The 111,509-nt window shown below is 65.9% G+C and carries 112 protein-coding genes and 14 pseudogenes (2 of these 126 running past the window's edge); 83 read left to right on the top strand and 43 right to left on the bottom strand.

The genetic code is table 11. The annotated features are described in order from the left end of the window. The 6 genes and pseudogenes from nusA to M5I08_RS18945 form a co-directional block, all read left to right on the top strand. On the top strand, positions 1–13 hold the 3' portion of the coding sequence (gene nusA / locus M5I08_RS18970) for a transcription termination factor NusA (RefSeq protein WP_219065492.1). Its footprint begins 1,031 nt before the window's first position; 13 of the gene's 1,044 nt are visible here — the last part of the coding sequence; its start codon lies off the left edge, out of view; it ends in the stop codon at positions 11–13. 221 nt (positions 14–234) lie between these two features. Further along, a complete protein-coding gene (locus M5I08_RS18965) occupies positions 235–606 on the top strand; it encodes a YlxR family protein (protein ID WP_219065491.1) in 372 nt (123 codons plus the stop codon). A 76-nt stretch (positions 607–682) separates the two neighbouring features. Then, entirely contained in the window at positions 683–3,346 is a 2,664-nt protein-coding gene (infB, locus tag M5I08_RS18960) for a translation initiation factor IF-2 (protein WP_219065490.1), read from the top strand. Positions 3,347–3,376: 30 nt separating this feature from the next. Beyond that, positions 3,377–3,856: a 30S ribosome-binding factor RbfA gene (gene rbfA, locus M5I08_RS18955; RefSeq protein WP_219065489.1), complete on the top strand. Its 480-nt coding sequence runs from the start codon at positions 3,377–3,379 to the stop codon at positions 3,854–3,856. Beyond that, positions 3,825–4,832: a DHH family phosphoesterase gene (locus M5I08_RS18950; protein WP_219065488.1), complete on the top strand. Its 1,008-nt coding sequence runs from the start codon at positions 3,825–3,827 to the stop codon at positions 4,830–4,832. Before rbfA ends, M5I08_RS18950 begins: the two co-directional genes overlap by 32 nt. A gap of 92 nt (positions 4,833–4,924) precedes the next feature. Next, a pseudogene (locus tag M5I08_RS18945) lies at positions 4,925–5,087 on the top strand (MATE family efflux transporter); the annotation flags it as partial. A gap of 871 nt (positions 5,088–5,958) precedes the next feature. On the opposite strand, the gene M5I08_RS26235 reads toward M5I08_RS18945, so the two are convergent. Next, positions 5,959–7,239: a hypothetical protein gene (locus M5I08_RS26235; RefSeq protein ID WP_219065487.1), complete on the bottom strand. Its 1,281-nt coding sequence runs from the start codon at positions 7,237–7,239 to the stop codon at positions 5,959–5,961. A 187-nt stretch (positions 7,240–7,426) separates the two neighbouring features. Between M5I08_RS26235 and M5I08_RS18930 the strand changes: the two are divergent. Continuing rightward, positions 7,427–7,621: pseudogene (locus tag M5I08_RS18930) on the top strand (hypothetical protein); the annotation flags it as partial. 17 nt (positions 7,622–7,638) lie between these two features. Here the strand turns inward: M5I08_RS18930 and M5I08_RS26230 are convergent. Further along, positions 7,639–7,719 (bottom strand): annotated as a pseudogene (locus tag M5I08_RS26230) (hypothetical protein); the annotation flags it as partial. A gap of 362 nt (positions 7,720–8,081) precedes the next feature. On the opposite strand from M5I08_RS26230, the gene M5I08_RS18925 reads away from it, so the two are divergent. Together M5I08_RS18925 and M5I08_RS18920 are read left to right on the top strand one after the other, a co-directional pair. After that, positions 8,082–8,282, top strand: a complete 201-nt coding sequence (locus tag M5I08_RS18925; protein WP_219065486.1) for a hypothetical protein — start codon at positions 8,082–8,084, stop codon at positions 8,280–8,282. Positions 8,283–8,290: 8 nt separating this feature from the next. Continuing rightward, entirely contained in the window at positions 8,291–8,485 is a 195-nt protein-coding gene (locus M5I08_RS18920) for a hypothetical protein (RefSeq protein WP_249762901.1), read from the top strand. 37 nt (positions 8,486–8,522) lie between these two features. Here M5I08_RS18920 and M5I08_RS18915 read toward each other — a convergent pair whose 3' ends face one another. Together M5I08_RS18915 and M5I08_RS18910 are read right to left on the bottom strand one after the other, a co-directional pair. Next, positions 8,523–8,951, bottom strand: a complete 429-nt coding sequence (locus M5I08_RS18915; protein ID WP_219065484.1) for a type II toxin-antitoxin system VapC family toxin — start codon at positions 8,949–8,951, stop codon at positions 8,523–8,525. Positions 8,952–8,954: 3 nt separating this feature from the next. Continuing rightward, positions 8,955–9,218 (bottom strand): type II toxin-antitoxin system VapB family antitoxin, encoded by a 264-nt coding sequence (locus M5I08_RS18910; protein ID WP_219065483.1) that lies wholly within the window; start codon positions 9,216–9,218, stop codon positions 8,955–8,957. Positions 9,219–9,333: 115 nt separating this feature from the next. Here M5I08_RS18910 and M5I08_RS18905 point away from each other — a divergent pair, with 115 nt between their 5' ends. The 3 genes from M5I08_RS18905 to M5I08_RS18895 are packed head-to-tail and all read left to right on the top strand — an operon-like array spanning position 9,334 to position 10,675. Then, positions 9,334–9,549: a type II toxin-antitoxin system Phd/YefM family antitoxin gene (locus tag M5I08_RS18905; protein WP_219065573.1), complete on the top strand. Its 216-nt coding sequence runs from the start codon at positions 9,334–9,336 to the stop codon at positions 9,547–9,549. Positions 9,550–9,580: 31 nt separating this feature from the next. Next, positions 9,581–9,973, top strand: coding sequence for a type II toxin-antitoxin system VapC family toxin (locus M5I08_RS18900; protein ID WP_219065482.1), 393 nt, complete (start codon positions 9,581–9,583; stop codon positions 9,971–9,973). 27 nt (positions 9,974–10,000) lie between these two features. Then, the gene (locus M5I08_RS18895; RefSeq protein ID WP_249762900.1) at positions 10,001–10,675 is read left to right on the top strand and encodes a DUF1802 family protein; all 675 of its coding nucleotides are present in this window, start codon (positions 10,001–10,003) and stop codon (positions 10,673–10,675) included. Positions 10,676–10,750: 75 nt separating this feature from the next. On the opposite strand, the pseudogene M5I08_RS18890 reads toward M5I08_RS18895, so the two are convergent. The 3 genes and pseudogenes from M5I08_RS18890 to M5I08_RS18880 form a co-directional block, all read right to left on the bottom strand. Next, a pseudogene (locus M5I08_RS18890) lies at positions 10,751–10,855 on the bottom strand (alpha/beta fold hydrolase); the annotation flags it as partial. 46 nt (positions 10,856–10,901) lie between these two features. Next, entirely contained in the window at positions 10,902–12,572 is a 1,671-nt protein-coding gene (locus M5I08_RS18885) for a CocE/NonD family hydrolase (RefSeq protein ID WP_370328509.1), read from the bottom strand. 34 nt (positions 12,573–12,606) lie between these two features. Further along, positions 12,607–12,792: pseudogene (locus tag M5I08_RS18880) on the bottom strand (DUF3558 domain-containing protein); the annotation flags it as partial. Positions 12,793–12,890: 98 nt separating this feature from the next. Between M5I08_RS18880 and pptH the strand changes: the two are divergent. The 3 genes from pptH to truB are packed head-to-tail and all read left to right on the top strand — an operon-like array spanning position 12,891 to position 15,396. Further along, on the top strand, positions 12,891–13,850 hold the full coding sequence (gene pptH, locus M5I08_RS18875; RefSeq protein WP_219065481.1) for an ACP phosphodiesterase PptH: 960 nt from the start codon (positions 12,891–12,893) through the stop codon (positions 13,848–13,850). Then, on the top strand, positions 13,847–14,521 hold the full coding sequence (gene pptT / locus M5I08_RS18870) for a 4'-phosphopantetheinyl transferase PptT (RefSeq protein ID WP_219065480.1): 675 nt from the start codon (positions 13,847–13,849) through the stop codon (positions 14,519–14,521). The genes pptH and pptT overlap by 4 nt, the downstream gene beginning before the upstream one ends. Next, positions 14,518–15,396 (top strand): tRNA pseudouridine(55) synthase TruB, encoded by an 879-nt coding sequence (gene truB / locus M5I08_RS18865; RefSeq protein ID WP_219065479.1) that lies wholly within the window; start codon positions 14,518–14,520, stop codon positions 15,394–15,396. Before pptT ends, truB begins: the two co-directional genes overlap by 4 nt. 115 nt (positions 15,397–15,511) lie before the next feature. On the opposite strand, the gene M5I08_RS18860 is transcribed toward truB, so the two are convergent. Continuing rightward, complete coding sequence (locus M5I08_RS18860) at positions 15,512–16,096, bottom strand: PepSY domain-containing protein (protein WP_219065478.1); 585 nt, start codon at positions 16,094–16,096, stop codon at positions 15,512–15,514. Between the two features lie 51 nt (positions 16,097–16,147). Between M5I08_RS18860 and M5I08_RS18855 the strand changes: the two genes are divergently transcribed. Then, positions 16,148–16,369 carry a hypothetical protein gene (locus tag M5I08_RS18855; protein ID WP_219065477.1) on the top strand — a complete coding sequence of 74 codons (222 nt, stop codon included), beginning with the start codon at positions 16,148–16,150 and terminating at the stop codon, positions 16,367–16,369. Between the two features lie 17 nt (positions 16,370–16,386). On the opposite strand, the gene M5I08_RS18850 is transcribed toward M5I08_RS18855, so the two are convergent. After that, complete coding sequence (locus tag M5I08_RS18850; RefSeq protein WP_249763460.1) at positions 16,387–16,626, bottom strand: hypothetical protein; 240 nt, start codon at positions 16,624–16,626, stop codon at positions 16,387–16,389. Between M5I08_RS18850 and M5I08_RS18845 the strand changes: the two genes are divergently transcribed. Together M5I08_RS18845 and M5I08_RS18840 are read left to right on the top strand one after the other, a co-directional pair. Continuing rightward, positions 16,522–16,794 carry a hypothetical protein gene (locus M5I08_RS18845; RefSeq protein ID WP_249763405.1) on the top strand — a complete coding sequence of 91 codons (273 nt, stop codon included), beginning with the start codon at positions 16,522–16,524 and terminating at the stop codon, positions 16,792–16,794. The two genes, M5I08_RS18850 and M5I08_RS18845, sit on opposite strands and share 105 nt — an antisense overlap. Beyond that, positions 16,703–17,083, top strand: a complete 381-nt coding sequence (locus M5I08_RS18840; RefSeq protein ID WP_249762899.1) for a transposase — start codon at positions 16,703–16,705, stop codon at positions 17,081–17,083. The genes M5I08_RS18845 and M5I08_RS18840 overlap by 92 nt, the downstream gene beginning before the upstream one ends. A 67-nt stretch (positions 17,084–17,150) precedes the next feature. Here M5I08_RS18840 and mntR read toward each other — a convergent pair whose 3' ends face one another. Beyond that, positions 17,151–17,855 carry a manganese-binding transcriptional regulator MntR gene (mntR, locus tag M5I08_RS18835; protein ID WP_219065474.1) on the bottom strand — a complete coding sequence of 235 codons (705 nt, stop codon included), beginning with the start codon at positions 17,853–17,855 and terminating at the stop codon, positions 17,151–17,153. A 134-nt stretch (positions 17,856–17,989) separates the two neighbouring features. Here mntR and M5I08_RS18830 point away from each other — a divergent pair, with 134 nt between their 5' ends. The 5 genes from M5I08_RS18830 to M5I08_RS18810 all read left to right on the top strand — a co-directional run bounded on the left by M5I08_RS18830 (position 17,990) and on the right by M5I08_RS18810 (position 24,446). Next, positions 17,990–18,976, top strand: a complete 987-nt coding sequence (locus M5I08_RS18830; RefSeq protein WP_219065473.1) for a bifunctional riboflavin kinase/FAD synthetase — start codon at positions 17,990–17,992, stop codon at positions 18,974–18,976. Between the two features lie 120 nt (positions 18,977–19,096). Next, the gene (rpsO, locus tag M5I08_RS18825) at positions 19,097–19,366 is read left to right on the top strand and encodes a 30S ribosomal protein S15 (RefSeq protein ID WP_219065472.1); all 270 of its coding nucleotides are present in this window, start codon (positions 19,097–19,099) and stop codon (positions 19,364–19,366) included. 410 nt (positions 19,367–19,776) lie between these two features. Continuing rightward, complete coding sequence (locus M5I08_RS18820; RefSeq protein WP_219065471.1) at positions 19,777–22,089, top strand: polyribonucleotide nucleotidyltransferase; 2,313 nt, start codon at positions 19,777–19,779, stop codon at positions 22,087–22,089. Beyond that, positions 22,067–23,419: a M16 family metallopeptidase gene (locus M5I08_RS18815; protein ID WP_219065470.1), complete on the top strand. Its 1,353-nt coding sequence runs from the start codon at positions 22,067–22,069 to the stop codon at positions 23,417–23,419. The genes M5I08_RS18820 and M5I08_RS18815 overlap by 23 nt, the downstream gene beginning before the upstream one ends. 4 nt (positions 23,420–23,423) lie before the next feature. Further along, entirely contained in the window at positions 23,424–24,446 is a 1,023-nt protein-coding gene (locus tag M5I08_RS18810) for a nitronate monooxygenase (protein ID WP_219065469.1), read from the top strand. Here M5I08_RS18810 and M5I08_RS18805 read toward each other — a convergent pair. Continuing rightward, positions 24,443–25,882: an amidase gene (locus tag M5I08_RS18805; RefSeq protein ID WP_219065468.1), complete on the bottom strand. Its 1,440-nt coding sequence runs from the start codon at positions 25,880–25,882 to the stop codon at positions 24,443–24,445. The genes M5I08_RS18810 and M5I08_RS18805 overlap by 4 nt on opposite strands. 28 nt (positions 25,883–25,910) lie before the next feature. Further along, a complete protein-coding gene (gene ald, locus M5I08_RS18800; RefSeq protein ID WP_219065467.1) occupies positions 25,911–27,029 on the bottom strand; it encodes an alanine dehydrogenase in 1,119 nt (372 codons plus the stop codon). 67 nt (positions 27,030–27,096) lie between these two features. Between ald and aldR the strand changes: the two genes are divergently transcribed. From aldR to M5I08_RS18780, 4 genes and pseudogenes are all read left to right on the top strand, one after another. Continuing rightward, positions 27,097–27,612 carry an HTH-type transcriptional regulator AldR gene (gene aldR / locus M5I08_RS18795; protein WP_219065466.1) on the top strand — a complete coding sequence of 172 codons (516 nt, stop codon included), beginning with the start codon at positions 27,097–27,099 and terminating at the stop codon, positions 27,610–27,612. A gap of 142 nt (positions 27,613–27,754) precedes the next feature. Then, positions 27,755–28,244: pseudogene (locus M5I08_RS18790) on the top strand (metal-dependent hydrolase); the annotation flags it as partial. Positions 28,245–28,285: 41 nt separating this feature from the next. After that, the gene (locus M5I08_RS18785; protein ID WP_219065465.1) at positions 28,286–30,049 is read left to right on the top strand and encodes an SDR family oxidoreductase; all 1,764 of its coding nucleotides are present in this window, start codon (positions 28,286–28,288) and stop codon (positions 30,047–30,049) included. Between the two features lie 7 nt (positions 30,050–30,056). Further along, positions 30,057–30,688 (top strand): annotated as a pseudogene (locus M5I08_RS18780) (flavin reductase family protein). Positions 30,689–31,253: 565 nt separating this feature from the next. Here M5I08_RS18780 and M5I08_RS18770 read toward each other — a convergent pair. Both M5I08_RS18770 and M5I08_RS18765 read right to left on the bottom strand, forming a co-directional pair. Further along, the gene (locus tag M5I08_RS18770; protein WP_249762898.1) at positions 31,254–31,640 is read right to left on the bottom strand and encodes a type II toxin-antitoxin system VapC family toxin; all 387 of its coding nucleotides are present in this window, start codon (positions 31,638–31,640) and stop codon (positions 31,254–31,256) included. A gap of 31 nt (positions 31,641–31,671) precedes the next feature. After that, on the bottom strand, positions 31,672–31,902 hold the full coding sequence (locus M5I08_RS18765) for a FitA-like ribbon-helix-helix domain-containing protein (protein WP_219065463.1): 231 nt from the start codon (positions 31,900–31,902) through the stop codon (positions 31,672–31,674). A 492-nt stretch (positions 31,903–32,394) separates the two neighbouring features. On the opposite strand from M5I08_RS18765, the gene M5I08_RS18760 reads away from it, so the two are divergent. Further along, positions 32,395–32,622 carry a transposase gene (locus tag M5I08_RS18760; RefSeq protein WP_219065462.1) on the top strand — a complete coding sequence of 76 codons (228 nt, stop codon included), beginning with the start codon at positions 32,395–32,397 and terminating at the stop codon, positions 32,620–32,622. Between the two features lie 309 nt (positions 32,623–32,931). Then, positions 32,932–34,287, top strand: a complete 1,356-nt coding sequence (locus M5I08_RS18755) for a lipase family protein (RefSeq protein ID WP_249762897.1) — start codon at positions 32,932–32,934, stop codon at positions 34,285–34,287. 371 nt (positions 34,288–34,658) lie between these two features. Here the strand turns inward: M5I08_RS18755 and M5I08_RS18750 are convergent. Both M5I08_RS18750 and M5I08_RS18745 read right to left on the bottom strand, forming a co-directional pair. After that, a pseudogene (locus M5I08_RS18750) lies at positions 34,659–34,862 on the bottom strand (HNH endonuclease signature motif containing protein); the annotation flags it as partial. 156 nt (positions 34,863–35,018) lie between these two features. Then, positions 35,019–35,303 (bottom strand): ribbon-helix-helix domain-containing protein, encoded by a 285-nt coding sequence (locus M5I08_RS18745; RefSeq protein ID WP_219065461.1) that lies wholly within the window; start codon positions 35,301–35,303, stop codon positions 35,019–35,021. Between the two features lie 135 nt (positions 35,304–35,438). Between M5I08_RS18745 and dapB the strand changes: the two genes are divergently transcribed. The 3 genes from dapB to M5I08_RS18730 are packed head-to-tail and all read left to right on the top strand — an operon-like array spanning position 35,439 to position 37,101. Next, positions 35,439–36,176 carry a 4-hydroxy-tetrahydrodipicolinate reductase gene (dapB, locus tag M5I08_RS18740; RefSeq protein WP_219065460.1) on the top strand — a complete coding sequence of 246 codons (738 nt, stop codon included), beginning with the start codon at positions 35,439–35,441 and terminating at the stop codon, positions 36,174–36,176. Next, entirely contained in the window at positions 36,173–36,649 is a 477-nt protein-coding gene (locus M5I08_RS18735; protein WP_219065459.1) for a tetratricopeptide repeat protein, read from the top strand. The genes dapB and M5I08_RS18735 overlap by 4 nt, the downstream gene beginning before the upstream one ends. Next, on the top strand, positions 36,646–37,101 hold the full coding sequence (locus M5I08_RS18730; RefSeq protein WP_219065458.1) for a flavodoxin family protein: 456 nt from the start codon (positions 36,646–36,648) through the stop codon (positions 37,099–37,101). The genes M5I08_RS18735 and M5I08_RS18730 overlap by 4 nt, the downstream gene beginning before the upstream one ends. Positions 37,102–37,109: 8 nt before the next feature. On the opposite strand, the gene M5I08_RS18725 is transcribed toward M5I08_RS18730, so the two are convergent. Then, complete coding sequence (locus M5I08_RS18725; RefSeq protein ID WP_219065457.1) at positions 37,110–37,403, bottom strand: CDGP domain-containing protein; 294 nt, start codon at positions 37,401–37,403, stop codon at positions 37,110–37,112. A gap of 169 nt (positions 37,404–37,572) precedes the next feature. On the opposite strand from M5I08_RS18725, the pseudogene M5I08_RS18720 reads away from it, so the two are divergent. The 5 genes and pseudogenes from M5I08_RS18720 to M5I08_RS18700 all read left to right on the top strand — a co-directional run. Beyond that, positions 37,573–37,869, top strand: a pseudogene (locus M5I08_RS18720) (hypothetical protein); the annotation flags it as partial. Then, positions 37,866–38,684 carry an SDR family oxidoreductase gene (locus M5I08_RS18715; RefSeq protein ID WP_219065456.1) on the top strand — a complete coding sequence of 273 codons (819 nt, stop codon included), beginning with the start codon at positions 37,866–37,868 and terminating at the stop codon, positions 38,682–38,684. The pseudogene M5I08_RS18720 and the gene M5I08_RS18715, both read left to right, overlap by 4 nt. Next, positions 38,684–39,445 (top strand): SDR family oxidoreductase, encoded by a 762-nt coding sequence (locus M5I08_RS18710; protein WP_219065455.1) that lies wholly within the window; start codon positions 38,684–38,686, stop codon positions 39,443–39,445. Before M5I08_RS18715 ends, M5I08_RS18710 begins: the two co-directional genes overlap by 1 nt. A gap of 16 nt (positions 39,446–39,461) precedes the next feature. Continuing rightward, positions 39,462–39,759 (top strand): annotated as a pseudogene (locus M5I08_RS18705) (acyl-CoA dehydrogenase family protein); the annotation flags it as partial. A 94-nt stretch (positions 39,760–39,853) separates the two neighbouring features. After that, positions 39,854–40,243, top strand: a complete 390-nt coding sequence (locus M5I08_RS18700) for an aldo/keto reductase (protein ID WP_249762896.1) — start codon at positions 39,854–39,856, stop codon at positions 40,241–40,243. Here M5I08_RS18700 and M5I08_RS18695 read toward each other — a convergent pair. Further along, on the bottom strand, positions 40,218–41,246 hold the full coding sequence (locus M5I08_RS18695) for a TIGR03617 family F420-dependent LLM class oxidoreductase (RefSeq protein WP_219065454.1): 1,029 nt from the start codon (positions 41,244–41,246) through the stop codon (positions 40,218–40,220). The two genes, M5I08_RS18700 and M5I08_RS18695, sit on opposite strands and share 26 nt — an antisense overlap. A gap of 3 nt (positions 41,247–41,249) precedes the next feature. Then, positions 41,250–41,990 (bottom strand): dienelactone hydrolase family protein, encoded by a 741-nt coding sequence (locus M5I08_RS18690; RefSeq protein ID WP_219065453.1) that lies wholly within the window; start codon positions 41,988–41,990, stop codon positions 41,250–41,252. Positions 41,991–42,033: 43 nt separating this feature from the next. Between M5I08_RS18690 and M5I08_RS18685 the strand changes: the two genes are divergently transcribed. The 13 genes and pseudogenes from M5I08_RS18685 (at position 42,034) to M5I08_RS18625 (ending at position 56,551) form a co-directional block, all read left to right on the top strand. Beyond that, positions 42,034–42,834, top strand: a complete 801-nt coding sequence (locus M5I08_RS18685) for a thymidylate synthase (RefSeq protein ID WP_219065452.1) — start codon at positions 42,034–42,036, stop codon at positions 42,832–42,834. After that, the gene (locus tag M5I08_RS18680) at positions 42,831–43,316 is read left to right on the top strand and encodes a dihydrofolate reductase (protein WP_219065451.1); all 486 of its coding nucleotides are present in this window, start codon (positions 42,831–42,833) and stop codon (positions 43,314–43,316) included. Before M5I08_RS18685 ends, M5I08_RS18680 begins: the two co-directional genes overlap by 4 nt. 153 nt (positions 43,317–43,469) lie before the next feature. Beyond that, positions 43,470–44,132, top strand: coding sequence for a cell division protein DivIVA (locus M5I08_RS18675; RefSeq protein ID WP_249763404.1), 663 nt, complete (start codon positions 43,470–43,472; stop codon positions 44,130–44,132). 208 nt (positions 44,133–44,340) lie between these two features. After that, on the top strand, positions 44,341–45,006 hold the full coding sequence (locus M5I08_RS18670; protein WP_370328508.1) for a cell division protein DivIVA: 666 nt from the start codon (positions 44,341–44,343) through the stop codon (positions 45,004–45,006). Between the two features lie 70 nt (positions 45,007–45,076). Then, positions 45,077–45,227 (top strand): annotated as a pseudogene (locus M5I08_RS18665) (winged helix-turn-helix domain-containing protein); the annotation flags it as partial. Next, a complete protein-coding gene (locus M5I08_RS18660; protein WP_370328659.1) occupies positions 45,201–47,066 on the top strand; it encodes a hypothetical protein in 1,866 nt (621 codons plus the stop codon). The pseudogene M5I08_RS18665 and the gene M5I08_RS18660, both read left to right, overlap by 27 nt. Before the next feature lie 14 nt (positions 47,067–47,080). Beyond that, on the top strand, positions 47,081–48,709 hold the full coding sequence (locus M5I08_RS18655) for a class I SAM-dependent DNA methyltransferase (RefSeq protein ID WP_219065448.1): 1,629 nt from the start codon (positions 47,081–47,083) through the stop codon (positions 48,707–48,709). Further along, positions 48,702–49,919, top strand: a complete 1,218-nt coding sequence (locus M5I08_RS18650; protein WP_219065447.1) for a restriction endonuclease subunit S — start codon at positions 48,702–48,704, stop codon at positions 49,917–49,919. The genes M5I08_RS18655 and M5I08_RS18650 overlap by 8 nt, the downstream gene beginning before the upstream one ends. 32 nt (positions 49,920–49,951) lie before the next feature. Continuing rightward, on the top strand, positions 49,952–50,380 hold the full coding sequence (locus M5I08_RS18645; protein WP_249762895.1) for a PDDEXK nuclease domain-containing protein: 429 nt from the start codon (positions 49,952–49,954) through the stop codon (positions 50,378–50,380). After that, entirely contained in the window at positions 50,377–53,589 is a 3,213-nt protein-coding gene (locus M5I08_RS18640) for a type I restriction endonuclease subunit R (protein WP_249762894.1), read from the top strand. The genes M5I08_RS18645 and M5I08_RS18640 overlap by 4 nt, the downstream gene beginning before the upstream one ends. 510 nt (positions 53,590–54,099) lie before the next feature. After that, entirely contained in the window at positions 54,100–54,477 is a 378-nt protein-coding gene (locus M5I08_RS18635; RefSeq protein WP_219065445.1) for a hypothetical protein, read from the top strand. Between the two features lie 373 nt (positions 54,478–54,850). Continuing rightward, positions 54,851–55,159: a hypothetical protein gene (locus M5I08_RS18630; RefSeq protein ID WP_219065444.1), complete on the top strand. Its 309-nt coding sequence runs from the start codon at positions 54,851–54,853 to the stop codon at positions 55,157–55,159. A gap of 156 nt (positions 55,160–55,315) precedes the next feature. Further along, on the top strand, positions 55,316–56,551 hold the full coding sequence (locus M5I08_RS18625; RefSeq protein WP_219065443.1) for a hypothetical protein: 1,236 nt from the start codon (positions 55,316–55,318) through the stop codon (positions 56,549–56,551). A gap of 606 nt (positions 56,552–57,157) precedes the next feature. Here M5I08_RS18625 and M5I08_RS18620 read toward each other — a convergent pair. Then, a complete protein-coding gene (locus tag M5I08_RS18620) occupies positions 57,158–57,697 on the bottom strand; it encodes a hypothetical protein (protein WP_219065442.1) in 540 nt (179 codons plus the stop codon). Positions 57,698–58,031: 334 nt separating this feature from the next. On the opposite strand from M5I08_RS18620, the gene thyX reads away from it, so the two are divergent. From thyX to M5I08_RS18605, 3 genes are read left to right on the top strand one after another with little or no spacing between them, the layout of a single operon-like run. Beyond that, positions 58,032–58,784 (top strand): FAD-dependent thymidylate synthase, encoded by a 753-nt coding sequence (thyX, locus tag M5I08_RS18615; protein ID WP_219065441.1) that lies wholly within the window; start codon positions 58,032–58,034, stop codon positions 58,782–58,784. Between the two features lie 23 nt (positions 58,785–58,807). Next, the gene (gene dapA / locus M5I08_RS18610; RefSeq protein ID WP_219065440.1) at positions 58,808–59,710 is read left to right on the top strand and encodes a 4-hydroxy-tetrahydrodipicolinate synthase; all 903 of its coding nucleotides are present in this window, start codon (positions 58,808–58,810) and stop codon (positions 59,708–59,710) included. A gap of 7 nt (positions 59,711–59,717) precedes the next feature. Beyond that, positions 59,718–61,394, top strand: coding sequence for a ribonuclease J (locus tag M5I08_RS18605; RefSeq protein ID WP_219065439.1), 1,677 nt, complete (start codon positions 59,718–59,720; stop codon positions 61,392–61,394). 48 nt (positions 61,395–61,442) lie between these two features. Here M5I08_RS18605 and M5I08_RS18600 read toward each other — a convergent pair whose 3' ends face one another. After that, positions 61,443–62,303: a type IV toxin-antitoxin system AbiEi family antitoxin gene (locus M5I08_RS18600; protein WP_219065438.1), complete on the bottom strand. Its 861-nt coding sequence runs from the start codon at positions 62,301–62,303 to the stop codon at positions 61,443–61,445. Positions 62,304–62,457: 154 nt separating this feature from the next. Continuing rightward, entirely contained in the window at positions 62,458–62,706 is a 249-nt protein-coding gene (locus M5I08_RS18595; RefSeq protein WP_219065437.1) for a hypothetical protein, read from the bottom strand. Positions 62,707–62,855: 149 nt separating this feature from the next. On the opposite strand from M5I08_RS18595, the gene M5I08_RS18590 reads away from it, so the two are divergent. After that, positions 62,856–65,357 (top strand): FtsK/SpoIIIE family DNA translocase, encoded by a 2,502-nt coding sequence (locus M5I08_RS18590; protein WP_219065436.1) that lies wholly within the window; start codon positions 62,856–62,858, stop codon positions 65,355–65,357. A gap of 69 nt (positions 65,358–65,426) precedes the next feature. Here M5I08_RS18590 and M5I08_RS18585 read toward each other — a convergent pair whose 3' ends face one another. Further along, entirely contained in the window at positions 65,427–65,960 is a 534-nt protein-coding gene (locus M5I08_RS18585; RefSeq protein ID WP_219065435.1) for an amino-acid N-acetyltransferase, read from the bottom strand. Positions 65,961–66,022: 62 nt separating this feature from the next. Here M5I08_RS18585 and pgsA point away from each other — a divergent pair, with 62 nt between their 5' ends. The 4 genes from pgsA (at position 66,023) to pspM (ending at position 68,786) form a co-directional block, all read left to right on the top strand. Further along, positions 66,023–66,619, top strand: a complete 597-nt coding sequence (gene pgsA, locus M5I08_RS18580; protein WP_219065434.1) for a CDP-diacylglycerol--glycerol-3-phosphate 3-phosphatidyltransferase — start codon at positions 66,023–66,025, stop codon at positions 66,617–66,619. A 114-nt stretch (positions 66,620–66,733) separates the two neighbouring features. Continuing rightward, positions 66,734–67,060, top strand: a complete 327-nt coding sequence (gene clgR / locus M5I08_RS18575) for a transcriptional regulator ClgR (RefSeq protein WP_219065433.1) — start codon at positions 66,734–66,736, stop codon at positions 67,058–67,060. A 71-nt stretch (positions 67,061–67,131) separates the two neighbouring features. Then, positions 67,132–67,944, top strand: coding sequence for a phage shock protein PspA (gene pspA, locus M5I08_RS18570; protein ID WP_219065432.1), 813 nt, complete (start codon positions 67,132–67,134; stop codon positions 67,942–67,944). A gap of 14 nt (positions 67,945–67,958) precedes the next feature. Continuing rightward, positions 67,959–68,786, top strand: coding sequence for a phage shock envelope stress response protein PspM (gene pspM / locus M5I08_RS18565; RefSeq protein ID WP_219065431.1), 828 nt, complete (start codon positions 67,959–67,961; stop codon positions 68,784–68,786). On the opposite strand, the gene M5I08_RS18560 is transcribed toward pspM, so the two are convergent. Together M5I08_RS18560 and M5I08_RS18555 are read right to left on the bottom strand one after the other, a co-directional pair. Then, positions 68,783–69,193: a DUF5313 domain-containing protein gene (locus M5I08_RS18560; protein WP_219065430.1), complete on the bottom strand. Its 411-nt coding sequence runs from the start codon at positions 69,191–69,193 to the stop codon at positions 68,783–68,785. The two genes, pspM and M5I08_RS18560, sit on opposite strands and share 4 nt — an antisense overlap. After that, positions 69,190–69,621: a limonene-1,2-epoxide hydrolase family protein gene (locus M5I08_RS18555; protein WP_219065429.1), complete on the bottom strand. Its 432-nt coding sequence runs from the start codon at positions 69,619–69,621 to the stop codon at positions 69,190–69,192. The genes M5I08_RS18560 and M5I08_RS18555 overlap by 4 nt, the downstream gene beginning before the upstream one ends. Before the next feature lie 53 nt (positions 69,622–69,674). Between M5I08_RS18555 and M5I08_RS18550 the strand changes: the two genes are divergently transcribed. The 4 genes from M5I08_RS18550 (at position 69,675) to M5I08_RS18535 (ending at position 74,374) form a co-directional block, all read left to right on the top strand. Then, the gene (locus M5I08_RS18550) at positions 69,675–70,847 is read left to right on the top strand and encodes a glycosyltransferase (protein ID WP_219065428.1); all 1,173 of its coding nucleotides are present in this window, start codon (positions 69,675–69,677) and stop codon (positions 70,845–70,847) included. A 10-nt stretch (positions 70,848–70,857) separates the two neighbouring features. Beyond that, positions 70,858–71,052: a DUF3046 domain-containing protein gene (locus tag M5I08_RS18545; RefSeq protein WP_440271462.1), complete on the top strand. Its 195-nt coding sequence runs from the start codon at positions 70,858–70,860 to the stop codon at positions 71,050–71,052. A gap of 52 nt (positions 71,053–71,104) precedes the next feature. Continuing rightward, positions 71,105–71,353 carry a hypothetical protein gene (locus M5I08_RS18540; protein WP_219065426.1) on the top strand — a complete coding sequence of 83 codons (249 nt, stop codon included), beginning with the start codon at positions 71,105–71,107 and terminating at the stop codon, positions 71,351–71,353. A gap of 315 nt (positions 71,354–71,668) precedes the next feature. Beyond that, positions 71,669–74,374, top strand: a complete 2,706-nt coding sequence (locus tag M5I08_RS18535; protein ID WP_219065425.1) for a PEP/pyruvate-binding domain-containing protein — start codon at positions 71,669–71,671, stop codon at positions 74,372–74,374. Between the two features lie 170 nt (positions 74,375–74,544). On the opposite strand, the pseudogene M5I08_RS18530 reads toward M5I08_RS18535, so the two are convergent. Next, positions 74,545–74,652, bottom strand: a pseudogene (locus tag M5I08_RS18530) (tRNA (adenosine(37)-N6)-dimethylallyltransferase MiaA); the annotation flags it as partial. A gap of 278 nt (positions 74,653–74,930) precedes the next feature. Here M5I08_RS18530 and M5I08_RS18525 point away from each other — a divergent pair. Continuing rightward, positions 74,931–75,732: pseudogene (locus M5I08_RS18525) on the top strand (transposase family protein). A 7-nt stretch (positions 75,733–75,739) separates the two neighbouring features. Here the strand turns inward: M5I08_RS18525 and M5I08_RS18520 are convergent. Beyond that, entirely contained in the window at positions 75,740–76,654 is a 915-nt protein-coding gene (locus M5I08_RS18520) for a DMT family transporter (RefSeq protein WP_219065424.1), read from the bottom strand. Positions 76,655–77,086: 432 nt separating this feature from the next. On the opposite strand from M5I08_RS18520, the gene recA reads away from it, so the two are divergent. The 4 genes from recA (at position 77,087) to M5I08_RS18500 (ending at position 83,160) form a co-directional block, all read left to right on the top strand. Next, the gene (recA, locus tag M5I08_RS18515; protein WP_219065423.1) at positions 77,087–80,554 is read left to right on the top strand and encodes an intein-containing recombinase RecA; all 3,468 of its coding nucleotides are present in this window, start codon (positions 77,087–77,089) and stop codon (positions 80,552–80,554) included. After that, positions 80,520–81,044, top strand: coding sequence for a recombination regulator RecX (gene recX / locus M5I08_RS18510; RefSeq protein ID WP_219065422.1), 525 nt, complete (start codon positions 80,520–80,522; stop codon positions 81,042–81,044). Before recA ends, recX begins: the two co-directional genes overlap by 35 nt. A gap of 95 nt (positions 81,045–81,139) precedes the next feature. Further along, positions 81,140–82,576, top strand: coding sequence for a tRNA (N6-isopentenyl adenosine(37)-C2)-methylthiotransferase MiaB (miaB, locus tag M5I08_RS18505; RefSeq protein WP_249763402.1), 1,437 nt, complete (start codon positions 81,140–81,142; stop codon positions 82,574–82,576). Further along, positions 82,573–83,160: an Rv2732c family membrane protein gene (locus M5I08_RS18500; protein ID WP_219065421.1), complete on the top strand. Its 588-nt coding sequence runs from the start codon at positions 82,573–82,575 to the stop codon at positions 83,158–83,160. Before miaB ends, M5I08_RS18500 begins: the two co-directional genes overlap by 4 nt. Positions 83,161–83,173: 13 nt before the next feature. Here M5I08_RS18500 and M5I08_RS18495 read toward each other — a convergent pair whose 3' ends face one another. Beyond that, positions 83,174–84,490 carry a DUF349 domain-containing protein gene (locus M5I08_RS18495; RefSeq protein WP_219065420.1) on the bottom strand — a complete coding sequence of 439 codons (1,317 nt, stop codon included), beginning with the start codon at positions 84,488–84,490 and terminating at the stop codon, positions 83,174–83,176. Between the two features lie 382 nt (positions 84,491–84,872). Between M5I08_RS18495 and M5I08_RS18490 the strand changes: the two genes are divergently transcribed. From M5I08_RS18490 to hflX, 6 genes are all read left to right on the top strand, one after another. Continuing rightward, positions 84,873–85,787, top strand: a complete 915-nt coding sequence (locus M5I08_RS18490) for a DMT family transporter (RefSeq protein ID WP_219065419.1) — start codon at positions 84,873–84,875, stop codon at positions 85,785–85,787. A gap of 128 nt (positions 85,788–85,915) precedes the next feature. Next, positions 85,916–86,830 (top strand): DMT family transporter, encoded by a 915-nt coding sequence (locus tag M5I08_RS18485; RefSeq protein WP_219065418.1) that lies wholly within the window; start codon positions 85,916–85,918, stop codon positions 86,828–86,830. A gap of 9 nt (positions 86,831–86,839) precedes the next feature. After that, positions 86,840–87,526, top strand: a complete 687-nt coding sequence (locus M5I08_RS18480) for a class III extradiol ring-cleavage dioxygenase family protein (RefSeq protein WP_219065417.1) — start codon at positions 86,840–86,842, stop codon at positions 87,524–87,526. Beyond that, the gene (gene miaA, locus M5I08_RS18475) at positions 87,523–88,428 is read left to right on the top strand and encodes a tRNA (adenosine(37)-N6)-dimethylallyltransferase MiaA (protein ID WP_219065416.1); all 906 of its coding nucleotides are present in this window, start codon (positions 87,523–87,525) and stop codon (positions 88,426–88,428) included. Before M5I08_RS18480 ends, miaA begins: the two co-directional genes overlap by 4 nt. A gap of 493 nt (positions 88,429–88,921) precedes the next feature. Further along, positions 88,922–89,839 (top strand): diaminopimelate epimerase, encoded by a 918-nt coding sequence (dapF, locus tag M5I08_RS18470; RefSeq protein WP_219065415.1) that lies wholly within the window; start codon positions 88,922–88,924, stop codon positions 89,837–89,839. Between the two features lie 2 nt (positions 89,840–89,841). Beyond that, the gene (gene hflX / locus M5I08_RS18465) at positions 89,842–91,245 is read left to right on the top strand and encodes a GTPase HflX (protein ID WP_219065414.1); all 1,404 of its coding nucleotides are present in this window, start codon (positions 89,842–89,844) and stop codon (positions 91,243–91,245) included. On the opposite strand, the gene M5I08_RS18460 is transcribed toward hflX, so the two are convergent. The 3 genes from M5I08_RS18460 to M5I08_RS18455 form a co-directional block, all read right to left on the bottom strand. Beyond that, entirely contained in the window at positions 91,242–91,652 is a 411-nt protein-coding gene (locus tag M5I08_RS18460) for a type II toxin-antitoxin system VapC family toxin (protein ID WP_219065413.1), read from the bottom strand. The genes hflX and M5I08_RS18460 overlap by 4 nt on opposite strands. Further along, complete coding sequence (locus M5I08_RS27480; RefSeq protein WP_502213845.1) at positions 91,649–91,729, bottom strand: hypothetical protein; 81 nt, start codon at positions 91,727–91,729, stop codon at positions 91,649–91,651. The genes M5I08_RS18460 and M5I08_RS27480 overlap by 4 nt, the downstream gene beginning before the upstream one ends. A gap of 62 nt (positions 91,730–91,791) precedes the next feature. Continuing rightward, positions 91,792–92,298 (bottom strand): hypothetical protein, encoded by a 507-nt coding sequence (locus M5I08_RS18455; protein WP_219065412.1) that lies wholly within the window; start codon positions 92,296–92,298, stop codon positions 91,792–91,794. Positions 92,299–92,401: 103 nt separating this feature from the next. On the opposite strand from M5I08_RS18455, the gene M5I08_RS18450 reads away from it, so the two are divergent. After that, on the top strand, positions 92,402–93,562 hold the full coding sequence (locus M5I08_RS18450) for an acyl-CoA dehydrogenase family protein (RefSeq protein ID WP_219065411.1): 1,161 nt from the start codon (positions 92,402–92,404) through the stop codon (positions 93,560–93,562). Positions 93,563–93,585: 23 nt separating this feature from the next. Here the strand turns inward: M5I08_RS18450 and M5I08_RS27000 are convergent. Continuing rightward, positions 93,586–94,508: pseudogene (locus tag M5I08_RS27000) on the bottom strand (TerC/Alx family metal homeostasis membrane protein); the annotation flags it as partial. A gap of 208 nt (positions 94,509–94,716) precedes the next feature. Between M5I08_RS27000 and M5I08_RS18440 the strand changes: the two are divergent. Next, positions 94,717–96,744: a sunset domain-containing protein gene (locus M5I08_RS18440; RefSeq protein ID WP_219065567.1), complete on the top strand. Its 2,028-nt coding sequence runs from the start codon at positions 94,717–94,719 to the stop codon at positions 96,742–96,744. 18 nt (positions 96,745–96,762) lie between these two features. On the opposite strand, the gene lexA is transcribed toward M5I08_RS18440, so the two are convergent. Then, complete coding sequence (lexA, locus tag M5I08_RS18435) at positions 96,763–97,461, bottom strand: transcriptional repressor LexA (protein WP_219065409.1); 699 nt, start codon at positions 97,459–97,461, stop codon at positions 96,763–96,765. Between the two features lie 215 nt (positions 97,462–97,676). Between lexA and M5I08_RS18430 the strand changes: the two genes are divergently transcribed. The 4 genes from M5I08_RS18430 (at position 97,677) to M5I08_RS18415 (ending at position 100,463) form a co-directional block, all read left to right on the top strand. After that, entirely contained in the window at positions 97,677–98,153 is a 477-nt protein-coding gene (locus M5I08_RS18430; RefSeq protein WP_219065408.1) for a LysM peptidoglycan-binding domain-containing protein, read from the top strand. 100 nt (positions 98,154–98,253) lie between these two features. After that, the gene (nrdR, locus tag M5I08_RS18425; RefSeq protein ID WP_219065407.1) at positions 98,254–98,718 is read left to right on the top strand and encodes a transcriptional regulator NrdR; all 465 of its coding nucleotides are present in this window, start codon (positions 98,254–98,256) and stop codon (positions 98,716–98,718) included. A gap of 31 nt (positions 98,719–98,749) precedes the next feature. Then, positions 98,750–99,946 carry an FAD-dependent oxidoreductase gene (locus M5I08_RS18420; protein WP_370328658.1) on the top strand — a complete coding sequence of 399 codons (1,197 nt, stop codon included), beginning with the start codon at positions 98,750–98,752 and terminating at the stop codon, positions 99,944–99,946. A gap of 31 nt (positions 99,947–99,977) precedes the next feature. Next, positions 99,978–100,463, top strand: coding sequence for a peroxynitrite isomerase (locus M5I08_RS18415; protein ID WP_219065405.1), 486 nt, complete (start codon positions 99,978–99,980; stop codon positions 100,461–100,463). Between the two features lie 64 nt (positions 100,464–100,527). On the opposite strand, the gene M5I08_RS18410 is transcribed toward M5I08_RS18415, so the two are convergent. The 3 genes from M5I08_RS18410 to M5I08_RS18400 form a co-directional block, all read right to left on the bottom strand. Then, the gene (locus M5I08_RS18410; protein WP_219065404.1) at positions 100,528–101,214 is read right to left on the bottom strand and encodes a PhzF family phenazine biosynthesis protein; all 687 of its coding nucleotides are present in this window, start codon (positions 101,212–101,214) and stop codon (positions 100,528–100,530) included. A 34-nt stretch (positions 101,215–101,248) separates the two neighbouring features. Beyond that, positions 101,249–102,271, bottom strand: coding sequence for an alpha/beta fold hydrolase (locus M5I08_RS18405; protein ID WP_219065403.1), 1,023 nt, complete (start codon positions 102,269–102,271; stop codon positions 101,249–101,251). A gap of 84 nt (positions 102,272–102,355) precedes the next feature. Then, entirely contained in the window at positions 102,356–103,336 is a 981-nt protein-coding gene (locus M5I08_RS18400; protein WP_219065402.1) for a proteasome assembly chaperone family protein, read from the bottom strand. Positions 103,337–103,512: 176 nt separating this feature from the next. Here M5I08_RS18400 and M5I08_RS26215 point away from each other — a divergent pair, with 176 nt between their 5' ends. Continuing rightward, positions 103,513–103,644 (top strand): hypothetical protein, encoded by a 132-nt coding sequence (locus M5I08_RS26215; protein WP_255564643.1) that lies wholly within the window; start codon positions 103,513–103,515, stop codon positions 103,642–103,644. 613 nt (positions 103,645–104,257) lie between these two features. Beyond that, a complete protein-coding gene (locus tag M5I08_RS18390) occupies positions 104,258–105,316 on the top strand; it encodes a DUF4192 domain-containing protein (protein WP_219065566.1) in 1,059 nt (352 codons plus the stop codon). 23 nt (positions 105,317–105,339) lie between these two features. Here M5I08_RS18390 and M5I08_RS18385 read toward each other — a convergent pair whose 3' ends face one another. The 3 genes from M5I08_RS18385 to M5I08_RS18375 all read right to left on the bottom strand — a co-directional run bounded on the left by M5I08_RS18385 (position 105,340) and on the right by M5I08_RS18375 (position 107,707). Further along, positions 105,340–106,032: an iron-dependent transcriptional repressor DtxR gene (locus M5I08_RS18385; RefSeq protein ID WP_219065400.1), complete on the bottom strand. Its 693-nt coding sequence runs from the start codon at positions 106,030–106,032 to the stop codon at positions 105,340–105,342. A 125-nt stretch (positions 106,033–106,157) separates the two neighbouring features. Continuing rightward, positions 106,158–107,147, bottom strand: coding sequence for a sigma-70 family RNA polymerase sigma factor SigB (gene sigB / locus M5I08_RS18380; protein ID WP_370328507.1), 990 nt, complete (start codon positions 107,145–107,147; stop codon positions 106,158–106,160). 137 nt (positions 107,148–107,284) lie between these two features. Continuing rightward, the gene (locus M5I08_RS18375; RefSeq protein ID WP_219065398.1) at positions 107,285–107,707 is read right to left on the bottom strand and encodes a DUF3099 domain-containing protein; all 423 of its coding nucleotides are present in this window, start codon (positions 107,705–107,707) and stop codon (positions 107,285–107,287) included. A gap of 41 nt (positions 107,708–107,748) precedes the next feature. Here M5I08_RS18375 and M5I08_RS18370 point away from each other — a divergent pair, with 41 nt between their 5' ends. Next, positions 107,749–107,988: a DUF3039 domain-containing protein gene (locus M5I08_RS18370; RefSeq protein ID WP_219065397.1), complete on the top strand. Its 240-nt coding sequence runs from the start codon at positions 107,749–107,751 to the stop codon at positions 107,986–107,988. Here the strand turns inward: M5I08_RS18370 and M5I08_RS18365 are convergent. Beyond that, on the bottom strand, positions 107,975–108,970 hold the full coding sequence (locus tag M5I08_RS18365) for a YihY/virulence factor BrkB family protein (protein ID WP_219065396.1): 996 nt from the start codon (positions 108,968–108,970) through the stop codon (positions 107,975–107,977). The genes M5I08_RS18370 and M5I08_RS18365 overlap by 14 nt on opposite strands. 62 nt (positions 108,971–109,032) lie before the next feature. Next, positions 109,033–109,230 carry a DUF7455 domain-containing protein gene (locus tag M5I08_RS18360; protein WP_219065395.1) on the bottom strand — a complete coding sequence of 66 codons (198 nt, stop codon included), beginning with the start codon at positions 109,228–109,230 and terminating at the stop codon, positions 109,033–109,035. A 125-nt stretch (positions 109,231–109,355) separates the two neighbouring features. On the opposite strand from M5I08_RS18360, the gene M5I08_RS18355 reads away from it, so the two are divergent. Continuing rightward, the gene (locus M5I08_RS18355; protein ID WP_219065394.1) at positions 109,356–109,727 is read left to right on the top strand and encodes a DUF952 domain-containing protein; all 372 of its coding nucleotides are present in this window, start codon (positions 109,356–109,358) and stop codon (positions 109,725–109,727) included. Here the strand turns inward: M5I08_RS18355 and M5I08_RS18350 are convergent. Together M5I08_RS18350 and M5I08_RS18345 are read right to left on the bottom strand one after the other, a co-directional pair. Continuing rightward, the gene (locus M5I08_RS18350) at positions 109,670–110,068 is read right to left on the bottom strand and encodes a RidA family protein (RefSeq protein WP_219065565.1); all 399 of its coding nucleotides are present in this window, start codon (positions 110,066–110,068) and stop codon (positions 109,670–109,672) included. The genes M5I08_RS18355 and M5I08_RS18350 overlap by 58 nt on opposite strands. 63 nt (positions 110,069–110,131) lie before the next feature. Further along, positions 110,132–111,509: the 3' portion of an RNA polymerase sigma factor gene (locus tag M5I08_RS18345; RefSeq protein ID WP_219065564.1), read on the bottom strand. The gene runs 176 nt beyond the window's last position; the window shows 1,378 of its 1,554 coding nt (coding positions 177–1,554); the start codon falls outside the window, past its right edge — the gene reads right to left on this strand; its stop codon occupies positions 110,132–110,134.

Raw genomic sequence — 111,509 nt, 5'->3', positions numbered from 1 at the left:
GCACGATCGCTAGCCCGGCGACGATGCAGAGCGCGTAGCGCGATGAGGAGGAGGCGGGCAATCGGTCTAGCCCGGCGACGATGCAGAGCGCGTAGCGCGATGAGGAGGAGGCGGGCGGTCGGTCTAGCCCGGCGACGATGCAGAGCGCGTAGCGCGATGAGGAGGAGGCGGGCGGTCGGTCTAGCCCGGTCGCGGGTGGTACAGGTCACCAGTTGGGTGTGGGTAAACTAAGCCGTGATCCAGCGCGCGACTTTGGCCTCCGCGCATCGACGCATCGAAGGACCGGTGCGGACATGTGTCGGTTGCCGAAAGCGAGAGTTGGCCGTCGAACTGCTTCGAGTGGTGGCTGTGTCGAGCGGGAACGGTAAATGTGTCGTGACCGTTGACCCAGCAGGTAATCTTCCGGGGCGGGGTGCATGGCTGCATCCCACTCCGAAGTGCGCACATGAAGCGATCCGGCGGCGAGCGCTCGCGCGAGCGTTGCGGATCACCGGTGCATCGGACGCGTCAGCGCTGGTCGAGCATGTCGAGTCCCTCGACACGTCCGATCATCCCGCCAACAGAACAGGTAGCAAAGAACATGAGCACACCGTGAAGTCCCGATGACTCCCACCCCGATGCGTTACAGCTAGTACCCGAGGCGCGGCCTACCTCCGCTGTTGCCTCATAGACAGGAGATGTAGTGGCAGGCAAGGCGCGCGTACACGAGTTAGCTAAGGAACTCGGTGTTACCAGCAAAGAAGTTCTCGCCCGGCTCAGCGAGCAGGGTGAATTCGTCAAATCCGCATCGTCGACGGTAGAAGCGCCGGTCGCGCGTCGGCTGCGCGAGTCGTTCGGCGGTGGCAGGCCCGCGCGGGAAAAGACCGCCGGCAACGGCGCGGCTGCCGCCAAAGGCGCCGTCAAATATGCAGCGCCCCCCGCGGTGAGAAAACCCGCGGCTCCCAAGCCGTCCGCGCCGGCGGCGCCGCCGGAGTCCGCGCCGCCTGCCCCGGCTCCGGAACAGCCGCAGGCTGGGCCGTCGCCGACTCCGAGCCGCCCCGCACCTACTCCCGGCCCACGCCCGGCTCCCAGGCCGGCGGCTCGCACCCCGCGCGTCGGCAATAACCCGTTTTCATCGGCGCAACCGGTGGACCGACCAATTCCGCGTCCGCAGGCGCCCCGTCCCGGCGCCTCACGCCCCGGCGCTTCGCCCGGCAGCATGCCGCCGCGCCCAGGTGGCGGCGTTGGTGGACCAGGTCGGCCGCCGCGTCCCGGCGGACCCCGCCCGGGCCCCGGTGGCCGGCCGGGCGCCCCGACCACAGGCCGCCCCAGCGGCGGTGGTGGCAACTACCGCGGCGGAGGCGGCGGCGGCGTCGGTGCCCCGCCCGCTGGCGGCGGTTACCGCGGCCGTCCGGGTGGAGGCGGCGGCCGTCCCGGCCAGCGTGGTGGCGCTGCCGGTGCGTTCGGCCGTCCCGGCGGAGCGCCGCGGCGCGGTCGCAAGTCCAAGCGGGCCAAACGCGCCGAGTACGAGAACATGCAGGCGCCAGTCGTCGGCGGCGTGCGCTTGCCGCACGGCAATGGCGAGACCATCAGGCTGGCCCGCGGCGCGTCGCTCTCGGATTTCGCCGAGAAGGTCGACGCCAACCCGGCCGCGCTGGTGCAGGCGCTGTTCAACCTCGGCGAGATGGTGACGGCCACACAGTCGGTCGGCGACGAGACGCTCGCATTGCTGGGCAGCGAGATGAACTACAACGTCCAGGTCGTCAGCCCTGAGGACGAAGACCGCGAACTGCTGGAGTCATTTGACCTCTCCTACGGCGAAGACACCGGGGGCGAGGAAGACCTGCAGACCCGTCCGCCGGTGGTGACCGTGATGGGTCACGTCGACCACGGTAAAACCCGGCTGCTGGACACCATCCGCAATGCCAGCGTCCGCGAGGGCGAGGCCGGCGGGATCACCCAGCACATCGGTGCTTACCAGGTGGCGGTCGACCTCGACGGCGCCGAGCGACTGATCACCTTCATCGACACCCCTGGTCACGAAGCGTTCACCGCGATGCGTGCCCGTGGCGCCAAGGCCACCGACATCGCGATCCTGGTGGTCGCTGCCGACGACGGCGTGATGCCGCAGACGGTGGAGGCCATCAACCACGCCCAGGCGGCCGATGTGCCGATCGTGGTGGCGGTCAACAAGATCGACAAGGAGGGCGCCGACCCGGCCAAGATCCGCTCCCAGCTCACCGAATATGGCCTGGTTGCCGAAGATTTCGGTGGCGACACCATGTTCGTGGACATCTCCGCCAAGCAGGGCACCAACATCGAGGCGCTGGAAGAGGCGGTGCTGCTGACCGCTGACGCCGCACTGGATTTGCGTGCCAACCCCGACATGGAAGCCCAGGGTGTGGCGATCGAGGCGCACCTGGACCGCGGTCGCGGCCCGGTGGCCACCGTGCTGGTGCAGCGCGGCACGCTGCACGTCGGCGACTCGGTGGTAGCCGGCGACGCCTACGGCCGGGTCCGCCGGATGCTGGACGAATTTGGCGACGACGTCGAAGAGGCGCTGCCGTCGCGACCGGTCCAGGTCATCGGCTTCACGTCGGTGCCCGGCGCCGGCGACAACTTTCTCGTCGTCGACGAGGACCGCATCGCCCGCCAGATCGCCGACCGGCGCAGCGCGCGCAAGCGCAACGCCCTGGCGGCGCGCTCGCGCAAGCGAATCAGCCTGGAGGACCTGGACTCGGCGTTGAAGGAAACCAGCCAGCTGAACCTGATCCTCAAGGGCGACAACGCCGGCACCGTCGAGGCGCTGGAAGAGGCCTTGCTGGGAATCGTGGTCGATGACGAGGTGGAACTGCGCGTCATCGACCGCGGCGTCGGCGGCATCACCGAGACCAACGTCAACCTGGCGTCGGCGTCCGACGCGGTGATCATCGGCTTCAACGTGCGTGCCGAGGGCAAAGCGACTGAGCTCGCCAACCGCGAAGGCGTGGAAGTCCGCTACTACTCGGTGATCTACCAGGCGATCGACGAGGTCGAGAAGGCGCTGCGCGGCATGCTCAAGCCGATCTACGAGGAGAACCAGCTGGGTCGTGCGGAGATCCGCGCGCTGTTCCGCTCCTCGAAGGTGGGTTTGATCGCCGGTTGTTTGGTCACTTCGGGCGTGCTGCGCCGCAACGCCAAGGCCCGGCTGCTGCGGGACAACATCGTGGTCTCTGAGAACTTGACCGTACAGTCACTGCGACGGGAGAAGGACGACGTCACCGAGGTCCGCGACGGCTACGAATGCGGTCTGACGCTGAGCTACTCCGACATCAAAGAAGGCGACATCATCGAAACCTACGAGCTGGTCCAGAAGGAACGCTCCTGAAGATGAGTCCGGACAACCCCAACACCCGGCATGGCTGACCCGGCCCGGGCCCGCCGGCTGGCCAAGCGGATCACCATGATCGTCGCCTCGGCAATCGAGTACCGGATCAAGGATCCCGGACTGGCCGGTGTCACCATCCTCGACACCAAGTTGTCCGGCGATCTGCACGACGCGACGCTGTACTACACGGTGATGGGGTCGACGTTGGATGACGCCCCCGATTACGCCGGCGCGGCAGCGGCGCTGGAACGCGCCAAAGGTGTGCTGCGCACCAAGGTCGGGGCCGGCACCGGCGTGCGGTTCACGCCCACGCTGACGTTCACCCGCGACACGGTGTCTGACTCCGTGCAACGGATGGAACAGTTGCTGGCACGCGCACGCGCTGCCGACGCCGATGTGGCTCGGGTTCGCGAAGGCGCCAAGCCGGCGGGAGAGCCCGATCCATACCGGAGCGGGCAATCGGACCCTGCAGTGGGAGATGCCGGTGACGACGATCAACTCGAAGACTAAATCAGCGGCCACGGGGCGTCGGGTGGACGCTGTCGGGGCCGCCGAGGTGCTGTCGGCCGCCGCCACGGTCGGTGTCGTCTGCCATGTCTATCCCGACGCCGACACGATCGGCGCGGGGCTGGGGCTGGCCCTAGTGCTGGATCGGTGCGGCAAAGCCGTCGAGGTCAGCTTCGCCGCGCCGGCAGCGCTTCCGGAGTCTTTGCGGTCGCTGCCCGGCGGTCAGCTTCTGGTCGATCCGCATGCCATGCGTCGCGATGTCGACCTGGTTGTCACCGCGGATATTCCGAGCATCAACCGGCTGGGAGACCTGCGGGAAATGGCGGCTAGCGCCCAAGAGCTGCTTGTGATCGACCACCACGCGTCGAATCAGCTGTTCGGCACCGTCAACCTCGTTGACCCGGCGGCGGACTCCACCACGATGCTGGTCGCCGAGCTCCTCGACGCATGGGGCCAGCCGATCGACATCGAAGTGGCGCATTGCCTTTACGCGGGGCTGATCACCGATACCGGATCGTTCCGGTGGGCCAGTGCGCGCGCATATCGGTTGGCCGCCCGGCTGGTCGAGCTGGGCATCGACAACGCGGCGATCAGCCGATCGCTGATGGACACCCATCCGTTCCGGTGGCTGACGATGCTGTCCCGGGTGCTGGGTTGCGCGCAGGTGGTGCCCGACGCATTGGCGGGTCGCGGCCTGGTGTACGCGGTTGTCGGAAACCAGGAACTGATCAGCGCGCGCTCCGAAGAAGTGGAGAGCATCGTCGACATCGTCCGCACCACCGAGGAGGCCGAGGTCGCGGCGGTGTTCAAGGAGATCGAGCCGCAGCAGTGGTCGGTGTCGATGCGGGCAAAAGCCGGTGTCGATCTGGCTGCCGTCGCTTCGGCATTCGGCGGCGGCGGTCACAAACTGGCCGCGGGCTACTCGGCCACCGGTTCGACCGACGAGGTGGTGGCTTCGCTGCGTGCCGCTCTAGGGTGACCGGGCTCTCTTTGCGCGAGTGTGCGCGTTTGTACGCGACACGCCGATAAGTCCTGGCAGTCTGCGCGCGCTCGTCGAACGGGTAATCAGCGGTGACCGGGCCGGGCCCACCGCAGGCGGGTGGCCGACAAATCACGCAGCTGGCCCTGCCGGCGCTGGGTGTGCTCGCCGCCGAGCCGCTCCACTTGCTTCTCGACACCGCGGTGGTCGGCCGGCTCGGCGCGTTGAGCTTGGCCGGGCCGGCCAGTGGCGGCCGCGTTGGTCGGCTTTCTGCCGCTGACGTGGCTATCGCTATAAGCGGCCCAGAGTGCAAGAGGTGTGATGTCTGGGGCGCCGGGGCGGCTACGCCGCGGTGCGGCCGGACGGGTTGGGGCGGCCAGGTTCCGTCGACGATCCAGCACAGCACCGCACCCGGCGCAGGGTCGATGTCGGCCAGCAGCCGCAGCAGCGCCTCCTCCATCGCCGGCAAGACTACCCACCGGGCCAGCGCGCTGCCGCCGACCGAGGTGCAATCTCGCGCGCTAACCGTGTGCCCATCCAGAAAGGGTGCAGTTCGTGGGCGAGCCGTTGAAGGTGGACACCGACAGCCTGGCCGCCGCGGCCGGGCGGCTGCTCGCGGCGGCGACGGCGGCGGGGCATCGAGGACTTCATCGGGCCCGGCCTTGAGGATCGCCGACACGTAATCGGTGGCCGCCAGCGCCGCTGTCGTTAACCCGCCCAACGCGGGCGGGCAGTCAATAAGCACGAAGTCGTAGCCCTCGATGTCGTCGAGTTGGCGCGCTAGGCGCAGCTAGCCGCTTGATCCGAGTCCGGCGCGCTCGAGCTCGCGGAATCAGGAAAACACTCGGATTCGTTCGTTCTGTTGCTGAACCCGGCCCCGCAAGGGCGTCGCCAGCGCCCACGCTGGAAATCCAGCTATCCGATGCCACTCGATCACAAGCCCAGCTTTAAGCCGAGCAAGTCGGCGTCGAGGCCGTTGCCACTGGGCGCCGACGCCGAGGACGGGTGGCACCGCCGAGGCCGACGTTGACCAGGCTGTCACCGGTTGGTGGGGGTGCCGACGGTGATGGTCAGGCCGTCAGCGCCCCCACCAACGTTGGTGTCGATAAGGCTGCCGCCGCCGTCACTAACCGGTCAACTCGAACCCGCCGGCCCCGCCGTTGCCGCCGTCACCGCCGGCCCCGCCGGTGGTGTCGGTGGGTGTTGTGCCGGCGACACCGGGGGCGCCGGGATCGCCCTTCGCAACGCCGCCGAAGCCGGTGCCGCCGTCGCCGCCGGTCCCGCCGGTGCCGCCGGTGCCGCCGATGCCGGCCGTCACGTTCCCGCCGGTGCCGCCGACCCCGCCGTCGCCGCCGGCCCCGCCGGTCACCAAGCCGTCACCGCCGGCCCCGCCGGCCCCGCCTTCGCCGCCGACCCCGGCGGTGCCGGCAGTGCCACCGGTGCCGAACAGGCCGCCGGTTCCGGCGGCGCCGCCGGCCCCGCCGGCCCCGCCTTCGCCGCCGACCCCGCCGTCACCGCCGATCGTCAGACTGCCCGCGCCGCCGGTGCCGCCGGCCCCACCGACCCCGCCGACCCCGCCGTCGCCGCCGTTGCCGCCGTCGCCGAGGAAGTCGAACAAGCCCGCGCTGCCGCCGGCCCCGCCGTCGCCGCCGGCGTTGCCGACGCCGCCGGCCGAACCGGCCCCGCCGGCGAGGCCGGTCGTGCCGGCCGTTCCGGTGCCGCCGACGGTGGTGATGTCCGCGCCGTTGCCGCCGTTGCCGCCGTCGCCGCCCCACAGTCCGGCGTTGCCGCCGGTGCCGCCGACGCCGGCCGCGTCGGTGGCGCCGTTGCCGCCGTTGCCGAGGATCAAACCGCCGTTGCCGCCGTCGGCCGCGGTCAGCGAGTGGCCGCCGACGCCGTTGGCGCCGTCACAGAACAAGTCGGCGAAGCCGGTGCCGCAGACGGGCAGGCCGTTCGACGCGGCCGCGGCCGAGTCCTGGTTGCCGCCGAACATCGACGCGAAGTCTTGGTCCAACCCCTGCAGGAACGAGGAGGAAGGGTCGCTCGCCGAGGCCGCCGCGGCGCCGGTGTCGGGCAGCGCCAGCGCCGAGCCGGAAACACCGGACAGGTCGCCGATCGCCGACTCCCACCCGCTCACACTGCCCAGCGGGGCCAGCGCGGCGTCCAGCGTCGAGGGGTCGAAGACGTTCACCGAACCGGCCAGCGAACTCATCGCCGGGTCGACGATCAGATCGATCCAACCGGTCAGCGGGTCGGCGTGCGCGCTCGGCGCGCCCGCCAGCGGGCCCAACCCCAACGCCAAAAACGCCCCGGCGCCGCTGCCCAGCCCGGCGATCCGCGCCATCCGACGACGACGGGCCCTGTCTTTGCCCGACCGGCGATCCCGCTTCGAATGCTGACCCGCCATTGCTCGCTCCCCTTTTCCGTCCGCTCACGACATGACCTGCTGGTCTCAGGCCCCGTTAAGGCCCCGTTAAGGAACGGTACCAGTTGAGCGGCGCGACGCAAGACGAAGACGCCAACAATTCCCCCGGCAATTCTCGCCGACCGCAGCCCCAAGGCGATGAGCGCAGACTGCAACGGATATCCGCCGCTCGGCCGCCACCGCAGGCGAAGGCGCCCAGAACTACCTATGCGCCGCCCAGGCCGCCGCGGTCCTGGCAGGACTCGCCGTCACCGCGAGCTGGCCCGGCGGCTGGTGGCTCGACCCCGTCATCGGGTTGGGCATCGCCGCCGCCGCAGTCTGGCAAGGCGTCCAATCCTGGCGCGGCCAGGACTGCGGCTGCTGAGCCCGGCCAGGCGCGGTTTAGTCGAGACGGCAGCGGATCAGCCGGGAGCTGTTGGTGACCACCGCTACCGAGGACGCGTTGTGCAGGATCACGGGAAGACCGTGCACTTCGTGATCGTCGGCGACAGCGCTTCTGCCCAAGGAGGGTTGCTCAACCCGGCCATGGATTCGCTCAGGAAGCTTGTGATCGAGGCGTCAAGGTTCTGATCGCACGATCAGAATTCGAGCCCGTAATCGATGCCTTGCTCACGATCCTGGTCGCGGCTGAGGTGTTGGTCGATGAAGCGTTGCTGCTCGACGCGCTCATCGACGGTGGCCTCGATTCGACTGCCGGTAGGCCGCGCGGCGGGCTTTGACGGCGTTCGTATGCGGGGCCAGCAGGTGTTGCATCCGCTGGGGAAGCCCTCGACGAAGCCACCTCGCAGCTCGACCCACGTCTGGCCCGCGGCCTGGAGCGCTCGTTGTCCACCCTGCTCGCCGGGCGCACCGTCATCTCGATTGCGCACCGCCTGCACAGCGCCGAGGACGCGGATCGGGTGTTGGTGATGCAGCACGGCCGCATCATCGAAGACGGCTCGCACACCGAACTGCTGGGTCGTGGCGGGCTTTACGCACAGCTATGGGCGGCCTGGCACGGTGAGCGGCAGGCCGCGACACCGTGACCTGCCCTGTGGCCGATCTGCGGGCCCGCCCGCTGCCCAGCGACCTTCCCGGACCCGGCCGCGGGTGCCTAACCAGTGACCCGGACGCCACTTTGCGCGCTCGCCTGGATCTACAGCAGTGCGCGTCGGTGTTGGCCAGCGCCGACGCGCTGGATGTGGGAATGGAGTTGTTCGCCGACGCTTGGCAATGTGTTGCCCGATAGGGACATCCCGGCGGTTTCAGCATCCCGAACAAATCCGTTAGTCGGTAGTGCTTGGCGTGGGCCAGTAGCCGACGATGCCGTCACTGAACTCGAGGTCGGTTTGCGGGAAGTCGTTGCCGGTGGCCAGGAGCGGTTCGTGGGCGAGCTCGGCGGTGGCGTAGCTCATGCAGTCGCCGAAGTTAAGTCCCGCTGGATGGCGGGCGCGGCCGAACTGTAGGTAGGCGCGGTGGGCGGCGTAGGCGTGTTCGGCGGTGTATTGGGCTATGCCCAGGTTGATTTCGGTTCTGAGGCGGTCGAAGACGGTGCGTGCGACGGGGCCGCGTCGGGCGGTGAGCACGATCAGGGTTTCGGTGAGGGTGGCGGCGCTGATGACCGGGCTGCGGGCGCCGGCGAGGACCGTGGCAACCTGCTCGGCGGCCGGTTCGTTCTGGATGAGGGCGATGAGCGCGGAGGAGTCGACGATCACGGGTCAGGCTCCGATCTCGGGGTCGTAGCCCAGGATTTGCTCTCGTTCGTCCTTGGTGATCGGCGGTTGGGGCGGGAGGAGGGGCCAAATCTCGGTGCGCATGACGTCGAGGAGATGGGTGGCGCGGTCGCCGTGCTGGGCTTCCAGGAGCGAGAGTTGGGCGGAGAGCGCGTCCCGGATGGCCCTGGTCTTGTTGTTGTGGCCCATGCGCGCGGCGAGTTCTTCGGCGAGGCGGACCAGCTCGGGGTCTTTGATGTTGAGCGCCATAGGTAGATGGTACCGCGCAGGTTGGTGATGGTACCTAGTTTGTGGAGAGCGGCTGGTACATTACGGTAGCCAGTCACCCGGTGCGGACCAGTAGAATACCCGTATGACCAGAAAAATGACCGCTACTGAGGTGAAGGCGAAGATCCTTGCTCTGCTCGACGACGTCGCCGACGGCGAGGAAATCGAGATCACCAAACACGGCCGGACGGTGGCCCGACTGGTGGCAGCGACCGGGCCACACGCACTCAAGGGCCGGTTGGCTGGGGTTGCGATGACGGCCGCCGATGACGACGAGCTATTCACCACCGGTCAGTCCTGGAACGCCTCGTGACGCGCGTCGGCGGCGATGCGGAGCGGCGCTCATGACCACGGTGGTGCTCGACTCGCACGTGATCCACTGGTGGGCGGCGGAGCCTCGGCGCCTGAGTCCCACCGCCAGCCGGGCCATCGAGCAGGCCGACGAGCTCGCCGTCGCCGCCATCAGCTGGTACGAGTTGGCGTGGCTCGCCGAGCACGAGCGTATCCAGACGACGATTCCGCTGCGATCCTGGCTTGCGCAGCTGGCCGAGCACGTCCGCACGATCGGCATCACTCCCGCCGTCGCCGCCACGGCAGCGTCGTTGCCGTCCGGGTTTCCCGGCGATCCGGCCGACCGGTTGATCTACGCCACCGCCGTCGAACACGGCTGGCCTCTGGTGACCAAGGATCAACGGCTGCGCAACCACCGGTATCCGCGTCCGGTCACTGTGTGGTAGCAGCCGGGTCGCTCCTATCGTTGAGGGATGTGCCGAAACGTCACCGAGTTGCGCGGACTCGAGCCGCCGGCGACCGCCGAGGAGATCGCCGCGCCGCCAACCTCCGAAGGCCGACCCGCCGTTGCGTCGGCTGGCGATCAGATGACCCAAACCGCCACCGTGCCCGCGCTCAAGGAGTGGAGCGCGGTGGTGCACGCGATGCTGGACGGCCAGCAGTGGGTGCTGTTGCGTAAGGGCGGGATCGGTGAAAAGCGTTTCGAGGTGGCCGCCCGCGAGTTCCTGCTGTTCCCGACGGTCGCGCACAGCCACGCCGAGCGGGTCCGGCCAGAATTTCAGCACTTGCTTACGGCCGCGGCTCCCGACAGCACCGGCGACCGATTCGTGGTGCGGGCGGCGGCGAAAGTTGTTGCGGCACTGCCGGTCAACCGACCCGATAACCTCGAGGCGATCGCGGATCTACACATCTGGACGGCCGCGTCGGTGCGTGAGGACCGGCTGGACTTTCGTCCCCGGCACCGGTTGGCGGTGCTCGTCGTGCAGGCGATACCGCTGGTCGAACCGGTAGAACTGCCCCGGATTCCCGACTACGCCGGCTGCACCAGCTGGGTGCAGTTGCCGGTCACGCCGTCGCTGGGTACGCCGGTGCACGACGAGGCGGCACTGCGAGACGTCGCCGACCGCGTTCGTGCCGCCGTCGGATGACGACTGGTCGACCAGCACAGCGCCGTCCGGCCGCCCCCCGAGCGTGCCCAGCTCAGTCGTCTCGCCGGCTACGGAAACGCGCACCAATGCCGGTGCGCCCGGCGTGCCGCAGCGACGGGTGAACGCGGTGACTTCCGCTCCGGCGTTCGCAGCCGTTGACGACCGCCAATGGACGCCAATGGAGTTGTGTTGCGCCGCTTGCCTATTTGTCGACGATGCCCATCGGCTAGGCGCGCTCGACCGGCAGTAGCACCCGGGAGGCGCCGAAGTGCAGCTCATGGGTCGAGGGCTTGAGCTGTGCGCCGGTGGCCGTTGGCTCACCGGTACCGAGGTTACGGGCATAGCGGGGATGACTGCCGCCGGCGATCAGCACGCGGATGCGTGCTCCGGCGCCGAACCGGTGAGCGATCGCGTCGAGCTCGAGCCTGACCGAGTCGGTCGTGTCGGTTAGCCGCCGATAGCCGTCGCTGACATTGCGGGAACGGCCTTTAGCGTCGACTTCGCTGATCCGAGCGAACACGTCGGCGTGGGGGTTGTCGCAGGTATGCGCCAATTCAGCGACCGGGTTGCCGATCACGCACAGATCTTCGGTCAGCACGTCGCTGGTGAAGCTGAGCACGTCGCTGCGGGCGGCCAGCGCGGTGTCGTCGCGGTATCCACCGTCCGGCGACAGCAGTCGGCCGCCGATGGTGGGTGTCGGGTCGGCGGGGTCGTAGCGGAAACTCACCGAGGCCACCGCGGACGATGTCGGCGGCGTGTCGGTCAGATCGCCGCCGGGCTGCAGGTACAGCGCTCGCTCGGTGGTGGCCGGCGGCCAGTCGGCGGCATCGCGCCAGCCTTCGCCGGCGACGTGGAAGTGGACTCTGGCGGGTCGCGGTTTACCGGGGCGACCGCCGAGGTGGGTGTCCAGCCAGCCCTGTGATTCTTGGGCGATGGTCCGCAGACCCTGGAAAAGCAGCTGGGTATGTGTCCATGGGCCCATCGTGAGGGCTACGTCGACGCCGCGGTCGCGAAGACGCCGATATTGCTGCAAGGTCTGCTGCAGGAACAGGTCTTGCCATCCGCCGATGAGCAGCACCGGCACCTCTGCCCGGTCGAGCGCGGCGCCGAATCGCATTGCCGACCAGAACCTTTCGTTGTCATCAGGATGGTCCAGCCACGACTCCCACCACGGCGCGCGGGCACCCAGCAACTTCCGGCCGGCCGCACCCAGAGGTAACTCACCGGTGGCGCGTATCACACTTTTCCGCGCCCGTATCTGGCGGATGGCTCCGCGGATCCGCCCGGGATCTTCCTGGTGGGCCACCAGGTAGCTCCAGCCGAGGAAGTCGTTGACGGTGAATGAGCCCGTGCCCCACGCCGATTCGCTGAAATCGTGGGGGCCGGCGGTGATGACGGCCGCGGCCAACTCGGGCGGCGGATCCTGCAACAGCGCCCACTGGGTGAAGCCGAGGTAGGAAATCCCGATGGTGGCGAAGCGGCCGGTGAACCACGGCTGGCGCCGCAGCCATGCGACGGTGTCGGCGCCGTCGGCCGCTTCGTGCGCCATCGGGGCGAACGTCCCGCCCGAGTCGAACGTCCCCCGCACGCTTTGCATCAGCACGTGGTAGCCGCGGGCGGCGTACAGCGCCCCGTACAACAGCGAGAACGGAAACCCACGGCCATACGGTCCGCGCAGCAGCAGGGTGCCGACGGGTTCTCCGGCGGGCACGTAGTGGTCGGCCACCAATTCGACGCCGTCGCGCATCGGAATCGTGACGCGGCTGACCGTGTAGCCGCTGGTCCGAGCCGGCAGGCGCAACATCCGTCCAAGGGCGCGGCCGGCAAGGTCCCTGGTAAGTGAGCGCAGCGTCGACCCCGCAAGTCGCGTGGACGTGGCGGCGGATGGAGAAGTCACAAGATCAGGTTATGGCCGCAGCGGCGGACGCGGGTCAGAACTTGTAGCACGGCGAAAGCTCGTTTGCCCGCTGCAGGTTGGTGGACGGGCAGTCGACCTCGGGGCTGGAGTAGACCGTCGAGTAGAACAGCGACTGCTGGATGACCCCGCAGCTGGTCTTGAAGATCACCATGCAGGAGAAGTACCAGTAGCTGCTGTGATAGGTGGGCTTGAGGTTCCAGTTTACAAGTCGCATCCGCGCGATCACAGGGTAAAACGAGAACCTGTTCTAATCCTGCGGCGCAGCATGCATCCCCGCGCCCGTTAGGCTGGGGAGTCGTGGCATCAGAGCAGACCGCCAGGCAGCCGACCCTCTGGGCGATCTCCGACCTGCACACCGGGCACAGCGGCAACAAGCCCGTCGCCGAATCGCTGTATCCGTCGTCGCCGGACGACTGGCTGATCGTCGCCGGTGATGTCGCCGACCGCACCGACGAGATCCGCTGGGCGCTGGATCTGCTGCGGCGACGATTCGCCAAGGTGATCTGGGTGCCCGGCAACCACGAGCTGTGGACCACCAACAAGGACCCAAAGCAGCTCGGTGGCCGCGCCCGCTACGACTACCTGGTCGACATGTGCGACGAAATGGGGATCGTGACCCCCGAACACCCGTTTCCGGTGTGGACCGATCGCGGCGGGCCGGCCACCATCGTCCCGCTGTTCGTGCTCTACGACTACACGTTCTTGCCGGCGGGCGCGGCCAGCAAAGCCGAGGGGCTCGCGATTGCGCGCGAACGCAACGTGGTGGCCACCGACGAGTACCTGCTGTCACCCGAGCCATACCCGACCCGCGACGCGTGGTGTCGCGATCGCCTGGCCGCCAGCCGCAAGCGACTCGAAGACCTGGACTGGATGACGCCGACGGTGCTGGTCAACCATTTCCCGATGGTGCGTCAGCCCTGCGATTCGCTGTTCTACCCGGAGTTCTCGCTGTGGTGCGGAACCACTGGGACCGCCGACTGGCACACCCGCTACAACGCGATCTGCTCGGTCTACGGTCATCTGCACATCCCGCGCACCACCTGGTACGACGGTGTCCGCTTCGAAGAGGTGTCGGTGGGTTACCCGCGGGAATGGCGGCGGCGCAAACCGTTCAGCTGGTTGCGCCAAGTGCTGCCCGACCCGCACTATGCGCCCGGCTATCTCAACGACTTCGGCGGTCATTTCGTCATCACCGAAGAGATGCGAGCGCAGGCGCAGCAGTTCCGAGAACGACTGCGCCAGCGGCAATCACGATGACGCTGAGCACATTGCTGTCGTCGGTGCTGCCCGGCAGCAGGGCCTTGGCAGCTGCCGAATTGTATTCTGACCCGCCCGGGCTGGCGCCGATGCCCGAAGAGGAGCCGTTGATCGCGCGGTCGGTGGCCAAGCGGCGCAACGAGTTCATCACCGTGCGCCACTGCGCTCGGCTGGCATTAGCCGAACTCGGGTTACCCCCGGTACCGATCCTCAAGGGGGAGAAAGGCGAACCATGCTGGCCCGACGAGGTGGTGGGCAGCCTTACCCACTGTGCGGGCTTCCGTGGCGCGGTGGTCGGCCGGGGTGCGGTGGTGCGTTCGGTGGGCGTCGACGCCGAGCCGCATGACGTGCTGCCGCACGGCGTGCTCGACGCGATCAGCCTTCCGGAAGAGCGCGGCGATATGGCCGGCATGCCGGCCAGTGTGCATTGGGACCGAATCCTATTCTGCGCCAAGGAGGCAACGTACAAGGCGTGGTTCCCGCTGACCAAACGCTGGCTCGGCTTCGAGGACGCGCACATCACCTTCGGGGTCGACGGCGCCGGCGCCACCGGCACTTTCGAATCGGTCATCCTGATCGACGGCGCCACACTCTCGGGCCCGCCGCTGACGAAACTGGCCGGACGGTGGTCGGTGGAACGGGAATTGGTGCTCACGGCGATCGTGCTATGACTGCCGGCCTCGTCATCGTCGACAAACCGGCCGGGATGACCAGCCACGACGTTGTCGGGCGGTGCCGACGCATCTTCGGCACCCGCCGGGTCGGTCACGCCGGAACGCTGGACCCGATGGCCACCGGCGTGCTGGTGATCGGGATCGAGCGCGCCACCAAGATCCTGGGGTTGCTCACCGGCGCGTCGAAGTCGTATGCGGCCACCATCCGACTCGGTCGGACCACCTCGACGGATGACGCTGAAGGCCAACTGCTGCAACAGGTTTCAACAGAGCACCTGACCGACTCGGCTATCGTCGCCGCGATCGCCGGGTTGCGCGGCGACATCATGCAGGTGCCGTCGGCGGTCAGCGCCGTCAAGGTCGGCGGCCAGCGCGCCTACAAGCTCGCCCGAGAGGGTCAGGCCGTCGAGCTGGCCGCGCGGCCGGTGCGCATCGACCGGTTCGAGATGCTGGCCCTACGCCGCGGGAGCGGCGTGATCGATCTCGATGTCGCGGTGGACTGTTCGTCGGGAACCTACATCCGCGCCCTGGCCCGCGACCTGGGCGGCGCGCTGGCGGTCGGCGGTCACCTGACCGCGTTGCGGCGCACCCATGTGGGACGGTTCGGTGTGGACCAGGCACGCTCGCTCGACGCGCTGGCCGAGCGGCCGGAGCTGAGCTTGACCCTCGACCAGGCGTGCCTGCAGCTGTTTGCCCGCCGCGCGCTGACCGCCGAGCAGGCCGACGCGGCCGCCAACGGCCGGCGCCTCAGCCCGGCCGGCATCGACGGCGTCTACGCCGCCCACGACGCAAACGGCCGGGTGATCGCGCTGCTGCGCGACGACGGCCCGACGACCAAGTCGGTGGTCGTGATCCGGCCGGCCACCTTGTGATCCACTCGGCGTCAGGGCGGGCCTACGTTGTCCGCCGGGCCGATCGGCGGTGAGACGCCGGCGAACTCAAGACCCACGTGCTGCGGCCGCACGCGGCGTTGACGGGCTTCGCCGGCTAGATCTGCTTGTTGTGCAGCACCGCGCCGGTCGTCGCGTTGACGGCGACTTTGTGCTCGAGGAGATTCGTGTCCCAGACATCGGCTTCCCAGCAGGTGGCTCCGTCGGTGTCGGCCAGGCTCAGATAGGTGATGGATCCGCTGGGCACGGCGTCAAGCATCTTCTTGACGGCGGCCCGGTAGTCCAGATGCGCGGCCATCACCCGAGCGCGGCGGGCTGCGGTGTCGGCGCCGCTGTTGTCCCGGGAAGTCGGTCCCACCAACACCGTCGTCCCGTTGGAGCTGATGTCCAGCTGCTGTTCGGCGCCGTCGGGCGCCACCACACGCACCCGCCATGCCTGGCTTTGCTCGGTTTCGATAAAACTCAGCACGCTGTGCGCGACTTGCGCCACGGCGGTGGCGCCCGCGCTGAGCAGGGTCTGGGGGTCAGGCGGTGCCACCGGCGGCGGCGACCACGTCGCTTTAGCCGAACTCGTCGCCGCTGGTGCGCTTGAGCTGCCGCTATGGCCGCACCCCGCGAGCACGCCGATCAGCAGCAGAAAAGACCCCGCCACAATCTGGTGGCGCCGCAGCGCAACGAGCATGCCCACACCGTAACCGAGTCATGGTGCGCCGGTCGACGAGGTCCGCGCACCTTGGGCGACGGTGCTGCCGCGATCGCCCAGTTGCCGCCGGAGCACCCCGCGCAAAAGCAGCTCCGCAACATCGTCTACACCGCGATGGACGCACTGCGGGGAATCCTTGTTGCCAGCCTTGTCGACCGAGATTCTGAGCGTGCGCGGCGGCGATGGGAGCGCGCGTGTGTGCATTTGCGCGAGATCGCTGGCGTCGCTCTGCCGGCAACGTCGTCGCGCTGAGCCGGGCTGGCGGGCGCTCAGAGACTTAACGGATGGAGGCCGGTAGACAGGAAATCGACGCCGTTGGTGAGAAGGTCGCCGCCCAAGAGCACGTGTCGCAACCAACGGTGGGTAAGTGGCGGGCCCGGTTCGTCGAAGCGCGCTGCGATGGATTGGTCGACGAACCGCGCCCGGGCCGGCCAGCCACGATCGCCGCCGAGCAGGTCGAAGAGGTGGTCGTGGCCACCCTGGAGTCCACCCCGGACAATGCCACGCACTGGTCACGCGCATCGATGGCCAAGCGGTCGGGCTTGAGCAAGTCGCATCTCCTCGCTGCACCGCCGCCACCGCGCGGTGGAATTCGAGAAGTTCATGGCAAAGATCGACACCGAGGTCCCCGCCGACTTGGACGTGCACCTGGTCTGCGACAACTACGGCGCCCCTAAAGCGCCCACCGTCACGGCCTGGCTGGACAAGCGCCCCCGCTTCCACATGCACTACACGCCAACCTATTCCAGCTGGACCAACCAAGTTGAGCGGTGGTTCGCCGAACTCACCCGCCAACTGATCGAACGTGGCGACCACCGCAACGTGCAGACCCTGGAAAAAGACATCCGCGCCTGGGTGGCCAACTGGAATGACAACCCAAAACCATTCGTGCGGACCAAAACCGCTGAACAGATCCTCCAGTCCATCCAACGACTCATGAAACGAATTATAGGCGCAGGACACTAGCACACGTCGAAGAAGCCACCCGGGATGCCCATCACGCTCGCGCGATCGCGGGCGGAAACAGCTAGGGCTACTGCGCTACCATCCAAATCGCTTGTGCGGCGGGGCTTCCGAGATCGACCGTGGTGGGTGCGCAGTCAGCCGATTCGACCGCAATCGAGATCATCCCGGCGAATTCGCGCCGGGTCAGCACCCGCAGCCGCGAGTCGAGGCTGATCCCGACGCTGTCGAAGTAGCGCAGCATCTCGGGGTCTTTGTCGGATATCCGCGCCACGGTGCCGGTGTCGCCGTCGGCGCATGACCATAGCTGGCGGGCCGGTGGCGTGGGCACTTGCCCGTCGGAGCCCGGGATCGGGTCACCGTGTGGATCGCGCTGCGGGAAACCCAGCTTGGCGTCGATGCGTGCCACCAGCCGGTCGGACACCGCGTGCTCGAGCACCTCGGCCTCGTCGTGCACTTCGTCCCAGCTGTAACCGAGCTCTTCGACCAGGAAGGCTTCCAGCAGTCGGTGGCGGCGCACCATCGCCAGCGCCGCCCGACGCCCCGACTCGGTCAGCGTCACCGCACCGTACTTCTCGTGGTCGACCAGGCCCTGCTCGGCGAGTTTGCGGATGGATTCCGACGCGGTGCTGGCCGACACCCCGATCTTCTCGGCCAGCATTTTGGTGCTGACCTTCTTCCGAGACCACTCCTGGGCGTTCCAGACGACTTTCAGGTAGTCCTGGGCAACCGCGGTGAGCTCGCGGGGCTCTTCGCCGCGAGAGTCAGGGCACACAACGGAAGTTTAAGCAATCCTCACTTGATCGGGGGCTCGTGCGACGACGACACGGGCCGCCCGCGGCCCGTTGAGGAGTCGCACAACGGGCTCTCGGACAATCAGCCGCTAGCTTGCGCCGTAGGCTAGCGGTTGTGCAACGGTGGCGTGGTCAGGACGAGATACCCACGGACTGGGGCAGATGCGTGCTCACGATCGGAGTATTCGACGGTCTGCACCGCGGGCACGCCGAGCTGATCGCACACGCGGTGAAATCGGGTCGGGCCCGCGATGTGCCGACCGTGCTGATGACGTTCGACCCGCACCCGATGGAAGTGGTCTTCCCGGGCAGTCACCCGGCTCAGCTGACGACGCTGACCCGACGTGCCGAGCTGGCCGAGGAGTTCGGCATCGATGTGTTTCTGGTGATGCCGTTCACCACGAACTTCATGAAGCTCACCCCGGAGCGCTACGTACACGAATTGCTGGTCGAAGACCTGCACGTGGTGGAAGTCGTGGTGGGTGAGAACTTCACCTTCGGCAAGAAGGCCGCCGGCACCGTCGACACCCTGCGTCGCGCCGGCGAGCGATTCGGGTTCGCAGTGGAATCGATGTCGCTGGTTTCCGAGCATGTGCGCAAGCACCCTGACACCGAAACCGTGACGTTCTCGTCGACGTACATCCGGTCCTGTGTCGACGCCGGCGACGTGGTTGCCGCCGCCGAAGCGCTGGGGCGTCCGCACCGCGTCGAAGGTGTGGTGGTGCGCGGCGACGGACGCGGCACCGAGCTGGGTTTCCCCACCGCCAACGTGGCCCCGCCGATGTACTCGGCCATTCCGGCCGACGGTGTCTATGCCGCCTGGTTCACCGTGGTCGGCCACGGGCCGGTGACCGGCGCGGTGGTGCCGGGCGAGCGCTACCAGGCCGCGGTTTCGGTGGGCACCAATCCGACGTTCTCCGGGCGCACCCGTACCGTGGAGGCGTTTGTGCTCGACACCAGCGCTGACTTGTACGGACAGCATGTGGCGCTGGACGTTGTCGCCCGGATCCGCGGGCAGGAAAAGTTCGGATCAGTGGCGGAACTGGTGGCCGCGATGGGCAGGGACACCGACCGGGCCCGCGCCCTGCTCTCCACCCGCTGACTTCTGCGTTTCGGGCCCGCGGGTTCGCCGCTGTTAGACTCCCTGACGAAATGGCGCGTGCTGCAGTTCGCGGCGGCCGCAGCCTGGATTTGATCGCGGACCGATTGATGGAGATATTTCGTGGCGCTGACAGCCGAGCAAAAAAAGGAAATCCTGGGCTCTTACGGCCTGCATGGGACCGACACGGGATCGCCCGAGGCGCAGGTCGCCCTGCTGACCAGGCGGATCGCCGACCTGACCGAGCACCTCAAGGTGCATAAGCACGACCACCACTCACGCCGCGGTCTGCTGCTGCTGGTGGGGCGCCGGCGCCGGCTGCTCAAGTACGTCGCACAGATCGACGTGGAGCGCTACCGCTCACTGATTGAACGGCTGGGCCTGCGCCGCTGACCTCGGTTGCCCGTCGGCGCACCGCGGTGTTTCACCGAAACTTAAACGGTTGCCAATCCCGTCGGCGCGTCTTCGCGACTCGTTAAGTGTCGCGGTCCCGTCGCGGCGACCGGCTGGCCCCTGGGCGGGTAGGAATCGCCAGGTCGACGTGTAGAGTGAGGAGGTTCTGGGCCGTACCGGCCCGAGCAGGTGCGGCGTGCGCGATCCGCGTGCTCCGTTCCAGCGAGTCACAAACCCATATCGAGACCTGCGTCGCGCGGTCTTCGGTAGTGGCTGCCGGGCTCCCGAATCGGGACCGGTCGGCAGCTTCGATCGATGGCCGTCGCTGCATCCAGGGTCACCGAACCCGCGCGGTTTAGCGTGACCACGCGAAATAGTTGAACAAATCCAGAGAGGCCATACGGACACCCATGTCTGTAGCTGAAATTGACGAAGGCGTGTTCGAAGCGACCGCCGTTATCGACAACGGGAGCTTCGGCACCCGCACCATCCGATTTGAGACCGGCCGGTTGGCCCAGCAAGCCGCCGGCGCCGTCGCCGCCTACCTCGACGACGAGACCATGCTGCTGTCGGCGACCACCGCCGGCAAGACCCCCAAAGAGCAATTCGACTTCTTTCCGCTGACCGTCGACGTCGAGGAGCGGATGTATGCCGCCGGCCGCATCCCCGGCTCGTTCTTCCGTCGCGAAGGCCGGCCCTCGACCGACGCGATCCTGACCTGCCGGCTCATCGACCGCCCGCTGCGCCCGTCGTTCGTCGACGGGTTGCGCAACGAGATCCAGGTCGTGGTGACGATCCTGAGCCTGGACCCCAACGAGCTCTACGACGTCGTGGCCATCAACGCCGCGTCGGCGTCCACCCAGCTGGCGGGCCTGCCGTTCTCCGGCCCGGTCGGCGGCGTGCGAGTGGCGCTGATCGACGGCACCTGGGTCGCGTTCCCCACCGTCGAGCAGACCGAGCGCGCGGTCTTCGACATGGTGGTCGCCGGGCGGGTGGTCTCAGGCACCGGTGACAACGCCGACGTGGCCATCATGATGGTCGAAGCCGAGGCTACCGAGAACGTCATCGAGCTGGTCGCAGGCGGCGCCCAGGCGCCCACCGAAAGCGTTGTGGCACAAGGCCTGGAGGCCGCCAAGCCGTTCATCGCGGCGCTGTGTAGCGCCCAGCAGGAGCTGGCCGACGCTGCGGCGAAACCGACCGCCGAATACCCCGTGTTCCCCGACTACGGCGACGACGTGTACTCCTCGGTGTCCTCGGTGGCCACCGAGGAGCTGTCCGCCGCGCTGACCATCTCCGGCAAGAACGAGCGCAATGCCCGCACTGACGAAATCAAGGTTCAGGTGCTCCAGCGGCTGGCCGACACCTACGCCGGCCGGGAGAAAGAAGTCGGGGCGGCGTTTCGTGCACTGACCAAAAAGCTGGTGCGCCAACGCATCCTGAGCGATCACTTCCGCATCGACGGCCGCGGCGTCACCGACATCCGCGCGCTGTCAGCAGAAGTCGCGGTGGTGCCACGGGCGCACGGCAGCGCGCTGTTCGAGCGCGGCGAAACCCAGATCCTGGGCGTCACCACCCTCGACATGGTCAAGATGGCTCAGCAGATCGACTCGCTGGGCCCGGAGACCTCCAAGCGCTACATGCACCACTACAACTTCCCACCGTTCTCCACCGGCGAGACCGGACGCGTGGGCTCACCCAAGCGGCGCGAGATCGGCCACGGCGCGCTGGCCGAACGCGCGCTGATCCCGGTGCTGCCCAGCGTCGAGGAGTTCCCCTACGCCATCCGTCAGGTCTCCGAAGCGTTGAGCTCCAACGGTTCCACGTCGATGGGCTCGGTATGCGCGTCGACGCTGGCGTTACTCAACGCCGGGGTGCCGCTGAAGGCACCGGTCGCCGGCATCGCGATGGGCCTGGTCTCCGATGACATAGAGGTTGAAGAGACCGAGGGCGGGGGCACCGAGCGCCGCTTTGTCACCCTGACCGACATCTTGGGCGCCGAGGACGCGTTCGGGGACATGGACTTCAAGTGCGCCGGTACCAAGAACTTCGTCACCGCGCTGCAGCTGGACACCAAACTCGACGGGATTCCGTCGCAGGTGCTCGCGGGCGCGCTCGAGCAGGCCAAAGACGCCCGGCTGACCATCTTGGAGGTGATGGCCGAGGCCATCGACGAACCCGACGAGATGAGCCCCTATGCGCCCCGGGTCACCACGATCAAGGTGCCCGTGGACAAGATCGGCGAGGTGATCGGCCCTAAGGGCAAGATCATCAACGCGATCACCGAGGAAACCGGCGCGCAGATCTCCATCGAGGACGACGGCACGGTGTTCGTCGGCGCCGTCGACGGACCTTCGGCGCAGGCCGCGATCGACCGGATCAACGCGATTGCCAACCCGCAGCTGCCCAAGACCGGCGAGCGATTCCTCGGAACGGTGGTCAAGACCACCGACTTCGGTGCGTTCGTGTCGCTGCTGCCCGGCCGCGACGGGTTGGTGCATATCTCCAAACTCGGCAAGGGCAAACGCGTCGCCAGGGTCGAGGACGTCGTCACCGTCGGCGACAAGTTGCGCGTGGAAATCGCCGACATCGACAAGCGCGGCAAGATCTCGCTGGTGCTCGTGGAGGAAGGAGCCGCAGAATCCGGCAACGGCGACGCAGCAAGCCCCGCCCCGGAGCCCGCATCGTCGCCTTCGGAAGCCGATGCCGCGACGACCCGCAGTTAGCCCGGGCGCGCAGCCGCTGCGCCGTAGCCGCCACAGCGCCCAGCCGTCTTCCGCGTTGCGTCGCACCACCCTGCCCGGGGGCTTGCGAGTCGTCACCGAATACCTGCCCGGGGTGCACTCCGCGTCGGTCGGGGTCTGGGTGGGCGTCGGATCGCGCGACGAGGGTGCGACCGTGGCCGGCGCGGCGCACTTCCTCGAGCATCTGCTGTTCAAATCCACCCCGACGCGCACAGCTGTCGACATCGCGCAGGCGGTGGATGCGGTTGGCGGTGAGCTGAACGCGTTCACCGCCAAGGAACACACCTGCTATTACGCGCATCTGCTCGACAGCGATTTGGAGCTGGGCGTCGACCTGGTCGCCGACGTGGTACTCAACGGACGATGCGCCGCCGACGATGTTGAGCTCGAGCGCGACGTGGTGCTCGAAGAGATCGCCATGCGCGACGACGACCCTGAGGACGCGCTGGGCGACATGTTCTTGGCGGCGCTCTTCGGTGACCACCCGGTGGGCCGTCCGGTCATCGGCAGCGCGGCGTCGGTCTCGGCGATGACGCGCGCACAGCTGCACTCATTTCACATGCGGCGCTACACACCCGAACGGATGGTTGTCGCGGTGGCCGGCAATGTGGATCACGATGACGTGGCGGCCATGGTCCGCGAACACTTCGGGCCGCGGTTGGTCAGCGGCCGGTGGCCGGTGCCGCCGCGCAAGGGCACCGGCCGGATCGCCGGTCGCCCGCAATTGACGCTGGCCAACCGCAGTGCCGAACAGACCCACGTCTGTCTGGGAGTACGCACGCCTGGCCGGCATTGGAAGCATCGCTGGGCGCTCTCTGTGCTCAGCACCGCGCTCGGCGGCGGCTTGAGTTCGCGGCTGTTCCAACAGGTTCGGGAATCTCGCGGGCTGGCCTACACGGTCTACTCGTCGGTGGACATGTTCTCCGACAGCGGTGCGCTGTCGGTCTACGCCGCATGTCTGCCCGAGCGTTTCGCCGAAGTCGCGCGGGTCACTACCGAGGTGCTCGAGACCGTGGCACGCGATGGCATTACCGAGGCGGAATGCCGGATCGCCAAAGGTTCACTGCGTGGCGGGCTGGTGCTCGGCCTGGAGGACTCGAATTCCCGGATGAACCGCATCGGCCGCAGCGAACTCAACTACGGTGAGCACCGAACGATCGACCACACACTGCAAGAGCTCGACGAGGTCACCGTGGATGAGGTTAATGCGACGGCCCGCCGGTTGCTGGCCAATCCGTACGGAGTGGCCGTTCTCGGCCCCTATCAGTCGAAAAGGTCGCTGCCGGGGCAGCTTCGGTCGATAGCAGGCTAGCGCGATGGTACTGGGGTTCTGGGATCTCGACGTGCCAATCGTGGGAGCGCCGATGGCGGGTGGCCCAGGTACCCCGGCGCTGGCGGCGGCGGTGTCTAATGCCGGCGGCCTGGGTTTTTTGGCCAGCGGTTATGTGAGTGCGGACCGTTTCGCCGACGACATCGCCGCCGCGCGCGCCGCGACCACCGGCCCGCTGGGCGTCAATCTGTTTGTGCCGCAACCCAGCGTCGCCGACGTGCACGCGCTGGACCACTACGCGGAGGCGCTCGATGAGCTGGCCGAGCACTACGCCGTCGAGGTAGGTTACCCCCGGTTCGGTGACGACGACGGCTGGGAACAAAAGCTCGAAGTGGTGGCCGACTTACGGCCCGAGATGGTGTCGTTCACCTTCGGCGCGCCGCCACCAGGCGTCATGCGGTGGTTCGGCGCCCTGGGAATTCTGCTGTTCAACACCGTGACGTCGACCTACGAGGCCGGGGTGGCGCTCGCCGCCGGTGCAGACGGTCTGATCGTGCAGGGGCCCAACGCCGGCGGTCACCGCGGCACCTTCGCGCCGGACATGGACCCCGGTAAAGAATCGTTGCACGAGTTGCTTGCCCGCATCCGCAGCGCGCATGATGTCCCGTTGGTCGCAGCCGGCGGGCTCGGCACCCCCGAGGACGTCGCCGCCGTGATGAACAGGGGGGCGGTCGCCGCGCAGATCGGCACCGCGCTGCTGCTGTCCGACGAAGCCGGCACCAACGCCGCGCACCGCGCCGCGCTGCGGCATCCGGAGTTCGTCAACACCATTGTCACTCGGGTATTTTCGGGACGGTATGCGCGCGGCTTGGAGAACGAGTTCACCCGGTTGTTCGACGACGTGGCGCCGCTGGGCTATCCCGAGGTCAACCACATGACCTCACCGATCCGCAAGGCCTCGGCCGTCGTGGAGGACCCGCACGGCACCAACCTGTGGGCGGGAACGGCTTACCGGGCCGCGCGTGTCGGGCCGGCGAAGGACATCGTCAAGACGCTCGGCGACGTCTAAGACAGCTGGGGCTTGCGCTGCGCCCAGGGCTTAGCGGCTTCCAGTTGACTCGCCACTTGGAGTAGGACGTCTTCGCGTCCGTACGCGGCCACCAACTGCACGCCGACCGGCAGGCGGGAGTCGGTCCACTCAACCGGCACGTTGATCGCGGGCTGGCCACTCATGTTGTACGGCGGGGTGAACGGAATGAACTGCCCCGAACGTTCCAGAGCATCCATCGGGTGATCGGGGTGGTTGGCGATGGTGCCGAGCGGCAGCGGTAGCTCGGCCACCGTCGGCGTGAGCAAAAGATCCCAGCCGTCGGCCCACCAGGCCTGCAGCGCCCGGCGGAATTGGGTGGTGGCCGATAGCGCAAGCGCATAGTCGACGGCGCCCAGGTGTTCGCCGTACTTGGCCTGGATGCGGTTCATCGGTTCGAACTCGTCGTCAGTGAGGGGGCGTCCGAGCTGTGCTTCGAACCGCCGCAGGCTCACGCCGATGTTCGTGCTCCACATGGCGCCGAAGCGGGAGATGAACGACGTATCCTCGAGCGCGGCGGGCCACGCGTGATCGACTGTGTGGCCGAAGGATTCGAGCAACGTGCCGACTGAGCGGGCGGCCGCGGCGCATTCGGGTGCGACGGCGCCGCCTTGCGGATGGTGGTCGAGCAGGCCGATCCGCAACCGGCCCGGGTCGGCGCCAACCTCGTCGACGTACGGGCGGGAAGCAGCGGGCGCGATCACCGTGTCGCCGACAGCGGGTCCCCGAACCGCGTCGAGCAGCGCCGCTGTGTCGCGCACGCTACGGCTCACGCAAAGCTCGACCGACAGCGCGGTTTCGTCGCGGATCGGGCCGAGCGAGATCCTGCCCTGGCTCGGCTTCAGGCCGACCAGCCCGCAACACGAGGCGGGAATCCGGATCGAGCCGCCGCCGTCGCTGGCGTGCGCGAACGGGACCATCCCGCTGGCGACGGCGGCGGCTGCGCCACCGCTTGAGCCGCCAGGCGAACGACTCATGTCCCAGGGGTTGTGCGTCGGGCCCCAGGCGAGCGGTTCGGTCGTTGGCACGCTGCCGAGTTCGGGGCTGTTGGTCCGGCCGGCGATCACCAAACCGGCACGGCGGCAGCGGCTGACCAACGTGGTGTCGGCGTCCGAGATCACCTTCGCGTTCTTGAACGCGAGGTTGCCGTTGCTGATGCGCTGACCGGCATAGCCGGCGAACAGGTCTTTGATCAGGAACGGCACGCCACGAAACGGCCCGTCGGGCAACTGCGCTCGGGCAGTGTCGCGGGCATGATCGAACCAGCGGATGACCACGGCGTTGACGAGGGGGTCGACGCGCTCGATGCGCTCGATGGCCGCGTCGAGCAACTCGAGCGGTGTCACCTCGCCTTTTCGCACCAAGGCGGCCTGGTCGACCGCGTCCATCCAGCGGGTGTCGTCGGCGAGTGAACTCACGTCGTCTGTCTAGCACGCAACCTGCGGGTCAGGCCAGCAGCACGTCCGCGGGGTCGGTGAACGCCAGGTCGAGGTCGGCGGCCACGCGCTGGGATAGCAGCGTTCCGTCGTGCGTCGAAAGCCCTTTGGCGAGTGCGGGATTGGATCGGCAGGCCGCTTGCCAGCCGTGGTCGGCGAGCTCGATGACGTAGGGCATGGTGGCGTTGGTCAACGCGAACGTCGATGTTTTCGGCACCGAAGCCGGCATGTTGGCCACGCAGTAGAACAGCGTCTCGTAGACGGCGAACGTCGGGTCGTCGTAGGTGGTCGGATGTGAGTCCTCGAAGCAGCCGCCCTGGTCGATGGCGATGTCGACCAGCACCGCGCCCGGCTTCATCTGCCCGACAAGCGAATTGGACACCAACGTGGGCGCCTTGGCGCCGGGCACCAGCACGGCGCCGATGACCAGGTCGGCACGCTTGACGGCCTGCTCGAGCTCCAGGGCGGTCGAGTAGCGGGTCTGCACCCGTGCGCCGAACACGGTGTCGAGTCCTTGCAGTTTGTCGATGTTGACGTCGAGCACCGTGACCGCAGCGCCCATCCCGCCGGCGACCCGGGCGGCGTTGTAGCCGGCGGTGCCGCCGCCGATCACGACGACGTTTGCCGGCTCGACACCGGGCACACCACCCATCAGCACGCCGCGGCCGCCCTGGGTGCGCATCAGGTGATACGCACCGACTTGGGCCGACAACCGCCCGGCGATCTGACTCATCGGGGCCAGCAGCGGCAACGTGCCGTCGGCGGTCTGCACGGTCTCATAGGCGATAGATGTGATGCCCGACGACAAGAGCGCTTCGGTGCAGGCGCGGGAGGCGGCCAAGTGCAGGAAGGTGAACAGGGTCTGCCCGCGTCGCATCCGGGCGTACTCGATCGCCGTCGGCTCCTTGACCTTGAGCACCAGATCGGCGTCAGCCCAAACGTCGTCGGCGGTGGCGACCACTAGCGCGCCCGCGGCCTTGAAATCGCTGTCGGCGATTGCCGAGCCCTCTCCGGCGCCGGCCTGGATCAACACCTCCTGGCCGCGGCGGGTCAGCTCGGTGACGCCGGAAGGGGTGATGGCCACTCGGAACTCGTTGTTCTTGGTCTCGGTGGGGATTCCGACGCGCATCCCTCCATTATGAAGAAAATTCGAATGTCATTCAAAGATAGTGAAGACACTGTTCTAGAATTGGGCAGTGCCCGTACAAATCACGGAAACGCCTGCCGTTGACGAGCCTGTGCCGAAGGATCTTCGGCCTCCCATTCTGGACCGGGTGGACCGAAGAATTCTGAGCCTGCTGCACGCAGACGCCCGCATCACCAACAGCGCGCTGGCTGCCGAACTCGACATCGCCGCGTCGACCTGCCATGGTCGCGTTCGGCGGTTGCTGGACTTGGGCGTCATTCGCGGCTTTTACGCCGACATCGACCCCGTTGCGGTCGGATTGCCGCTGCAGGCGATGATCTCGGTCAGCCTGCAGTCCCACGCCCGCGGCAGGATCCGGGATTTCATTGCGCAGATCCGGTGCAAACCCCAGGTGATGGATGTGTATTTCCTGGCCGGCGCAGACGATTTCCTCTTGCATGTCACCGCCCGCGACACCGAGGATCTGCGCTCGTTCGTCGTCGAAAACCTCAACGCCGACGCCGACGTGGCGGGCACGCAGACGTCGCTGATCTTCGAGCATCTGCGCGGCGCAGCCCCTACCTAGCACCGGGGGATTCCCGATACCGGGGGTACCGGTTTATGCTGCGGTGCGAACGGGCTTTAGACATCAGGCTCGCTTTGTAAAGCAACCTGAAGGTAGGGATCACGATGTTCACGAATCAGCGACGACGCCTGTCAGGCCCCATCTGTCACGTCGTGGGGCGCCGGCCGACCGCGAACGACTGGTCCTCGAAGCGCGCGACGTCGACTTCGACTGGTCCAAGCTGCCGTCGCACTACGTGCCCGGTGAGCCGTTCACCACCCACGTCTTCAACGTCCTGCACCTGCTGCTGCCCGCGGGCGAAGAGTTCTTCGTCGACGTGTTCAAGAAGACCCTGCCGCTGATCGCTGATTGGCGAACGCCCCCGCTGGAGTCTGCGACGACGACACGGCTGGTTGCTCGAGCAGGTGGCGATCGTGGCGGCGATCGAGCATTACACCGCAATCCTGGGGGAGTGGATTTTGGACACTCCGCAGCATGACGCGATCGGCACCGACCCGGTGATGCTGGACATGCTGCGCTGGCACGGGGCCGGGGAAGTCGAGCACAAGGCGGTTGCCTTCGACGTGATGAAGCATCTGCGGGTCGGCTATTGGCGACAGGTGCGCGCCCAGCTGGCGGTCACGCCGATGATGCCGGCGACGATGCAGAGCGAAGCGATGAGGAGGAGCGGCGCATGAGCCGCACATGCGTGACCGCGTCCGACGGCGTAACGCTGGCCGTGCACGCCTACACCGAGATCGACCCGCAGCGGCCGACCGTGTTGGCGATTCACGGGTATCCGGACAACCACCACCTATGGGACGGCGTGGCTGAACACCTTGCCGAGCGGCTAGACGGCCGATACAACTTTGTGGCTTACGACGTGCGCGGCGCCGGCGAATCGGCATGCCCGCCGGACCGATCCGGTTACCGCTTTGCCCAACTGATCTCCGATGTCGGTGCGGTGATCGACAGTCTGGGCGTCGGCCCGGTGCACTTGCTGGCCCACGATTGGGGCTCGCTTCAGGGCTGGGCCGCAGTCACCGACGAGGCGGTGATGGTCAAGGTCGCATCGTTCACGTCGATCTCGGGCCCGCACCTGAATTATGCCGGCAAGTTCTTGCGGTCAGCGCGCACTGCGCGCGGTGTCTTTGACGTGCTGCGCCAGTTGATGGCGTCGGGATACATCTGGTTATTCTTGTGCCCCGGCCTGCCGGAGTTGATGATTCGGTCCGGCGTTGGCGTGAAAGTGATTGACGTCTTTGGGCGTATCGGCAACTCGAGCACGCGGAGCCGGGATGTCGCGCCAGTACGGTCAACCGGCGACTACATCAATGGCCTGAACCTGTACCGGGCCAACATGCCCGGGCCGTTTCTGGCCCCCGGCGCGCAGCTGCCCCAGACAGGAGTCCCGGTCCAGGCGTTGGTGCCGCGGATGGATCTGTTCGTCACGCCTGCGCTGCAGCGGTTCACCGGCTCAATACCGCCCCGCGGCAGGGTCGTTCCGATCGAAGGTGGTCATTGGGTGGTGACCTCACGTCCCGACGTCATCGCCAGGCTGACCAGTGAGTGGATCGACCGAGTCGTCAGCGGCGCGGCGCCGTCGGGCCCATCGGTGGTGGGCGCCGGCCGGCGCGACGTGCGGGGCAAGCTGGCCCTGGTCACCGGGGCGGGCGCCGGGATTGGCCGGGCCACCGCGATCGAGTTGGCCCGCAAAGGTGCCCGGACAGTGGTGATCGTCGACCGCGACCTCGCCGCGGCCAAAAAGACCGCCGCGGCGGTGGTGGACGCCGGCAGCGGCGCCCCGGTCTATCAGGTCGACGTCGGGGATGAAACGGCGATGAATACGCTTGGCGCACAAGTCAACGACGAGCACGGCGTGGTGGACATCCTGGTGAACAACGCCGGCATCGGGATCGCGGGCCGGTTCCTGGAGACGACGCCCGAGCATTGGGACAACATCTTGGCGGTGAATCTGCGCGGCGTGATCAGCGGAAGCCGCGCGTTCGGCACGCAGATGGTCGAGCGCGGCCAGGGCGGAACCATCATCAACGTGTCGTCGGCCGCGGCGTTCCTGCCGTCGAAGTCGATGATCGCCTATGGCACGACGAAGGCCGCGGTGCTGGCCTTTAGCGAAGCACTGCGCGCCGACCTGGCCGACGATGGCATCACCGTCACGGCGGTGTGTCCGGGGCTCGTCAACACGAATATCGCGAAAAGCACGGTCTACGCCGGGATGTCGGCCGACGAGCAGGAGCGTGCCCGCCGGAAGGCCGATGCCGCGTACCGGCGCCGCAACTACACACCGGAAGCCACCGCGAAAGCGATCGTCAAGGCTGTGAAGACGGGCCCAGCTGTGCTACCGATTGCGCCCGAATCCCGGGTCGGCTACGCGCTGCGCCGCATCAGTCCCTCGCTGGTCCGGCTGTTCGCGCGTTACGACTTGCGGCGGAGCTAAGCGCATTGTGACGCAATCGATCTGGGCCAGCAGGCCCGCCGACATCTACGGTCGCCGCAAGCGAGATCGTCTCTACACGGCGCTGTGGGTCTTGGCGCGGTGCTCGGCGGACTCGCCTGGTGGGCACATCGACGTCCAGCTGCCGTCGGGCCGTCGTCGCCAATACTCGCTGTGCGGTCCGCCCGGTCGGAGGAGCGACGACGACGAGCGTGGCCGTTCGCCACGGCCGACGAACTGCTCGTCGGCGCTTTGCCGACGACGCCGGTGTACGTGTGCGGGCCGACGCCGATGCTGGAGGCGGTGCGCATCGCCCGCTCGGCTTTTACTGAGCACGCCAATGCGCCGCTGCACTACGAGCGCTTCAGCCCTGCTCCCGTCGTCGACGGCGTCCCGTTCCAGCTGGAACTCGCCCGGTCGCGGCGGGTGCTCGAGGTGCCTGCCAACCGGTCGGCGCTCGACGTCATGCTCGACAACGATCCGAACGCGGCATATTCCTGCCAGCAGGGTTTTTGCGGCACCTGCAAGGTCAAGGTGCTCGGCGGGCGGGTCGACCGCCGCGGCCGCACCGCAGAGGACGACGGTGAGATGCTGGTCTGCGTATCCCGCGCGACCGACGATCGCGTGGTCATCGACGCGTGAACAAGCGCTGCGGATGGGTTTAATCGCCCCGGCATTGGGCGGCCGGGGCGGGCGTCGGTGTCGCGGGCTTTGGCACCCGTGCACGGTACGACCCTGCGGCGCCGGCCGATTCAGAACGGTTCTGGGTCGTCGTCGTCGTTGTTGGAGGGTGGGGCTGGTCCGAAGTAGCTGAGTTGTCTTGCCCGGCGGCTCATCCGGGCGTTGTGGTTTTGTCGGCGTTCGGCCGCGATGCGGTGGGCGCGGGTTTTGCGCGCGGGTGCGCCGGCGTTTGGGCATCATCGCGGTGCGATCACCGCAGTAGTCGACGGCGGGGTCGGTTTCGGCTGCGGGGATGCCGCCGGTGGAGCGGCACAGCCGGGAAACAGCAGGGCGCTGCCGGGTGTGGTGACGTAGGTCTGGCCCGACGGTGAGGTCAGGATCAGGGTGCCGTCGGGCAGTTGCTGCTCGCGCCAGCCCCAGAAAGTTCTTGACTAAATGATGAGTTCGGCAGGAGCACTGCTTGGATAGCCTGCTGCACTGGTCAACCTGCCAGCCCAACCACTGATGGTCACGATCTACGGCTGCGTTACTGGAGCAGGGTGATCGCGACCGGGATACCGAGCTGATCAGTGGCATTGGCCAAGCGTCTGTCGACGGTGATCACGGCGGCCGAGCGTTCGGCGGCGACAGCGACATACAGGCCGTCGTAGATCGAGATGTTGTGCCGCCAGGCCCAGGCGGCGCGCAGGAGCAGTGCATCAGGGAGCACGTATTCGATGGCGAGTGCGGTGGCGGTGTCGGCGGCGGCCTCGGCGTCCTCGAGCTCCAATTGCTCGCGCAATACGGCTTTGTGCAGGGTGCGCAGCACCTCGCCCGGCATGTGGGCCGGTGCGAGCCAGCCGTCGTCGCCGCTCAGGGCCGCGCGTGCCGCGTCGCCTTGGGCAGTGCCGCTCGTGAGCGCCACCACCAGCACGCCTGCGTCCACCACAATCACAGGCGAAAACTCACCCGCCGCGGTCGGCGCGGATGACGGCCGCCACTTCCTCGGCTGTCATGGTCAGGCTGCGATGACTAGCCAATGCCTCCAAGAGCTGCCGGTTGCGTTGAGCCTGGTACTCCCGTTCCAACAGCGATCGCAGATACGTTTGGGTGGACTGGCCGCGCGCCGCGGCGCGGGCTGCCAGCGCGTCGCGAACTTCTTCAGGGACATCTTTGATCTGAATCGCAACTGCCATAGCCACAAGCTATCACATGCGCATGCCATGCACATGTTCTGCGTGCTTAAAGTCAACAACGAACAACGATCACCGGACGCCTTTTGAGGTATTACCCATGCGAGTCAAAGTCAGGTCTATCAAACAACACCCCAGGCCCTAATCAACGGCTTTACCACCCATTTCGCTGATGCCGATGAGGCAAAACGACAGAGCAGTCTCAGCTTGCTCGCAAGCCTCGACTTTTCACCTAATTGACTGGCATCGGGTGTCGTTAACGTGAAAGGTGCGCTGCCACACGGGTAATCGGGTTGTCTGACGTTCCGGTATCCAGGATGGGGAGCGCACCTGACAGATGCACGGTACTACGGAGTGGCCGAAGAATCTTCGTGTCGAGGTCCGCGGCGACGATGTGGTCGGGCACGGCGGGTGCGTGGATGCCGCGGATGCCGGCGGATGCGACCGGGCTCACCGCGGGATTGTCGGCGGCGCTGCCGCGGCCGGGGGTGACCCATGATCGGGGCGCGGCGCTGCGCGATCGGCCTGCTGTGCTGGATCAGGCTGCTGCTGCTCGACGGGCCACCGGCCAAGGCCGAACCCGACACCCTGCGGCACCGGCTGCTGCACACCGCCGCCCGGCTGATCAACCACTCCCGCCACCTGTTCCTCCGCATCCCCGAAACCTGGCCCTGGGCGCACGAATTCGCCGACGCGTTCAACCGCGTCCTGGCGATCCCCTGACGAAAAGGCCGTTGCCGCTACGACCCCCAGAAGGAGCAACCGGCACCGAGAACCAAATCTGCTCCGTTAACGGTGGAAGTATCTGCCAAAAACTTTCCAAAGCTCGGCCGGTTTGCACGGCCTTCGTCGTCTCGATTCGTTTCAAAAGCGTAACCACGGTGTTAACCTCCACCCGTGCCACGGACGCTGGTCTCACTGGCCCGCCGGTCGATCGTATTCCCCCTCGCGGGGGGCGGCTCATCGATTCGGGCTGGATTGTGCGTGGGGGCGACTCGCTGCCTTCGGGCGGGTCGGATTGTGCTCGCGTTGGTGGCGGCCCTCCTGTTAGGTGGGCCGCTGAGCATCGCACCGAGCGCGTTTGCAGATCCCCCGCAGTTCGAAGAACACTGCCCGGAGCCCGACCCCAACTGCTGGTCTGACCAGTCGGCTTACCATGCGTTTTATACCCCGCCGGACCCGCTGCCGCCGGGCAGGCCCGGAGCGTTGATCCGGTCCGAGACGCAGAACGGCATCAGGCTCGAGCCGTCCGGGCAGCTTGGGTCGTGGGTCGCCCACGCCACCCGCATCATGTACCGCAGCACTGACGCGCGGAGCAATCCGGTGGCGGATACCGGAACCTACCTCGAACCTAATGACCCGTGGCCAGGCCCCGGCCCGCGGCCGCTGATCGCGTACGCGGCATCGCCGCTCGGCCTAGGGGATCAATGCGCAGAGTCGCGGCTGCTGGATCAGGGCGTCCACTTTTCATCGGGCCAGGATCTGATGCTCAACCTCGACGAGGGCTTCCTCGCCACGATGGTGGCCCGCGGCTTCGGTGTCGTTGTCGCCGACGGCACCGGAGTGGGCACTCCGGGCCCGGTGCCGTTCCTCATCCGTGATGCGGCCGGACCGCCGCTGCTCGACGCCGCGCGAGCGGCGATGCAGTTGCCGGGTACGTCGCTGGACCCCCACGGGCCGGTGGCGCTGTGGGGCTGGTCGGCGACCGGCGGGCAAGTCTCCGCGGACGCAGCCGAAATCGCCGCGGACTACGCGCCCGACCTGAACGTCGTCGGCGCGTGGAGCGGCGCCCCGCCTGCGGACCTGACCCTGCTTCCCCCGTTCGTTGACGGCAACGTCTTCCTGGTGGCGGTGGGGTGGTTGCTCAACGGTGTGTTGGCTGCCTATCCGGAGGCCGCCCCGGTGCTGGCGCCCACGCTCGCGCCTCGAGGCCAGGAGCTGGTTAGCCGCTCGGCGAGCATGTGCCTGGTCGAAGGACTCTGGGATTTCGGCTTCCGCCACCTCGTGCCGTGGAACGCGTTCCTCGGCGCCGCGTATTTCAACACCGACCCCTACGAGCTGTTCAACTCCGAGCCCGTTCATACCATCTTGGCGGCCCAGCGACTCGGAGGCCGGAAACCGGCCATGCCGGTCTTGTTGGAATCCAATCGTTGGGACCCGTTCATACCGTGGGGCGGCGTTCGCCAGCTAGCGCAGGACTGGTGCGACAAGGGCGCCGATGTGCAACTGTGGACTAATTACGAGACGCCATTTTGGGAAAAGCTGGCGATCTTCAATCACGTGCTGCCGTGGTGGGTGGACGGTGAAAGATCGATGGCGTGGATCGCAGACCGATTCAATGGCCCGCCCACCACTCCCAACTGCCAAGAAATCCCAGACATCCAGTAAAGCCCGGTGTCTCGGCCGCGGGAACGTTGGGCGGATTGTCGGCCAGGGCAGGCGGCGGCGACCCACAGGCAAGCCAGCGGGGCACCGTCGGTGCCGGGCCGTCACGGCGTGGATGAAGGTGTGACGGGGATCGGGGTTGTCTACGCGCATCGCCGCACAGCGCGTCATGGGCTTTCAATTGCTCGGCACCGCAATGTATTTGCATCTCACCGCGGCGAAGCCAGGTGATCGACCCGCAACGATGCCATGCCACCAAAGGGGGTTTGAGCTGTTGGGGTAATACTGAGTGATAGTGAGCGCATGAACGTTCGAGTGAGTATGTTGGCGGTGTGAACCTGACGGAGTGGGCGCGTGCTCAGGGCGCGTGGGTGGGGCCCGCCGTTGGCATGCGGGATGGTGTGGTCGAGGTCGCAGTCATAGGCCGGGTGGTCGCAGCCGGGCCAGCGGCAGATCAGATCCCGGCAGCGCACGAAATGGGCCAGCGTTTTGGAGGGCACGTAGCCGGGCTCGGGTGCGGCGTCGCCGGGATGGGTCAGCGGCACCAGCGTGGCCGAAGTAGCCAGTTCGGCGAGGATGAGCCGAGCCGCTTGATCGAACGTATGTTCAAGTACGCCAGACTCCACCCTCGCGCGCATCTTGACGGTAGGTGATACGGGATGGCGCTGAGGCAGCGGTTGTTGACCAAGTCGCAACTGTGGACAACTTATGCGACGACAGCTCTGCCGCGTTACTTACCAGCACATCGGAATCCACCAAGATCGTGTGGTGCTGCGCGAGGCTCGAGCACGATGCTTCTCGCGGCCGGCGGGCCGGCGCACCGGCAACTCGATTTCGCGAAGCGCCCCGAACGAACCGTCGATCGCCTCAAGGTCGGACGCCAGATTGTCGTCAACGCCGGTGAGCGCGCGGTTCAGGAGTTGGCGGATGAGCTCGGCGCGCGACACCCCCTGCTGCGCGGCTAACTTGTCGAGGCTGGCTGTTTGCGCCTCCGCAGGATAGATGTTGGTCCGCTTCATACACCACATCGTGCGTCAGTTTGACGTGGCTGTTGTCGCCGAATCGGCGAGCGTGCGCAAAATGCCGCTCGCGCCGGCGTGTCGACGTACACACACGCACACTCGCGAGGAAGTGGCACGTTCTAGGGTGGAGCTATGCGGGTAGGAGTGCTGGGGTCGAAGGGCAAGGTCGGCGCGACGATGATCCAGGCGGTGCAGGCCGCCGAGGACCTCACCTTATCCGCCGAGGTCGATGCCGGTGATGCGCTGAGCGCGCTGACCGATAACAACACCGAGGTCGTCATCGACTTCACCCATCCCGATGTCGTGATGGATAATTTGAAGTTCTTGATCGACAACGGGATTCACGCTGTCGTCGGAACCACCGGCTTCACCGACGAACGGCTGCAACAGGTGCGGGCGTGGCTGGCCGCCAAACCGGGTGTCGGTGCGCTCGTCGCGCCCAACTTCGCGATCGGGGCGGTGCTGTCCATGCATTTCGCCAAGCAGGCCGCTCCCTTCTACGAGTCGGTCGAGATCATCGAACTTCATCACCCGCACAAGGCCGACGCCCCGTCGGGAACCGCTGCCCGGACCGCCGCGCTGATTGCCGAAGCACGAAAAGAACTGGCGCCCAACCCCGATGCCACCACCGCGAGCTTGCCGGGCGCCCGTGGCGCCGATGTCGACGGTGTCCCGGTGCACTCGGTGCGGCTGGCCGGGCTGGTCGCGCATCAGGAAGTGTTGTTCGGCACCGCGGGGGAGACCTTGACGATCCGCCACGACAGCATGGACCGCACGTCGTTCGTGCCCGGCGTGCTGTTGGCGGTACGGCGGGTCGCCGAACATCCGGGCCTGACGGTGGGAATTGAATCTCTGCTGAACCTGCAATGAGCGGGACGTCGCGGCGTGCGCGCATCCAGCTGACGATCGCGTTCATGTGCGCGGCGTTGCTGGTATACCTCGCGTTGCTGGGCCGGACCGCCGTCCTGATGATCGCCGCCGGGCGTGCCGTCGCGGTCGTTTTGGGCACGGCGCTGTTGATCCTGCCCGCGATCGGCCTCTGGGCGATGATCGCGACCTTGCGGGCGGGCTTTGCCCATCAGAAGTTGGCCCGGCTCGTCGCCGACGACGGGATGGAGCTCGACGTGTCCGCGTTGCCGCGCCGGCCGTCCGGGCGCATCGAGCGCGACGCCGCCGACGCCTTGTTCGACACCGTCCGTGCCGAGCTGGACGGCGACCCGCACAATTGGCGGCGCTGGTATCGGCTGGCGCGCGCCTACGACTACGCCGGGGATCGCACCCGCGCGCGGGAAGCGATGAAAAAAGCCGTGGAGTTGCACCGAGCAATGCAGGGTCGCCAATGAGCAAGACGCTGTTGGTCATTCACCACACGCCGTCGCCGTACATGCAAGAGATGTTCGAGGCGGTGGTCTCCGGGGCGACCGATCCCGAGATCGAGGGCGTGGACGTCGTCCGGCGACCGGCGCTGGCGGTCTCGCCGACCGACGTGCTGTCGGCCCACGGCTACCTACTCGGAAGCCCGGCCAACCTCGGGTACATGAGCGGCGCGCTCAAACATGCCTTCGACGTTTGTTACTACCCATGCCTGGACGCCGCGCGGGGACGACCGTTCGGCCTGTATTTGCACGGCAACGAGGGCACCGAGGGCGCCGAGCGCGGCGTCGATTCCATCACGACCGGCCTGGGATGGGTGAAAGCCGCGGAGTACGTGGTGGTCTCGGGCAAGCCCGACAAAGCCGACCTGCAGGCGTGCTGGGAACTCGGTGCGACGGTCGCGGCTCAGCTCATGCCGTGAGCTGCTCGCTACGGGTCGATGTGCGTTGGCGGGTTGCGCAATATGGGGTCGCCTTCGGCGGGCGGATCGTTCGCGCTCATCGTGTAGCAGTCGGCCTCGGCGGGATTCAGAGGCCCGTTCGGGTAGTACGTCAGGCAGCGCTCCCACATGCCGTCGGAGTCGGGGGGGCTGTCACACAGTTGCGCAAGGGGATGCGTCGCCGATCCCGGGTTCATGCATCCGGCGCTCGCCGGGGCAGCACCGGCAATGAGCCCGCCGGCCATCAACACGGCGGCCAGTCCTGTGACCACGTATTGCTTCATGGAACGAAGCTACCGCCTTTTGGCATGACGATCCGGTGAAAGTGTCAAAACGCAGTGGCGGCATGATGTGATCCGGATGGGAAACGCTCGACCGTGACAAAGGACCGGATGTGACGCGACTGTTGATCGCGAACCGCGGTGAGATCGCGCTCCGGATCATCCGCACCGCATGGCCGGCGGCTCGCTCCGCGCCCCGGAGTTCACCGTCGCCTGGCCGACCGGGGAGATCGGCGGGATGGGCTTGGAAGATGCTGTGCGACTGGGATTCAGCAAGGAGCTGGCCGCGGTTGCAGACCCGATCGAACGCCAGGACCTGTTCGACGAATCGGTCGAGGCGGCCTACCGGCACGGCAAGGTGTTGACGTCGGCCACTACGTTCGAGCTCGACGACGTGATCGACCCGGCCGACTCCCGCGCCTGGATCACCCGGCTGCTGTCCAGAGATGAAAGGAACCCGTTGTCATGAAGGTTGCCGACAAGGTCGCCATCGTCACCGGCGGCGGCAACGGCATCGGCAGCGCGTTGGCCGTCAAGCTGGCACGACACGACGCGCGTGTGGTGGTCGCCGACATAAACGTTAGCGCCGCCGACGCAGTGGCCCGCGCGATCAACGCCGAACGGCCCGGCGGAGCAATCGCTGCGGGTGCTGACGTCGCCGACACCGCGCAGATCCGGCGGGTGATCACGCTCGCGCAAAGCGGATTCGGCCCGGTCGACCTTTATTTCGCGAATGCGGGCATCACCGGCGCCGCCGGGTTGCAGGTCAGCGAGAAAGAGTGGGACCGGTCCTTCGACGTCAATGTGCGGGCGCATGTCCGCGCCGCCCAATTGTTGATACCCGGCTGGATCGAGCGAGGCGAGGGCTACTTCATCAGCACCGCATCAGCCGCAGGGCTGCTCACCCAACTCGGATCAGCGACCTACGCGGTCACCAAGCACGCTGCCGTCGGCTTCGCTGAATGGCTGAACATCACCTACGGCGACCAGGGCGTGCGGGTGAGCTGTCTGTGCCCGATGGGAGTGAACACCAAGCTGCTGTGCGAAGGCGAGCAATCCGGTGACCGGCTCGGTGACCTGGCCACCCGAGCGGTCACCACCGCGGGCGAGGTGCTCGAGCCGGCGGACGTCGCCGACAGCGTGCTGACGGCGATCGACGAGGAACGCTTCCTGATCCTTCCGCACCCCGGCGTGCTGGAGATGTACCGGCAAAAAGGCGCCGACTACGACCGATGGCTGAGCGGGATGCGCCGCTACCAACGCAACTTGTTAGAGGAGGCGTAATGAGCTCACCGCAGCTGGGCGGCCGAACGGCGATCGTCACCGGGGCCTCGCGAGGCATCGGCCTGGCCATCGCGCAGCGATTGGCCGCCGCGGGCGCGAACGTGGTGGTCACTTCCCGCAAGCAGGACAGCGCCGACGCGGCGGCCAGGCAGATCGGCGGCAGCGCCGTCGGCGTGGCCGCCCACGCCGTCGACGAGGACGCGGCCCGACGCTGCGTCGAGAAGACACTCGACCGCTTCGGCAGCGTCGACATCCTGGTCAACAACGCCGGCACCAACCCGGCTTACGGCCCGCTGATCGAGCAGGACCACGCCCGGTTCGCCAAGATCTTCGAGGTCAACCTGTGGGCGCCGTTGCTGTGGACCTCGCTCGTGGCCAAGGCGTGGATGGGCGAGCACGGTGGCGTGATCATCAACACCGCCTCGATCGGCGGCATGCATCAGTCGCCCTACATGGGCATGTACAACGCCACCAAGGCCGCGCTGATCCACGTCACCAAGCAACTGGCGCTTGAACTTTCGCCGCGGGTGCGGGTGAATGCGATCTGCCCGGGCGTGGTTCGCACCAGGCTCGCCGAAGCGCTGTGGAAGGACCACGAAGGCGCCCTGTCGGCGTCGACGGCGGTGGGCCGCATCGGCGAGCCGCCCGACGTCGCGGCCGCAGTCGCGTTCCTGGTGTCCGACGAGGCGAGCTGGATCACCGGCGAAGCCATGGTGATCGACGGCGGTCAGCGACTCGGCGACGCGGCGGCATTCCGATGAGCCAGGATCTACAACGATGCGTGAGCTGCTGTACTCCGACACCGGGGAAGCGCTGCGGGATAGCGTGCGCCGGCTGTTCGCCGACCGGTGCTCGCCGGAATCGGTCATGCGCGCCTATGATCCCCGCGCCGCATGGCTTTTCCGATATCTGGCGTGGGTTGGCCGCCGATCTGGGGATGGCCGGCTTGCTGGTGCCCGAGCACCTCGGCGGCGCGGGCGCGGGTGCTCGTGAGGCGGCCGTGGTCTCAGAGGAGATCGGCCGAGCCGTCGCGCCGGTGCCGTTTTTGTCCAGCTTGGGATTGCGCAGTGGTGCTTCGACACCACGCTGGCGCACATTAAGCAGCGCAAGCAGTTTGGCCGGGCGATCGGGTCTTACCGCCGACATTGGCCCAACTCGGCATCGGCTTCGTGCCGTACAGCCCGCTTGGCAAGGGCTTTCTCACCGGAAGAATCAGCAAGACAACACAATTCGATCACTCCGACATCCGCAGCAGCATTCCCAGGTTCGCCGCCGACGTCCGCGAAACCAACCGCGCCGTGGTTGAGCTGCTGCAGACGATCGCGGCCCGCAAAGGTGCGACACCCGGCCAGATCGCGTTGGCGTGGCTGCTGGCGCACCAGCCCTGGATCGTGCCGATCCCGGGCACCCGGCGCCTGGACCGGCTCTCGGAAAACCTCGGCGCGGCCGACGTCGAGCTGACCGCCCAGGACTTGCGCGAAATCGACGACGCCGCAGCCGGTATCGAGGTGCAGGGCGTGCGCTACCCCGACTTCATGCAGCGGTTGACCGGCCGCTGATTCGGCGGGCCACCTCGCCGTACCGCTCGAACCGCTCCGGATCGCCGGCGGCGTTGTACAGCACCAGCCGCGTCGCGATTCCGGCGTACTTCTCGCTCAGCGCGTCGGCCAGCTTGTCCCACGTCGACTCGGTGGCGAACGCGGCGACATGGTCGTCGCTGACCTGGGCTGTCATGCCGGCGAAGTCGCCGGCCTTTTGCTTCTGCCGAATCCGTGCCGTCGTACCCTCGAACCCGGCCTGGTCCCAGATGAACGCGTAGTTGGGTGTGCTTCCGTAGAAGGCCATGCTGGCGCGCACGGCTTCTCGCTGCTTGTCGCGTTCTTCGTCGGTGTCGCCGACGATCGTCATCACCGGCACGATGATCGCGATGTCCGCATCGCAACGCCGTGCCTTCGCTGCTCCCTCGGCCACGTTCGGCAGCACGTGACGGGCCAGATAGCCGGGCTCGCCGATCGGATGGACATGCACGCCGTCGGCGACTTCGCCCGCCATCCGCAGCATCCACGGATTCACCGCAGCGATATCGACTTTCGGGTCGGGAGCGTTGATGGGCCCCGGATTCCACGGCGGCGTGATGAAATCCAGGTCGTAGAACTCGCCGTGGTGATCGAGCTTTCCGGTGCGGAACGCCGAGAAGCAGGCCTTGACTGCGAGCAGGTAGTCGCGCAGCCGCGGACCGGGCCGCTCGAACGCGGTCCCGTAGCGCCGCACCACGTGCGTGCGCACCTGCGTGCCCAGGCCCAGCCGAAACTTTCCACCGGTCGCATCTTGCAGTTCCCACGCCGTGGCCGCCGTGATGAACGGACTGCGCGGAAATGCCACCGCGACCCCCGTCGATAATTCGAGTCCGGGCGCAGCCTGCGAGGCCACCGCGGCGTTGAGATAGGCCGTGCGGCCCGTCTCGGTGAACAACAGACCGGAAAACCCCGCGGACTGCGTTCGCCGGGCCAGGTCAGCGGTCTGGCCGAGCGGCTGGGGAGTCGTCATCGCGTCGACGTACATGGACTACGCCGTTAGGTGGGTCCCGAAGAAGTCGCGCGTCGCCGCCCAATGCCGTTCGGCCGCGGCGGCGTCATAGGGCTGGTTGTCCGGGACGGCGAACCCGTGCCCGGCCGGGTAGGTCTCGATGGTGTGCTCGACGCCCGCCGCCGTCAGCGCCTTCTCGAGCTGTTCGGCGTGTTCGGCGGTGAACGACGCGTCGTTCTCTGCGCCTGCCACATACACCGCCGCCCGAATCTGGTCGGCCAGCAGATGAGGACTGTCGTCGCCGTCGGTCACCAGCCCGCCGCCGTGGAACGACGCCGCGGCAGCCACCCGGTCGGGCTGCCGGCCGGCCACCACCAGCGAGGTCCGTCCGCCCATGCAGTAACCGGTGGTCCCGAACCGGTCCCCGCTGACCTCCGGGCGAGCGGCCAGGTAGTCGAAGAACGCGCCGGCATCGATGTCCATCTTCAGCGGGGTCACGCTGCCCATCATCGACATCAGCCGCTTGCGCTCCTCAGGGTCGCTGAATGCGGTCTTCATGTCGATGGGCTCCCAGTCGCCCAGGCGGTAGTAGATGTCGGGCAGCAGCACGGCGTAGCCGAAGCCGGCCAGCCTGGTGGCCATTTCGTCGAAGGTGGGGCGCACGCCGCCGGCGTCGGGGTACATGACCACGCCGGGCCAGGGACCCTCCCCGTCGGGGGTGAACAGGCGCACGGTGCAGGTGCCGTCGGCAGTGGTGACGGTGTCGGTGATGTTCGGCATGGCTTCCGTTTTACTCTGACGGCTCGCCAGTACGCTAAGCAGCGTGCCGATCGCCACCCCCTACGAGGATCTGCTGCGCCTGGTGCTCGAGCGGGGCACAGCCAAAGCCGACCGCACCGGCACCGGAACCCGCAGCCTGTTCGGCCACCAGATGCGATACGACCTGTCGGCCGGCTTCCCGCTGATCACCACCAAGAAGGTGCACTACAAGTCGGTGGTCTACGAGCTGCTGTGGTTTTTGCGCGGTGACTCCAACGTCGGCTGGTTGCGGCAGCACGGAGTCACGATCTGGGACGAATGGGCAAGCGACACCGGCGATCTCGGTCCCGTCTACGGCGTGCAGTGGCGGTCCTGGCCCACCCCGTCCGGTGAACACGTCGATCAGATCGGCGCAGCGCTGCAGCTGCTGCGGACCGATCCGGATTCGCGGCGCATCATCGTGTCGGCGTGGAACGTCGGCGATATCCCGCAGATGGCGTTGGCACCGTGCCATGTGCTGTTCCAGTTCTACGTGGCCGACGGCCGGCTCAGCTGTCAGCTTTATCAGCGCAGCGCCGACCTGTTCCTCGGCGTGCCGTTCAACATCGCCAGCTATGCGCTGCTGACCCACATGATGGCCGCGCAATCCGGTTTGGCGGTCGGCGAATTCATCTGGACCGGCGGGGACTGCCACATTTACGACAACCACGTCGAGCAGGTCACCGAGCAGCTGGGCCGTGACCCGCGGCCGTACCCGAAACTGGTTTTAGCGCATCGTGATTCGATCTTCGACTATCGTTACGATGATGTCGTCGTGCAGGACTATCACCCGCATCCCGCGATCAAAGCTCCCGTCGCGGTATGACCGGCCTGAGCTTGATTTGGGCTCAGTCGACGTCCGGGGTCATCGGCCGCGGGGGCGGTATTCCATGGCGGTTGCCCGAGGACCTGGCCCGCTTCCAGGCGCTCACGATGGGGCACACCGTGGTGATGGGCCGGCGCACCTGGGAGTCGCTGCCGGCGAAGTTTCGGCCGCTGCCAGGCCGGCGGAATATCGTGCTGACCCGGCAGAGCGGCTTCACGGCCGACGGCGCGACGGTGGTGCGAAGTCTCGACGAGGCGCTAGCTGATCCAGACACCTGGGTAGTGGGCGGCGAGCAGATCTACACGCTGGCGGCGCCGCGCGCCAGCCGGTGCGAGGTTACCGAGGTCGACATCGACCTGCCACGTGATGACGGAGAAATCGTCGCACCGGTGCTCGACGACACGTGGGTCGGTACGACGGGAGAGTGGCAGACCAGCCGCACCGGCCTGCGGTACCGGTTCCACAGTTATGTTCGCTCATGACAGCGCCAGGCAACCCGTGACATACTCGATTCGGGTCGGTTTCATCGGATTTACCAGGCATTTCAGGAAGGAGAATCGCGCGTGAAGAGCGGACCGGCACACAAGTTCCCTCGTGTTCTTCTTGGCTACGATCCGCTGGCCGTCGAGACCTACATGGACGAGTCGACCACCGAGCGGCAGTCGCTGCTCGACGAGATCGAGCACCTGACGACCCGGCTGAAGAAATATGCCGATGACACAGCCGCGCTGCGAAAAGAGGTCGCCCTCCTCAACGACACCTCGTCGTCGCCACACGCGATGGCGCATCGCATCGCCAAACTGCTGCGACACGCGGTCGACGAGGTTGCCCAGATGCGTGCCGAGGCCCAGGCCGAGGTAGCGGCGTTGGTCGCGACAATTGAGTCGGAGGGCGAGGCCGCGCGTCAAAAGCATGACGAGATGTTGGCGGACGTGGCGGCGCAGCGAAGCGCCCTGGAAGCCGAGTGCGCTGAAGCAAGGGAAAAGCTCGAGGCCGAACTGGCCGGTCTGCGCGCCGACGCCCACAAGGCGCGTGAGCAGCTCCTCGCCGACGCCAACAAGGCGCGTGAGCAGCTCCTCGCCGACGCCAACCGGGAGGCTGATGATTATCGTGAGCAGGCCCGGCGTGCGGCGGACGAGGCGAATCTGCAACGGATCAAGATCCTGGAGGATCTCATGCTCGCGTACCGCGGGCTGGAATCGGTCCCGGCCACGCTCGAGTCGGCATACCGCGATCGACACGAGTCGTCGGGCGCCGGCGTCGTGCTGCCATTCGAGCAGAAAACCAGTGCGGGGTAAGACCGGCTGAGCTTCCACGCTGAGCGCAGTCGACAAGGTCGGACGGATCGTTGTTGCGGCCCAAAGGTTTAGCGGGTCGCGGTCCGGTAGCCGGATCGACCGGCGCCCATGCGGCGGCTGATCGTGACCTCCGTTTCGACGAAGACCATGACATACTCGGCCTCAGGGGTTGGTTCTGCCGGGTTGCCAAGCGATTTCAGAAGGGGAGTTGGTTGTGGAGCCCGAATCCACGAACACATTCACTCGCAGGTTCCTCGGATACGATCCGGCTGCGGTCGATGCCCACATCGAGATGTTGACCACCAAGCAGCAGTTGGTGCTCGACGATGTCGAGAGCTTGAGGGCCCGGCTGAATGAGCTCGGCGATGAGGCAGCCGGGTTGCGCAAAGAGGTCGCCCAGCTCACCGAAACCTCGCCCACGCCGCATGCGACGCAACAGCGGATGGCGAATATGCTGCGGCGTGCGGTCGACGAGGTCGCCGAGATGCAGGCCGAGGCGCGGACTGAGGCGGAGGCGCTGATCGCCGCGGCCGAGGCGAAGGTCGAGGCCGAGCAGCAGAAGCACAAAGAGCGGCTGGCGGACTTGGATGCGCAGTTCAAAGCCCGGGAAGCCGAGTATGCGAAAGCCGAGGAAACGTTGCACGCCGAACTGGACAGGATGCGCACTGACGCGCAGGCGGAACGTGAGCAGCTGCTCGCCGACGTGAAATTCGAGGCCGACCATTATCGCGAGCAGGCCCGGCGGAAGACGGACGAGGCGATTGCGCACCGAGTCGAGATCCTCGAGCAGTTGATGGGCGTCTACCGCGAGCTGGAAGCGGTACCGGCCGACCTGGAGTCGGCATACCGAGAGCTCAAGAATCCGGAGGCGTGAGCTCGCCGCAGCATGGCCGCCGAGATTGCCGGTACCAAGCGGTACTCTCGGCGCCGTGTCTACCTGGCCCGTGAGGCTATCCGCCGTGCAAGCCCGGCGGATAGCCGTTGCGGCTCAGGGCTTTCGCGAGCCCCGGCCCCGGCGGTGCGGTTACCCGGGCGCATTTGCGGCGGCTGATCGCACGCATCCAAGTGCTGCAACAGACGCTGCAGGACGTCGCTGACCTTGCAAAGGTACGCCGGCCTGTCGTCAGCATGTGGCGAAAGCGGCCGATTGTGCGCGGCGTGTCGATTCCATTTCCGGCGCCGGTGGAGATCACCGATGGGGTCGCGCGGTTCGCCCGCGATGAGGTGGTCGAATGGCTGACGCGCACGGGCCGAGGCAACAACGCCGAGCACGCCTACGACGCACCTGCGGTTGCGGTACCCGACGGCGTGGCCCTTGAGGATGTCGTCACGCTGCTGTGCTGGCATGTGTTGACGGGACAAGAACTCGCAGGCACATCGTTGCCGCACCGCGTTGGGCTGGCGGAGGAATTCGACCCGGATGACTTGTCCTTGTTGCGCGAGATCCGAGGCGTGCAGGCATCGGAGGCACTGCTCACCTACGTCGACGATCTGGTGGAGGCGTCGTTCGGCCCACCCGATGCGTTGGCACGCCTTGAGCAAGGTCGCCTGAAGCGCACGCTAGGCGCGCGTGAACTCACCCGCGCCGCGGTCGAGATGCTCGGCTGGATCGTTGAGGCGGCGGCCACACATCTTGAGCACGAGCCCGTGGTTATGCGCGCCGATGATTGGGTTGCGCTTGACATCGCGGCGGCATGTGAACTCGGGGTCGTGTCCAACGACCGAGCGCTTCGCCGCAGAGCGGTGATTCGCGGCATCGCGGTCGGTGAACCGGCTGCACGGCCACGCATTTCAGTGTCATCGCTTGTTGGCTTGGACATCGGCGATGCACTTGACCGCGCTGATGACGTGGTTGTCGCGTTGGATGAAGACGACGTCGCGGTGCTGCTTGGTCCGGCCGCGGCGTTGTCCGACGAGCTGGCGGCAACCCTGCAGCAACGGCGGGCCACGACCTTGCGGGTTGGCAATTTGGTTGCGGCCATTCGACTTCCGCGCGGCCTGTGGCGCGAGGCGCACCGCCAGAGCCTCGCACTGTGGATATGCCTGGGAGGCGCCAACGCGCAGCGGCCCTGGGTAGCCGATCTCGGCGTCGTTGACCATCTCGAACGCGGCGATATTGCCGCGGACATCGCCGGGGCGTTGGCCCAGACCGAGGATCGCGCATTCCGGTACGCCCGCCGTATCGACCTGGCCAGCGTGCTCGCCGCGGGCTCCGTGGTACCGCGCGGGGTGCGCGCACCGACCTTGCGTGAGGCCGACCCGGCACGCCACCTCGAACGCGTGCATGCCGCAACCTTGACGACGACGTCACCGCTGGAGCCGTTGGATGTCCTGGTAGAGCCGTCGCCAGGCCGTTTCCGATTGCTGTACCGATCACTCGGTGAGCTACACGAGCGCAAGCATTTGATTGTCAAGCGCGGCAGCCGAATCGACTTCGCCGATGCTTCGCCTGATGGAACGGTGCCGGTCCTGCCGGCCGAAATGGCACGGCGTGTTGCGCTCGACCCGATCGACGCGGCGCGCAAGTACCCGCGTGCGGCCCGCACCGACCCGGGCGATGTGATCTTCATCGAGAAGCCGCGCCCGCGGGCGTGGGTTGACCCGGTTGGCGGGGCGATGGTCGCTTCGCCGGCGCGGATCATCCGGCTGCAGGAGTCGGCCGAAATCGGGCCGACGGTGTTGGCGACAGTGATCAACGAAATGGCAGCTGTCGGAAGCGAATGGAAGACTTGGACCGTTCCGGCGATGCGGCGCGACGAGGCCGCGCGACTCGAAGCGGCTCTGATGCGCGCTGATGAGTTCGAACGCGAAGCGCGCCGACGAGCCGATGCGGCAAGGGATTTGAAGACGGCGCTGATCAATGGGGTCGCCGCCGGTGCCCTCACGCTCGATGCGCAACCCACCACGCCCGGTGTTGCCGCGGCCGAAAGATAGGAAGGAATTCTTCAATGCCTCCGAGGAAGAAGCAGCTGGAGCCGCAGGCGCCGTCGACCATGAAAGAGCTCAAGGACACGCTTTGGAAGGCCGCCGACAAGCTGCGCGGATCTCTCTCGGCCAGCCAGTACAAGGATGTGATCCTGGGCCTGGTGTTCCTCAAATACGTGTCGGACGCATACGAGGAACGGCGAGACGCGATTCGGGCCGAGCTCGCCGCCGACGGCATGGACGAATCACAAATCGAAGACCTGATCGACGATCCCGAGGAATACCACGGCTACGGCGTATTCGTGGTGCCCCCGAATGCGCGCTGGAACTTCTTGGCGGAGAACGCAAAAGGCAAGCCAGCGGTCGGTGACGAACTTGCGAAGAACGTTGGTCAGCTCATCGACGAGGCGATGGACGCGGTGATGAAGGCAAACCCGACGCTGGCCGGGACGCTGCCGCGGTTGTACACCAAGGACAACATCGACCAGCGGCGGCTGGGCGAGCTGATCGACTTGTTTAACAGCTCACGATTCAGCCGCCAAGGCGAGCACCGTGCCCGCGATCTGATGGGGGAGGTTTACGAGTACTTCCTCGGCAAGTTCGCTCGCGCGGAGGGCAGGCGGGGAGGGGAGTTCTTCACCCCGCCCAGCGTGGTCAAGGTGATCGTCGAGGTGCTCGAACCGTCGAAGGGGCGGGTGTATGACCCGTGCTGCGGGTCGGGCGGCATGTTCGTGCAAACGGAGAAGTTCATCTATGAGCACGACGGCGATCCGAAGGACATCTCGATCTACGGCCAGGAGAGCATCGAGGAGACCTGGCGGATGGCGAAAATGAACCTCGCCATTCACGGCATAGACAACAAGGGCCTCGGTGCGCGGTGGGGCGACACCTTCGCCCGCGATCAGCACGGCGATGTGCAGATGGACTACGTGATGGCCAATCCGCCGTTCAACATCAAGCATTGGTCGCGAAACGAGGAAGATCCGCGCTGGCGGTTCGGCGTTCCACCGGCAAACAACGCCAACTACGCCTGGATCCAACACATCCTGTCCAAGCTGGCCCCGGGCGGTAAGGCGGGCGTGGTGATGGCCAACGGCTCGATGTCGTCGAACTCGAACGGCGAGAGCGAGATTCGCGCACAGATCGTGGAAGCCGATCTTGTGTCTTGTATGGCTGCGCTGCCCACCCAGCTGTTCCGCAGCACGGGAATCCCGGTGTGCTTGTGGTTTTTCGCCATGGACAAGGCGGCGGGTAAGCAGGGTTCGATCGACCGCACGGGTCAGGTGCTGTTCATCGACGCCCGCGAGCTGGGCTACATGGTCGACCGGGCCGAGCGTTCCCTGACGAACGAGGAAATCGTCCGCATTGGCGACACCTATCATGCCTGGCGGGGATCTGCGTCAGCTGCCGCGAAAGGGATTGTCTACGAAGATATTCCGGGCTTCTGCAAGTCTGCCACGCTTGCGGAGATCAAGGCGGCTGATTATGCGCTCACACCCGGGCGGTACGTCGGCGCGCCAGAGGCCGAAGACGACGGTGAGCCGATCGACGAGAAGATCGCGCGTTTGACGAAGGAGCTACTGGCGGCGTTCGACGAGTCGGCGCGCTTGGAGAATGTGGTTCGGGAGCAGCTGGAGCGGATTGATGGGTGAGTTTGAAGTGATTGCACTCGGAGAACTCGGCGCCGATCGGCCAGCGGCATTCGCGACGGGGCCGTTTGGCTCTGCGGTGTCCGCGAAGAACTTTGTGCGCGCAGGCGTTCCCATGCTCCGTGGAAGTAATCTGAGCGAAGACATCGGTGTTCGGCTCGACGAATCTGACCTGGTATTTGTCCCTGAGGAGCTCGCTCGCCAATATTCTCGCTCGATCGTTGGACTCGGCGATTTGATATTCACCTGCTGGGGAACCGTTGGCCAACTGGGAATCCTTGACGGTAGTAGTCGTTTCGACAGGTATCTTGTCTCGAACAAGCAGATGAAGGTGACGGTTGACGACCATCGGGTGATTCCTCTATATCTGTACTACTACCTCTCCCAGCGCAGCATGATTGAACTGGTGCGGGGGCAGGCGATCGGTAGTTCGGTGCCGGGCTTTAATCTTGGGCAGCTCAAATCTATCCCTATACGGCTACCCGCTTTGAAGGTGCAGCGGGCCATCGTGGACGTGTTGGGTGCCCTCGATGACAAGATCGCCGCGAACGAGCGCATTCGCTTGACTGCCGATGACTTGCTCGCTGCAGTGTTTGATCGCTTACGTGCAGGATCGCGTCATACTGAACTCAGGGCCATCAGCACCGTTAATCGCGTTGTGACTAACCCTGTTCCGGGTGGAGAGCTGCGCTACGTCGATATCTCGTCAGTGGGGCAGAGCTTGTTTGTCTTCCCGGAGCCGATGTCGTGGGATGACGCGCCGGGCCGGGCAAGACGAGTCCTGTCCGCGGGGGACACCATTTGGTCTACCGTCCGGCCGAATAGACGGTCACATGCTCTTGTACTTGATGATGACCCACTCTTGGTCGCCTCGACGGGATTGGCGGTGCTGACCCCAAACCCCGGTCGGGTCGCTGGGTTGTTCCAAGCGACGAAGACGGATGAGTTTGTCTCCTACCTGGAGTCGGTGGCGGAAGGGAGCGCATACCCCGCCGTTCGCGCGGACCGCTTCGAGCGCGCACCCGTACCCGACCTTTCGGAAGATCAGTGGAACTCGTTCGAACGGCTAGCATTGCCGCTACGCCGTCGTTCTCATGTAGCAGAACGTGAATCACGTCGACTCACCAGGATGCGCGACGAACTACTTCCGCTCCTGATGTCGGGCAAGGTCCGGGTCAAGGATGCCGAAGCTGCGGTGAGTGAAGTCCTGTGACCACCGCGGAGAACGGCTCATGACCGAACACCATGAGAGGCCGACACGAGCCGTATCACCATGTCGCGCTAATCGAGAAGCTCGACGGCGCTGACCTGCGACTACGGTATGCCCAGGCCGCTATCGAAGATGGGTGGAGCCGCGACGTCCTACTCAAGGTCGGCGATTTCGATCCCAGCTACTTGGGGCAACTCGGCACCTACATGGCCGCGGTCGACGATCTGCTGCGCCACCCTAATGACAAGCCGACCATTGGGCTGCTGTTGTGCAAAACCAAGAACAACGTCATCGCCGAGTATGCCCTGCGCGGTTACGCGCCGATCGGTGTAGCGGAGTGGAAGACCGCCATCACCGAGAGCCTGCCCGCCGAACTCGAATCCAGCCTGCCCGCAGTCGAAGAACTCGAAGCCGAGTTGGCAGACGAGCCCGGCAGCGTCGCGCACGAAGGAGAGGACCAATGACCGGATTCAGCGAAGCCGACTGGGAACAACTCGCCCTGGACGTACTCGGCGAACGCGAGTGGCCAAAACTCACCGGAACACAGATCGCTCCCGGCGCTGAGGGCGGCCGGCAGTCATGGGATGACATTGTCCTGCCCGACCGCATGCTCACCAAGATGCGCGAACTCAATCCCCACGTTCCAGCCGAATACCTCGACCAAGCCCGCGCCGCTACCATCCAGCCGCAGTCCCAGGATGCGATCGCCGAAAACTACCGGATACACAAGATCCTTGTCGAGGGCTACCGCGGCGTCAGCTACATCGATGCAGATGGCATCGAGCAGAACCCGACCATCCGGCTGGTCAGCCACCGACCCGAGGACAATGAATTCCTTGCAGTGCAACAGGTTACGGTTCGCAGCGCCGAGCACCAGCGCCGCTTCGACGTCGTGCTGTACCTCAACGGCATGCCGGTCGCCATCTTCGAGCTCAAGCAGGCCGGCTCGGTTCACGCCGACATCGCTGCGGCGCATGCGCAATTGCAAAGCTATCTGCGAGAGTTCCCGATGGCCTTCCGCTTCGCGGTGCTGACCGTTGTCAGCGATGGCATCACCGCCCGATACGGAACACCGTTCACGCCACTGGAGCACTTCGCGCCGTGGAACGTCGACGATGACGGTCGAGTGGTGCAGTTTGGCGAGCCGGGCGACGGCGAGAACGTCCCGATCGAGCTCGAAACTCTCATTGATGGGCTGTTCAACACCGAGCGGTTCCTGCAGCTGCTACGCAACTTCACCGCCTTCGACGAAGATGGCGATGGGCTCGCCAAGCGAATCGCCAAGCCGCACCAGTACTTTGCTGTCACCAAAGCCGTGTGGAAAACCGTGGAAGCCGCGGAAAGCAACGGCAAGGCCGGTGTTGTCTGGCACACGCAAGGCTCTGGCAAGTCGATGGAGATGGAGCTCTACGCGCACTTAGTCGCTAAGCAGCCCAAGCTCAAAAATCCGACTATCGTCGTGGTCACCGACCGCAAGGAGCTCGACACCCAGCTCTTCGAGACCTTCAACCGCTCGCGGTTGCTCGCCGAATCACCACAGAAGGTGATCAAGCGCTCAGAGCTGCGTGACGAGCTCTCCAACCGAACCACCGGCGGGATCTACTTCACCACGCTGCAAAAGTTCAGCCTGACCGAGGACGAGCGCAAATCTGGTGCGGATCATCCGTTGCTTACCGACCGGCGCAACATCATCGTCGTCGTCGACGAGGCCCACCGCAGCCACTACGACGACCTCGACGGCTTCGCCCGTCACATCCGTGACGCCCTGCCGAACGCCGTGTTCATTGCGTTCACCGGCACGCCAATCTCATTCGCCAACCGCAACACCCGCGAAGTCTTCGGCCCAGACATCGACGTGTACGACCTGACCCGGGCGGTCGCCGACAACGCCACCGTGCCAGTGTATTTCGAGCCTCGGCTCGCCAAAGTCGGATGGTCGAAGGACTTCAGCGAAGAAGACCTCGACCACGCGGTCGACGAGGCAACCCTGGGACTCGACGACGTGGAGCGCGCCCAGATCGAAAAGTCGGTGGCGGTCATCAACGCGATCTACGGTGCGCCCGAGCGGCTAGCGGTGCTGGCCGAGGACATCGTCAACCACTGGGAAGCGCGATCGGAGGAAATGCGCAAGTTCATCTCCTCACCTGGCAAGGCATTCATCGTCGGCGCCACCCGCGAGATCTGCGCACAACTCTACGAGGAGATCATCAAACTGCGACCGGACTGGCACGACGGCTCCATCGACAAGGGCGTGATCAAAGTTGTCTACTCCGGCACCCCGCAGGACCAGCCCATAATCGCCAAACATGTGCGCCGGGAAAGCCAGAACAAGACGATTCAGAAGCGGCTGCGTGACGCCGAGGACGAGCTGCAGATCGTGATTGTCAAGGACATGATGCTTACCGGTTTCGACGCGCCGCCGCTGCACACGCTCTACCTCGACCGGCCGCTCAAGGGTGCGCTGTTGATGCAGACATTGGCGCGCGTCAACCGGACGTTCCGCGGCAAGCCCGCTGGCCTGCTGGTTGCCTACGCGCCGTTGGCCGACAACCTGGCTGCGGCGCTTGCCGAATACACCGAGACGGACCGCAACACCAAGCCTGTCGGCAGGGACGTTCGGGAAGAGGTTGTTGAGGACACCAAGAAACTCGTGGACCAGCTCGATGAGCTCTGCGCGGGATATGACTGGCGCTCGAAAGTCAGCGCATCACAGCATGGATGGATGAAGGCCGCGATCGGCCTCACCGCATACCTGCGCTCGCCATCCACCCCCGGCAACCAGGTGCCGGAGGGCGAGCCGACTCTCGGAGACCGATTCCGGAATCTGGCCAACCACTTGGCGCGGGCGTGGTCGCTGTGCGCGGGCAACGAAACCCTGGATACTCTACGGCCGACAGTCAAGTTCTACGAGCAGGTCCGGGTCTGGATGGGCAAGTTCGACGCCCAGCAACGCCAAGCCGAAGGCAAGCCCATTCCCGACGACATCAAACGGCTGTTGTCCAGTCTCGTCGCGGAGTCGACCGCGTCGGGTGAGATCGTCGACATCTACGACGCGGCCGGCCTGCCCAAACCGTCGCTGTCCGAACTCGGCCCCGACTATGAAGCCAGGGCCAAGGCCGCGGCGCACCCGCACCTGGCGATCGAGGCATTGCGCGCCGAACTGACCCGGGAGCTTGCGGCGGCGACGAAGAACAACGTGGTGCGGCAGCGCGCGTTCTCCGATCGGATCGCCGGCCTGATGCGCCGCTACACCAACCAGCAGCTCACCTCCGCCGAGGTGATCGCGGAATTAATCGCGATGGCGAAAGAAGTCGCCGCTGAGGGTAACCGGGGCAAGCGTTTCACCCCGCCGCTCTCGCACGACGAGCTGGCCTTCTACGACGCGGTGGCACAGAACGAATCGGCCGTCGAGTTGCAGGGGGAGGAGGTGCTGGCCCAGATCGCCCGTGAGCTTGTCGGCGTGATGCAGCGCGACACGAAGACGGACTGGACCGTGCGTGACGACGTGCGCGCAAAGCTACGGTCGTCTATCAAGCGGCTGCTGGTGAAATACAGATATCCGCCGGACAAACAGCCCGAAGCGATCAAGCTGGTCATCGAGCAGATGGAGGCGCTCGCACCGGAATACGCGGAGCGGGCCCGCCGCGTGGCAAAGGGGGAACACCATGAGTGATCGGCTGTTTCGTGCATTCGAGACCGTCCAGGAGAAGTATGTGCGTGACCCTCAATTCGCCGATGCCGAGGCCCGTCATCGGCATGTTCGGTGGCTGCGGGAAGAGCAGGAGCGGATTGCCGGCCAGGTCTGGGACGAAATGGATCGCGACCGAGCGCCGGACGGGTTGCACGGCGTCGACGCAGTGAACGCGGCGCTGGACGCCTATGCCCGTGCCGAAGACATGGTGATCGAGCACGAGATCATTGGCCGCTTACCGCGCAGGCAGTTGCATGAGCTTCGTAACGGCTGGTCATATCGGGAATCGGAGTTCACCGAGCCGCTTGACCCTGCCGCAGTCAGCACCGGCCCAGAGAGTACGAAGCACTGGTATCAGCGCGCCAGCGAGGCTGACGTGTCCGTCGAACCAGTTGGTAATCCTAACGACTACGGACTGGGCACGATCGATCCCATCGAAAACGTCGCGCTGGCGCCCCGCGGGACTGGACCGATGCCGACAATAAAGCGGCGATGGAGGAAGCGATCCGGATCTACGGCCTGGAGCCGGGGCAGTGGATTGAGCTGGAATGGCCACCGACAGCTGGCCTCTGGGACCCAGGCAACGTCTACGCCACTGAATTCGAACCGTGCGAGGCGCACGCCGAGCCCGACGACGCCGGTGCCTGGGATGACTGCCCGGATTGTCAGGATTCGGTGCGCGAAGTCATTGAGCGGATGGCGCAGTGGAAGTGGACCACCGAGTTACGCATCTATCAGATCGGATTCGATGCAGGGGGCAACGAACGGGACGAGGAAGTGTATAGCGACAACGCGTTCGAGGTGGCGATCATCGAGCAGGATCCGCGGGAAATCCTAATCGGGTCGCCGGGTGAGGGGCGACAGTGGTGAGGAGATTACGGCAGAACCGATCGGCGGCTGAATGACCCACCACAGCGCCACCGTGACCGGTTGGACGCCAATCCGGATTCGGGCATACCCGAGGACGTCTACGAGGTGATACGCAAGCGGGCCCGCGCTGCGGGGCGCTCCATCCAGTCCCACGTGCGAGCCTGGGTGATCGACTTCGGAAGAAGCGCGGTGGGCTACCGAAGTGGCGCGCGAGCTGGGCACACCAGGAGTGTCCAGGGAGTCGATCTTTGCCGATCTGGCTGCGAACGGCAGGCGATCGCTGTAGCTGTCCTAGCGTCAACAAGTGTCGCTGTCTTGTCCTTGCTGGGTCAGGTAGAGTTACCGTTCGACCCGGTTTGGCGAGGAGGGCGCCATGGCAAGCGAGATTCTTGATGTGGTTCCAGTGGCGTTGGAGACCGCATCGGGAGTCATTGCGCGGCATGCTACGCGGGTGGCGTCGTCGTCTGGGTCGTTAACCGCGACCGCAGAAATGTCGGGTGTTGCCGCCGCCGCCGCCGTGCACGGTGCGTTCCATGGCTATTGCGCGGCGTTTTCGGTACGACTCTCATCCGCGTCGGCCGCGCTAGTGGGTGCGGCCCGTTCTTTCACCGCGATGGAGGACACCAACCGCGCCGAGCTGGCGTCCATCACTCCAGGGGACATGCCGGTCCTTGGGGTGTAGCTGTGGCTGCTACCGGCGGGCCCATGACGCGATCACGCATCGAGCTGTTCGACCAGACGGCCACCGTGTTGTCGAATTTAGCGGATTGCTTGCGGGCGGGCGCGCCACGGCTGCAGGAAGCCGCCGACGCCTACGTTGAGCAGATCAACGCCCCCAATGGCACCGAGTGGGAGGGGGGGTACCGCCACTCGGTACTTCGAGGAGGCGCACGCCGATCGGCTGCTGGTGGTGTTACCTTTGGTCGTCCATGCCGACGGCGTGGCCAATATCGCTGCGCAAGGCTCGGATAACCTGCTTGGCGCGCGAGCAGCTGCGTTGGAGACAATCGCCCAAGCCGAAGAGGACGACTTCGCCGTCGGCGAGGATTTGTCGGTCGCGGATAACCATCCCTGGAATTCACCTGCCGACCAGGCCGCCCGTCAGGCTGCCGCGATAGCGCACCGCAACTACATCGCCCACTGCGCCGGACGACTTGAGGCCGAAAACCTACGCATTGCGACCCAACTGGACGCGGGTGCGGCGGAGATGGCTGGCATGGTCCCTGCGCATTGGCGCCAGCCTCACACGGCCTTCGGCCAGCCTGCTCCTCGTGAGCCCAACGCCAACAATCAAGACCGGCAGGGCAGCGTCCACGCCGTCGGCCACCGCACCTGGAAACAAGATCCACCGACACCAAGTCCTGGTGATCCCAATGCTCCCGGAGGACCTCTCAAACCTGTTAGAACCGGGCAAGACGTCAAAGATCTCCTGCGAACGCTGGAGCCTGGCGTAAACAAACCACATCGCCAAGTCGAGTGGCCTGAAGATACCCGCCGTTTGTATGACTGGCTTGTCAGGAACTCGGTGGGAGAGGCTCCACCATCCACCTACCCAGGGCAGGGGCGGGTATTAGACGACGGAACAGTCATTCAAATCCGCGAGGGCAGTACATCAGGTGGTCCAACGATCGACGTGACCTATCCTGACGGGTCAACGCAGAAGGTCCACCTACCGCTGCCGATCATTAGTCCTCCGCCGGAGTTGCCGCCAGTGGTCGGGCATCCCCCAGTGGCGCTCGCTCCACCACAGGTCGGGCATCCTGCCCAGGTTCCGTTGCCCCCGACGCAGGTCGTCGAGCCGGCGACGCTGCCGCCGTGGCTGCAAAACCCTTCACCCCCGGGCTTCACCGTCACTCCGGCGCAACCACCGCTATTCCCTCCTTGGGATGATCCGGGCGTTCCTGCGGCGCCTGCACCGGCTCCCTCAACCACTGTGGCGGCACCACCTGTGCTTCCGCCGGGGGCGATCAAAGCGGGAGAAGAAGCAGCAGGAGCGGGCGGGATCCTGGGTATAGGCATTTGGATTTTGCGCCAGCTCAGCAACCTGCCCTACGTTCTTTCACCCTCATCATGACATCCCAGGACCGCGCCGACGAGTGGCAACGGTTAGCCACGGCATCGACGATCGTCGACGCTGTGAAGCCATACGTCGATGACTTTGCGCATCTCGGTGCCAATGATCAGTCAGGGTGGTTGAAGCGGTTACAGATCCCAGACGGGTGGCGTATCGCCCAGCTGGAGGGCGGGGATGCTGCGCCGGCTCGGATCGCAGTGCGCGGTGCGCGTAGCAGCGGAGGCTGGGATGGCAGCGAGACGATCACCATCTTTGGGTTCACCGGCATCTTCCCGATAGCATTGGTGTACAGCAACATTGACTGCACGTTGCGCGCTCTGGACGCCGCCGACATCACCACCCGGGTTCTGACGGCCCCGCCGACTCCTGGAGTGGTGGCCGTGCGCGCCAGCGGATACTTGAGCGCCGCAGGGCTGCAGGTATGGGCGCAATACAGCACCTACATAACTGGCTCCGAGCAGCTCGGCGCCGGTCGGCTGATCGCCCACAGTGTATTTGTCGAATCCGGTTGTCGGACAAAATTGGCCGAGGATGTGACTCAGCTCAGCGACGCGGTGCATCAGGGGTTCGTCGCCAGCATCGGGGTCATCGCTGGTAATGGGAGAGTTAGTCGTCGCTCGCCACCACAAGAGCCACGCTTCCAGCAGCGCGGTCAATCAGCACAAACTCGTGAAATCCAGTCGTCCCCACGACCCCTCCCCAGTCGTGCTCAGCCGTCCGACGGAGGTCGGCCAACTGGTAGCGGGTAATGGCGTTACGGATGCGCGGATACAGTTCGTGTTCCAGCTCGGCGCGGTTTTCATCAGGCAGCGGCGTGGCGTATTCAGCCCAGGTCCGTAGCAGTGCTTCGGCGTCGGCGGACTCCACTTGCGAAAAAGACTCGGGCGTGATGGCTTTCAGCCAGTAGGGTCCGTGGATGTCGACCATGTCTTTATCACCAGTACCCGCATAGCTGTCGCGGTAGCGGACATGGCGCAGCAAGAGCTCCAGCGCTGCCCGATCATCAACGTCCTCGGATAGCGCGAACAGCTTAATAACAACCCACTGGCGCGAAGTGCGGAAGTTTATGAACACCTCGCCCTGATAGACCAGCTGTTCCTCAACCGGCTTCGACTCATCCGCCTTTAGCGACCTACTCTCACTCACATCCTTGTCTCCGCTCGATTCTTGCTCCTATACTCTGCTGGCTCTGGCTAGCTTCGCGCAAGTCACCATCGAGCCGGTTGCTTTTCCAGTTGGGAGCACCAATTTCGGTTGGCTCCAGTAGCCTGCCGGCTCACCGAGCACAGACAGCGTCGGTGAGGCGAGCCAGTCGTCAATCTGTGCAAGTGCTTGGCTTCGGGTGCTCGGTGGGTCGTAGATCTTGGGTTGGGTGCTGATCGCGAAGAACTCGTGCAGGCAAGGCCGGGGAATCGCCCACGCGGATCGTCCCTCGGCCAGTGTGCCCGTGCTGTTCCAACACCCGGCTAAGGTGTTCGCCGTGGCCGAGACCGCGCCGTTGCAGGTGCAACTGATAGCAAAGACCGAGTTCTTCGCGCCGCCGGACGTGCCATGGAGCACCGACGCCGACGGCGGCCCAGCGCTGGTCGAGTTCGCCGGCCGCGCGTGCTATCAGAGCTGGTCCAAGCCCAACCCCAAGACCGCGACCAACGCCGGCTATCTGCGGCACATCATCGACGTCGGCCATTTATCGGTGCTCGAGCATGCGAGCGTGTCGTTCTACATCACCGGTATCTCACGCTCGTGCACGCATGAGCTGATCCGGCACCGGCACTTCTCCTTCTCGCAGCTGTCGCAGCGCTACGTGCCGGAAAAAGAGTCACGGGTCGTCGTGCCGCCGGGCATGGACGACGATGCCGAATTGCGGCAGATCCTGGCCGAGGCCGCCGACGCCAGCCGCGCTGCCTACGCCGAGCTACTGGCAAAGTTGGAAGCCAAGTTCGCCGATCAACCCAATGCGGTCTTGCGCCGCAAACAGGCCCGCCAAGCCGCCCGTGCGGTGTTGCCCAACGCCACCGAGGCCCGCATCGTGGTCACCGGAAACTACCGAGCCTGGCGGCACTTCATCGCCATGCGGGCCAGCGAGCACGCCGACGTGGAAATCCGGCGGCTGGCTATCGCGTGTCTGCGCCAGCTCGTCGCCGTCGCTCCCGCGGTGTTCGCCGATTTCCAAATCGCCCCGCTGGCCGACGGCACCGAGGTCGCCACAAGCCCGCTGGCCACGGAAGCTTGAGCCCGCCAGGTAACCTGGGAGCCGTGAGCACCGGCGGGATCGACGTCCATTCAAGCCTGGGTACGCTCCTGACCGCCATGGTGACGCCGTTCGGCCCGGACGGCGCCCTGGATGCCCCCGCCGCCGCCCGACTGGCGACCCACCTCGTCGAGGCCGGATGCGACGGCCTGGTGCTATCGGGAACCACCGGCGAGTCTCCGACCACCACCGACGACGAGAAGCTCACGCTGCTGCGGACCGTGCTGGAGGCAGTGGGCGACCGCGCCCGGATCATCGCCGGCGCGGGCACCTACGACACCGCGCACAGCATTCGGCTGGCCAAAGCGTGCGCGGCCGAGGGGGCGCACGGCCTGCTGGTCGTCACGCCTTATTACTCGAAGCCGCCGCAATCGGGGCTTATCGCACACTTCACTGCCATCGCCGACGCGACCGCGCTGCCGGTGCTGCTCTACGACATCCCGCCGCGATCGGCGATCCCCATCAAGTCCGAGACCCTGCGCGCGCTGGCGGCGCACCCGAACATCGTCGGTGTCAAAGACGCCAAGGGCGACCTGCACGCCGGCGCGCAGCTGATGGCGGAAACCGGTCTGGCCTACTACTCCGGCGACGACGCCCTGAATCTGCCGTGGCTGGCGATGGGCGCCACCGGGTTCATCAGCGTGATCTCCCACATAGCCGCAGGCCAGCTTCTAGACCTGTTGTCCGCCTTCGCCTCTGGGGACGTCAGCACTGCCCGCAAGATCAATGTCGGGATCGCCCCGTTGTGCGACGCGATGAGCCGCCTGGGTGGCGTGACGATGGCCAAGGCAGGTCTGCGCTTGCAGGGCATCGACGTGGGTGACCCTCGGTTGCCGCAGATGCCCGCCACTCCCGACCAGCTCGAAGCACTGGCCGCCGACATGCGTGCGGCTTCGGTGCTGCGGTGAGCTACACGTGGACGTAGACCTTCGGCCGCCGGGTCCGCTGACCGCTGGCGGTCTGCGGATCACCGCGTTGGGCGGGATCAGCGAAATCGGCCGAAACATGACGGTTTTCGAGCATCTGGGTCGGTTGTTGATCATCGATTGCGGCGTGATGTTCCCCACCCACGACGAGCCTGGCGTCGACCTGATCCTGCCCGATCTGCGTCATGTCGAAGACCGTCTCGACGACGTCGAAGCGCTGGTGCTGACCCACGCCCACGAGGACCACATCGGCGCGATTCCGTTCCTGCTCAGGCTGCGTCCCGACATCCCGGTCGTCGGCTCGAAGTTCACCCTGGCCCTGGTCGCCGCGAAATGCCGTGAGCACCGGCTGAAACCGGTGCTGATCCAAGTGGCAGAGGGACAGCGCAGCACCCACGGGGTGTTCGAATGCGAGTATTTCGCCGTCAACCACTCCATTCCCGACGCGCTGGCCATCGCGGTGCGCACCGGCGCGGGCACAGTCCTGCACACCGGTGACATCAAACTCGACCAGCTGCCTCTTGACGGACGCCCCACTGACCTGCCCGGCATGTCGCGGCTCGGCGACGACGGCGTGGACCTGTTTCTGTGCGACTCGACCAACGCCGAGATTCCCGGTGTCGGACCGTCGGAAAGTGAAGTCGGGCCTACCCTGCACCGGCTGATCCGCAGTGCTAACGGACGCGTCATCGTGGCGTGTTTTGCCTCCAATGTGGATCGCGTGCAACAGATCATCGACGCCGCTGTGGCGTTGGGCCGGCGGGTCTCGTTCGTCGGGCGGTCGATGGTGCGCAACATGGGTATCGCGCGGGAATTGGGTTTTTTGCGGGTGGCCGATTCCGACCTGGTCGACATCGGCGCCGCGGAGATGACGGCGCCCGAGCAGATTGTGCTGATTACCACGGGAACTCAGGGTGAGCCGATGTCGGCGCTGTCGCGGATGTCTCGCGGTGAGCATCGCAGCATCACGCTCACCGCCGAAGACCTGATCGTTCTCTCGTCGTCGCTGATCCCGGGCAACGAGGAAACTGTCTACGGTGTCATCGACGCGCTGGCCAAACTCGGAGCCCGCATCGTCACCAATCAACGGGTCCGCGTGCATGTTTCAGGCCACGCCTATGCGGGCGAGCTGCTGTTCCTGTACAACGGGGTGCGACCCCGCAACGTCATGCCGGTGCACGGCACCTGGCGAATGCTGCGGGCGAACGCCAAACTTGCCGCCAGCGCGGGAGTGCCAGAAGATTCGATTGTCTTGGCGGAGAACGGGGTCAGCGTAGACCTGGTGGCCGGAAAGGTCGGCATCGCCGGTGCCGTTCCGGTTGGCAAGATGTTCGTCGACGGGCTTATCACCGGTGATGTCGGCGATATCACGCTGGGCGAACGGCTCATTCTGTCATCGGGTTTCATCGCGGTGACAGTGGTCGTGCGCCGTGGGACCGGGCGCCCGGCCGCCGCGGCGCATCTGCACTCGCGCGGCTTCTCCGAAGATCCCAAGGCATTGGAGCCGGCCGTCCGCAAGGTCGAGGCCGAGCTGGCATCGTTGGCGGCAGAAAACGTCACCGACCCGATCCGGATCGCGCAAGCGGTCCGCCGCACGGTCGGTAAGTGGGTGGGCGAGACCTACCGTCGCCAACCGATGATCGTGCCAACCGTCATCGAAACCTAACGCCTGCACGTCGTTGAGATTGCGTCCACGGCTGTGCTGCCAGCGTTTTCACGACCCTGGACGCAATCTCAATCGATACCCGCGGCGGGCGAATGCATCCGACAACCGACGAATGACGAATCGTCGGCTGTGTTCGGCCACCACGTGAAGGTCGATCCAGCCTTGGCGCTCGATGAGCTCGGCACGTCCGATGTCGTGCACGTACTGCCAACGGTCGGCGCTATGATGCTGACCGTCGTAATCAAGGCCGATCATCGGTTCGTCGTAACCCATGTCCACGAATGCCTCGTTGACACCGTCGGTAACCCTTATTTGTGTTCTCGGCCGGGGTAGCCCGGCATCGATGAGGACGAGCCGCAACCAGGTTTCCCTGGGTGATTGAGCGCCGGCGTCCATCAGGTCGAGGGCGACCGCTGATCGACGTAGCCCGCGCGCCCTGGGATAGCGCTCGGCCAGCGACAGGACATCGGATGTGTTGACGCCTGTTGCGCGGGCCAACGCGTCGAGGTGCCGCACGGCGAGGTCGCGGGGCAGGTGTCGGGCAAGGTCCAGTGCGGTCCTTGCAGGGCTGGTCACCCGCATGTGGTCGATGTCGACGATCTCGTCTAGGTCGATCCGTTCGTTGCGAACGACGATTCCTGACGGCGGGCGGCTACTGCGCCAGATCATTTCGATCGGTGTTGCTCGGTCAACCCACAGGGCCCCGTGTAGGGCCGCCGCTGCGCGCCCGGCAATCACGCCGTTGCGACGCGACCACAGCCACGCGCCGACGGTATTGCGCCACAGCGACGGAGCCGTCGCCCTCGGCACATAGATATCGGGATAAATCGAGCGGTAGTTCCACCGCAACTGCCCCCTGGTAAGTCCGCCGTCGCCCAGCATTTCTGTTCCCACGAACACTTCAGACATGTCGTGATGGTGATTGGAAGCACCGACGGTTTCGTGTCCCTGCGGTGAGATTGCCTGCAGGGCTGTGGATAAGTGGCCGATAACGACCCTGGACGCAATCTCAACGTCGAGAAGCGGCGCGCCGGGAAAGGATGCCTCCGGCGTGTCGGATTGGTTAGCCAGTCTCGTGGTAGCGGCCCACGGCGTCGTGGCGAGCATTTTCCGACAGCAGCCCGTCCACACAGCGCACGACGCGCGTCCCCGCAAGCAAGTGGTCGGTGGCCGCGTCGAGCACCGCAGCTTGGTGCGGCGACAGGAATCGGTAAGCCGCGGCGATCTGGCCCCGGGATACCGGCGGGATCGACATGTCTTGAGCGAACGTGCGTCGCTCCCCAACCCAGCGCAACGCTAGCGACCTTGACATTTAAGGTCCAGGGATCTCTGACAGCATCGGGGTGACCGTTGTCACTCTAGTAAGCCTCCACTAAGCCGGTTTCGTGACCACGCCGCGACCTCGCCCTAACCAGTGTGGCAGATGGTGCGGATGGTGCATTTGCGATTAGGCTTGCGGGCATGGCTAGCAAGACCCCCGCCCGATCCGGCGCCCGAACGACCGGGTCGAAGGCTGCTTCGCGAGGTGGGTCCCGGTCGGCGCAGCCCAGGCGCCAGCCGGTCAAGGCGCCGCGCCGACCCGCCCGGTGCCGCAACCACTCGCTGGTGTCCAGCGCCGGGCTGACTTGTGGGCGGGCGGTGCGCGCAACGTGGTTGATGGTGGCCAAGGGGACCGGAACCACGGCACGGTCGGTCGGCCGGGCGCGCGAGATCGACCCCGGGCATCGCCGGGACGGGATCGCCCTGGCGCTGCTGGGGTTTGCGGTGGTGGTCGCTGCCAGCTCCTGGTTCGACGCGGCCCGCCCGGTCGGCGCATGGGTCGACTCGCTGCTGCGGATGTTCATCGGCTCGGCGGTCGTCCTGCTGCCGGTGGTCACCGCCGCGATAGCGGTGGTGTTGATGCGCACCGAGCCCAACCCGGACGCGCGGCCGCGACTGGTTCTGGGCGCGACGATGGTGGCGCTGCCCGTGCTGGGCATGTGGCACCTGTGGGCCGGCTCACCGGACAGTCCGGTCGGGCGCGCGCATGCAGCAGGATTTATCGGCTTCGCGATCGGGGGACCGCTCTCGGAGGGGTTGACCCCGTGGATCTGCGCACCGCTGCTGTTCATCGGCGCGTTGTTCGGCGTGCTGCTGTTGACCGGCACCACGATTCGCGAGGTGCCCGATGCACTGCGGTCCATGTTCGGCACCAGGATCTTCGACTACGGCGAGCCCGAGGGTGACGGGTACGACGACGCAGGCGCGGAAAGCGATGCGGCCGACGACTTTTCCGACGGTTACTACGACGACCCGTCATCCCACGGCCACGACGAAGCGCAGGCATGGCCGTCGGGCAGCTCTGCCGTCGAAGCGGACGACAACCCGACGGTGCCCGAGCCCGCCGTGTCGCGCAGCCGCCGTCGCGACGGCAAATCCGCTGGCAGGCAAGACGCTCCTGCGCTCGACCGGGTGGTCGAGGGGCCGTACACGTTGCCGTCGCTGAGCCTGCTGGTGGCCGGTGATCCGCCCAAGAGACGCAGCGCGGCCAACGACCTGATGACCGACGCGATTACGTCGGTGCTGCAGCAGTTCAAGATCGACGCGGCGGTCACCGGCTGCACCCGCGGGCCGACGGTCACCCGCTACGAGGTGGAGCTGGGCCCCGGCGTGAAGGTGGAAAAGATCACCGCGCTGCAACGCAATATCGCCTACGCGGTGGCCACCGAGAGCGTGAGGATGCTGGCGCCGATCCCGGGCAAGTCCGCCGTCGGCATCGAGGTGCCCAACACCGACCGCGAGATGGTACGGCTGGCCGACGTGCTCACCGCGCCGTCGACCCGACGTGACCATCATCCGCTGGTCGTCGCGTTGGGCAAAGACATTGAGGGCGAATATATTTCGTGGAATCTCGCCAAGATGCCGCATCTGCTGGTGGCGGGTTCGACCGGCTCGGGTAAGTCCAGCTTCGTCAACTCGATGCTGGTGTCGCTGCTGGCGCGGGCCACCCCGGAAGAGGTCAGGATGATCCTGATCGACCCCAAGATGGTGGAACTGACGCCCTATGAAGGTATTCCGCATCTGATCACGCCGATCATCACCCAGCCGAAGAAGGCCGCCGCCGCGCTGGCCTGGTTGGTCGAGGAGATGGAACAGCGCTACCAGGACATGCAGGCCTCGCGGGTGCGTCACATCGACGACTTCAACGAGAAAGTGCGATCCGGCGCTATCACCGCACCGCCGGGCAGCCAACGCGAATATCGGCCCTACCCTTACGTTGTCGCGATCGTCGACGAGCTGGCCGACCTGATGATGACGGCGCCCCGCGACGTCGAGGACGCCGTCGTGCGGATCACCCAGAAGGCCCGCGCCGCCGGCATCCACCTGGTGCTGGCCACCCAGCGGCCGTCGGTCGACGTGGTCACCGGGCTGATCAAGACGAACGTGCCGTCCCGGCTGGCGTTTGCGACGTCGTCGCTCACCGACAGCAGGGTGATCCTGGACCAGGCCGGCGCGGAGAAGCTGATCGGCATGGGTGATGGGCTGTTCCTGCCGATGGGAGCGAATAAACCGATCCGCCTGCAGGGCGCCTACATCACCGACGAGGAGATCCACGCCGTCGTCACCGCCTGCAAGGAACAGGCCGAACCGCAGTACACCGACGGTGTCACCGCCGCCAAGCCCACCGGGGAACGCACCGACGTCGACCCCGATATCGGCGACGACATGGACGTCCTACTGCAAGCCGCCGAGCTCGTGGTGTCCAGCCAGTTCGGCTCCACGTCGATGCTGCAGCGCAAGCTTCGGGTCGGATTTGCCAAAGCCGGCCGGTTGATGGACCTGATGGAGACCCGCGGGATCGTCGGACCCAGCGAAGGTTCGAAAGCCCGTGAGGTGCTGGTCAAGCCCGACGAGCTGGCGGCGACTCTGGCGTCCATCCGCGGTGTGGACGCTGGCGCCGACGATGACAGCCAAGTCGAGTAGCTCTGCGAGCAGACGCAGAATCGCATCGGAACGGGCCGTATTTGTGCGACTCTGCGTCTGCTCGCGCAGCTAAAGAACCAACAGCATCCGCGAATTACCCAAAATATTGGGCTTGACGTAGCTGAGATCCAGGAACTCGGCGATACCGATGTCGTACGAGCGACACATCTCCTCGTACACCTCGGCGGTCACCGGTGTCCCTTCGATTTCGGTGAACCCGTGCTTGCCGAAGAATTCGGTCTCGAAGGTCAACACGAACAACCGCCGCAGCTGCAGTTCCCGGGCGACGTCCAGCAGCTTGTCGACGATCGCATGGCCGATGCCCTGACCGGTCAACTCTGGCGCGACGGCCACCGTACGCACCTCGCCCAGATCGGCCCACAGCACGTGCAACGCTCCGCAGCCGACGACCTCTGGACCTTCGGCGCCCTCATGTTCGGCCACCCAGAACTCCTGAACGGCTTCATAGAGCGTCACCAGGTTCTTTTCCAGCAGAATCTTGCCGGCATAGGTGTCGACGAGCCGCTTGATCGCCGGTACGTCAGAGGTTCGGGCGCGCCGGATCACTGGCCGGTTGCCCGCTGGACCGCCCGCTGCGCTCACGGATGCACCCTATCGGCGCGGGTGATCGGGTTCAGCGCCTGGGCAACCGATATTCTGTTGCGGTGTCGGGACAGCCTCAAACCGGTCCGGTAGTCCCGCGCGTACGGGTCACCAATATCGCCAACATGCTGACGCTGCTGCGGCTGGTGCTTGTTCCGGTGTTCCTGCTGGCGCTCTTCGCCGGGAATGGTCACGAAACCGTCAGCCGCATCGCCGCTTTCGTGGTTTTCGCCGTCGCCGTCGTCACCGATCGCTTCGACGGCGCGCTGGCGCGCAACTATGGCATGGTGACCGAATTCGGCACGATGGCCGATCCAATCGCGGACAAAACGCTGATCGGCGCGGCGTTGATCGGTCTTTCCATGCTCGGTGATCTGCCGTGGTGGGTGACCGCGGTGATCCTGGCTCGTGAGGTCGGGATCACCGTGCTGCGGTTTGCCATGCTGCACCGCGGTGTCATCCCGGCCAGTCGTGGCGGCAAACTCAAAACCCTGGTGCAAGCCATCGCGATCGGATTGTTCATCCTGCCGCTGTCGGGATCGTGGCAGGTGGCCGCGTCGGCAGTGATGGCGGCCGCGATCCTGCTGACCGTGGTCACCGGCGTGGATTACATCGCGTCGGCCGTAAGGGACGGGCGTGTACGACCCGCTGCTGACTGACGACGCTCGCGGATTGGTAGCGGCGGCGTGAACCGGTTTGAGACCCATCGGGGAACCAATCGCCGCGCGGCACACGTTGACCAGTTGAACAGGTGACTCGACAAAGGGAGGCCGATGCCGTCAGTGCTACGCGAGGTCCTCGGCAACGTGCTGCGTCGCGCACGAACCAAACAAGGCCGGACTCTGCGTGAGGTGTCAGGCGCTGCGCGGGTCAGCCTGGGCTACCTCTCCGAGGTCGAGCGTGGCCGCAAGGAGGCGTCCAGCGAGCTGCTGAGCGCGATCTGCGACGCCTTGGGTGTGCCGTTGTCTGAGCTGCTCCTTGATGCCGGTAAGCAACTGGCACGCCTGGAGTACCGGGCGGTCTCGCCGGCCAGCGCGGCCAATATCGACGCCGGCACCAAGGTTGTCATCCCGCCGGTCGTGTCACTGGCCATCGCTTAGCTCACGTCGGACCGATAAATTGAGCCTCACGACGAGTGCAGACACCTAACACACGAAGGCGGAGCTAATCCATGGCCAATCCGTTCGTCAAAGCGTGGAAGTACGTCATGGCGCTGTTCAACGCGAAGATCGACGAGCACGCCGACCCCAAAGTTCAGATTCAGCAGGCCATCGAGGAAGCACAGCGTCAGCACCAGGCGCTGACCCAGCAAGCCGCCCAAGTGATCGGCAACCAGCGCCAACTCGAGATGCGGCTCAACCGGCAGCTGGCCGACATTGAAAAACTCCAGGTGAATGTCCGCCAGGCGGTGACCCTGGCTGACCAGGCCACCGCCGCCGGAGACACCGCGAAGGCCACCGAGTACAACAACGCCGCCGAGGCTTTTGCGGCTCAGTTGGTGACCGCCGAGCAGAGCGTGGAAGACCTCAAGGGATTGCACGATCAGGCGCTTGGCGCCGCAGCGCAAGCCAAGAAGGCCGTCGAGCAAAATGCGATGGTGCTTCAGCAAAAGATCGCCGAGCGCACCAAGCTGCTCAGCCAGCTCGAGCAGGCCAAGATGCAAGAGCAGGTCAGCGCGTCGCTGCGGTCGATGAGCGAGATCGCTGCTCCGGGCGCCACGCCGACCCTCGACGAGGTGCGCGACAAGATCGAACGCCGCTACGCCAACGCGATGGGCGAGGCCGAACTGGCGCAGAACTCGGTGCAGGGCCGCATGCTCGAGGTCGAGCAGGCCAGCGTGGAGATGGCCGGCCACTCCCGGTTGGAGCAGATCCGCGCGTCGATGCGCGGCGAGGCGTTACCGGCCGGGGGATCGGCTGCTCCGGGGACTCCGGTGGCCGCTTCGCAAGCCGCCCCGACCGAGAAGCCGATCGGTCAGCAGTAGACGAGCGGAGCGAAATGGCGGTGGAGTCCGTGCGCGGTGGGCCATGGCGCGCCCTGCTGCAGCGCGGTTCGGATACCGCCAGCGGGCTTTCCGACCTGCTGGCGCAGAAAATCAGCGCCGCCACCGATCCGCGGGCACGCCTGCTTCGCCAGCGTCGGCGTGCGTTGCGGTGGGGCCTGATATTCACCGCCGGAACCGTGTTTTGGGGTGTGCTCACCGCGCTGCTGGCGGCCTGGGGCTGGTTCGCGTTGCTGCTGATCATCACCGGCTCGATTGCAGTGGCCGAGGCGGTTCCGGCGACGTTGTTGTTGCTTCGCTACCGCTGGCTGCGCGCGGAGCCGCTGCCGGCGAAGCGGCCCGCCGGCACTAGACGACTTCCCCCGCCGAATTCGGCCGCGCGGTCGGCGATGTACGCGCTGGGAGCCTCCGAGCGGGGCTTCTTCTCGCTGCTCGGCGTCATCGAGCGGGGCAACATGCTGCCCGCCGCCGAGATCCGCGACCTGACCGCCGCGGCGAACGGGACCGCTTGTGCGATGGCGGCAACCGCCGCCGAGGTGGTGTCGATGGAGCGGGCGGCGGACTGCACTCCGCAGTCACGCTCGTATCTGGTGCCCACCATCAACGCGTTCACCGCACAGTTGAGCGCCGGTGTGCGGCAATACAACGAAATGGTCACGGCTGCAGCACATCTGGTCTCATCGGCCAACAATGACGCAGCGAATCCGGCTGTCGGACCGTCGGTTTCGCGGCAGCACTACCGCGACGAGCTGGTCAGTGCGACGGATCGCCTCGTCGCTTGGGCGCAGGCGTTCGATGAACTCGGCCGGCTCCAGCGAAGTTAACTGCCCTGGCTGGACGGCGGCGCCGACTCAGGGCGGGGGCCGTAGCGTTCGATATAAGCCTGGTGAATATGGGCATCACGCTGACGACGATGTTCGTCGACCAGGTCTGGGTCGAGGTTGTGCACTTGCAGCATGTGGCGCCGCCACACCTTGTTGAGCGCGTGCGAGAAATACACGAAGGGGACCAGGATCGGCAGCGTCATGCTCAGGTGGACGTCCAGCGTCGCCGGGATCAGCCAGAACGGCGCGAGCACCAATACCGCTGGAACAGCGACCCGTCGCATCATCCGGCCCGTCGCACCTTTGCCGGCCAAATCGTTGCGTACCCAGTCCCGCATCGAGTCGGGCAGCCGCCTTCCGCAGCAGTAGCGAATGAACTGCAGCGCGCTCGGCCGGTTGTTGCTCATTGCGCTGAGAACGACGCCCGCAGTGCCGGCACGACCAACCCGGCCAGGCCCCGCAGCGTCGCCTTGAACATGTCGAAGAAGTCGAAATAGTCCCGCCACAGCGTGATCTGCCCGTCGTGGACCTCGAACACACCGCACACCCAGAACTGCAGCCGCAGCGGGCCAAAGATCAGCGCGTCGGTGCGTTCGGTGAGCACAGCAGCACCGTCGGCGGCGATGCGATGAATCTTCGCCTCGAACGCGCCGGCACCTCCCAGCGAACTGAACAGCTTGATCGTCCTGCTGCGCCCGTGGATCGCCGGTAATCCGACGTTCTGGTACACCAGGTCCTCGGCCAGCAGCGCGCCGGCCGCGTCGAGGTTTGCGTCCTGCAGCGCGTAGAGGAACCGTTCGACTGTGCGGGTGTGCTCTAGAGTCTGCCCGGTCATGGTGGCCAGCCTACGGCGATTCGAGGGGCAGGGCGCTGTGGCAGGGTAAGGCGATGCGCGTCGCCGTGGTCGCCGGACCGGACCCCGGGCACTCGTTCCCGGCCATCGCGCTGTGCCGACGTTTCTTGGCCGCCGGCGACGCGCCGACTCTGCTCACCGGCACGGAATGGCTCGAAGCTGCCCGTGCCGCCGGCGTCGACGCCGGCAAACTGGCCGGGCTCGACCCCGCCAGCGACGACGACGACCGTGACGCCGGCGCCAAGATCCACCAGCGCGCCGCGCGGATGGCCCTGCTCAACCTTCCGCAGCTCCGGGACCTGGCGGTTGATTTGATGGTGGCCGACGTTATTACCGCCTGCGGCGGCATGGCCGCAGAGCTGCTGGGCATCCCGTGGGTCGAACTGAACCCGCATCCGCTGTACCTGCCGTCGAAGGGGCTACCGCCAGTGGGGAGCGGGCTCGCGCCGGGCACGGGTATCGCGGGCCGGCTGCGGGACGCCGTGATGCGGGCGCTGACCGCGCGATCCTGGCGTGCCGGTATCCGTCAGCGGGCGCAGGCCCGCATCGGGATCGGTCTGCCGGCCGGCGATCCCGGGCCGCTGCGGCGGCTGATCGCCACGCTGCCCGCCCTGGAGGTGCCGCGCCCCGACTGGCCGGCCGAAGCCGTCCTGGTGGGTCCGCTGCACTTCGAGCCGACCGATCGGGTGTTGGCGATCCCGCCGGGCACGGGGCCGTTGGTGGTGGTGGCGCCGTCGACGGCGTTGACCGGGACTAAGGGGATGGCCCAGACCGCCTTGGACAGCCTGGTGCCCGGGAGCGGTTTACCCGCCGGTGCGCGGGTGGTGGTGTCGCGGTTGAACGGTCCGGATCTGGCGGTACCGCCATGGGCGGTGACCGGGCTGGGACGCCAAGATGAACTGCTGGCGCACGCCGACCTGGCGATCTGCGGCGGCGGGCACGGAATGGTGGCCAAGGCACTGCTGGCGGGTGTGCCGCTGGTGATGGTCCCCGGCGGAGGGGATCAGTGGGAGATCGCCAACCGGGTGGTGCGCCAGGGCAGCGGCCAGCTGGTTCGGCCGTTGACTGCCGAAGCGCTGATCAGCGCCGCCGATGAGGTGCTCTCGACGCCGACCTACCGTGAAGCCGCCCAGCGTGCCGCGGCCAGCGTCACCGACGTCGCCGACCCGGTACGGGTGTGCCGCGATGCGCTCGCGCCCGCTGGGTAACTTGGTTGGCGTGCGCCTGACGGAATTTCACGAGCGAGTCACCTTGCGTTTCGGCGCCACCTACGGCGCCTCGGTGCTGACCGATCACGTGCTGACCGGCTTCGACGGGCGCACCAGCGCCCAGGCGATCGAGGACGGTGCGGACCCGCGCGACGTGTGGCGGGCGCTGTGCGCCGACTTCGACGTCCCGCGCGAACAGTGGTGATCGGGTCCACGGCCAGCACGTCGGCCGGCTGGCTTCCGTTCGGCTGACCTGTGTGCCGGGCCAGGAAGGCCGCTTCGCGCGATATCGACTCAGAGACCTCACCAAGCTGAGACATCCCATTGATTACACCCACGACGACATCGTCGTGGAGAACGGGGGCCAGTCGTTGCGGCCGTTGACGCTGTGGCTCAGCGACTCCGGTGTCGCCCCGGCGGTGGCGAAGTCGTGGCAGACCTCGGCGGTGCGTCAAATCTTGTGGTCGGGTCCCATCGCGGGTTGCGGGAGTATCGTCGTCAGGTGATCAGTGAGGCGAAATGGCCGGCGATCGAGGCACAGAGTGGGCGATGATGGCACGACGGGCACGGCAGGGGCTCCTGGGATGTGACTGGTGTGAGAACTGTGATCATCCCGTGACCAGCCGCGCCCGCTCTGCAACCACACCAGTCCTGCGTGTCACACCATCACATCAGCCCAGGTCAAACTCACTACTCTCCGACTTTGCCGAGACTTTGAGGGTTATGAGCTGATGCGGGCTCTATAACCGGACGTCTATAGCGACATTTGAAACCGCGTTAAAGCGCTCGTTCGCAACGCTCAACTCGACAAGGAAGCAGGCATGCGAAATGTTCTCACATTCGAGGAGACTGTCCGCGAACCGGATAGCTGTCGTATAGGCGGCAAGGCCTGGGGGCTTGCGGAAATCAGTCGTGCCGGCTTTGAAGTACCGAACTTCTGTGTTCTGCCGACTCAGGTATTCACCGAGCATATAAGCAGCAAGTGTGCGGAAAGTTTTGCTAAGGCGATCTTTTCTGAATCTAATAATTCCGGTGTCGCTACTGCGGGGGCACTGGCGTGCCTCTCCGACGCTGTCCGCCAGTCCTCGCTGGACCTCTATTTGATCGAGGAATTGGCGAAAAAGCTCGACGAACTGGGCCCCGGACCCTATGCCGTACGGTCGTCAATGCGCCGCGAAGACACGATGGCGCACTCGTTCGCGGGTCAGCTCGAAACGTTACTCAATCAACGGACCCTCGCTGAAGTGGCCGACAGCATCGTTCGTTGCTGGGCGTCCGCCTACAGCGAAAAAGTGGCCACCTACGCCGGCCAGGCGCGCATCAGCATCGCCGAGCGCCAAATGGCGGTCATCGTCCAGCAGATGGTCGATTCCCGAGTCTCTGGTGTGCTGTTCAGTGCCAACCCGAACAATGGCGACGAAAACGAAACCCTCATCTCGGCGGCCTGGGGCCTGGGCGACGGAATAGTAAGCGGGATCGTCGATGCCGACGAGTTCGTCGTGAGAAACAGCGCTGAGGTCGCGTCGCGAATTGCGGCCAAAAAAGAAGCGGTCGTCCGCGCGCCCCGCGGCTGCGGCACCCTGCAGAAAGCCGTGACCGGCGAGGACGTCGGCAGGCGCTGTCTGACCACGGCTGAAGTGCTACGGCTTGAATGGGTCGGTCAGCGCCTGGCTCGAGTGTTCAAGCATCCCGTCGACGTTGAGTGGGCCTTCGACGATGAGACACTTCACGTCCTGCAGGCTCGTCCGGTAACCATCCGCCAGCGCCCGGCGCCCGATCTAACTGAGCCCGTCACCATATGGGATGACAGCAATGTCCAGGAAAGCTTCAACGGTGTCACGACGCCGCTGACCTTCTCGTTCGCCTGCAGGGTACACGAATACGGCTACCGCACCTTCTTCAGGACGTTAGGCACGCCCGCGCGCACACTGCGCCGGCATGAGCGTTCCTTTCACCGTATCCTGGGTCTGCTCAAGGGACGCGTGTACTACAACCTCACCACCTGGTATGAGGGCTGCGAGATGCTGCCGTCTCTCCAGCAGACGCGTGAGGACCTCGAGAAGATGCTCGGCGTCGAGGAGCCCCTTGACTTCATAGTTCCCGACATCTCCAGATGGAATGTGTTACGGCGCGCACCGCAGTTGGCGTATATGTACGCCCGGCTAGCGCCACGAATGTTAACAGCCGATCGCAGGATCAATAAGTTCACCACCCGGTTCGATGCTGTCTACGACAGCATTCCACGAGAGCACCTGAGCAGCGCCTCCATAAGTGAGCTGATGGACTATCTCTCGTATTTAGACGACGAGCTTCTCAAAAAATGGGACGCGCCAATTCTGAATGACTTCCGGGTGATGAAATCCTCCGGCAAGCTTCGAAGGATTGTCGCATCGACGTCGAACGATTCCCAGGAAGCCGAAGAATTAGTCAGTGGTCTTCTGAGCGGGATAGACGGAATCGAGTCCGTCGAGCCGACCCGCCATTTGATTGAACTAGCGAGGCTGGCCCGCGGGGAAACGAAACTTGCAGAATTGATTCGCGCCGAGACAAATCCAGCGCTCTTGGAAAAACTGCGATCGAGTTTTCCGTCCTTCGTCAAGAGTGTGGACGAATATGTGAGGTTATATGGTGACCGGTGCATGGGCGAGCTGAAGCTGGAGACCGTCTCGCTCCGTGAGGATGCGTCGTTTCTGTTCGACATACTACGGAACTATCTGGACTCACCGGCGGTCGATTCGACCGTGCCTACCAGTATCGAGACGGACCAATTCAAGGAAGCTCGGGATCGAGTCCGCGCCGCGCTTTCACACCGTAGCGTCAAAGCGTTCGAAAAGTCCGTGCGGGAGGCCCGACACGCTGTCAAGATACGAGAAAACCTGCGGCTCGACCGCTCCCGCATGTACGGCCTGTACCGGAGCATCTTCAGAGCACTGGGGGACAGGGTGTCCAAGAGCGGCGTGTTGACGGCGACTGACGACATCTTTTACCTGACCGTGGAAGAATTGTGGGCCTATCACCTCGGTAAGAGCGTCACCACAAATCTGACTGACCTCGTCGCACTGCGGCGGCGCGAATTTGCGGAATACGAGAAATCCTATGCGCCACACCGGATTAAGACCCGGGGCTCTCCTTACCTGCCAGGTCAGTGGCATGAGAATCAGGTCGACAAAGATATATCCTATGTCGAAACACTCAAGGGCATCGGATGTTATCCGGGAGTTGTCGAGGCACCAGCTCGCGTGGTACAAAATCCTGAGGCTGTCGCCGGTTTGAATGGCTGCATTCTCGTCGCGAACCGTACCGACCCGGGCTGGGCCCCCCTCTTCCCCTCCATTCGCGGGCTGTTGATAGAGCGTGGTAACACGCTTTCGCATTCGGCGGTTGTCGCGCGCGAACTCCAAATTCCAACGATAGTTGCTATCCCGTCGCTGCTGCGGATCATCGATGACGGCGAACCGCTGATGATGGATGGCCAATCGGGCACCGTCTGGCGAATTCGGCGACGAGGACAGGATGACCGTGTCTAGCTAATTCTTTGGGCTCGAGCCTGATTCCACGTGTGTCACGGCCTCGGCAAAGTCGTGAGGTGAGCCTTTGATTGAACAGCGATGTTGCAGATAACACACGCGGCAGCAGTGTGGTTACGGGACAGTCAGGGCAGAGCACGCGATGATCACAGCTCTCACACCAGTCACATCACAGGAAGCTCTGCCGTGCCCGCTGTGCCGTCATCGCCCATCCCACTCAACATCGCTGACGCGTTCACGATTTCTCCACCGAGCCGTTCTGCGACGTCGAGGGCCAGCTGCGACTTGCCGACGCCGGTCGGGCGGCGCGCTGGGTCGTCGGGGTCGGGGCCGCGGACGCGGTGTTCGGCCGGGACCGTGTGGGAACCTTCGCCGGCGCGGACGGAATGATCGCGATGGTGCGCAACACGCCATCGACCTAGCGAGGTTTTCTCACTTGGGGCGTGTGAGGTTGCTGTGACTGGAGTTTCCGGCGCGTCGTGAGAGCAGGACGTGGGGTCCCTGCTTCAGGATCGGTTTCGACGAAGAAAGCCGTCCTGCCGCAAGAGGACCCCACGTGTTTACCTACTCTGCCATCTGCGAAGTCCCTGAGGAAACCCTGCGGTATGTGACCGCGTTGCTGCACGCGCACCGGCGCGAGATCGGCACCCGCGTCGGGCGACGCGCGGGAACGGTCCGCACGCAAGCCAAGCTGGTGTTGCGCTGGTTTCGTGGTGATGCCCCGATCCGGCTGCTTGCGTTGGAGGCCGGGCTGCCGATCTCCACCTCCTACCGGTATCTGCACGAGCCGATCGACGTGATCGCCGACCAGGCTCCTGACCTGCACGACGTGCTCGACCAGGCGAAACGGGAAGGCTGGTCGCACGTGATGCTGGACGCGACGCTGGTCGAGATCGACCGGGTCGACGAACGTGGTGAGAACGGCCATCACCGGTGGTATTCGGGCAAGCACAAGACTCAGGGCGGCAACGTGCAGATACTGGCCGACCCGGGCGGGTTCCCGGTGTGGTCCAGCGAGGTCGAGCCGGGCAGCACACACGACATCACTGCCGCTCGCATGCACTGCCTGGGCGTGCTGTACAAAGCGGCCGGCGAGGGATTACCGACGTTGGCGGACAAGGGATACGAAGGTTCCGGGATCGGGGTGCACACCCCGGTCAAGGGCCGTGACCTCGACGTCGCGAACCGCAGCTACAACACGCTCCTGACCGCGACACGGGCTATCGGAGAACGCGCCAACGCCGAACTCAAAGGGGCGCTGGCGATGCCTTCGCCGAATCCGCCTGTGCCCGAACAGAATCGGCCAGATCGTCGCAGCCGCGGTCGTACTATCAACCCTGCAAAGGGGACACTACTGAGAAAACCTCAGCGTTCCGACGGCGCCGGCGATTGCGCGGCGACTTTCGACCGCCGCCCGCCGAGCGCCGCCATCCCGGCGGCTTCTCCCCTGCTCAGCGCCACCGTCGACACGATCATCACGGCCAGCGCCGCCACCAGGACGACAATGTCGGCGCTCTCGACGTGCAGGTGCTCGGAGAGCACGGTGAGGGCCAAGATCCATCCCACCACCGGTTTGGACAACGTCATGGTCGGCAGCGAGGCCGTCAGCGCGCCGGCGCGAAAAGATGCCTGTTGGAACACCATGCTGGCCAGCGCGACACCGAACAAGGCATACAGCTCGGGTGCACGCAGCAGCGCCCCAAAGCCACCGCGGGCCGCATCGACAGCACCCTTGGCCAGCACCGCGAACAACCCCGACGACGAACCCGCCACCACCGCCAGCAGAATCGCGGCGACGGCACCAGACCAGATTCGGGCGCCCAGCACGCACAACACCAATGCCGGGCCCATGACCAGGGCCGCCACCACCCACGCTTCCAGCGGGGCGCGCTGCTGGTCCGACGTCGGATGGCCGACCACGATGATGACCGCCACCGCGACGGCCAGCGACGCGGCCCAGAACCATTCCCGAGCGGTCACCCGGCGATGCGTAATCCGCGCGTTGATCGGTAAGGCGAAGAGCAGCTTCGTCACCTGCAGCGCGGTCACCAACATCACCGACCCCAGGCCCAGCGCCGCTATCTGCAGAGCGCGGTTGGTCACGGCGGCCGCACCGCCGAGCCACCAGCGGGTGTCCCGCAATGACAGGCGGAACAACTCCCACGCGCCGACCGGTCGATCGACGATCTCGTGCGCGGAACGTTGACGGATGACCGATCCGAGCGCCGATAACAGCGCGGCGCTCAACGCAAGCACTACGGCGATATTTTCTTTCGTCATCCGTCGCCTCCTCGTCGATTCTCGGCAATCTGTTTGATAAACACGCTACTGGTCCCGGTGCGGCTAACCTTTCGACGGCGCTTTCTCGGTGTCGGGTAAGTAGACGGACAGGTCTGCTGCCGACGTCTTGCTGGCGGCAATCGTGGCGGTCATGCATCCTCCCAACGACCCTGGTGCGTGCTTGCGCTGGCGTGGCAGACAGCGTCAATGGGGCTGTCGGCTGATCGAGAGTCGCGAACCGGCCGCGCGTCACCCTGCTTCTTGACGGTACTACGGCGCGCCTTCTTGTCATCGAACACACGTTCGCCTACGGTGGTCGGTGTTTCGACGGTGAGGTGCTGGTCAGGCAACTTGTCAGACCCTGCCTCTAGCGTCACGGCCAACAGACCGATACCGGTCGAGGAGAACACCGATACACCGAGAGGTAGCACCATGGCGCAAGCCCCTGACCGCGAGAAGGCCCTCGAACTGGCGATGGCCCAAATTGAGAAGAGCCACGGCAAAGGTGCGGTGATGCGCCTCGGCGACGAGGTGCGCCAGCCGATCTCGATCATCCCGACCGGGTCGATCGCACTGGACGTCGCCCTGGGCATCGGCGGCCTGCCGCGCGGCCGGATCGTGGAGATCTACGGCCCGGAGTCCTCGGGTAAGACCACCGTCGCCCTGCACGCGGTGGCCAACGCCCAAGCCGCCGGCGGTATCGCGGCGTTCATCGACGCCGAGCACGCACTGGACCCCGACTACGCCAAGAAGCTAGGCGTCGACACCGATTCACTGCTAGTCAGCCAGCCCGATACCGGCGAGCAGGCACTGGAGATCGCCGACATGCTGATCCGCTCCGGGGCGCTGGACATTCTGGTCGTCGACTCTGTGGCCGCACTGGTGCCGCGGGCGGAAATCGAAGGTGAGATGGGCGACAGTCACGTCGGGCTACAGGCCCGGCTGATGAGCCAGGCGCTGCGGAAAATAACTGGTGCGCTGAGTAATTCGGGTACCACAGCGATCTTCATCAACCAGCTGCGGGAAAAAATCGGAGTCATGTTCGGCTGCGGATCCTGGTACACCAACGTCACGCTCGCGGATGGATCGACTGAGAAGCTTGGCAAGATCGTGAACCAGAAGATGGACGTCGAGGTCTTGTCCTACGACTTCGAATCCGGTCAGATCGTGCCGCGCAAAGTGACCAACTGGTTCAACAATGGAAAAGCAGAAGAGTTCCTGCACTTCAAGGTTGATCGGCCCGGGGGCGGGACTGGACGCGGTCACGCCAGCTTGGCCATGACTCGGAATCATCTCATCCGAACCCCCGGCGGCTGGCGCGAAGCTGAAGACATCGCCGTTGGTGACCGCGTGATGCTGGCACAACCGAGCATGCTTAGTGATCAGCAATGGGAAGCTGTGCTGGGTACGTTGATGGGTGACGGATGCCTATCTCCACCCGTGCGACAAGATTCGGAATCCGCGCGGCTCCGTATGGGACACGGGGCAAAACAGTCGGAGTATCTCGATTGGAAGGTCTCCCTGTTCGCGAACATCCCGCACTGCCGCACTAGTAACGGTAAAGGGGCCGTGTTCGCAGACTTCACTCCGCTCTCCGAGCTTCATGAGCTAATGAGCGCAGTGTATTTGGGCGATGGTAGGAAGTTCTTCTCTGCGGAGTATCTCAAGGCGCTAACCCCGTTGGCGCTAGCCATTTGGTACATGGACGACGGTTCGTTCAGCCTCCGGTCGAAGGGCTTACAGCAGCGCACTCAAGGTGGTAGCGGGCGAATCGAGATCTGTGTTGAGGCAATGAGCGAGGGGTCACAGGTGCGTCTTCGCGACTATCTACGCGACACCCATGGCTTGGACGTGCGGCTGCGGAAGGCTGGTATGGCCGGTAAATCGGTAATGGTCTTCTCCACACAAGCCACCGCCGAATTCCAAGAACTCATCGCGCCGTACATACATCCGTCCATGGCGTACAAGCTGCTTCCACGCTTCCGTGGTCAGTTCAACGTGGAACCGCAGTTTGTGGCATCGACGATGCAGCTGATGCCGGCGCGTGTCACCGAGATCGAGTCGAAGACGAACTATCAGAAGATGGACCGCTTCGACATCGAAGTCGAGGGTTCACACAACTATTTCGCTGACGGGGTGATGGTGCATAACTCACCTGAAACGACAACGGGCGGAAAGGCGTTGAAGTTCTACGCCTCGGTTCGCTTAGATGTCAGGCGGATTGAGACGCTCAAGGACGGCACCGACGCAGTCGGCAACCGCACCCGCTGCAAGGTTGTCAAGAATAAATGCCTCGCAGAGGGCACTCGGGTATTCGATCCGGTTACCGGCACGACGCATCGCATTGAGGATGTTGTCGATGGGCACAAGCTTATTCATGTCGTGGCTGCAGCCAAGGACGGAACGCTGCACGCGCGGCCTGTGGTGTCCTGGTTCGACCAGGGAATGCAGGACGTGATCGGGTTGCGGATCGCCGGTGGCGCAACCGTGTGGGCGACACCCGATCACAGGGTGCTGACGGAGTACGGCTGGCGTCAGGCCGGGGAACTCCGCAAGGGAGACCGGGTGGCGCAACCGCGACGCTTCGATGGATTCGGTGACAGGGCGCCGATTTCGGCGGATCATGCGCGGCTGCTTGGCTATCTGATCGGGGATGGCTATGTAGGGGGTAAGACTCCGGTCAACTTCGTCAACGTTCAGCAGCCACTTATTGATGACGTGACGCGAATCGCTGCGACGCTCGGGTGTGCGGCCCATCCGCAGGGGCGTATATCAATTGCGATAGCTCATCGACCCGGCGAGCGCAACGGTGTTCTAGACCTTTGTCGGCAGGCCGGTATCTATGGCAAGCTCGCATGGGAGAAGACGATTCCGAACTGGTTTTTCGAGCCGGATATCGCGGCCGATATTGCCGGCAATCTGCTCTTCGGCCTGCTCGAGAGTGACGGCTGGGTGAGCCGGGAACAGACCGGAGCGCTTCGGGTCGGTTACACGACCACCTCTGAACAGCTCGCACACCAGATCCATTGGCTGCTACTGCGATTCGGTATCGTGAGCAGCGTTCGAGATTACGATCCGACTCAGAATCGGCCGAGTATCGTCAACGGTCGGCGGGTCCAGAGCAAGCGCCAAGTGTTCGAGGTCCGGGTTTCCGGTATGGAGAACGTCACGGCATTCGCGGAGGCAGTTCCTATGTGGGGTCCGTGTGGTAGCGCCCTTATTCGGGCGATTCCCGAGGCTATGCAGGGCCGGCGGGGTGGATCGCAGGCGACATATCTGTCCGCTGAGATGGCCGGTGCCGTGCTGAATTACCTTGACGAGCGTGGCGTCACCGCGCTGGAGGCCGCAGCAATGATCGGCGCAGGCGCCGGGAACCCTCGTGGCGGAATGAAGCAGGTCTTAGGCGCCAGGCGTCTCCGTAGGGATCGTGTGCAGGTGCTCGCGGATGCCTTGGATGACAAGTTTCTGCATGATGTGCTGGCGGAAGAACTCCGGTACTCAGTGATCCGCGAAGTGCTGCCAGTGCGGCGGGTACGGACGTTCGACCTCGAGGTCGAGGAACTGCACAACCTCGTCGCGGAAGGCGTCGTCGTGCACAACTGCGCGCCCCCCTTCAAACAGGCCGAGTTCGACATCCTCTACGGCAAGGGCATCAGCCGGGAAGGCTCGCTGATCGACATGGGCGTGGACCAGGGCTTCATCCGCAAGTCCGGGTCCTGGTTCACCTACGACGGCGAGCAGCTGGGTCAGGGCAAAGAGAACGCCCGCAACTTCCTGATGGAGAACGCCGACGTGGCCAACGAGATCGAGAAGAAGATCAAGGAAAAGCTCGGCATCGGCGCGGTGATGACCGACGGATTGACCGATGGCGACGCCTTGCCCGCCCCCGTCGACTTCTGAGCCGTCTCGCGAGGAGCTGGCGCGGGCATTGTGCCTGCGCCTGCTCACCGCGCGGGCACGCACCCGTGCCGAGCTGGCCGGCCAGCTGGCCAAGCGCGGTTATCCCGACGATGTCAGCGCCCGGGTGCTGGACCGGCTGACCGACGTCGGGTTGATCGACGACGCGAACTTCGCCGAACAGTGGGTGCATTCGCGCCGGGCGAACACCGGAAAAGGCAAGCGCGCGTTGGCCGCCGAGCTGCATACCAAGGGCGTCGACAGCGACGTGATCACCTCGGTGCTCGACGGCATCAACCCCGCTGCCGAGCGCGTCCGCGCCGAGAAGCTGGTGCGAACCAAGCTGCGACGGGCGGCACTGGGCGACGACGATGACGCCCGGGTGATCCGCCGGCTGGTGGCGATGCTGGCCCGCCGCGGGTTCGGCCAGACGATGGCCTACGACGTGGTCAGCGCCGAGCTGGCCGGTGAACGGGAGCGCAGGCGCGTCTAGGCGCGTGCGTTACGCAGCCGTACCATGGCCCCGTGACGTCGACGCTGGCACCACAGGAGGTGCGGACCTATCAGGTCCGCACCTACGGATGTCAGATGAACGTTCATGACTCCGAGCGGTTGGCGGGCCTGCTGGAAGCGGCCGGCTACCGGCGCGCGCCTGAGGGCGCCGACGCCGACGTGGTGGTCTTCAACACCTGCGCGGTGCGCGAGAACGCCGACAACAAGCTCTACGGCAACCTCAGCCACCTGGCGCCCCGCAAGCGCAGCGACCCGAACATGCAGATCGCGGTGGGCGGCTGCCTGGCCCAGAAGGACAAAGACGCGGTGCTGCGCAAGGCGCCCTGGGTCGACGTCGTCTTCGGCACCCACAACATCGGATCGCTGCCGGCGCTGCTTGACCGGGCCCGGCATAACCAGGCTGCCCAGGTAGAAATCGCTGAGGCATTGCAGGAGTTCCCGTCGGCGCTGCCTGCTGTCCGCGAATCGGCTTATGCCGCTTGGGTTTCCATCTCGGTAGGGTGCAACAACAGCTGCACCTTCTGCATCGTGCCGTCGTTGCGGGGCAAAGAGGTCGACCGCAGCCCCGACGACATCCTGGCCGAGGTGCGGTCGCTGGTGGCGGCCGGCGTGCTGGAAATCACCCTGCTGGGCCAAAACGTCAACGCCTACGGCGTCTCGTTCGCCGACTCACGGCTACCACGCAATCGCGGCGCCTTCGCCGACCTGCTGACCGAGTGCGGACGCATCGACGGTCTGGAGCGGGTGCGGTTCACCTCGCCGCATCCGGCCGAGTTCACCGACGACGTCATCGAGGCGATGGCGCAGACGGCGAACGTCTGCCCGGCGCTGCACATGCCGCTGCAATCCGGCTCGGACCGGGTGTTGCGCGCGATGCGCCGGTCCTACCGCGCCGAGCGTTACCTCGCCATCATCGACCGGGTGCGCGCGGCCATGCCGCACGCCGCCATCACCACCGACCTGATCGTCGGTTTCCCCGGCGAGACCGAGGACGACTTCGCCGCGACGCTGGACGTGGTTCGGCGGGCCCGGTTCTCCGGCGCGTTCACCTTCCAGTACTCCAAGCGCCCCGGCACACCCGCCGCGGAGCTCGACGGTCAGCTGCCGAAAGCCGTCGTCCAGGAACGGTATGAGCGACTCGTGGCGCTGCAAGAGCACATCGCATTGGAGGAGAACCGCAAGCAGCTCGGTCGGTCCGTTGAGTTGCTGGTGGCCACCGGGGAAGGCCGCAAGGACAGGCGCACTGCGCGGATGAGCGGTCGCGTGCGCGACGGTCGGCTGGTGCACTTCACGCCCGGCGGACAGCAGGTGCGCCCGGGCGACATCGTCACGACGCTCGTCACCGACGCCGCGCCGCATCACCTCATCGCCGACGGCGACGTCATCACCCACCGCCGCACCCGCGCCGGCGACGCCTATGGCGACGGGCAAGGTTCCAGCGGTGTCACCCTTGGCATGCCAGCCGTCGGGCAACCGGTTGCCGCGACCGAACCGCTCGGGTGCAATCAATGAGCGAGGGCGAGCCGAACCAGGGCCCATTCGACGACTTCCGGGATGATATCGAGGCGGCCGAGCGTCGTATTGCCCGCCAAATCGACCCGGGCGCAAGGGCTTTGGTTGTGGCGATTCTGGTGTTCGTGCTGCTCGCGTCGTTCATCTTGCCGCACACCGGTCAGGTACCTGGATGGGATGTGCTGTTTTCCACCCATGGCGCGGCGGCGGCCGCGGTGGGGCTGCCATCACGTGTATTCAGTTGGCTGGCATTGGTTTTCGGCGTCGGCTTCTCGATGTTGGCGTTGTTGACCCGACGCTGGGCATTGGGCTGGGTGGCGTTGGCAGGTTCGGCGGTGGCCAGCGCCGCTGGGTTGCTGGCCGTTTGGTCGCGGCAGACCGTGGCAACCGGCCATCCTGGCCCCGGCGTCGGCCTGGTGGTGGCGTGGATCACCGTCATCCTGTTGACGTTTCACTGGGCGCGTGTCGTGTGGTCGCGCACGATCGTGCAACTTGCCGCCGAGGAGCAACGCCGTCGGGCCGCCGGGCTTCGTCAATCTCGAACGCTGCTGGAATCCCTTGAGGACGAGGACCCTCCCGGATAGCTGCGCTCGCGCGTTAGGTCTTGCGGCTCAGCGCATTCGCGGCAGTGTCCGCCCATTGCCGCCACTGCTCGGCATTGGCCTTGGCCTCCTCGGCTTCCTTGCTGCGCCCTGCCGCCTCGGCTTTCTGTGCCTGGCGTTCGAATTGCTCGGCACGCGTCTGGAACTGCTCCGCGCGTACCTTGGCCTGCGGGTCCGACCAGTCTGTTTCTCCGGCGTCGCGCACCTTCTTCTCGACGGCGCGCAGCCGCCGGTCGAGTTCGGCTGACCGTTCGCGCGGCACCTTGCCGATCGCGTCCCATTTCTCGGCGATCGACCGCAGCGCCGACCTGGCGGCGTCGTGATCGCTGGTGTCGAGTTTTTCCGCCTCCGCCAACAGCGCCTCTTTGGCTGTGGCGTTGGCCCGCAATTCGGCGTCGCGCCCGGCGGCCGCGGCAGTGCGCGCCTTGAAAAAGGTGTCCTGGGCGGCCTTGAAGCGGAGCCACAGCGCATCATCGACGTCACGGGCGGGGCGGCCGGCGGCCTTCCAGTCGGTGAGCAGCTTGCGGAACTCGGCGCTGGTGGCAGCCCAGTCCGTCGAACCCACGAGCTCCTCAGCCTGGACGCAGAGCCGCTCCTTCGCCTCGCGGGCACCCGCCTGCTCGCGGTCCAGCCCCGCGAAATGCGATCCTCGTCGCCGGTTGAAGGTTTCCCGAGCAGCCGAGTAGCGCTTCCACAGCGCATCGTCGGTCTTGCGGTCCAACCCGCTGATCGTCTTCCATTCGTCGAGAATCGCGCGTAGCCGGTCACCGGCCGCCTTCCACTGCGTCGAGGTGTTGGCCAACTCCTCGGCTTCGGCAGCCAAAGCCTCCTTGCGTGCGGTCTGGGCCGCGCGATGCTCTCGGCGGCGCGCGCGATCGGCGGCCGCCGCCGCTTCGGCCCGCTCAACAATGCCGGCAAGCCGGGCGGCCAGCGCATCGACATCCCCGAGCACATGTGCGTCCGGCAATGTTTCGGCCAGTCCAGTGGCGGCGGTTTTGATCTTGCGCGCATCGCCGGTACCCGAAGCCAGCCGTTCTTCCAGGAGCACGACCTCGGTGCTCAAGTCGTCGAATCGCCGGCCGAAATGCGCGAACGCGGCCTCGGCGTCGCCGGCCTGCCAGGACCCGATGATCCGCTCGCCGGCCACCGTGATCAGCCAGACCGTTCCGTCGGGGTCGACGCGTCCGTATCGGTGCGGATCGTTGGCCAGCGACCCGGCGACCGGGTGCGGGTGGGGATGGGATATAGGTCTGGGCCGCGGTCCCGGCCGGGGAACGGGCCGAAGTCCGCCCGGTGGCTCGTCAGGCGTCATGAGCTGCCATCATCTACCCTCCGCGCGGTTATTAGCCGCGCACCTGCCGCGCATCGCGGCGCCGTCAACTGCACTCGCGGGAGGAAGCCCCGAAGTGCTCCCGTCTGGATCCCACCAGTATTGAAGCAGCTTGTGGGGCGGTGCGGTCCGAGTTGGCGGTGCAGCTGTGATCTTTGCGGCGACGGCGCTGGCATGCACGAGCGGCCACCATGGCCGTTGACGACAATGACCGGCCGACCTCGCTGGACCGGAACGTGGAGCCACTGGCTGTGTATGGGGTGCCGCACACCGTCAGCGCCATAGGCTATCCGTGGAACCTGTTGGTGAACAGTCGGTGTTGGATAATCGAATCCGAAACCGGGTGTGGGCGAGGTGATCGGGCATGTCGAAAGCGGATTTCGCGGCGTTGATCGCACTGTGCGCCGCGCTGGCGTCTGCGGTGGGCGACGTGGTTCGGCAGCGTTCGGCCCAGGAGGTCACCGATAAGCCGGTCGGGCACCTCGAGCTCTTCCACTTGTCGTTGCGCGACGTACGGTGGTGGCTGGGCGGCGCCGGCGCCGTGGCCAACTACAGCCTGCAGGCCGCCGCGCTGGCGTTGGGTTCGGTGATCCTGGTGACCGCGCTGCAGGTGACCTCGCTGCTGTTCGCGCTGCCCATCTATGCACGGCTGGCACATCACCGGGTGACCCGGTGGGAGTGGATCTGGGCGGTGGTGCTGGCCGCCGCCCTGGCAGTGGTCGTCGTCGTCGGCGACCCGAGTGCCGGCGACTCCAGGGGCTCGCTGGGATCGTGGGTCGTGGTGGCCGTTGTGATGGGGCCGATCTTGGTGTTGTGCGTAGTGGGCGCGCGGATCTGGTCGGGTGGTCCGGCCGCGCCCGTGCTTCTTGCGGTGGTGGCCGGCTCGTCACTGGCGCTGTTCGCGGTGCTGACGAAAGGCGCCGTCGGCGCGGTTTCCGGCGGCTTCGGGGCGTTGCTGCGAGCGCCCGAGACTTACGCCCTGGTACCGGCGGCGCTAGTGGGGATGATTTTTCAGCAGTCGTCCTTCCGGGCCGGCGCGTTGACCGCCTCCCTGCCGGCGGTGACCGTGGCCAAGCCGACGGTGGCGTCGCTGCTGGGAATTTTGGTGCTCAAAGAGACGCTGGACGCCGACGGCCCCGAGCTGTTCGCGCTGGTCGCCGCCGCGATCGTGGTGATCGTCTCGACCATCGCCCTGGCTCGCGGCGAGGCGGCCAGCATTGCGGCCGGCGCCGGACGTGACGTCGTGGCCGTCGTCGACGGGGTGGCGGCAAAACCCTAGCCGAGTCCCGCGCGTCCGTCGTTGCTATTCACGGAGTCGGTAACGTGTGCCTGAAACGGTGGTTGTTTCTGGCAATCCGAGCGGTAGGCCGGCGGGAGCCTCAGCGAGGTCGAATGGAAGGGTCGCCCATGCCGAAATCGGACGTTGCGGTGCTGCTGGCCCTGGCCGCGGCGCTGGCGTCGGCGGTCGGGAACGTGGTACGTCAGCGCTCGGCTCATGAGGTCACCGACAAGCCGGTCGGGTACTTCGCGTTATTTCGGATGTCGTGGCGTAATCGCTACTGGCGGCTCGGTGCGCTGGCCGCGATCGCCAATTACGGTCTGCAGGCCGCGGCCCTGAGCCTGGGATCGGTGATCTTGGTGACCGGGCTGCAGGTGACAGCGCTGCTGTTCGCGTTGCCGATTTACGCCCGAATGACCCGGCATCCGGTGAGCCGGTGGGACTGGACCTGGGCTACGCTGCTGGCCGCTGCGCTGGCGGTGGTCGTCACGGTCGGTAATCCGACGGCCGGGCATTCCCGGGCGTCGCTGCAGACCTGGCTTGTCGTCGCCGCCGTCATGGGGCCCGCCGTGGGCCTGTGTGTGTTGGCAGCGCGGATTTGGTCGCATCGATCGATAGCTGCGGTGCTGCTGGCGGCTGTGTCGGGTGCTTCGTTGGCGCTATTCGCGGTGCTGCTCAAGGGCGTTGCGGAAGTGGCCGAAGGCGGCATAGTGGCGGTGCTGACGGCGCCGGAGCTGTACGCCGGCATCCTGGCGGCTTTCGCCGGGATGATGTTTCAGCAGTCCGCGTATCGTGGCGGGCGCCTCACCGCCTCCATGCCGACCATGACGGTGGCGAAGCCGGCGGTGGGCTCGCTGTTGGGAGTCAGCGTGCTCGGCGAGACGATGCAGGTCGGCGACGAGACGGTGTTCGTGCTAGTGCTGGCGGTCCTGCTGATGGTCGTCGCGACCGCGGCGTTGGCTCGCGGTGAAGCAGTCACTGTGCAGGCCCATGCCGACGCCATAACTGTCGACGACACGGCTGCTGTGCCGTCGGAACGCTAGTTTGATTGCGTGTTGAGCACCATCGCGATCATCCCGTCCGCGCCGGTGCTGGTCCCCGAGCTCGCCGGAGCCGCGGCCGACGAGATGGCTGAGCTGCGGACCGCCATGGTCGCCGCCGTCGCCGCGCTGCCGCCGCGCTGGGTGGTCATCGGGGCCGGGACCGCCGACGTCGTCGTCGGCCCGGAAAGCGTCGGTACCTTTGCGGGTTTCGGCGTCGACTTGCCGGTGCGGCTCTCGCCGCACGCAACCGGCCGGCCGGGCGAGCTGCCACTCTGCGCGCTGATGGCCGGGTGGATGCGGGCTCGGGCTCAGCCGGATGCCCGCGCCGAGGTTCGGGCGTACGCCGGGCACCACGATGCGGCGACCGTGTTGGCCCTTGGCAGACAACTGCGCAGCGAGATCGACCAGTCGGCCGAGCCGACGGGTGTGCTGGTGGTCGCCGACGGCGCCAACACCTTGACCCCGGCCGCCCCAGGCGGCCACCACCCCGCCGACGTCGACGTGCAGCTTGCCCTGGACGACGCGCTGGGCCTCGGCGACGTGGCCGTGCTGAGCCGGCTGCCCGGGCAGGTGGTGGGGAGGGTGGCCTTCGGTGTGCTGGCGGGTCTGTGCGCGCCGGCGCCCCGGTCGGCCGAGGAGCTCTACCGGGCGGCGCCCTACGGCGTCGGGTACTTCACCGGCGTCTGGCAGCCGTGAGGCCACTGGCGATCGTCGGCCCGACCGGGACCGGCAAGTCGCAGTTGGCTCTCGACGTCGCCGAGCGGCTCGACGCGGAGATCGTGAACGCCGACGCGATGCAGTTCTACCGCGGAATGGATATCGGCACCGCGAAACTTCCTGTCGCGCAACGCCGCGGCATCCCGCATCACCAACTCGACGTTCTCGACGTCACCGAGACCGCGACCGTCGCGCATTATCAGAGCGCCGCCGCCGCCGACATCGAGGCGATTATGGCCAGGGCAGCGGTGCCGATCCTCGTCGGTGGGTCGATGCTCTATGTCCAGTCGCTGCTCGACGACTGGTCGTTTCCGACGACCGACCCGGCGGTGCGGAGTCGGTGGGAAGAGCGGCTCGCCCAGGTCGGGGCGGCCGAGCTGCACGCCGAGCTGGCTTGTCGGGATCCGGCCGCGGCGGCGTCGATCCTGCCGACCGACGGCCGTCGCATCGTGCGCGCGCTGGAGGTGGTGGAGCTCACCGGTCAGCCTTTCGCCGCGTCGGCGCCCACCATCGGCACACCGCGTTGGGACACGGTGATCCTCGGATTAGACTGCGGCACCGAGCTTCTCGACGAGCGGCTGGCCCGGCGTACCGAGATGATGTTCGCTTCCGGGCTGGTCGGTGAAGTGAACAGGCTGCTAGGTCGCGGGCTGCGTGACGGCGTCACCGCGTCACGGGCGCTGGGCTATGCGCAGGTGATCGCCGACCTCGACGCCGGCGGCACCGGCGACGCTGCACGCGAACCGACGTTCGTCGGCACCCGCCGCTACGTGCGGCGGCAGCGGTCGTGGTTTCACCGCGACCACCGGATTGAGTGGCTGGACGCCAGCGCGCCCGACAATACGGATAACGCGATCCGGGCCTGGCGGCGCGAATCTTGAAGTGGTGACCTGCGATGGGCTGGGCTGGGCTGGGCCGCGCCGCGGTCGTCATCACGGCGACGGGATCGACGACCGTGGTGGCCGGTCTGTGACCGGCCGGTCTCAGCCGCGCGTTCCGGGCTGCCGTAGCTGCCAGGTATGCCGGAGGAGCCGCTGGCGCCCGGACCAGTGCCGCCGGACCCGCCCGACCTGCCATGTTCCGCCTTCTGCTCGAGGACAATGCGGATACAGTCGCTTTCGCTTCGGCCGAAGCTACTCGACGCATATCGAATACGAAATAGCTGGCGCCGATTTTTTGTCCAATTCCTCGGAGTTTTCCTCTGAACGGCGTTTGCCCTGGTCACGCAGTTTTGACAGCATGCTGGCGGGTTCAGCCCAGGAGAGGCCGTGATGCTGCGAGGGCCCGGGGACGGCGCCGCGCCACGTATCCTGAGCAGATGATCCGCGCCGACGACGATGGTGCCGGTGGAGCCGGCATCGAGGAGTGGCGCCGATGATGTTCGCCAAAGGCCATGGCACCCAGAACGACTTCGTGTTGCTGGCTGATCTGGATGCCAAGCTGACGCTGACACCCGCCGTGGTCTGCGCATTGTGCGATCGGCGTCGTGGCCTCGGCGCCGACGGGGTGCTGCGGGTCACCACGGCCGCTGCCGTGCTGGCTGCGGGGGTGCTCGATCGGATTCCCGACGGCGTGGGCGCCGACGACTGGTACATGGACTACCGCAACGCCGACGGGTCGACGGCACAGATGTGCGGCAACGGCGCGCGGGTGTTCGCGCACTACCTGCGCGCCAGCGGATGGGAATCTCGCGACGAGTTCGTCGTGGGATCGCTCGCAGGCCCGCGGCCCGTCGTCTTGCATCGCGCCGATGCGACCAACGCCGACGTCAGCGTCGACATGGGCAAACCCAACACGTTGGGCAGGGGGGGCAAGGCCTTCCAGGTCATCGTTGGTGGCCGCACCCTCACCGGGCTGGCGATCGACGTCGGCAACCCGCACTTGGCCTGTGTCGACCCCGCGCTGACCCTGGAAGCGCTGGCGGCGCTCGACGTCGCGGCGCCGGTGACGTTCGACAAGGCGCAATTCCCGGACGGGGTGAACGTCGAAGTCCTCACCGCGCCGGCCGACGACGCGGTCAGCATGCGGGTGCACGAGCGCGGGGTGGGCGAAACCCGTTCGTGCGGCACCGGAACCGTCGCCGCCGCGGTGGCTGCGCTGTCGTATGCGGGTGCGGCCAGCGGCACGCTCACCGTGCGGGTACCGGGCGGCGACGTGGTCGTCACCGTCACCGAGGCCACCAGCCGCCTGCGTGGGCCGTCGGTGTTGGTGGCCCAAGGCGAACTGAGCGAGGAATGGTGGTGGGAAAACCAGGTGCACGGCGCGGCTTTCCCGGGCATCATTGAGCACTGACGATGACTGTCCCCAACACGCCCAGCACGGGCGAACTTGCCCTCGACGACCGTTCGGCGCTGCGCCGCGTCGCGGGGTTGTCCACCGAGCTCGCCGACGTCTCGGAGGTCGAGTACCGCCAGTTGCGCCTGGAGCGGGTCGTGCTCGTCGGGGTGTGGACCGAGGGCAGCGCCGCCGACGCGGCGGCCAGTCTCGCCGAATTGGCCGCGCTGGCCGAAACCGCCGGTTCCCAAGTGCTCGAAGGCATGATCCAGCGCCGTGACAAGCCGGATGCCTCGACCTACATCGGGTCGGGCAAGGCAGCAGAGCTGCGGGACGTGGTGCTGGCCACGGGCGCTGACACCGTGATCTGTGACGGCGAGCTATCCCCGGCGCAGCTGACTGCGCTGGAAAAGGCGGTCAAGGTCAAGGTCGTTGACCGTACCGCGCTGATCCTCGACATCTTTGCCCAGCACGCCACCAGCGCCGAAGGCAAAGCCCAGGTGGCGCTGGCGCAGATGGAATACATGCTGCCGCGGTTGCGTGGTTGGGGCGAGTCGATGTCGCGGCAGGCTGGTGGCCGCGCCGGCGGCAGCGGGGGAGGCGTGGGCCTCCGTGGTCCCGGTGAGACCAAGATCGAGACCGATCGGCGCCGTATCCGTGAGCGAATGTCGAAGCTGCGCCGCGATATCAAGGCGATGAAGCAGGTTCGGGACACGCAACGCAGCCGCCGGCTAGACAGTGATCTACCGTCGATCGCGATCGTCGGCTACACGAACGCGGGCAAGTCCAGCCTGCTGAACGCGTTGACGGGCGCGGGCGTGCTGGTTCAGGATGCATTGTTCGCGACGTTGGAACCCACTACTCGCCGTGGGCAATTCGACGACGGACGCGCGTTCGTGGTCAGCGACACGGTCGGCTTCGTGCGGCATTTGCCGACGCAGTTGGTCGAGGCTTTTCGTTCCACGCTGGAAGAGGTCGTCGACGCCGATCTGCTGGTGCACGTTGTCGACGGTTCCGACGTCAATCCGCTGGCCCAGATCAGTGCGGTGCGCCAGGTGATTTCCGAGGTGATCGCCGACTATCACGGCGATCCGGCGCCGGAGCTGTTGGTGGTCAACAAGGTTGACGCCGCAGGCGATTTGGCGCTGGCCAAGTTGCGCCATGCGCTGCCGGGTGCGGTATTCGTCTCGGCGCACACGGGCGACGGCGTCGACGCGCTGCGTCGGCGGATGGCCGAGTTGGCCGCCCCGACTGACACCGCGGTCGACGTCGTAATCCCTTATGAACGGGGTGATTTGGTGTCGCGCGTGCATGCCGACGGTCGAGTGCAGCACACCGAGCACAACAGCGACGGCACCCGAATCAAGGCTCGGGTGCCGATAGCGCTGGCCGCGAGCCTGCGGCCGTTCTCGGTGAACGGTTAGCGGGCCGGGGCGCCCGGTGATGCGGTGGGGAGGCCGACCTCGCGGCAGCCGTCCAACAAACGGCGGTCGTAGGTGACGAACGCCCTGAGTTCCCGCTTGGGCTGGGCTGCTGCCGCGAGATGAATGGCATCAAGTGAACGCAGGGCGGGCGGGCCGATTTTTTCGGCGAGAGCGATCACCGGTTCGGCGAGCGGGAGGATGCCGGCCCGTCGAGTAGGTAACGCGCGCCCAGTCTGGCCTGGTTCACCATATCCGGCGACAACTCCGATCAACTCGACCCTGCCAAGCGCGCTCGTCACCGCGTACTCGCCCTGGCCGCTTTGGGCGGTGAGCCGTGTCTGCAGTTCGAGCGTCTGCGGCTCGGCGATGAGCAGCGAAGACAGCGCCGAAGTGCCCAGATAGATCACTGCTCCTCGTGGATCAAGTCCCTGCGCACGAACTCCGGTAAGACAGCCCCTTTGGGTCGCTGCACTGTGACGATCATAGCCATTGCGCCGCTAGGGATTTCACCGCTCAGGTAGCCTGAAGGCTCCCGGCCGGCCGGACTCAGTCAGCCAACTCGTAGACGTCCTCAGCGGGCGCCGCCAGTATCTGCTGCGCTAGCTGTGCCTTCAGCTGGTCCAGGTGCGCCTCTTCGGCCTGGCTGCGGTCCGAGTTGCCGACGAGGTCGATGAATTCGGCGGTGACGAAGCCCGGGCGCAGCAACAGAGTCGCTACGCGGCCGGCGATGGAGATCTGGAACACGAAATCGCCCAGCAGCCGACCGCGGTCGGGTCGCGCCAGCGCGGGGTCGACGGTGTAGCGGCCGTTGGTCACCGCTCGGGTGACGGCCTCGAAGCCGTCGCGGGCTCCCGGCCCCTGGAAGGCGGTGCGGATGACGACCGATCGCCGCTGCGGGGGTTGGTTCGGCGATAACGCCGCGAATGCCCGCTGCATCACTTTGAAGGCATTGGCCACACCTGCCGGCGAGTAAGGCCCCGCGTAGCACAGCATGTCGGTGTAGGAGAACTCGAGCAGCTGCCCGCGTTCTGTCACCAAAAGCGTTTCGTCCACGTCGCTGACTGTAGGCCGGATGCGCACCTCGGGCGCCCAACCATCCGGTTGGTAGCTGGTATATCTTGGGCGGCACAGTCCCTGTCCAGCCGGAGGTCATCCAATGGGTAGCACGGTCAAATACCAGCGCACACTGTTCGAACCCGAGCATGAATTGTTCCGCGAGTCCTACCGGGGCTTCCTGGACCGTCACGTCGCGCCCCATCACGAGGAATGGGAGAAGGCGAAAATCGTCGACCGCGGGGTGTGGTTGGAGGCCGGTAAACATGGCTTCCTGGGCATGGCGGTGCCCGAGCAGTACGGCGGCGGCGGCAACCCCGACTTCCGCTACAACACGATCATCACCGAGGAGACCACCGCGGGCCGTTACAGCGGTATCGGTTTCGGGCTGCACAACGATGTAGTGGCGCCCTATCTACTTCGTTTGGCCAACGACGAGCAGAAGCAGCGTTGGCTACCGAAGTTCTGCACCGGTGAGCTGATCACCGCAATCGCCATGACCGAGCCGGGCACCGGCAGTGACTTGCAGGGCATCAAGACCCGCGCGGTCAAGCATGGCGACCACTACGTGCTCAACGGGTCCAAGACGTTCATCACCAACGGCATCAACTCCGATTTGGTGATCGTGGTGGCCCAGACTGATCCGGACAAAGGCGCGCAAGGCTTTTCGCTGCTGGCCGTCGAGCGCGGCATGCAGGGCTTCGAGCGCGGCCGGCACTTGGACAAGATCGGCCTGGACGCCCAGGACACCGCCGAGCTGTCGTTCACCGACGTGCAGGTGCCCGCCGAGAACCTGCTCGGCGAAGAGGGTATGGGCTTTATCTATTTGATGCAAAACCTGCCGCAGGAACGAATCTCGATCGCCATCATGGCCGCCACGGCCATGGAAACGGTGCTCGAGCAGACCCTGCAGTACACCAAGGAGCGCAAGGCTTTCGGCCGATCGATCGGCAGTTTTCAGAACAGCCGATTTGTGCTGGCCGAATTGGCGACCGAAGCCACCGCGGTCCGCATCATGGTCGACGAGTACATCCGGCTGCACCTCGACGAGAAACTGTCTGCCGAGCAGGCTGCGATGGCCAAGTGGTACTCCACCGAAAAGCAGGTGCACCTGATCGACCGCTGCCTGCAGTTACACGGCGGCTACGGCTACATCCGCGAATATCCGATTGCCCGAGCCTATCTCGATGCGCGGGTGCAGACGATTTACGGCGGCACCACCGAAATCATGAAGGAAATCATCGGCCGCAGCCTCGGCGTCTAGCCGAGGCCATCGGCGGTCAGCCGAGTAAACATTGACGCCGCCGTTGTGATGAGCAGGATGACGACAATCACCGCCAACGACAGCATCGTGCCCAGTTCGACGACGCGCACCGGGTTGCCGCCGTTGATAAAGGGAATGCTGTTGTCGCGCAGTGCCTACACCATCAAGTCCACACCAATGAAAGCCAAGATCGCCGCAAGACCATACGGCAGGTACACCAGTCGATCGAGCAGACCCTCGAGCAGAAAATACAGCTGTCGTAGGCCCAGCAACGACAATGCGGTCGCCGAGAACACCAGGTAGACGTTTTGCGATAGCGCGAACATCGCCGGGATCGAGTCGAATGCGAACAAAATATCCGCCCCGCCGATAGCGATTATGGTCAGCAGCATTGGCGTCATCAGCCTGCGGCCGTGCTCGACGGTGGCCAACCGTTTGGCGGTACGGACGAGCACCGTGTCCGTGTCCGACGTCTTTGATTTTGCCGACTTTGCCAGGCTGACTGCCAGACTGCCGTGACCAGTAAGACAACCGCGAATAGGTAGAACACCCAGTCGAAGACCCTGATCAGCGCAGCGCCGATAAATATGAATCCGGTGCGCGCCGTCAGCGCAACGACAATGCCGAACAACAGCACTTTCTGCTGGGCGATCCGCGGTACGGCGAAACTGCTCATGATGAACAAGAAGACGAAAAGGTTGTCGACCGAGAGTGCTTCATTGCTCACATAACAGGCGAAATATTCGACGCTCATGGTCTTACCGCCGAAAACCCAGACGCCGACCCCGAACACGATCGCAATTGCGAGGTAGCTGGCCGAGCACACAGCCGCTTCTCGCGACGTCGGCGTGCGGGTGGGGCGGACGCTGAACAGATAGTCGAACACGACAAGACCGGCGACCGCCGCAACGATCACCAGCCAGATCGGTCCGCTTCCGTGCGCCACGATCGGGGACCGTAACGCAAACTCGCATGAATGGAGTGCGACACCCGGCAGCGTTGTGGACAGCTTTTTGACGTCGACGGCGTGTCGGTTCCGTAGGGTCTTCGACATGAGTTTGCATGCGCCCGTGCGCCGAAGCACAGTTGTGCCTGCTCGCCGAGTGGTCGACACTGGCCAGAAGCTGCTGGTGGTGCGGGCGCCGGGAGGTGTGATGGCAGGGCGACAACATCGATCAAGGACCGTCGTGCGGCGTGCGGTGCTGGGTCTGGTGGCACTGGCGACAGCCTTTGGGTCGGCGGCATTGGTGGTGCCCGTCGTGGCGGCATCCCCGTTGGGCGAGGCCGACGAGGCGATCACCGCAGCCTGGAAAGACGCGGGCGGCGACCATTCGAATCTCGGCGCCAAGCAGGGTGAATGCTACCCCGCCGGGCAAGGATTCGCCCAGGACTTCGTCCACGGCAAGATGTTCTTCACCCCGGCCACCGGCGCCAAATCGATGTCGGGCGCCATCCTCGACAAATACGAAGCTCTCGGCGGTCCGGCGGCCAGCGATCTGGGTTTCCCGACGATCAACGAAGTACCGGGTCTGGCCGGTCCCGACAGCCGCGTCAGCACCTTCTCGGCCAGTGACAAGCCGCTGATCTTTTGGACCCCCGAGCACGGAGCATTCGTGGTGCGCGGGGCGATCAACGCCGCGTGGGACAAACTGGGCAGCTCCGGTGGCCCTCTCGGCGTTCCGGTCGGCGACGAAACCTACAACGGCGAGGTCGCCACCCAGACGTTCAGCGGCGGCAAGGTGTCCTGGAACAGGGTGACCAAAGCGTTCGCCACCGTCCCACCCGATCTGGCCAGCCAGCTCACCGGCCTGCAGGTACCAATCGATCCGACCGCGGACATCAACACGGCATGGCGCGCAGCCGGGGGTCCCTCCGGTCCGCTGGGCGCCAAACAAGGCGATCAGTATTCCGTGGCCGGCGACGGGCTGGCCCAGAACTTCGCCGGTGGCAAGATCTTCTTCAGCCCGGCGACCGGCGCCAACGCCGTCGAAACGGACATTCTGGCGAAATACGAGTCGGCGGGAGGCCCGGGCGGCAACCTCGGCTTCCCGATCGCCAACGAGGCCGATGGCGGTCTCAAGCCGGCCAGCCGGGTGAGCGCGTTCGCCGCCGCCGACAAACCCGTGATCTTCTGGACGCCCAGCCACGGCGCCTTTGTGGTCCGCGGCGCGATCAAGGCCGCGTGGGACAAACTCGGCGCCGCGACCGGCAAACTGGGGGCGCCGCTGGGAGATCAGACGGCAGACAACGACCTGCTCACGCAGAAATTCACCGGCGGTCAGATCTCGTGGAATCAGGCCAAGAACACCTTCACCACTTCGCCGGCGAACCTGGCGTCGTCACTGTCCGGGCTGCAGGTGCCGGGACAGAAGATGCCGGTCGGTTCGGCGCCGGCTCCCGGCGGGGGTGGCTGGTTGACCTGGCACCGGTGGTGGTTGCCTGTTGCGATCGCAGCGGCGGTGTTGTTGATCGGGATCGCCGCGCCGACGGCGTCGACCTGGCGTCACCGCCGTGGCGCCCGGCGCCACGTCGACGTCGCCGAACCCGGGGTTGGACAGCAATCAAGCGAGCGCATCGGCGATGAGGCGGTCACCGAGGCTGTTGCACAGTGGTCACCGGAGGCCGAACGCGATCTCGCGTCGTCAAGATTGACCGAGGGCTATCCCGCGCCGCCGCGTCCGCGGACCGTGCGCCTGCCGAGTCAGGCGACCAGGGACTGGATGCCGCTCAAGCGTGTCGATTCGGTTGACGAGCCGCTGCCCGACGAAATCGAAAGCCCCGAAGATTTTTCCGGGCTGGACGAAGGCGACGACGAGCACTTCGATGACGAGCACTTCGACGAAGAGCACTTCGTCGAAGACCCAGACGCCGTGGATACGGCTCCGACGCGGATACCGGCTCGGAGCCAAGTTCGAGGCGGGCGACATGCAGCCGCGGACCCGGACGACGACGAAGACACCACTCACTTCGCTGCAGTTGCCCCAATTGTTCCCGGCCAGTTGGCGATTCATCTACCGCTGGACGATCGGTACCAGGTGCCCGACGGGTACCCCGTTAAAGCCAACGCCAGCTCTGGCCTCTATTACATGCCCGACAGCGCACTATACGAAGACACGCTTGCCGAAATCTGGTTCCTCAGCGAAGAAATCGCGCAGGCGAACGGGTTCACCAAGGCGCAGTAGCCGACCGGATCGCGGCAGTCAGATCTTGCGGATCACCGTGACAACTTTTCCGAGCACCGCAGCGTGGTTGCCCGGAATGGGGTCGAAGGCCGGGTTGTGCGGCATCAGCCACACCTGACCGCCGGTGCGCTTGAAGGTCTTGACGGTAGCCTCGCCGTCGATCATCGCCGCCACGATGTCACCGTTGTCGGCCACGTTTTGCTGACGCACCACCACCCAGTCGCCGTCGCAGATCGCGGCGTCGACCATCGAATCACCGACTACCCGCAGCAGGAACAGCGCGCCCTCGCCGACGAGCTCGCGCGGGAGCGGAAAGACGTCTTCAACGGCTTGCTCGGCAAGGATCGGCCCGCCTGCCGCGATGCGCCCCAAAACGGGAACAAACGTAGGTTCCGGCAGTGCGTCCGAGCCGGAGACATCGGTGAGCACCGTCGGTTTCACGTGGTCGTCGGCACCGCGCACATCGACAGCGCGCGGGCGGTTGGGGTCACGGCGGAGATAGCCCTTGCGTTCGAGCGTGCGCAGTTGGTGGGCCACTGACGACGTCGACGTCAGACCCACGGCATCGCCGATTTCCCGGATGCTCGGGGGATATCCGCGACTGCTGACCGAAGCGCGGATGACGTCCAAAATCATGCGCTGTCGCTCAGTGAGCCCTGAATCCGCAGATCGCGCGCTGCGCCCAGGGCCGGCGTCCGGGGTGTCGCTGTCGCTCATGCGGACGAATGTAGCCGCATTCAGCCCCGATATCAAACATGTGTTCGAGGTGTGTTCGATGTGTTGCGGCCGAGCCAACCGCAAAAGGTGTCGGTGGGGTGTCCTAACGTCTGCTGTATGTGCAACAGCTCGATCACACGTTCGAAATTCGAACGTACTATCGATTATACTTCGAACAGATGATCGAGTATCAGGCAGCGAAAGGAGCACACATCATGCCCATCGAGACGATCTCACCGAGCGCGCCGATCCAGTGCCGGCCGGTCCGGGCGCGTCCGGCCGGCCGCCGCGATCGGCCAGTAACCCGGGGTCCGCAGCCGTCTAGACCGATGGCCGCGCCCCCGCGCTACCGCGGCGCTGTGGCGATGTCGACGGCGCCACATCGGCCACGTCCGATTACACCGGCGACCACGGTGGTGCTGGCCCTGCTGGCGGCGCTGATCACCGTGTGGCTCGGGATGGTGGCGCACTTCGGCGACATGCTGCGTGACGGGCCCGCACAGACGGCGGGCCACCTGCCCGACCGGCTCGCCGTGGTGCGGGTCGAGCCAGGGGAGACTCTGCACCACTTGGCGGCCCGGGTAGCGCCCGATGCGCCCGCCGGCGAGGTCGCCGCGCGCATCCGCGAACTCAACGATCTTGATTCCCCGACCGTGACTGCCGGTCAGACGCTGATCGCACCGGTGGGCTGACGGCTTCGCTTGCACCGTGATGCTAGGTCCGCGCGGCAGCGCGCAGGTACGCTCGGGATGGTCTGAGACATCTCGTAGTCGGCGCGGCGAAGGAGCGGTCATGCATTGTCCGTTCTGCCGCCATCCCGATTCTCGAGTCGTTGACTCACGGGAGACCGACGAGGGCCAGGCCATCCGACGCCGCAGGTCCTGCCCGGAGTGTGGGCGGCGTTTCACCACCGTGGAGAACGCGGTGCTGGCTGTCGTCAAACGCAGCGGTGTCACCGAGCCGTTCAGCCGCGACAAGGTGATCAGCGGTGTGCGTCGGGCCTGTCAGGGTCGCCAAGTCGACGACGACGCATTGAATTTGCTGGCCCAGCAGGTCGAAGACGAAGTGCGGGCCAGTGGGTCACCCGAAGTGCCCAGCCACGAAGTCGGGCTGGCAATCCTTGGTCCGCTGCGAGAACTCGACGAGGTGGCCTATCTGCGATTCGCCTCGGTGTACCGGTCGTTTTCGTCCGCAGACGATTTCGAGCGCGAGATTCAGGCGCTGCGCGCGCACCGCAAGGTGTCGTCTCCCGGCTGACCGTAGGTAGGGTCGGGACGTGACTCGAGCCCTGCAAGTCCAGGTCTGTGTTGCCGGTGGCGGTCCCGCGGGCCTGGTTCATGCGTTGCTGCAGGCCCGCGCCGGTATCCGGGTCGTCGTCTTGGAAAAGCACAACGATTTCCTGCGCGACTTCCGCGGCGACACAGTGCATCCCACCACCCTGCGGATCATGGACGAACTCGGGCTTATCGATGAGTTCCTGCGTCTACCGCACACCAAGATCACCCGAGTTGCGTTCGACACCGACGGCCCACTTCGCACCTTCGGTAACTTCAGCGCGCTCACATGGCTTGGCTTCAAACAGCCTTACATCGCATTGATGCCGCAGTGGGACTTCCTGGACTTTCTCGCCGAAAAGGCAAGTGAATACCCACAATTCACCTTGATCCGCAACGCCGAAGTCAAGGATTTGGTCTTTGAGGACGATCGCGTCGTCGGGGTGCGCACGCCCGAGCTGGAAGTGCGGGCCGAGCTGGTGATCGGCGCCGATGGGCGCGCGTCGGCGGTGCGCGCGGCGGCAGGATTGGAGATCGCCCGGGCGAGCTCGCCGATGGATGTGTTGTGGTTCCGGCTGAAGTGGCGCCCCGGCGATCCTCAAGAGCTCTTCGCGATCCTCCGTAAAGGCCTGCTGATGGCCATGATCTATCGGGGCGACTACTGGCAGGTCGCGTATCTCGTGCCGAAGGGCCAGAACCCGCGAGACGGTTCACTGGAGGCGTTCAAAGAGCGTCTGGCGTCCGCGCTGCCGACGTTGGGTGAGCATCTCGGTGATCTGCAGTCCTGGGACGACACCAGCCAGCTCGATGTGCGGGTGGATCGGCTCAAGACTTGGTGGCGTAGCGGTTTGCTCTGCATTGGGGATGCCGCGCATGCCATGTCGCCGGCCGGTGGCGTCGGTATCAACCTTGCTGTTGCTGATGCGGTGGCGGCGGCCAACATCGTCTGCACCCCATTACGAGAGGGCCGGTTGACCGATGCCGACCTCGCCAAGGTGCAGCGTCGCCGCGAGCTACCTGCCCGGATTATCCAGGCCGGCCAGATATTCATCCAGAACCGGGCGATCAAGCCCGTTTTGACGGGCGACCTGTCGCCGATCCGTATTCCGAAGTTCGTCGGCCGGGGCCCGCTGCAGTTCATCCCGCCGATCGTCGTCGGCCGGGGCTTTCGCCCCGAGCATGTACGCACCCCGGACGTCCACGGCGCCTAGCTAGCTGCGCCGCAGCAGATAGGCTGGTGAGATGCCGCCCGACCTGCACCCCGACTTGCAGCCGCTCGCTCCGCTGCTCGGTACATGGCAGGGTCGTGGGTCTGGGACATACCCGACAATTCAGCCGTTCGACTACCTCGAGGAAGTCGTGTTTTCCCATGTGGGCAAACCGTTTTTGGTCTATGGGCAAAAAACCGCCTCCGCGGCCGACGGCAAGCCCCTGCATGCCGAGACGGGATATCTTCGCAGTCCCCGACCCGGTCACGTCGAACTGGTGCTCGCACACCCAAGCGGCATCACCGAAATCGAGGTGGGCACATACACCGTCGGCGGCACGACGATCGAGCTTGACATGACCGCCGCGCACATCGGGCTGACACCAACCGCCAAAGAGGTGACCGCCCTGGGCCGCACATTCCGTGTCGATGGCGACGAGCTCGCGTATTCGCTGCAGATGGGCGCGGTCGGCCGACCGCTGCAACACCACCTCTCTGCGGTATTGCACCGCACGAGCTGAGTGCCGCGCCAAAGGCATTCCCGCGTCGAAGCATTGATGGCGGATAACTCTGACGCGGAACGGCCTAGACGAAGTGCGTCACACCGTCGTCGACGACGCGCCCGGCAACCCGAACCCAGCCCTGCGGGTTCCACCTGGTCTGGATTACCGAGCCGTTGCCCTGCACGATGGTCAAGTCACGGCTGAGATAGTCGGTCATTCGGACGGCAGCAGATCCGGCCGCTTCGTCTTCGGCCACACCAAGATTGGCCGCGAAAAACCGAGCGCGCAGTGATCCGGCCGCCTCGTCGACCCAGGTCCACAGGTAGTGCGCCACATCGTCGGTGAAGTCGGCGGGGTCGGCGGCTGCGAGGTCATCGAGCGATTCGAGATCGTGAACGGCGAATTCGGGAGCCCATTCCGAGCGTGCGCTGATCGCCGTGGCGTCGTCGTCGTAGCTCACCTGCACGATGCCGGCCGGTACCTGCAGCGTGCGGATCGGAGTACCCCGGTTGCGCACCCACCATGAGGCGCCGACCGTCGGGTGACCGGCGAACGGCAGCTCGGTGACCGGGGTATAGATGCGAGCACGCGCAGTGGTAGCGCCGGCGCTCGGTAGATCGATGAAAACTGTTTTGCTGTAACCTAATTGAGCGGCGATGCGCTGGTGCCAGGAAACCTCGACGGTGCTGGCGTCGACGATGCCCAGCGGGTTGCCGAAATTCCCCTCTGAATCGGTGAACACGCGCAACGCCGTGACGTCGAAGCCCATAACCCGACCATACGACGTCGCGCCAGCAGACCGGTTAGGTGGCGCTACGTTCGTCGGACCCCATGGCAGTCAACACGGCGACGCGGGTGTCGGCCGGTCCTGAGAGGGTTTGTGCGCCGCCACCGCTGCGCAGCAGCTCCCGCAGCGCAGCCTGGTCGTATCGGGCGGGCTCCGTCTTGTCGATGAAGCGCTCGACGACCTCGATGAAACGGTCCGGATCGTCGTGGAACGGGAAGTGGCCGGAGTGCTCGAAAAGCGCCAGTTGGGAACCTGGCATCGCGGCGTGCGCCATTCGGGCATGGCTGACCGGGATTACCACATCGTCTGTGCCCCAGATGATTTGCACCGGAACGGACGCAGTCAAATAACATCGGTCCAGCATGGTGACCATCTGACCGCGCCAGTCGACCACCGCCCGCAGCGTGCGGGTGAACGCCGCCGAGGCCATCGGCTCTGGTAAAGCGGCCAGCACCCGCAGGACGTCCGGCAGGTCGTGCCCCAGAGCGGTTGATCCGAGCACCAGCCCGGCCGCGCGCCCGGCGATCTGCAAAGCCGGCAGCACCAACGGCAACCGAAGCAACGCCAGCGCCTCGCCTCCCATCGGCAAGGAAGCCAGCCGTAACACCACGTTGACGTCCTTGGTGACCCCGCCGGCCGCGACCAGGACCAGCCGCTCCACCAATTGCGGGAATTGGTAGGCGAACTGCATCGCCACTCCACCACCGAGCGAGTGACCGACGACGGTGACGCGCTCGATGCCCAGCACGGAAAGCAGGTCGCGCATCCCGTTGGCGTACGCCGCGAGCGAGTAGTCGGCGCGTGGTTTGTCCGACTGCCCGTGGCCCAGCAGGTCGACGGCGATCACCGTGAACCGTTGCGCGAGTCTGGCTTGAACTGTCTCCCAGGTGGTGGAGTTGTCACCGATCCCGTGAATCAGCAGGATCACCGGACCGGAGCCGGCGATGCGGAACGCACGCCGATAGCCGTGGACCGTACGGAACTGCAGCGAAGGGGTGACCTCCCGCACCGAGCGCAAATTGGGCCTCCGCTGCGTCATCTCGCCAACTTCGCTGTCGGGCGTCCTGACACGCGCCACTCCTCGTCGCATCGCCGAAGCATCGTCGTCGGCGCGGTGGGGCGTTCACTTCGGATCGTCGTCGTCAAACTTCTTCTCTGCCTCCTGGGCGAGGAATCGCTCGAACTCCGCGCCGAGTTCGTCCCCGCTAGGCAGATCGTCATCCCGCGTCAGCAGCGACCGTTCCTCCTGATCGGCAATGAAGGCATCGTACTGTCGCTCCAGCGTGGCCACCACTTGAGCGACGTCGGGGCTCGCTTCAACCTGTTCGTCGACCCTGGCCGCAATCTCAACAGCCGCCTCTTCGAGCGCCTTGAGCGGAAGCTGTAGCAATCCGGTCTTGGCCACCTGCTTCAGCAGTGCATGCGCGGCGGCCGGATAGCCAGTCTGTGCCAAGTAGTGCGGGACATGAACGGTGAAGCCCACCACCTCGTGGCCGTGCTGAGCCATCCGGTATTCCAACAGGTTCGACGCGCTTCCGGGCACCTGGACCTCGGTGATCCACGGCGTGAAGTCGGCGATCAACTCGCGGTTGTTGGAGTGCGCCGTCATCGTCACCGGCCGCGTGTGCGGGACCGCCATCGGGATCGCGCCCAGACCGATCGTCTGCCGCACACCCAGACGCTCGGCCAACAACCGCACTGCGGTGATGAACCGCTCCCACTTCAAATCCGGCTCCATGCCGGCCAACAGCAAAAACGGCGTCCCGGCGCTGTCATGCATGGCGTAGAGACGAAGCTCTGGGTCGTCGTAGTGGGCGAAATGATCGGTCTTGAACGTCATTAGGGGCCGCCGCGACCGGTAATCGAGCAGCTCGTCGATCGCGAACGAGGCCACCAGTTCGGTGTCCAGTGTTTCCTTGAGGTGGCTGGTGGCCAGCCGGATCGCATGACCGGCGTCGGAAAAGCCTTCCAGAGCATGCACCAAAACCGGGCCACGGCCATCAGACGATGACAGCTGCGGCGCGGGGACCTCGAGCTCGTACATGCCGTTCTGCTGCTCGGGTTGGTAATGCTGTTCCCGGTCGGGGGGCTGGTTGTCGTCCATCGCTACTGCCTCCTCGCACGGCGCGGTTGGGTACCGCCGTGTCAAATAGTGTCTCTCAAATCTGCTGGCTGCGGGTGCGGACCCGGTCGGCAATGCCGGCGCGTCTCACCGCTCTCCTCATGGATACCCCGTTTCGGCGTCGCCTGCGGCCATCCGGTCGGGCATGATCGACGGCGATGCACATTCTGGCACCGGCGGTGGGCGCAATCGCCGCGCTGGCCGCGGTATTAGCGGGATGCGGGCACCAGCCACCTGCCGCACCGGTCATCAGCGAACACAAGCCGGCCGTCGTCGGCTCCCCGAGCTAGATCATTGCGGCGCCGGTGCTGCGCCGGCCGATGTCTGGACGGTCAGCGTGATCTAGCTGGATCCGCGGTGGGTCGCCAATAAGGATTCGTACGCCGACTATGCGATTGCCCGCGTCAGCCGCCCCGACGGCTGTCAGGCCACCACGGGAATCGGTGACCGCGGCTACCCGGAGCTGCTGTGCGCGGGCCTGGCCGACGGCACCAGCGGGGCGCCCTGGATCAGCGGCTCGAGCGTCAGCGGGGTGATCGGCGGTCTGCACCGCGGTGGCTGCGGGGAGAACTTGTCCTACTCGCCACCGTTCGACCAGCACATCACCGAGCTTTTGGAGCGCGCCGAGGCCGGCGGCCCAGGCGACGTCGCGCCCGCGGGTTTCGACGGTGCCCCTCGCAACCCATCGTCGCGTCTACCGGTTCGCCAAACGCGTGGCGGGCGGCTACCCGGCCTCGGTCCATGGACGTCTACGCACGAGCGGGCAAGCCGATGACCTCGCCGACGGCGAAGACGTGAATATCAGTTCGCGGTTGTCCCCAGCCGCGCCGTTGTCCACAGCGCATGGGTGGTGCCGTCCGCACCGCCGACGGACTGACAGTGCCGACGGTCAGCGTGAGCGCCATGACCAAGCAGCCCCCTGACTTTGAACTGAATCGTCCCGGCGCGGTGATCGCCGCGATCCCGGCCGTGCTGGGCTTCGTGCCGGAAAAATCGCTGGTGCTGATCTCGATCGACGACAACGAGCTGGGCTCGGTGATGCGAGTCGACCTCTCCGAGGTGCTCGCCGACCACGTTGGGCAGCTCGCGGAGGTGGCCTCCGCGGCCAGCCCCGAGGCGGCCATCGTGGTCATTGTCGACGCCGACGGCGCAGGCTGCCCTATGTGCAACGAGCAGTTCCGCGACTTGTGCGCGACGCTCACCGACGAGCTGTCGCAGCACGACATCGACCTGTGGGCGGCACACGTGGTGGACCGGGTGGCCGCCGGGGGCCGCTGGCACTGCGTGGACGGTTGCGGCGCGGGCGGTGTGATCGACGACCCGTCCGCGTCGCCGGTGGCGCTGGCAGCGGTGCTCGACGGCCGACGGTTGTATGCGCGGCGCGCTGACCTGCAGTCGGTAATCGCGGTGGACGAACGGGCGCCAACCGCGGCGCTGGCCAGGCTGATCGGCGAACACGCCGCGCTACGGGATGCAGCACACCGCGCCGATCCAGCTGCCTGCGTCCGCGGCGACGTCGAGGACGCGCTGGCTGCGGCCGCCCGGGTGGGCGAGGGACAACAGCTGTCCGGCGCGGAGCTGGCCGGCCTGGCTTGCGCGCTGGGCGACGTGGAGTTCCGAGACACGATGTTTGCCCTGGCGGTCGGCCGGAGTGCCGGAGAGGCCGAATCGCTGTGGGCGCTGCTGTCGCGCAGCCTGCCCACGCCGTGGCGGGTCGAGGCGCTGGTGTTGGTCGCGTTCAGTGCCTATGTCCGCGGCGACGGCCCACTGGCCGGGGTGTCGCTGGAGGCCGCGCTGCGCTGCCAACCCGAGCATCGGATGGCAGGCATGCTCGACGCGGCGTTGCAATCGGGCCTGCGGCCTGAGCGCATTCGCGAGCTGGCTGTTACCGGGTATCGGCTAGCCGAGCGGCTCGGTGTGCGGCTGCCGCCGCGACGGGCATTCGGCCGACGCGCCGTCTAACGGGCCCGGCCAATTGGCCCGGTTCAGACCTTCTCGACCTTGACCGCGTGAGCCATTTCATGCGGCAGGCTCACGTTCTCATGGCCCAGCATCACGATGGTCACGCCGCCGGCCGGGTTGGTTTCGACGGTCACCCTGGCGTTGGGCACCACGCCGGCGTCCTTGAGCCGGGTGATCAGGTCGATGTCGCCCTGCACGTGTTCGGCGAGCCGACGCACCACCACTGCGACGGGTGATCCGGCCGGCAGCTCGGTGAGCCGCACCAAATTCGGTTCCCGGTCGCCGACGCCCGGCCCGATGCCCAAATCCAACAGACCTGGAATCGGGTTGCCGAAAGGCGAGGTCGTCGGGTTGTCGAGGACCTGCACCAGCCGACGCTCGACGTCTTCGCTCATCACGTGCTCCCACCGGCAAGCCTCGGCGTGCACCTCTTCCCACGGCAATCCGATGACATCGACCAGCAGCCGCTCGGCGAGGCGGTGCTTACGCATCACCGAGATCGCCAGTGCGCGGCCCTTGTCGGTGAGTTGGAGATGGCGGTCGCCGGCGACATGCAGCAGCCCGTCGCGCTCCATCCGTGACACAGTCTGGCTGACCGTGGGTCCGCTCTGGTCAAGCCGTTCGGCGATACGGGCGCGCAGCGGCGTCACGCCCTCTTCTTCGAGGTCATAGATCGTCCGCAGGTACATCTCGGTGGTGTCAACCAGCTCGTTCATTCCGTACCCTCCGTTGCTGCTGAGCTTACTTGCCCAGCTGCGTGAACGGTTCGCTAACGCTCCAGCACGCCAGTGTGCCCGCCGCTGGCGCGACGGGCACACTGGCCGGGAGTTGATCTAGCTCCTCAGCTGGCGTAGGACCGCAGTCGGTCGGCCCGCTCACCGTTGCGAAGCTTGGCCATCACCTCGCGCTCGATTTGGCGAACCCGCTCACGGGACAGCCCGAACAGCTTGCCGATTTGGTCGAGCGTGCGGGGCTGTCCATCGTCGAGCCCGAAGCGCAGCCGGATCACCTGATGCTCACGCTCATCGAGCGTTGCCAGCACTGTGCGGATGTCGGTGTGCAGCAGCTCGGCGATCACCGCGTTCTCCGCGGACATCGCTTCAGCGTCCTCGATGAAATCGCCGAGCGGCGCCTCTTCCTCGGAGCCGACGGGCATGTCGAGGCTCACCGGGTCGCGGCTGTGCTCCAGCAGGTCGTTGATCTTCTCGACCGGAATGCCCGACTCGGCAGCGAGTTCCTCGTCAGTGGCCTCACGGCCGAGGCTCTGGTGCATCTCGCGCTTGATCCGGGCCAGCTTGTTCACCTGCTCAACGAGGTGGACAGGCAGTCGGATGGTGCGGCTCTGATCGGCCATGCCCCTGGTGATCGCCTGCCGGATCCACCACGTCGCGTACGTGGAAAACTTGAATCCCTTTGTGTAGTCGAACTTTTCCATCGCGCGGATCAAACCCAGATTGCCTTCCTGAATGAGGTCCAGCAGTGGCATTCCGCGGCCTGTGTAGCGCTTCGCCAACGACACGACCAACCGCAGGTTGGCTTCCAGCAGATGGCTTCGTGCTGCTTCGCCGTCGCGAGCCACCAGTGCCAGGCCGCGTTTGCGGTTCTCGCCCAGCCGCTTGCGGGTGCTCAGCAGATGCTGAGCGTAGAGTCCGGCCTCGATGCGCTTGGCGAGTTCGACCTCATCGGCGGCATTGAGCAACGCCGTTTTGCCGATCCCGTTCAGATACACGCGCACCAGGTCCGCGGCTGGGCTTTGAGCATCCAGATCGCTGTCAACCCGGCTTGTGGTGGCATTTGCCATGGCGGCCTCCCGATAGGCGTGAGCTGTCATGAGGTACAACGACCAACTTGAGGTACAACGACCAACTTGGCAGTGGAGTTCCCGCTGGGCGACCATCCCACACCCCTTGACGTGCGCGGACGTCCGCGCGGTCTGAGAATGTGCTAAGAACCCGCTGCGCCCTCGGATTATTCGGAACCGTCGGCCTCCTGCCGCGGCGATTCCGGTTGCGGCGCTGGGCGAGTGTGATGTTCGAGCGCGGGTCGTTCGGCGGTTGGGAACAGCGGGGTGCGCTGCGTGACCGCGTCGAAGCGCCGGGGTTCGTCGGCGCGACGTGGCGGGCGATCGTTGGCGATCAGCACTGCCATCCAGGGCAGCGGGACGGACGCGGCAATGATCGCAAGTGAGACAAGACCGTTGTGCCACAAGCCATATGCGCCGGCTGCCAACACCAACGCCGGAATCCGGAAGGCCATCAGCGTCAAGTATTTGCGCACTCGCTGTCGGTGCTGTACCTCGTATGCCGGCGCCGCGGCGGTGATGAGTACCGGCTTACCCTCGTCGTCGAAACCCAGCTCAGGGCCGCGCTTCATTTCTCTACTGTTCCACACTTCGGCAACCGCGTCGAAGCCGATTACGGCACAATATGGACATGCAGACCCAGACGATCGAGCGCACCGAGACCGACGAACGTGTCGACGACGGGACCGGCAGCGATACTCCCAAGTACTTCCACTACGTCAAGAAGGACAAGATCGCCGAAAGCGCCGTGATGGGCACGCATGTCGTGGCGCTGTGCGGTGAGGTGTTTCCGGTGAGGAAGGCCGCCAAGCCGGGCTCACCGGTATGCCCGGACTGCAAGCGGATCTACCAGCAGCTCAAGAAGGGCTGACCGGATCGGCGCCGACGTAAGCCGTTGTGTCGTCGGTGTCGTCGGTGTCGTCGGTGTCGTCGGTGTCGTCGGCCTTGGCGCGTGCGACCAGCCACCGCCGCAGCCGGTGGACGTGGGTCCGGGGGGCCGGCCACTCCTCCTGGATGGCGGCGTTGAGTTCCGCGCCCAACATGATCGCGAAGCCGGCGAAGAACGCGAACAGCAGAAACGCGATCGGTGTGGCCAGTGCGCCGTAGGTGTAGCCGGTGCCGGTGATCCACCAGAGGTAGATGCGCAGCCCCAGCGTCGCGATCACGAAGGTCACGCTCGCCAGTGCCGCACCGAAGATCAGCCGATGCGACGGCAGCGGTTCGGGCAACGCCACCCGATACAAGATCATCACGGCGACGACCAGGCCGGTGATCAACGCCGGGTAGTAGCCGTACGCCAGGACGTCCTGCAGGCCGTCGGGAATGAGTTGGGCGAGCTTGCGTGGCCCGCGCACCATCAGCGGGGCAGTGACGATCAAAAACAGCAGCATCACCACATACAAGAGCAGCGCGAACAGCCGTTGGCGGATCGGATGGCGCAGCGGGGTCTGGTCGTGGGCCTCGACTATCGAATCGACGAACGCCGAAATTGCCGACGATCCCGCCCACAGTGAAATCACAAACCCCAGAGACACCACCTCACCGCGAGCGCCCCGGTCGATATCGGCAATCGTCGGCTCGATGATCTCGTGGACCACACTGGGGGAGAAAACCTTGCTGCACATCGACACCAGGCGTTGCTCGATCCCAGACATGGTGTCGGGCCCGAACAGCGGCGCCACGTAGGCCAGGCTGCCCAGCATTCCCAGCAACAGTGGCGGCAGGGACAGCGCTGACCAGAACGCGGCCTGCGCCGACTCCGAGAAGATCGAGTCGTCCCAACTCTTCGATAGCGTCCGGCGAGTGACACGCCAGATGTGATGGCGCGAAGGCTTCACTGCTCGGTCGCTCATGACCAGTTCAGGATTCCTGACGACTGGTCCTGCCGCGCGGATTGCCGATGGTGAGTCGCGCCTCAGGACTCTAGGGGGACTGCGCTTGCCTCGATCACGGCCGACAACTCAACCAGCTTGGCCTCGTGCTCGTTGGCGTGGTGCTGACAAAAGAGAAGCTCCGCGCCTGAGGGCAACGTGGCGCGCACACGCGCGCCAGCGCCGCACCGATCGCACCGGTCAGCCCTGGTTAGTTCTGGAGTGGTCAAAGTCGCGTTCATGGCTAATCCTTCTGGGCCCGTAATCCACTGTCTCACATGTCGACGCGTTTGGCCGTCTTCACCGAGGTTACCCGCTGTGTCGTTTCCCACGCCTGAGCTTTTGGCGCTCCCGGCAGGATGGCGGTATGAGCCACCGTCCGACGGTACTGGTGCACCTGTGTCCCTCCGACGAGTGGGCGTCGGCCCGGCCCGAAGGCGAGCTGCGGCCCGAGTCACTGGCCAACGTCGGATTCGTCCATCTATCGACGCCGGCGCAGGCACACCTACCAGCCAACCGCCTTTTCCGCGGTCGCGACGACCTGGTGTTGCTGCATATCGACCCCGACCGTTTGCAGGCTCCTATTCGTTGGGAACCCGAAGTGTCAACGGATCCGGAGTCGATGGTGTTCCCTCATTTGTACGGCGCACTGCCAGTTGTCGCTGTGATCCGCGTCACGCCTTACCTACCCGGCGCTGACGGCGTCTTCGCGCCCGCCGGTGCATCGGCTGGCGAATAGGCGTCGGCTTCGATCTCCACCAACAACTCGGGCGCTATGAGCGCGGCCACCTCGACCATAGTGGCCGCGGGGCGGATCTCACCGAAGACGTCGAGGTGAACGGACGCCACCTCGCGCCATCGGGATATGTCGGTCACGTAAATCCGGGTGCGGACCACATCGTGCAGCGTCGCTCCCGCCTGGTTCAGCGCGACCTCGATGCGGCGCAGCGCCTCCCGTGTCTGCGCAGCAATGTCGTCGGCCGGTCCCGGGCCGGTGGTGCCCGCCACCGCGATGTGGGGCCCGACGCGCACCGCCCGGCTATAGCCGGCGGTCGGCCCGAAGTGGGATCCCGACGAGATGAGGACGCGGTTGGCTGACGCCGGGTCAAGATACGCCGCCGTGATTGACGACGCAGCGAGCGCTCAGTCGAGGTAGTCGCGCAGCACCTGCGACCGGCTGGGATGGCGCAGCTTCGACATCGTCTTCGACTCGATCTGGCGGATGCGTTCGCGGGTCACACCGTAGACCTGGCCGATCTCGTCGAGCGTGCGGGGCTGGCCGTCGGTAAGGCCGAAACGCAGCCGCACGACACCGGCTTCGCGCTCGGAAAGCGTCTCGAGCACCGACTGCAGCTGGTCTTGCAGCAGCGTGAACGACACCGCGTCGACAGCCACCACCGCTTCGCTGTCCTCGATGAAGTCGCCGAGCTGGCTGTCGCCCTCGTCGCCGATGGTCTGATCCAGCGAGATCGGCTCGCGCGCGTACTGCTGGATCTCCATCACCTTCTCCGGGGTGATGTCCATTTCCCTGGCCAGTTCTTCGGGCGTGGGCTCGCGGCCCAGATCCTGCAGCAGCTCGCGCTGAATACGGCCCAGCTTGTTGATCACCTCAACCATGTGCACCGGGATGCGGATGGTGCGCGCCTGGTCGGCCATCGCGCGGGTGATCGCCTGGCGGATCCACCACGTTGCGTAGGTGGAGAACTTATAACCCTTGGTGTAGTCGAACTTTTCGACGGCGCGGATGAGTCCCAGGTTGCCTTCCTGGATCAGGTCGAGAAACGCCATGCCGCGGCCGGTGTAGCGCTTGGCGAGCGAAACAACAAGCCGCAGGTTGGCTTCCAGCAGATGGTTTTTCGCACGGTCGCCGTCCCGGCAGATCCACGCCATGTCACGGCGCTGCGCGGCAGGCAGCTTCTCGCCGCGACTGCTCAGCTCGGCCGTCAACTGGGTGGCGTAGAGGCCGGCCTCGATTCGCTTGGCCAGCTCGACCTCTTCTTCGGCGTTGAGCAACGCCACCTTGCCGATTTGCTTGAGGTAAGCCCGAACCGAGTCGGCCGATGCGGTCAGCTCGGCGTCCTTGCGGGCTTGACGCAACGCCTCAGACTCGTCTTCGTCCCAGACGAAATCGCCTGAGGCTTTGTCCTTTTCGCTCGGCTCGATGATTTCTTCTTCGTCGACCGGGTCTTCGTCGGGGGCCTTAGCCGAGCTCGCTTCGGCGTCTTCTGCGATGTCGGCCGGGTCGACTGCCGCCTCGTCGGCCGGGGCGTCCTCGAGGTCCTCGAGGTTCAGGTCCACTTCGATGTCGATTTCCTCGTCGGCCGCGGCCTCAATGTCGGGTTCACCGTCGAGCTCGTCGAGTTCTTCGGGGGCTTCGAGCTCGCCTGCTGCGACCTCGACGTCTTTGACGGTCTCGTGCGCCGCCGCCGCCTTCTTCGCCCGGCCGCGAGCCGGTTCGGACTTGATGCCAGCGGTCTTGGTGGCAGTATGCGCCGTAGCCGGGGTGGGCTTCGTGGACTTC

Source organism: Candidatus Mycobacterium methanotrophicum (genome assembly GCF_023515995.1).
GTDB classification, from domain to species: domain Bacteria; phylum Actinomycetota; class Actinomycetes; order Mycobacteriales; family Mycobacteriaceae; genus Mycobacterium; species Mycobacterium methanotrophicum.
The sequence above is the reverse complement of the archived record's forward strand: the minus strand, read 5'-3'. Positions and strand labels throughout refer to the sequence as shown.

Excerpts from the sequence above, each read along its gene's own strand:
- nrdR (WP_219065407.1), top strand. The coding sequence starts at position 98,254 with ATGCATTGTCCGTTCTGCCGCCATCCCGATTCTCGAGTCGTTGACTCA.
- M5I08_RS18810 (WP_219065469.1), top strand. The coding sequence starts at position 23,424 with ATGGTACTGGGGTTCTGGGATCTCGACGTGCCAATCGTGGGAGCGCCG.
- pptT (WP_219065480.1), top strand. The coding sequence starts at position 13,847 with ATGACGCTGAGCACATTGCTGTCGTCGGTGCTGCCCGGCAGCAGGGCC.
- M5I08_RS18710 (WP_219065455.1), top strand. The coding sequence starts at position 38,684 with ATGAGCTCACCGCAGCTGGGCGGCCGAACGGCGATCGTCACCGGGGCC.
- M5I08_RS18690 (WP_219065453.1), bottom strand. The coding sequence starts at position 41,990 with ATGCCGAACATCACCGACACCGTCACCACTGCCGACGGCACCTGCACC.
- M5I08_RS18495 (WP_219065420.1), bottom strand. The coding sequence starts at position 84,490 with ATGACGCCTGACGAGCCACCGGGCGGACTTCGGCCCGTTCCCCGGCCG.
- M5I08_RS18895 (WP_249762900.1), top strand. The coding sequence starts at position 10,001 with ATGTGCCGAAACGTCACCGAGTTGCGCGGACTCGAGCCGCCGGCGACC.
- M5I08_RS18550 (WP_219065428.1), top strand. The coding sequence starts at position 69,675 with ATGCGCGTCGCCGTGGTCGCCGGACCGGACCCCGGGCACTCGTTCCCG.
- M5I08_RS18560 (WP_219065430.1), bottom strand. The coding sequence starts at position 69,193 with ATGAGCAACAACCGGCCGAGCGCGCTGCAGTTCATTCGCTACTGCTGC.
- recX (WP_219065422.1), top strand. The coding sequence starts at position 80,520 with ATGGCGACGCCTTGCCCGCCCCCGTCGACTTCTGAGCCGTCTCGCGAG.
- M5I08_RS18485 (WP_219065418.1), top strand. The coding sequence starts at position 85,916 with ATGCCGAAATCGGACGTTGCGGTGCTGCTGGCCCTGGCCGCGGCGCTG.
- M5I08_RS18490 (WP_219065419.1), top strand. The coding sequence starts at position 84,873 with ATGTCGAAAGCGGATTTCGCGGCGTTGATCGCACTGTGCGCCGCGCTG.
- M5I08_RS18625 (WP_219065443.1), top strand. The coding sequence starts at position 55,316 with ATGGCACCGAGTGGGAGGGGGGGTACCGCCACTCGGTACTTCGAGGAG.
- M5I08_RS18785 (WP_219065465.1), top strand. The coding sequence starts at position 28,286 with ATGAGCCGCACATGCGTGACCGCGTCCGACGGCGTAACGCTGGCCGTG.
- M5I08_RS18520 (WP_219065424.1), bottom strand. The coding sequence starts at position 76,654 with ATGACGAAAGAAAATATCGCCGTAGTGCTTGCGTTGAGCGCCGCGCTG.
- M5I08_RS18500 (WP_219065421.1), top strand. The coding sequence starts at position 82,573 with ATGAGCGAGGGCGAGCCGAACCAGGGCCCATTCGACGACTTCCGGGAT.
- truB (WP_219065479.1), top strand. The coding sequence starts at position 14,518 with ATGACTGCCGGCCTCGTCATCGTCGACAAACCGGCCGGGATGACCAGC.
- M5I08_RS18630 (WP_219065444.1), top strand. The coding sequence starts at position 54,851 with ATGGCAAGCGAGATTCTTGATGTGGTTCCAGTGGCGTTGGAGACCGCA.
- clgR (WP_219065433.1), top strand. The coding sequence starts at position 66,734 with ATGCCGTCAGTGCTACGCGAGGTCCTCGGCAACGTGCTGCGTCGCGCA.
- M5I08_RS18400 (WP_219065402.1), bottom strand. The coding sequence starts at position 103,336 with ATGGACGACAACCAGCCCCCCGACCGGGAACAGCATTACCAACCCGAG.
- M5I08_RS18860 (WP_219065478.1), bottom strand. The coding sequence starts at position 16,096 with ATGCTCGTTGCGCTGCGGCGCCACCAGATTGTGGCGGGGTCTTTTCTG.
- M5I08_RS18430 (WP_219065408.1), top strand. The coding sequence starts at position 97,677 with ATGCCCATCGAGACGATCTCACCGAGCGCGCCGATCCAGTGCCGGCCG.
- M5I08_RS18715 (WP_219065456.1), top strand. The coding sequence starts at position 37,866 with ATGAAGGTTGCCGACAAGGTCGCCATCGTCACCGGCGGCGGCAACGGC.
- M5I08_RS18725 (WP_219065457.1), bottom strand. The coding sequence starts at position 37,403 with ATGAAGCAATACGTGGTCACAGGACTGGCCGCCGTGTTGATGGCCGGC.
- hflX (WP_219065414.1), top strand. The coding sequence starts at position 89,842 with ATGACTGTCCCCAACACGCCCAGCACGGGCGAACTTGCCCTCGACGAC.
- M5I08_RS18910 (WP_219065483.1), bottom strand. The coding sequence starts at position 9,218 with ATGGCGCTCAACATCAAAGACCCCGAGCTGGTCCGCCTCGCCGAAGAA.
- M5I08_RS18900 (WP_219065482.1), top strand. The coding sequence starts at position 9,581 with ATGACCACGGTGGTGCTCGACTCGCACGTGATCCACTGGTGGGCGGCG.
- M5I08_RS18440 (WP_219065567.1), top strand. The coding sequence starts at position 94,717 with ATGGCAGGGCGACAACATCGATCAAGGACCGTCGTGCGGCGTGCGGTG.
- miaB (WP_249763402.1), top strand. The coding sequence starts at position 81,140 with ATGAACGTTCATGACTCCGAGCGGTTGGCGGGCCTGCTGGAAGCGGCC.
- M5I08_RS18595 (WP_219065437.1), bottom strand. The coding sequence starts at position 62,706 with ATGTCAAGGTCGCTAGCGTTGCGCTGGGTTGGGGAGCGACGCACGTTC.
- M5I08_RS18735 (WP_219065459.1), top strand. The coding sequence starts at position 36,173 with ATGAGCGGGACGTCGCGGCGTGCGCGCATCCAGCTGACGATCGCGTTC.
- M5I08_RS18590 (WP_219065436.1), top strand. The coding sequence starts at position 62,856 with ATGGCTAGCAAGACCCCCGCCCGATCCGGCGCCCGAACGACCGGGTCG.
- M5I08_RS18760 (WP_219065462.1), top strand. The coding sequence starts at position 32,395 with ATGATCGGGGCGCGGCGCTGCGCGATCGGCCTGCTGTGCTGGATCAGG.
- M5I08_RS18385 (WP_219065400.1), bottom strand. The coding sequence starts at position 106,032 with ATGAACGAGCTGGTTGACACCACCGAGATGTACCTGCGGACGATCTAT.
- M5I08_RS18365 (WP_219065396.1), bottom strand. The coding sequence starts at position 108,970 with ATGAGCGACCGAGCAGTGAAGCCTTCGCGCCATCACATCTGGCGTGTC.
- M5I08_RS18415 (WP_219065405.1), top strand. The coding sequence starts at position 99,978 with ATGCCGCCCGACCTGCACCCCGACTTGCAGCCGCTCGCTCCGCTGCTC.
- sigB (WP_370328507.1), bottom strand. The coding sequence starts at position 107,147 with ATGACAGCTCACGCCTATCGGGAGGCCGCCATGGCAAATGCCACCACA.
- lexA (WP_219065409.1), bottom strand. The coding sequence starts at position 97,461 with ATGAGCGACAGCGACACCCCGGACGCCGGCCCTGGGCGCAGCGCGCGA.
- M5I08_RS18680 (WP_219065451.1), top strand. The coding sequence starts at position 42,831 with ATGACCGGCCTGAGCTTGATTTGGGCTCAGTCGACGTCCGGGGTCATC.
- M5I08_RS27480 (WP_502213845.1), bottom strand. The coding sequence starts at position 91,729 with ATGATCGTCACAGTGCAGCGACCCAAAGGGGCTGTCTTACCGGAGTTC.
- rbfA (WP_219065489.1), top strand. The coding sequence starts at position 3,377 with ATGGCTGACCCGGCCCGGGCCCGCCGGCTGGCCAAGCGGATCACCATG.
- M5I08_RS18450 (WP_219065411.1), top strand. The coding sequence starts at position 92,402 with ATGGGTAGCACGGTCAAATACCAGCGCACACTGTTCGAACCCGAGCAT.
- M5I08_RS18675 (WP_249763404.1), top strand. The coding sequence starts at position 43,470 with ATGGACGAGTCGACCACCGAGCGGCAGTCGCTGCTCGACGAGATCGAG.
- M5I08_RS18600 (WP_219065438.1), bottom strand. The coding sequence starts at position 62,303 with ATGTCTGAAGTGTTCGTGGGAACAGAAATGCTGGGCGACGGCGGACTT.
- pspA (WP_219065432.1), top strand. The coding sequence starts at position 67,132 with ATGGCCAATCCGTTCGTCAAAGCGTGGAAGTACGTCATGGCGCTGTTC.
- M5I08_RS18640 (WP_249762894.1), top strand. The coding sequence starts at position 50,377 with ATGACCGGATTCAGCGAAGCCGACTGGGAACAACTCGCCCTGGACGTA.
- M5I08_RS18390 (WP_219065566.1), top strand. The coding sequence starts at position 104,258 with ATGACCAAGCAGCCCCCTGACTTTGAACTGAATCGTCCCGGCGCGGTG.
- M5I08_RS18695 (WP_219065454.1), bottom strand. The coding sequence starts at position 41,246 with ATGTACGTCGACGCGATGACGACTCCCCAGCCGCTCGGCCAGACCGCT.
- M5I08_RS18355 (WP_219065394.1), top strand. The coding sequence starts at position 109,356 with ATGAGCCACCGTCCGACGGTACTGGTGCACCTGTGTCCCTCCGACGAG.
- M5I08_RS18555 (WP_219065429.1), bottom strand. The coding sequence starts at position 69,621 with ATGACCGGGCAGACTCTAGAGCACACCCGCACAGTCGAACGGTTCCTC.
- M5I08_RS18815 (WP_219065470.1), top strand. The coding sequence starts at position 22,067 with ATGCCGCGACGACCCGCAGTTAGCCCGGGCGCGCAGCCGCTGCGCCGT.
- ald (WP_219065467.1), bottom strand. The coding sequence starts at position 27,029 with ATGCGCGTCGGAATCCCCACCGAGACCAAGAACAACGAGTTCCGAGTG.
- M5I08_RS26235 (WP_219065487.1), bottom strand. The coding sequence starts at position 7,239 with ATGGCGGGTCAGCATTCGAAGCGGGATCGCCGGTCGGGCAAAGACAGG.
- dapB (WP_219065460.1), top strand. The coding sequence starts at position 35,439 with ATGCGGGTAGGAGTGCTGGGGTCGAAGGGCAAGGTCGGCGCGACGATG.
- M5I08_RS18950 (WP_219065488.1), top strand. The coding sequence starts at position 3,825 with ATGCCGGTGACGACGATCAACTCGAAGACTAAATCAGCGGCCACGGGG.
- M5I08_RS18635 (WP_219065445.1), top strand. The coding sequence starts at position 54,100 with ATGGAGGAAGCGATCCGGATCTACGGCCTGGAGCCGGGGCAGTGGATT.
- M5I08_RS18535 (WP_219065425.1), top strand. The coding sequence starts at position 71,669 with ATGCGAAATGTTCTCACATTCGAGGAGACTGTCCGCGAACCGGATAGC.
- M5I08_RS18410 (WP_219065404.1), bottom strand. The coding sequence starts at position 101,214 with ATGGGCTTCGACGTCACGGCGTTGCGCGTGTTCACCGATTCAGAGGGG.
- dapF (WP_219065415.1), top strand. The coding sequence starts at position 88,922 with ATGATGTTCGCCAAAGGCCATGGCACCCAGAACGACTTCGTGTTGCTG.
- M5I08_RS18730 (WP_219065458.1), top strand. The coding sequence starts at position 36,646 with ATGAGCAAGACGCTGTTGGTCATTCACCACACGCCGTCGCCGTACATG.
- M5I08_RS18645 (WP_249762895.1), top strand. The coding sequence starts at position 49,952 with ATGAGAGGCCGACACGAGCCGTATCACCATGTCGCGCTAATCGAGAAG.
- M5I08_RS18405 (WP_219065403.1), bottom strand. The coding sequence starts at position 102,271 with ATGACGCAGCGGAGGCCCAATTTGCGCTCGGTGCGGGAGGTCACCCCT.
- M5I08_RS18360 (WP_219065395.1), bottom strand. The coding sequence starts at position 109,230 with ATGAACGCGACTTTGACCACTCCAGAACTAACCAGGGCTGACCGGTGC.
- M5I08_RS18820 (WP_219065471.1), top strand. The coding sequence starts at position 19,777 with ATGTCTGTAGCTGAAATTGACGAAGGCGTGTTCGAAGCGACCGCCGTT.
- M5I08_RS18905 (WP_219065573.1), top strand. The coding sequence starts at position 9,334 with ATGACCGCTACTGAGGTGAAGGCGAAGATCCTTGCTCTGCTCGACGAC.
- M5I08_RS18370 (WP_219065397.1), top strand. The coding sequence starts at position 107,749 with ATGCAGACCCAGACGATCGAGCGCACCGAGACCGACGAACGTGTCGAC.
- M5I08_RS26215 (WP_255564643.1), top strand. The coding sequence starts at position 103,513 with ATGCACATTCTGGCACCGGCGGTGGGCGCAATCGCCGCGCTGGCCGCG.
- recA (WP_219065423.1), top strand. The coding sequence starts at position 77,087 with ATGGCGCAAGCCCCTGACCGCGAGAAGGCCCTCGAACTGGCGATGGCC.
- pspM (WP_219065431.1), top strand. The coding sequence starts at position 67,959 with ATGGCGGTGGAGTCCGTGCGCGGTGGGCCATGGCGCGCCCTGCTGCAG.
- M5I08_RS18745 (WP_219065461.1), bottom strand. The coding sequence starts at position 35,303 with ATGAAGCGGACCAACATCTATCCTGCGGAGGCGCAAACAGCCAGCCTC.
- M5I08_RS18650 (WP_219065447.1), top strand. The coding sequence starts at position 48,702 with ATGGGTGAGTTTGAAGTGATTGCACTCGGAGAACTCGGCGCCGATCGG.
- M5I08_RS18655 (WP_219065448.1), top strand. The coding sequence starts at position 47,081 with ATGCCTCCGAGGAAGAAGCAGCTGGAGCCGCAGGCGCCGTCGACCATG.
- M5I08_RS18765 (WP_219065463.1), bottom strand. The coding sequence starts at position 31,902 with ATGGCAGTTGCGATTCAGATCAAAGATGTCCCTGAAGAAGTTCGCGAC.